The organism is Paenibacillus agilis (assembly GCF_007786455.1).
GTDB classification, from domain to species: Bacteria; Bacillota; Bacilli; order Paenibacillales; family Paenibacillaceae; genus Paenibacillus_B; species Paenibacillus_B agilis.
Window position 1 is genome coordinate 57,672 of sequence record NZ_VNJK01000003.1, and the last position, 115,343, is coordinate 173,014.

At 43.5% G+C, this 115,343-nt stretch carries 97 protein-coding genes, 1 other RNA gene and 1 pseudogene (2 of these 99 cut by a window edge); 61 read left to right on the forward strand and 38 right to left on the reverse strand.

Features of this window, described 5'->3' with window-relative positions:
• The 9 genes from FPZ44_RS19280 to FPZ44_RS19320 all read left to right on the forward strand — a co-directional run.
• Positions 1–315: the end of an MgtC/SapB family protein gene (locus tag FPZ44_RS19280; RefSeq protein WP_144992876.1), read on the forward strand. Its footprint begins 528 nt before the window's first position; the window shows 315 of its 843 coding nt (coding positions 529–843); its start codon lies beyond the left edge, outside the window; it ends in the stop codon at positions 313–315.
• Between the two features lie 210 nt (positions 316–525).
• Positions 526–999, forward strand: coding sequence for an SsrA-binding protein SmpB (smpB, locus tag FPZ44_RS19285; protein WP_144992877.1), 474 nt, complete (start codon positions 526–528; stop codon positions 997–999).
• A gap of 286 nt (positions 1,000–1,285) precedes the next feature.
• Positions 1,286–1,649, forward strand: a transfer-messenger RNA (tmRNA) gene (gene ssrA / locus FPZ44_RS19290).
• Positions 1,650–2,171: 522 nt separating this feature from the next.
• Positions 2,172–2,681, forward strand: coding sequence for a TetR/AcrR family transcriptional regulator (locus FPZ44_RS19295; RefSeq protein ID WP_144992879.1), 510 nt, complete (start codon positions 2,172–2,174; stop codon positions 2,679–2,681).
• Between the two features lie 14 nt (positions 2,682–2,695).
• Entirely contained in the window at positions 2,696–3,118 is a 423-nt protein-coding gene (locus FPZ44_RS19300; RefSeq protein ID WP_144992881.1) for a DUF3995 domain-containing protein, read from the forward strand.
• A 102-nt stretch (positions 3,119–3,220) separates the two neighbouring features.
• On the forward strand, positions 3,221–3,583 hold the full coding sequence (locus FPZ44_RS19305) for a hypothetical protein (protein WP_144992883.1): 363 nt from the start codon (positions 3,221–3,223) through the stop codon (positions 3,581–3,583).
• Positions 3,584–3,681: 98 nt separating this feature from the next.
• Positions 3,682–3,990 (forward strand): hypothetical protein, encoded by a 309-nt coding sequence (locus FPZ44_RS19310; RefSeq protein ID WP_144992885.1) that lies wholly within the window; start codon positions 3,682–3,684, stop codon positions 3,988–3,990.
• A gap of 169 nt (positions 3,991–4,159) precedes the next feature.
• Positions 4,160–4,954, forward strand: a complete 795-nt coding sequence (locus tag FPZ44_RS19315) for a helix-turn-helix domain-containing protein (protein WP_144992887.1) — start codon at positions 4,160–4,162, stop codon at positions 4,952–4,954.
• Between the two features lie 96 nt (positions 4,955–5,050).
• Complete coding sequence (locus FPZ44_RS19320; RefSeq protein ID WP_144992890.1) at positions 5,051–5,443, forward strand: DUF8051 family protein; 393 nt, start codon at positions 5,051–5,053, stop codon at positions 5,441–5,443.
• Between the two features lie 170 nt (positions 5,444–5,613).
• On the opposite strand, the gene FPZ44_RS19325 is transcribed toward FPZ44_RS19320, so the two are convergent.
• Together FPZ44_RS19325 and FPZ44_RS19330 are read right to left on the reverse strand one after the other, a co-directional pair.
• Positions 5,614–6,825, reverse strand: coding sequence for a serine hydrolase domain-containing protein (locus FPZ44_RS19325; RefSeq protein ID WP_144992892.1), 1,212 nt, complete (start codon positions 6,823–6,825; stop codon positions 5,614–5,616).
• Between the two features lie 334 nt (positions 6,826–7,159).
• Positions 7,160–7,555 carry a VOC family protein gene (locus FPZ44_RS19330; RefSeq protein WP_144992894.1) on the reverse strand — a complete coding sequence of 132 codons (396 nt, stop codon included), beginning with the start codon at positions 7,553–7,555 and terminating at the stop codon, positions 7,160–7,162.
• A gap of 242 nt (positions 7,556–7,797) precedes the next feature.
• On the opposite strand from FPZ44_RS19330, the gene FPZ44_RS19335 reads away from it, so the two are divergent.
• The 3 genes from FPZ44_RS19335 (at position 7,798) to FPZ44_RS19345 (ending at position 15,192) form a co-directional block, all read left to right on the forward strand.
• Entirely contained in the window at positions 7,798–8,439 is a 642-nt protein-coding gene (locus FPZ44_RS19335) for a 2OG-Fe(II) oxygenase (RefSeq protein ID WP_144992896.1), read from the forward strand.
• Between the two features lie 303 nt (positions 8,440–8,742).
• Positions 8,743–10,950, forward strand: a complete 2,208-nt coding sequence (locus tag FPZ44_RS19340) for a stalk domain-containing protein (RefSeq protein ID WP_144992898.1) — start codon at positions 8,743–8,745, stop codon at positions 10,948–10,950.
• A 417-nt stretch (positions 10,951–11,367) separates the two neighbouring features.
• A complete protein-coding gene (locus FPZ44_RS19345; RefSeq protein WP_186786149.1) occupies positions 11,368–15,192 on the forward strand; it encodes an NEAT domain-containing protein in 3,825 nt (1,274 codons plus the stop codon).
• Between the two features lie 213 nt (positions 15,193–15,405).
• Here the strand turns inward: FPZ44_RS19345 and FPZ44_RS19350 are convergent, their stop codons facing one another.
• Positions 15,406–15,867, reverse strand: a complete 462-nt coding sequence (locus FPZ44_RS19350; protein WP_144992902.1) for a hypothetical protein — start codon at positions 15,865–15,867, stop codon at positions 15,406–15,408.
• Between the two features lie 459 nt (positions 15,868–16,326).
• Between FPZ44_RS19350 and FPZ44_RS19355 the strand changes: the two genes are divergently transcribed.
• The 8 genes from FPZ44_RS19355 to FPZ44_RS19390 all read left to right on the forward strand — a co-directional run bounded on the left by FPZ44_RS19355 (position 16,327) and on the right by FPZ44_RS19390 (position 24,748).
• Complete coding sequence (locus FPZ44_RS19355) at positions 16,327–17,262, forward strand: ABC transporter substrate-binding protein (protein ID WP_144993676.1); 936 nt, start codon at positions 16,327–16,329, stop codon at positions 17,260–17,262.
• Positions 17,259–18,257: a FecCD family ABC transporter permease gene (locus tag FPZ44_RS19360; protein WP_144992904.1), complete on the forward strand. Its 999-nt coding sequence runs from the start codon at positions 17,259–17,261 to the stop codon at positions 18,255–18,257. Before FPZ44_RS19355 ends, FPZ44_RS19360 begins: the two co-directional genes overlap by 4 nt.
• Positions 18,257–19,378 (forward strand): heme oxygenase, encoded by a 1,122-nt coding sequence (gene isdG / locus FPZ44_RS27040; protein ID WP_144992906.1) that lies wholly within the window; start codon positions 18,257–18,259, stop codon positions 19,376–19,378. The genes FPZ44_RS19360 and isdG overlap by 1 nt, the downstream gene beginning before the upstream one ends.
• 257 nt (positions 19,379–19,635) lie before the next feature.
• Positions 19,636–20,700: an NEAT domain-containing protein gene (locus FPZ44_RS19370; RefSeq protein WP_186786150.1), complete on the forward strand. Its 1,065-nt coding sequence runs from the start codon at positions 19,636–19,638 to the stop codon at positions 20,698–20,700.
• A gap of 31 nt (positions 20,701–20,731) precedes the next feature.
• The gene (gene isdE / locus FPZ44_RS19375) at positions 20,732–21,652 is read left to right on the forward strand and encodes a heme ABC transporter substrate-binding protein IsdE (RefSeq protein WP_144992910.1); all 921 of its coding nucleotides are present in this window, start codon (positions 20,732–20,734) and stop codon (positions 21,650–21,652) included.
• A gap of 22 nt (positions 21,653–21,674) precedes the next feature.
• Positions 21,675–22,655 (forward strand): FecCD family ABC transporter permease, encoded by a 981-nt coding sequence (locus tag FPZ44_RS19380; RefSeq protein WP_144992912.1) that lies wholly within the window; start codon positions 21,675–21,677, stop codon positions 22,653–22,655.
• 42 nt (positions 22,656–22,697) lie between these two features.
• Positions 22,698–23,375: a response regulator transcription factor gene (locus FPZ44_RS19385; RefSeq protein ID WP_186786176.1), complete on the forward strand. Its 678-nt coding sequence runs from the start codon at positions 22,698–22,700 to the stop codon at positions 23,373–23,375.
• Positions 23,372–24,748, forward strand: coding sequence for a sensor histidine kinase (locus FPZ44_RS19390; RefSeq protein WP_144992916.1), 1,377 nt, complete (start codon positions 23,372–23,374; stop codon positions 24,746–24,748). The genes FPZ44_RS19385 and FPZ44_RS19390 overlap by 4 nt, the downstream gene beginning before the upstream one ends.
• A 352-nt stretch (positions 24,749–25,100) precedes the next feature.
• Here FPZ44_RS19390 and FPZ44_RS19395 read toward each other — a convergent pair whose 3' ends face one another.
• Positions 25,101–26,723 carry an amidase family protein gene (locus FPZ44_RS19395; protein WP_144992918.1) on the reverse strand — a complete coding sequence of 541 codons (1,623 nt, stop codon included), beginning with the start codon at positions 26,721–26,723 and terminating at the stop codon, positions 25,101–25,103.
• A gap of 230 nt (positions 26,724–26,953) precedes the next feature.
• Here FPZ44_RS19395 and FPZ44_RS19400 point away from each other — a divergent pair, with 230 nt between their 5' ends.
• From FPZ44_RS19400 to FPZ44_RS19420, 5 genes are all read left to right on the forward strand, one after another.
• On the forward strand, positions 26,954–29,038 hold the full coding sequence (locus tag FPZ44_RS19400; protein ID WP_144992920.1) for a methyl-accepting chemotaxis protein: 2,085 nt from the start codon (positions 26,954–26,956) through the stop codon (positions 29,036–29,038).
• A 605-nt stretch (positions 29,039–29,643) separates the two neighbouring features.
• The gene (locus FPZ44_RS19405; protein ID WP_261378432.1) at positions 29,644–30,552 is read left to right on the forward strand and encodes an ABC transporter ATP-binding protein; all 909 of its coding nucleotides are present in this window, start codon (positions 29,644–29,646) and stop codon (positions 30,550–30,552) included.
• A gap of 122 nt (positions 30,553–30,674) precedes the next feature.
• Positions 30,675–31,418 (forward strand): ABC transporter permease, encoded by a 744-nt coding sequence (locus FPZ44_RS19410; RefSeq protein ID WP_144992922.1) that lies wholly within the window; start codon positions 30,675–30,677, stop codon positions 31,416–31,418.
• The gene (locus tag FPZ44_RS19415) at positions 31,419–32,597 is read left to right on the forward strand and encodes a sensor histidine kinase (RefSeq protein WP_144992924.1); all 1,179 of its coding nucleotides are present in this window, start codon (positions 31,419–31,421) and stop codon (positions 32,595–32,597) included.
• Positions 32,598–33,203: a response regulator transcription factor gene (locus FPZ44_RS19420; protein ID WP_144992926.1), complete on the forward strand. Its 606-nt coding sequence runs from the start codon at positions 32,598–32,600 to the stop codon at positions 33,201–33,203.
• A 97-nt stretch (positions 33,204–33,300) separates the two neighbouring features.
• Here the strand turns inward: FPZ44_RS19420 and FPZ44_RS19425 are convergent, their stop codons facing one another.
• Together FPZ44_RS19425 and FPZ44_RS19430 are read right to left on the reverse strand one after the other, a co-directional pair.
• Positions 33,301–34,098 (reverse strand): hypothetical protein, encoded by a 798-nt coding sequence (locus FPZ44_RS19425; protein WP_144992929.1) that lies wholly within the window; start codon positions 34,096–34,098, stop codon positions 33,301–33,303.
• Positions 34,091–34,576 (reverse strand): sigma-70 family RNA polymerase sigma factor, encoded by a 486-nt coding sequence (locus tag FPZ44_RS19430; protein ID WP_144992931.1) that lies wholly within the window; start codon positions 34,574–34,576, stop codon positions 34,091–34,093. The genes FPZ44_RS19425 and FPZ44_RS19430 overlap by 8 nt, the downstream gene beginning before the upstream one ends.
• 677 nt (positions 34,577–35,253) lie before the next feature.
• On the opposite strand from FPZ44_RS19430, the gene FPZ44_RS19435 reads away from it, so the two are divergent.
• On the forward strand, positions 35,254–35,784 hold the full coding sequence (locus FPZ44_RS19435; RefSeq protein WP_222429821.1) for a matrixin family metalloprotease: 531 nt from the start codon (positions 35,254–35,256) through the stop codon (positions 35,782–35,784).
• A gap of 20 nt (positions 35,785–35,804) precedes the next feature.
• On the forward strand, positions 35,805–36,452 hold the full coding sequence (locus FPZ44_RS19440) for a type II and III secretion system protein (RefSeq protein WP_144992933.1): 648 nt from the start codon (positions 35,805–35,807) through the stop codon (positions 36,450–36,452).
• 109 nt (positions 36,453–36,561) lie between these two features.
• Here FPZ44_RS19440 and FPZ44_RS26530 read toward each other — a convergent pair whose 3' ends face one another.
• The gene (locus tag FPZ44_RS26530) at positions 36,562–36,723 is read right to left on the reverse strand and encodes a hypothetical protein (protein WP_186786151.1); all 162 of its coding nucleotides are present in this window, start codon (positions 36,721–36,723) and stop codon (positions 36,562–36,564) included.
• Positions 36,724–36,972: 249 nt separating this feature from the next.
• Here FPZ44_RS26530 and FPZ44_RS19445 point away from each other — a divergent pair, with 249 nt between their 5' ends.
• The 6 genes from FPZ44_RS19445 to FPZ44_RS19470 all read left to right on the forward strand — a co-directional run bounded on the left by FPZ44_RS19445 (position 36,973) and on the right by FPZ44_RS19470 (position 41,767).
• Positions 36,973–37,485 (forward strand): GNAT family N-acetyltransferase, encoded by a 513-nt coding sequence (locus tag FPZ44_RS19445; RefSeq protein WP_144992935.1) that lies wholly within the window; start codon positions 36,973–36,975, stop codon positions 37,483–37,485.
• Between the two features lie 120 nt (positions 37,486–37,605).
• The gene (locus tag FPZ44_RS19450; protein ID WP_144992937.1) at positions 37,606–38,181 is read left to right on the forward strand and encodes a peptidase inhibitor family I36 protein; all 576 of its coding nucleotides are present in this window, start codon (positions 37,606–37,608) and stop codon (positions 38,179–38,181) included.
• Between the two features lie 168 nt (positions 38,182–38,349).
• The gene (locus FPZ44_RS19455) at positions 38,350–38,925 is read left to right on the forward strand and encodes a beta/gamma crystallin family protein (protein ID WP_144992939.1); all 576 of its coding nucleotides are present in this window, start codon (positions 38,350–38,352) and stop codon (positions 38,923–38,925) included.
• Positions 38,926–39,245: 320 nt separating this feature from the next.
• On the forward strand, positions 39,246–39,833 hold the full coding sequence (locus FPZ44_RS19460) for a hypothetical protein (RefSeq protein ID WP_144992941.1): 588 nt from the start codon (positions 39,246–39,248) through the stop codon (positions 39,831–39,833).
• Positions 39,834–40,153: 320 nt separating this feature from the next.
• The gene (locus tag FPZ44_RS19465) at positions 40,154–40,717 is read left to right on the forward strand and encodes a hypothetical protein (protein WP_144992943.1); all 564 of its coding nucleotides are present in this window, start codon (positions 40,154–40,156) and stop codon (positions 40,715–40,717) included.
• Positions 40,718–40,951: 234 nt separating this feature from the next.
• The gene (locus FPZ44_RS19470) at positions 40,952–41,767 is read left to right on the forward strand and encodes an MBL fold metallo-hydrolase (RefSeq protein WP_144992945.1); all 816 of its coding nucleotides are present in this window, start codon (positions 40,952–40,954) and stop codon (positions 41,765–41,767) included.
• A gap of 42 nt (positions 41,768–41,809) precedes the next feature.
• Here FPZ44_RS19470 and FPZ44_RS27170 read toward each other — a convergent pair whose 3' ends face one another.
• Positions 41,810–42,133 carry a hypothetical protein gene (locus FPZ44_RS27170; RefSeq protein ID WP_418789193.1) on the reverse strand — a complete coding sequence of 108 codons (324 nt, stop codon included), beginning with the start codon at positions 42,131–42,133 and terminating at the stop codon, positions 41,810–41,812.
• Here FPZ44_RS27170 and FPZ44_RS26935 point away from each other — a divergent pair.
• The 6 genes and pseudogenes from FPZ44_RS26935 to FPZ44_RS19500 all read left to right on the forward strand — a co-directional run.
• Positions 42,084–42,245, forward strand: a pseudogene (locus FPZ44_RS26935) (MFS transporter); the annotation flags it as partial. The gene FPZ44_RS27170 and the pseudogene FPZ44_RS26935 overlap by 50 nt on opposite strands.
• Before the next feature lie 372 nt (positions 42,246–42,617).
• A complete protein-coding gene (locus FPZ44_RS19480) occupies positions 42,618–43,352 on the forward strand; it encodes a C39 family peptidase (protein ID WP_144992947.1) in 735 nt (244 codons plus the stop codon).
• A gap of 67 nt (positions 43,353–43,419) precedes the next feature.
• The gene (locus tag FPZ44_RS19485) at positions 43,420–44,652 is read left to right on the forward strand and encodes a hypothetical protein (RefSeq protein ID WP_144992949.1); all 1,233 of its coding nucleotides are present in this window, start codon (positions 43,420–43,422) and stop codon (positions 44,650–44,652) included.
• 760 nt (positions 44,653–45,412) lie between these two features.
• Complete coding sequence (locus tag FPZ44_RS19490) at positions 45,413–45,613, forward strand: cold-shock protein (protein WP_028594447.1); 201 nt, start codon at positions 45,413–45,415, stop codon at positions 45,611–45,613.
• 179 nt (positions 45,614–45,792) lie between these two features.
• Positions 45,793–46,626 carry a protein-glutamine gamma-glutamyltransferase gene (locus FPZ44_RS19495; RefSeq protein ID WP_144992951.1) on the forward strand — a complete coding sequence of 278 codons (834 nt, stop codon included), beginning with the start codon at positions 45,793–45,795 and terminating at the stop codon, positions 46,624–46,626.
• 146 nt (positions 46,627–46,772) lie between these two features.
• Complete coding sequence (locus FPZ44_RS19500) at positions 46,773–47,141, forward strand: hypothetical protein (protein ID WP_144992953.1); 369 nt, start codon at positions 46,773–46,775, stop codon at positions 47,139–47,141.
• 135 nt (positions 47,142–47,276) lie between these two features.
• On the opposite strand, the gene FPZ44_RS19505 is transcribed toward FPZ44_RS19500, so the two are convergent.
• Positions 47,277–48,428, reverse strand: a complete 1,152-nt coding sequence (locus FPZ44_RS19505; protein WP_144992955.1) for an epoxide hydrolase family protein — start codon at positions 48,426–48,428, stop codon at positions 47,277–47,279.
• Positions 48,429–48,673: 245 nt separating this feature from the next.
• Here FPZ44_RS19505 and FPZ44_RS19510 point away from each other — a divergent pair, with 245 nt between their 5' ends.
• The gene (locus tag FPZ44_RS19510) at positions 48,674–49,228 is read left to right on the forward strand and encodes a CGNR zinc finger domain-containing protein (RefSeq protein WP_144992957.1); all 555 of its coding nucleotides are present in this window, start codon (positions 48,674–48,676) and stop codon (positions 49,226–49,228) included.
• Between the two features lie 97 nt (positions 49,229–49,325).
• Here FPZ44_RS19510 and FPZ44_RS19515 read toward each other — a convergent pair whose 3' ends face one another.
• The 4 genes from FPZ44_RS19515 to FPZ44_RS19530 all read right to left on the reverse strand — a co-directional run bounded on the left by FPZ44_RS19515 (position 49,326) and on the right by FPZ44_RS19530 (position 57,757).
• The gene (locus FPZ44_RS19515; protein WP_144992959.1) at positions 49,326–54,641 is read right to left on the reverse strand and encodes a SpaA isopeptide-forming pilin-related protein; all 5,316 of its coding nucleotides are present in this window, start codon (positions 54,639–54,641) and stop codon (positions 49,326–49,328) included.
• Positions 54,642–54,758: 117 nt separating this feature from the next.
• Entirely contained in the window at positions 54,759–55,397 is a 639-nt protein-coding gene (locus tag FPZ44_RS19520) for a class D sortase (protein WP_261378433.1), read from the reverse strand.
• A 371-nt stretch (positions 55,398–55,768) separates the two neighbouring features.
• The gene (locus tag FPZ44_RS19525; RefSeq protein ID WP_144992961.1) at positions 55,769–56,746 is read right to left on the reverse strand and encodes a CgeB family protein; all 978 of its coding nucleotides are present in this window, start codon (positions 56,744–56,746) and stop codon (positions 55,769–55,771) included.
• A gap of 30 nt (positions 56,747–56,776) precedes the next feature.
• A complete protein-coding gene (locus FPZ44_RS19530) occupies positions 56,777–57,757 on the reverse strand; it encodes a CgeB family protein (protein WP_261378434.1) in 981 nt (326 codons plus the stop codon).
• A gap of 297 nt (positions 57,758–58,054) precedes the next feature.
• On the opposite strand from FPZ44_RS19530, the gene FPZ44_RS19535 reads away from it, so the two are divergent.
• Positions 58,055–58,774, forward strand: coding sequence for a YebC/PmpR family DNA-binding transcriptional regulator (locus FPZ44_RS19535; protein WP_144992965.1), 720 nt, complete (start codon positions 58,055–58,057; stop codon positions 58,772–58,774).
• A 97-nt stretch (positions 58,775–58,871) separates the two neighbouring features.
• Here the strand turns inward: FPZ44_RS19535 and FPZ44_RS19540 are convergent, their stop codons facing one another.
• The 4 genes from FPZ44_RS19540 to FPZ44_RS19555 all read right to left on the reverse strand — a co-directional run bounded on the left by FPZ44_RS19540 (position 58,872) and on the right by FPZ44_RS19555 (position 63,604).
• Entirely contained in the window at positions 58,872–59,099 is a 228-nt protein-coding gene (locus FPZ44_RS19540) for a Trp family transcriptional regulator (RefSeq protein WP_144992967.1), read from the reverse strand.
• Between the two features lie 118 nt (positions 59,100–59,217).
• Positions 59,218–59,847, reverse strand: coding sequence for a uridine kinase (udk, locus tag FPZ44_RS19545; RefSeq protein WP_144992969.1), 630 nt, complete (start codon positions 59,845–59,847; stop codon positions 59,218–59,220).
• A 140-nt stretch (positions 59,848–59,987) separates the two neighbouring features.
• A complete protein-coding gene (locus FPZ44_RS19550) occupies positions 59,988–61,721 on the reverse strand; it encodes a response regulator (protein WP_144992971.1) in 1,734 nt (577 codons plus the stop codon).
• Positions 61,718–63,604 (reverse strand): cache domain-containing sensor histidine kinase, encoded by a 1,887-nt coding sequence (locus FPZ44_RS19555; protein WP_144992973.1) that lies wholly within the window; start codon positions 63,602–63,604, stop codon positions 61,718–61,720. Before FPZ44_RS19555 ends, FPZ44_RS19550 begins: the two co-directional genes overlap by 4 nt.
• 174 nt (positions 63,605–63,778) lie before the next feature.
• Between FPZ44_RS19555 and FPZ44_RS19560 the strand changes: the two genes are divergently transcribed.
• From FPZ44_RS19560 to FPZ44_RS19580, 5 genes are all read left to right on the forward strand, one after another.
• Entirely contained in the window at positions 63,779–64,660 is an 882-nt protein-coding gene (locus FPZ44_RS19560; protein WP_144992975.1) for a carbohydrate ABC transporter permease, read from the forward strand.
• Between the two features lie 53 nt (positions 64,661–64,713).
• Positions 64,714–65,499 (forward strand): carbohydrate ABC transporter permease, encoded by a 786-nt coding sequence (locus FPZ44_RS19565; RefSeq protein ID WP_418789196.1) that lies wholly within the window; start codon positions 64,714–64,716, stop codon positions 65,497–65,499.
• 191 nt (positions 65,500–65,690) lie between these two features.
• A complete protein-coding gene (locus FPZ44_RS19570; RefSeq protein ID WP_144992979.1) occupies positions 65,691–66,974 on the forward strand; it encodes an ABC transporter substrate-binding protein in 1,284 nt (427 codons plus the stop codon).
• 231 nt (positions 66,975–67,205) lie between these two features.
• Complete coding sequence (locus FPZ44_RS19575; RefSeq protein ID WP_144992981.1) at positions 67,206–67,586, forward strand: hypothetical protein; 381 nt, start codon at positions 67,206–67,208, stop codon at positions 67,584–67,586.
• Positions 67,587–67,906: 320 nt separating this feature from the next.
• On the forward strand, positions 67,907–69,250 hold the full coding sequence (locus FPZ44_RS19580; RefSeq protein ID WP_186786152.1) for a hemolysin family protein: 1,344 nt from the start codon (positions 67,907–67,909) through the stop codon (positions 69,248–69,250).
• A gap of 141 nt (positions 69,251–69,391) precedes the next feature.
• Here the strand turns inward: FPZ44_RS19580 and FPZ44_RS19585 are convergent, their stop codons facing one another.
• Positions 69,392–70,384, reverse strand: coding sequence for a hypothetical protein (locus tag FPZ44_RS19585; protein WP_261378435.1), 993 nt, complete (start codon positions 70,382–70,384; stop codon positions 69,392–69,394).
• A gap of 527 nt (positions 70,385–70,911) precedes the next feature.
• On the opposite strand from FPZ44_RS19585, the gene FPZ44_RS19590 reads away from it, so the two are divergent.
• Positions 70,912–71,412 carry a hypothetical protein gene (locus tag FPZ44_RS19590; protein ID WP_144992986.1) on the forward strand — a complete coding sequence of 167 codons (501 nt, stop codon included), beginning with the start codon at positions 70,912–70,914 and terminating at the stop codon, positions 71,410–71,412.
• Between the two features lie 30 nt (positions 71,413–71,442).
• Positions 71,443–72,303: a DegV family protein gene (locus FPZ44_RS19595; protein ID WP_144992989.1), complete on the forward strand. Its 861-nt coding sequence runs from the start codon at positions 71,443–71,445 to the stop codon at positions 72,301–72,303.
• Positions 72,304–72,393: 90 nt separating this feature from the next.
• Here the strand turns inward: FPZ44_RS19595 and pdxR are convergent, their stop codons facing one another.
• Positions 72,394–73,809 (reverse strand): MocR-like pyridoxine biosynthesis transcription factor PdxR, encoded by a 1,416-nt coding sequence (pdxR, locus tag FPZ44_RS19600; protein ID WP_144992991.1) that lies wholly within the window; start codon positions 73,807–73,809, stop codon positions 72,394–72,396.
• Positions 73,810–73,907: 98 nt separating this feature from the next.
• On the opposite strand from pdxR, the gene FPZ44_RS19605 reads away from it, so the two are divergent.
• Positions 73,908–74,483 (forward strand): GNAT family N-acetyltransferase, encoded by a 576-nt coding sequence (locus FPZ44_RS19605; protein WP_144992993.1) that lies wholly within the window; start codon positions 73,908–73,910, stop codon positions 74,481–74,483.
• Between the two features lie 215 nt (positions 74,484–74,698).
• On the forward strand, positions 74,699–77,773 hold the full coding sequence (locus FPZ44_RS19610) for a copper amine oxidase N-terminal domain-containing protein (protein WP_261378436.1): 3,075 nt from the start codon (positions 74,699–74,701) through the stop codon (positions 77,771–77,773).
• Between the two features lie 135 nt (positions 77,774–77,908).
• On the opposite strand, the gene FPZ44_RS19615 is transcribed toward FPZ44_RS19610, so the two are convergent.
• Both FPZ44_RS19615 and FPZ44_RS19620 read right to left on the reverse strand, forming a co-directional pair.
• Positions 77,909–78,997, reverse strand: coding sequence for a copper resistance D family protein (locus FPZ44_RS19615; protein WP_144992996.1), 1,089 nt, complete (start codon positions 78,995–78,997; stop codon positions 77,909–77,911).
• Positions 78,994–79,599 (reverse strand): copper resistance CopC family protein, encoded by a 606-nt coding sequence (locus FPZ44_RS19620; protein ID WP_186786153.1) that lies wholly within the window; start codon positions 79,597–79,599, stop codon positions 78,994–78,996. The genes FPZ44_RS19615 and FPZ44_RS19620 overlap by 4 nt, the downstream gene beginning before the upstream one ends.
• 276 nt (positions 79,600–79,875) lie before the next feature.
• Between FPZ44_RS19620 and rnhA the strand changes: the two genes are divergently transcribed.
• Positions 79,876–80,520, forward strand: a complete 645-nt coding sequence (gene rnhA, locus FPZ44_RS19625) for a ribonuclease H (RefSeq protein ID WP_144993001.1) — start codon at positions 79,876–79,878, stop codon at positions 80,518–80,520.
• A 58-nt stretch (positions 80,521–80,578) separates the two neighbouring features.
• Here rnhA and FPZ44_RS19630 read toward each other — a convergent pair whose 3' ends face one another.
• On the reverse strand, positions 80,579–80,998 hold the full coding sequence (locus FPZ44_RS19630; RefSeq protein ID WP_144993004.1) for a CHRD domain-containing protein: 420 nt from the start codon (positions 80,996–80,998) through the stop codon (positions 80,579–80,581).
• 350 nt (positions 80,999–81,348) lie between these two features.
• On the opposite strand from FPZ44_RS19630, the gene FPZ44_RS19635 reads away from it, so the two are divergent.
• The 3 genes from FPZ44_RS19635 to FPZ44_RS19645 all read left to right on the forward strand — a co-directional run bounded on the left by FPZ44_RS19635 (position 81,349) and on the right by FPZ44_RS19645 (position 83,768).
• Positions 81,349–81,561: a cold-shock protein gene (locus FPZ44_RS19635; protein ID WP_144993006.1), complete on the forward strand. Its 213-nt coding sequence runs from the start codon at positions 81,349–81,351 to the stop codon at positions 81,559–81,561.
• Positions 81,562–81,816: 255 nt separating this feature from the next.
• Positions 81,817–82,533 (forward strand): YiiX/YebB-like N1pC/P60 family cysteine hydrolase, encoded by a 717-nt coding sequence (locus FPZ44_RS19640; RefSeq protein WP_144993009.1) that lies wholly within the window; start codon positions 81,817–81,819, stop codon positions 82,531–82,533.
• An 89-nt stretch (positions 82,534–82,622) separates the two neighbouring features.
• Positions 82,623–83,768 (forward strand): hypothetical protein, encoded by a 1,146-nt coding sequence (locus FPZ44_RS19645; RefSeq protein ID WP_144993011.1) that lies wholly within the window; start codon positions 82,623–82,625, stop codon positions 83,766–83,768.
• Between the two features lie 87 nt (positions 83,769–83,855).
• On the opposite strand, the gene rluF is transcribed toward FPZ44_RS19645, so the two are convergent.
• Complete coding sequence (rluF, locus tag FPZ44_RS19650; protein ID WP_144993014.1) at positions 83,856–84,578, reverse strand: 23S rRNA pseudouridine(2604) synthase RluF; 723 nt, start codon at positions 84,576–84,578, stop codon at positions 83,856–83,858.
• Between the two features lie 326 nt (positions 84,579–84,904).
• Here rluF and FPZ44_RS19655 point away from each other — a divergent pair, with 326 nt between their 5' ends.
• The 3 genes from FPZ44_RS19655 to FPZ44_RS19665 are packed head-to-tail and all read left to right on the forward strand — an operon-like array spanning position 84,905 to position 86,798.
• Positions 84,905–85,240 (forward strand): GntR family transcriptional regulator, encoded by a 336-nt coding sequence (locus FPZ44_RS19655; RefSeq protein ID WP_418789197.1) that lies wholly within the window; start codon positions 84,905–84,907, stop codon positions 85,238–85,240.
• The gene (locus tag FPZ44_RS19660; protein ID WP_144993018.1) at positions 85,237–86,136 is read left to right on the forward strand and encodes an ATP-binding cassette domain-containing protein; all 900 of its coding nucleotides are present in this window, start codon (positions 85,237–85,239) and stop codon (positions 86,134–86,136) included. The genes FPZ44_RS19655 and FPZ44_RS19660 overlap by 4 nt, the downstream gene beginning before the upstream one ends.
• The gene (locus tag FPZ44_RS19665; RefSeq protein WP_144993020.1) at positions 86,133–86,798 is read left to right on the forward strand and encodes a hypothetical protein; all 666 of its coding nucleotides are present in this window, start codon (positions 86,133–86,135) and stop codon (positions 86,796–86,798) included. Before FPZ44_RS19660 ends, FPZ44_RS19665 begins: the two co-directional genes overlap by 4 nt.
• 146 nt (positions 86,799–86,944) lie before the next feature.
• On the opposite strand, the gene FPZ44_RS19670 is transcribed toward FPZ44_RS19665, so the two are convergent.
• From FPZ44_RS19670 to FPZ44_RS19680, 4 genes are all read right to left on the reverse strand, one after another.
• Positions 86,945–87,781, reverse strand: a complete 837-nt coding sequence (locus FPZ44_RS19670) for an alpha/beta fold hydrolase (protein ID WP_144993024.1) — start codon at positions 87,779–87,781, stop codon at positions 86,945–86,947.
• Between the two features lie 87 nt (positions 87,782–87,868).
• Positions 87,869–90,556, reverse strand: a complete 2,688-nt coding sequence (locus FPZ44_RS19675) for a PAS domain-containing hybrid sensor histidine kinase/response regulator (RefSeq protein ID WP_144993026.1) — start codon at positions 90,554–90,556, stop codon at positions 87,869–87,871.
• A gap of 47 nt (positions 90,557–90,603) precedes the next feature.
• Positions 90,604–90,759: a hypothetical protein gene (locus tag FPZ44_RS26535; RefSeq protein WP_186786154.1), complete on the reverse strand. Its 156-nt coding sequence runs from the start codon at positions 90,757–90,759 to the stop codon at positions 90,604–90,606.
• Positions 90,760–90,781: 22 nt separating this feature from the next.
• Positions 90,782–91,786: a ketoacyl-ACP synthase III gene (locus FPZ44_RS19680; protein ID WP_144993029.1), complete on the reverse strand. Its 1,005-nt coding sequence runs from the start codon at positions 91,784–91,786 to the stop codon at positions 90,782–90,784.
• A 433-nt stretch (positions 91,787–92,219) separates the two neighbouring features.
• Between FPZ44_RS19680 and FPZ44_RS19685 the strand changes: the two genes are divergently transcribed.
• Positions 92,220–92,984: a TrmB family transcriptional regulator gene (locus FPZ44_RS19685; protein WP_144993031.1), complete on the forward strand. Its 765-nt coding sequence runs from the start codon at positions 92,220–92,222 to the stop codon at positions 92,982–92,984.
• A gap of 214 nt (positions 92,985–93,198) precedes the next feature.
• On the opposite strand, the gene FPZ44_RS19690 is transcribed toward FPZ44_RS19685, so the two are convergent.
• Positions 93,199–94,389: an MFS transporter gene (locus tag FPZ44_RS19690; protein ID WP_144993034.1), complete on the reverse strand. Its 1,191-nt coding sequence runs from the start codon at positions 94,387–94,389 to the stop codon at positions 93,199–93,201.
• A 138-nt stretch (positions 94,390–94,527) separates the two neighbouring features.
• On the opposite strand from FPZ44_RS19690, the gene FPZ44_RS19695 reads away from it, so the two are divergent.
• The gene (locus tag FPZ44_RS19695; protein ID WP_418789194.1) at positions 94,528–95,025 is read left to right on the forward strand and encodes a GNAT family N-acetyltransferase; all 498 of its coding nucleotides are present in this window, start codon (positions 94,528–94,530) and stop codon (positions 95,023–95,025) included.
• A gap of 157 nt (positions 95,026–95,182) precedes the next feature.
• On the opposite strand, the gene FPZ44_RS19700 is transcribed toward FPZ44_RS19695, so the two are convergent.
• From FPZ44_RS19700 to FPZ44_RS19730, 7 genes are all read right to left on the reverse strand, one after another.
• Positions 95,183–98,170 carry a GAP1-N2 domain-containing protein gene (locus tag FPZ44_RS19700; RefSeq protein WP_144993036.1) on the reverse strand — a complete coding sequence of 996 codons (2,988 nt, stop codon included), beginning with the start codon at positions 98,168–98,170 and terminating at the stop codon, positions 95,183–95,185.
• A complete protein-coding gene (locus FPZ44_RS19705) occupies positions 98,167–99,429 on the reverse strand; it encodes a hypothetical protein (protein WP_144993039.1) in 1,263 nt (420 codons plus the stop codon). Before FPZ44_RS19705 ends, FPZ44_RS19700 begins: the two co-directional genes overlap by 4 nt.
• Positions 99,430–99,442: 13 nt before the next feature.
• On the reverse strand, positions 99,443–100,087 hold the full coding sequence (locus tag FPZ44_RS19710) for a beta-mannanase (protein WP_144993042.1): 645 nt from the start codon (positions 100,085–100,087) through the stop codon (positions 99,443–99,445).
• Positions 100,088–100,585: 498 nt separating this feature from the next.
• Positions 100,586–101,872, reverse strand: a complete 1,287-nt coding sequence (locus FPZ44_RS19715) for a vWA domain-containing protein (RefSeq protein ID WP_144993045.1) — start codon at positions 101,870–101,872, stop codon at positions 100,586–100,588.
• A gap of 229 nt (positions 101,873–102,101) precedes the next feature.
• Positions 102,102–104,627 carry a transcription initiation factor TFIID gene (locus FPZ44_RS19720; protein ID WP_144993047.1) on the reverse strand — a complete coding sequence of 842 codons (2,526 nt, stop codon included), beginning with the start codon at positions 104,625–104,627 and terminating at the stop codon, positions 102,102–102,104.
• A 4-nt stretch (positions 104,628–104,631) separates the two neighbouring features.
• Complete coding sequence (locus FPZ44_RS19725) at positions 104,632–108,021, reverse strand: tubulin-like doman-containing protein (protein WP_144993050.1); 3,390 nt, start codon at positions 108,019–108,021, stop codon at positions 104,632–104,634.
• Between the two features lie 122 nt (positions 108,022–108,143).
• On the reverse strand, positions 108,144–109,928 hold the full coding sequence (locus FPZ44_RS19730; RefSeq protein ID WP_144993052.1) for a vWA domain-containing protein: 1,785 nt from the start codon (positions 109,926–109,928) through the stop codon (positions 108,144–108,146).
• Between the two features lie 330 nt (positions 109,929–110,258).
• On the opposite strand from FPZ44_RS19730, the gene FPZ44_RS26540 reads away from it, so the two are divergent.
• Together FPZ44_RS26540 and FPZ44_RS19735 are read left to right on the forward strand one after the other, a co-directional pair.
• Positions 110,259–110,408: a hypothetical protein gene (locus tag FPZ44_RS26540; protein ID WP_157282806.1), complete on the forward strand. Its 150-nt coding sequence runs from the start codon at positions 110,259–110,261 to the stop codon at positions 110,406–110,408.
• Entirely contained in the window at positions 110,405–111,331 is a 927-nt protein-coding gene (locus tag FPZ44_RS19735) for a hypothetical protein (protein ID WP_261378437.1), read from the forward strand. The genes FPZ44_RS26540 and FPZ44_RS19735 overlap by 4 nt, the downstream gene beginning before the upstream one ends.
• Before the next feature lie 237 nt (positions 111,332–111,568).
• Here the strand turns inward: FPZ44_RS19735 and FPZ44_RS19740 are convergent, their stop codons facing one another.
• From FPZ44_RS19740 to FPZ44_RS19750, 3 genes are all read right to left on the reverse strand, one after another.
• Positions 111,569–112,210, reverse strand: coding sequence for a toxin-antitoxin system YwqK family antitoxin (locus tag FPZ44_RS19740; protein ID WP_144993055.1), 642 nt, complete (start codon positions 112,208–112,210; stop codon positions 111,569–111,571).
• A gap of 393 nt (positions 112,211–112,603) precedes the next feature.
• Complete coding sequence (gene odhB, locus FPZ44_RS19745; protein WP_144993057.1) at positions 112,604–113,896, reverse strand: 2-oxoglutarate dehydrogenase complex dihydrolipoyllysine-residue succinyltransferase; 1,293 nt, start codon at positions 113,894–113,896, stop codon at positions 112,604–112,606.
• Between the two features lie 37 nt (positions 113,897–113,933).
• A protein-coding gene (locus FPZ44_RS19750; RefSeq protein ID WP_144993060.1) for a 2-oxoglutarate dehydrogenase E1 component crosses the window boundary here: on the reverse strand, positions 113,934–115,343 show its final stretch. 1,452 nt of this gene lie beyond the right edge of the window; 1,410 of the gene's 2,862 nt are visible here — the last part of the coding sequence; its start codon lies beyond the right edge, outside the window — the gene reads right to left on this strand; it ends in the stop codon at positions 113,934–113,936.

The following is a 115,343-nucleotide window of genomic DNA, read 5'->3' on the forward strand; positions in this document are numbered from 1 at the left end:
AAGGTAGAGATAGACCGAGTTGACGTTACGAAGGAGATCGGTGCACAGTCGCGCAAGGTGTGGCAGCAAAGCGAGGCTGGAGCCAGTGGTGTTGAGGTGTCATCTGGAGTAGCTGGAGCAAATGGAACAGGAACAGCAGGTGCGCAAGGTGCACAGTCTGGAAATGTGGATGGGGTTGAACTTAAGGAAACGGTGACGATGAAACGTCAAACATCGCTTAAGCTTGAGGTCGTGATTCCACCGAAGCTTGATGCGGTCGATGTGGTGGAGCGGCTTGCGGCAATGGACGAGGTATTGGAAGTCCGAGGCAAATAAGGGTTGAGGTTATCGAACTTGCAGGTAGTATCATAGGGGTGTCTTGGTTGGCGCTTGGTCTGTTCAGAACAGGAATCGGACAAGGTTTCGCTTTGGGATGTACTTAGATGTTGTAGGCAACCCCATCCATTTGGTATAATATTATTCTACACTTTGCTGGAGTATCTGTTCTGGCGGGTGATAATTATGCTTGGCAATGGAGGGTAGGTTATGTCGAAGAAGGTTGAGAGCAAGCCGCTGGCTCAGAACAAGAAGGCGTCCCACGATTATTTTATTGAGGACACGTATGAGGCGGGTATCGTGCTGACAGGTACGGAGATTAAGTCTTTGCGCAATGGTAGAGCGAATATGAGTGATGCGTTCGCGACGATCCGCAACGGCGAAGCTTTTGTGAACAATATGCATATCAGTCCGTTCGAGCAGGGCAATCGCCACAATCCGACGGACCCTACACGTGCACGTAAGTTGCTACTGCATAAGTCGCAAATTATGAAGCTGCTTGGACTGACGAAGCAGGAAGGCTATACGCTTGTGCCGCTTAAGATTTATACGCGCAACGGTTATGCGAAGCTGTTGATTGGTCTTGGCCGTGGTAAGAAGAACTACGACAAGCGTGAGACATCTGCAAAGCGCGATGCACAGCGTCAGATCCAGCGTGCGCTGCGTGAGAAGCAGAAGTATTAAATGCAGCTGTAGTGTTGCAGTTTATTGTGGCTCGCTAATGTGCCTTGCTTAGCAAGGTCATCCAAGGAAGCGGGTAGCAGCACTGGTAAGAAGATCACTAACACTTATGATGAGTTTGTGTTATAATAAATTTGTCGGCGGCGGTCAACAGAACTTGCTGAAGCCGCCGGTACCTTGATAATAGAATAAGGTTTGAGTTTGAACATACGATACATTCTATCGATGCTTCGACTTCCTTAATCTAAAGACGGTAACCCCAGATGGGTGAGCCAGTCGCTTACACTATGGGGGCGTTTTTGGATTCGACGGGGATAGTTCGAGCATGGGTAGCGGGTAGTGGGGACGCGTCCGCTTCATCAACGCTAAAGCCTATTAAACGGCAAAACACAAAACAACTACGCTTTAGCAGCTTAATAACCTGTTAGCGTGCCTCTACTCTCCATCGCCCATGTGGCGGGATAGGGGCTCAACTTTAGTGGGATACGCTGTCACATCTCCGCCTGGGGTGTGCTGAAGAAGACAATCAGGCTGACCTGAAGGGAATCCGGTAACAGGGAGTTCCTAGGGTGACATCAAAACTGTTACTACACCCGTAGAAGCTCATGTGCCGTTATCTTCGGACAGGGGTTCGACTCCCCTCGCCTCCACCATCATTAAGCCGACCGCATGAGGTCGGCTTTTTGCGTTGGAGGCGAATTGAAGGGAGTTAAACCCCTGTAAGGGTTCGTCCGCGCACAGGTAGCGGTTGAGAAGCTACAAAGGAAATCATCAGCGAACGAGCACGGCGTTGGTGTCAACCGTAAGGCAATACTACAGAGAATAGCATCAGGGACGGTTAATCTAGACACCAACACCCCCTCGCCTCCACCAAAAAACCAAGAACACCCAGACCGCAAGAGGTCTGGGTGTTCTTTTTTGTGCGTGGAGTGAAGGTTGTCATCGTCGAGTCGCCTCTATTATGAAAATCCAACCCACCTGAGGCATGAGGGTTAGATTTTTGCTATGCTTGCAAGCACTTGAATAATTGGAGACGATTTTATGAACGTTATCGTGCAGTTGTTGAATTTTTCCATAAATAAGAGTATCCTTTTTCTAGACGGTATCGTACAGAAGAGGAGGCGAGTGGGATTCCAAAAGTTATTGTCACGGAGCTTCAATGGATTGAAATAGGGATGAGGCAATTTGCACAAAGCGGAGTAAATGGCTTAGTCATCGAAAAAATGTCATCAGAATTAGGTTGCAGCAAGAGCAGCTTCTATTGGTATTTCAAAAGTCGGGATGAGTTTATTGCGAGGTTGATAGAACGGTGGGTAGAATTATCGACACAGCAAGTTATCCTAAGTTCGTCCGAGCCTGAGAATGCAGAGGATCAAATTACGAAGATGCTGATCGAAATGTTCTCTGTGACACGAAAAGGCGATTTTTTATTTTATTTAAGGAAGCTGAGTGAGGAGGCCACAGCCTTTTATACAATGCTTGAAACGATCGAGCAAACGAGAATGAGCTATGCTGCGGCACTCTTTAAAAAAGTTGGAATGGATCCCGAAGTTGCTGAGCAAAAATCTCATATTTTATATCACTATTATTTGGGGTGGTATGAACGATTCAAGAAGGATCAGGTTGAAGATGAAGAACTAGACCGTCATATTAAAATGCTGAGGGCACATTTATTGGGAATGTAAAGGGGGGGAGTATAATGGCGAGTATTTTCGCGGGGATTGTAGGCATAATTCTGTTTTTACTGAGTGGAATTCATCTGTATTGGGTGGTAGGCGGGAGAAGAGGGTTTCTGGCAGCGATACCAAGCGATGGTTCAGAAATAAAGTTTCGACCGACGAAAATGGCTACAGGTGTTGTGGCGGGGGCATTAACTTTAGCAGGTTTGTTTGTGTTAGAGCTTGGAGAAGTCATGGAGGGGCTAATATTCCCTGATTGGTTATTTCTTTATGGGGGTTGGATTTTATCAGGGGTATTCATTTTACGAGCCGTCGGGGATTTTCGCTGGATTGGCTTCTTTAAGAAACAGAAAGGTACCTTATTTGCCAAATGGGACACATTATTGTATTCCCCATTATGTCTCTTCATCGGGATATGTTTGATTATCGTAACCATCAGTTGATAGGGTGATATTTCAGGTGAAATCAAAACTGTAACTAGCGCCAGATCTTTGCTCACGTAACGGAATTACATATATTAACTGTAGATTGGCTGGTGAATCTGAATGAGTGAAAAATTCTGGTTAGTGGTACAATATCCACTGAAAAGTGCGAAAAGCAGTCAACGTGACCACTGGTTAAGAGATAAAGTAATGGAATACTTGGAGATATCTCTAGCAGATGTTAACTTAGGCTATGTCGATGGCTCAGATATGGGGCAATGCATTTCCGACCCGAAAAAGTATGCTCTTAATATATTTTGTGTTGTTACGGAAGAAGAACGGAGTATTGCCTTGGTGAAGAGAGTATTAAAAGATAGCAGGCTTGATTATACTCGTATCAAAATCGCTACAATGCCCTATGGAAAAGAAGAAACCTATACGCTGAAATATGCATATAAGAAGGGCGTTACTGATTTTTCTCTATAGGATGACCTAAAAATGTGACTACATCCGTAGACAGTGGCGTTTGCTTATCTATATCGTATACAATAGGGATAACGTATGAAAGGTAGTGGAGGTATTAGATGAATACTAGATATCGAATTACGAGAAATGCTGACGGTAATCACCCTGATCAAGTGATGTCTGTTGATGAATATAAAAGCTATTTTGGAACGCAACCGGACTTTGAATATACAAAGGAGTATTCCTTCCGATCGGCTGAAACGACGATGACCATTCAAGGAGATTTCTTTCTTTGGCATGTAGGAGAGGCAACAATTCCATTCCGATATTATGAGGGAGATCTCTATGTAGCAGTATCACATGAGATTATTTTTCAGAAGATGATAGAAATAGCAGAGCATTTTGATGCGCAATATATAGAAGGCTAATGGTAGCTGCGCTTTACAGGAAATCTAAAGTAACGAATCGTGGATTTGCTGAGGAGCTACAGCTCACGTCTCCGCCAAAATCAAGAACACCCAAACCGTATGAGGTCTGGGTGTTTTTTTTGGAGTAGGAAAAGGGAGTGAGTACAGATGTCAGAAGGAGATACATACGATGATTCGAACTTTTGAACCTATAAAAGGCTTGCATAAGATAGTGGACTATATCTGGGTCGTAGACTTCGACTTTCTCGAGGATATCAACAGAGAAGATATTATCATGCCGCTGGGGCACATCAATATCATTTTCAATTATAGGTCTGCTTATAGGCTGGTGGGAGAAGATCAGGGAGTGGCGATCCCCAACGCGGCTGTGATTGGTCAAATAAAGAGGGCAAAACAGGTTCGATATGGACAACAGTTGTATCAAATTGGGATCTCATTAACTCCGTTAGGGTTTATACAATTGTTCGATGTAGCCAGTCTCGAATTGACAGAGCGAATCGTAGATGCTATCGATGTGGACCCCGATCTAGATGATCTGTACCGAATGATGATGAATTCTAAAGATGTGAAGCAACATATCACAGCAATCAATCATTATTTATTGCATAAAATAGCTTTGAATAAAAAGAATACTAGCCGCATAGAGAAAATGCTTACTTATTTAGAACAAGAGTATGAAAGTTTGAACATTGTGAGTATGGCACAATTTTTTTGTATTTCATTAAGTACGTTGGAGCGCTTTTTCAAAAAACATATTGGACTGACCCCAAAGGCCTATGGAGATATTGTAAAGTTCAGAAAACATGCTGAGGACGAAGGATTGAGGAAGGATATTCAGTATCGTTACTATGATCAGTCTCACCTCATCAAAATATCCAAAAAATTTGCAGGCAAAACCGTCAAAGAGTTAGAGAAGCTACCACATGAATTAACCCTTCGTTATATATGGCATGGTCAGAAGTAGACAACGTCTGAAAATAGATGCTTGTTTTTTACAATACAGTTTGATTCCTTCCTGCTAATCTTGAGACACACCACTGGACGAGAGGAAGGGGTAACGATGCAGGACATCATGATCATGGCAAGTTTGCTAGTGTTTTTAAATGTAACATTATTGGCGATATTGGTACCGGGGGGACCGATTGAGAATAGAGATTTCTCAGGGCTAAAAGGAGGGGTGTTCTGGGGGTTTAATCTGTTTCTTATCACACTCGGGATCACTTCGTTTATCGCGTGCTACCTTTTGTTGATTTCACATCCGTATGCCATTTTCATCACGCAAATAATCGCTGTTCTATACTTTGTCGTGTACATTATTGACTTAGCCGGTATTTTTCCGAAATCACCGACTAAAATGTCTAAATCACTCATGCTTAGCGAAATTATTAATACCTCAATGGCAGTCTTCCTCTTCCTCTTTGTGACGGTGGTTGGGCATGGAGTTAGTGGATAGCTAAAGCTAGTTCCAAACGTTGGGAAGGATATAACATTGTGGGCAAAGGTAATGGACATAAATTACTATTATTACTTCCAGTAGTTAAAAAGCCGATATATTGAAATCGGCTTTTTATTATGGTTTTTTGGACGGATAGACAACCAATTCACATTTGCGGAGCAACATAACTACTGACGTTTCATCTCAGCTTCTATAATTCCATCAAAACTAACATATCCTGTATCAAAAGACACATTAGCGTTAACAGCTATCACATGACGACCATTACGAGATGCTCTTACAGCAGTTGTAAATCCATGAGTACTTCCACCATGTCCCCATACGGATGGACCATCATATAGCCTGAACTCTTCAATACCTAGTCCATAGTTTGTGTTCCAAGGCGTTTCAACAGTTGTCAGCATTTCTTGTAGTTGCTCAGGCTTTAGTAGCCGTCCTCCTAATAGAGCTTCATAAAAAATAACCAAATCCTCAGCTGTCGAGATCATTTCTCCGGCTGCATTCAACCAAGTAGGACTATGTTCTGTATAATCATAGAGCTGTTCTGCTGAATGTATGTATCCTCTTGCATGTGCACAAGGAATATAAAAATTTTGGTCTGGAAGGGACGTGCATGCAAGTTCTAGTGGATCAATGATTCGTTTTTTTATTTGATAACGATACGGCTCTTCTGTTACTTGTTCAATAATTTGCCCCACTAGCAGAGTGTTTGTATTGGAATATGCCCATGATGTCCCTGGATCAAACAAAGGTTTGGCGGATAGGGCCTCTTGGATAAGTTCTTCCACCATAAAGGTACGAAAAGAGTCCTTATGAAATTTGATATAAAAATCCTCGGTGATGTAGTCGGGAATCCCACTCGTATGATTTAATAATTGTCGAATGGTAATTTTATTACCGTCATATCCGTTACCCTGAACAATTCCCGGTAGCCATTCTTCTACCGTATCCTCTAAGCTAAGTTTCTGTTCCTCTACTAATTGCAATACAACGGTAGCTACAAAGGTTTTGGTTACACTAGCTATTCGAAAGGCGTGGGTTGTCTTAATTGGTTTCTTATCTTCGATACTCGCTTCACCTGCTGCATATGAAAACAATTCGCCATTTCTCTTCGCCACGGCAATAACGCCAGGAACCTCCATTCGATGGGCTACTTGTTCAATGCGTCTCTGAACGAGTTCGGTACCCGATAATTGAGGAATTACTTGATGCTTCTTTCCTGAATGTAAAGAATGAGGTGGCTGATGATCATTGATGGGAACAGGAGAATCTCCGCTAAATAAAAACAGCGTGGCAATTACCAGTAAGGCGGATATCATAACTCGCCTTTTTTTCCTGAGTCCTTTAATGTTTGTATGTGGTAGCGGTAGGTTTACCATTAACCCTCCTATTTTATGGAAAAAAATGATTTTCTAATGATTCTAACTTAATTGGCCCTTTATTGCCATACATATGTAGAACTGATTATGCTTTTTTGCTTGTGGAAAAAATGATTGAACCTGTCAGTGGGGAGTTCTATGCGTATGGAGTGATTGAGGATGCATCGGAGAATAATATCACGTAGGAGAACGGAATTAATGTTCAGCTACATTTATCTTCGGATGAGGATAAAGTATCGTGAACAGAGTTAAGGGAGGGACAGATAGCCCCTCTCCTCTCCCATGAAGACCCCGACCTCATGTGGTCGGGGTCTGATCCATATAACGAAACACACTATTTCGCATTCTTATCCGGCTGATGAATGCCGAATACATTTCCTTCCGTATCTATGCAATACCCTTGCCACGCCATGCCAGGGAGCGCATGCTTCTGCACAACGACCTTGCCTCCAAGACTAACAATTTTCTCTTCCGTAGAATCGTAGTCTCCGATTCCAACCGTACACGCATAACCATTCATAGGCTGACCTGGTTCTGGAGGCGGGCCTTTGCGCTGCATCAAAGCACCGTTGATGCCCATCTCATTTGTATCGCCTGTCACCGCGCCAAAATACGGCGTTCCCGCATATTCGCTCCAATCTTCGAATGTCCATCCAAATATCTGGCCATAAAACTTTTTAGCACGCTCCATATCATCTACGTGAATTTCAAAATGAACGATTCTTCCCATAATGGCCTCCTATAGTTTGACTTCCTTACTAGTTTCTTTTATTAGTTTCTCCTTTCCTTCTATGTTTTATAAAGAACTATACAAATGTACGTGTATGGTAGCCACGCCGCGTGTAGGTATATCAGCATTAGGTATTTCAACACGTGTATTCCTATAACTTTTATTACGTTAATCCGCACAATAAACCATTTTATGGTACATTATCATTGATATGGATGCCATGATATGGGAGGTGCATAAGCATGATAGGGAACACGACGGAGAAAGAGCGGACGATATTTGATCACGTTGAAAATACGATCAAGACCGAGGATCGAGAAATTCGAATCCTTGCCAAGTATGAGGAACCGCTAGTTGTTGTATTAGGAAACATGCTTAGCGATGAGGAATGCGACGAGCTCATTGAACAATCTAGGGAAAAATTGCAGCGCTCTAAAATAGGAAAAGATCGTTCGGTCGATCAAATCAGAACGAGCAGCGGAGTATTCTGCGAGGAAAGTGAGACAGTTGCAAAAATTGAGAAGCGAATCTCTCAAATTATGAATATTCCTATTTCGCATGGCGATGGCTTGCAAATATTGCAGTATACCCCAGGTCAAGAGTATAAGCCTCATCATGATTTCTTTGCAGAAACGAGTCGCGCAAGTGCCAACAATCGTATAAGTACACTCGTTATGTACTTAAATGATGTGGAGGAAGGCGGCGAAACGACGTTCCCTATGCTGAATCTTTCTGTGTTTCCTAACAAAGGGACAGCTGTCTACTTTGAATACTTTTACGATAATCATGAATTAAATGATTCCACTTTGCATGCAGGTACGCCCGTAATGCAAGGGGAAAAGTGGGTTGCAACGATGTGGATGAGAAGACAAATTTTTCGGTAATTATAGATATAGCATTATAAATGAACTAGCCGATCATATATGGTCGGCTTTTTATGTTAGCCGGCTAGGATGATGGAAGAGTATCTATGAGGACAATCCGTCCGCATAGTAGAGTGATAAATGAGAGGGCTACGGATGGTGTCAGCAATACATATATTGCTGTTGGTATTCAAAATATGGGAATGTTTCACTGTAAGGCAGTTGTTATATGTGATAAGGTGATTTTTGAATTGTATTTCCAATTAAAGGGGTAAGTTGCGAAATAAAACTTCAATTTTCAGTGAAAACGGAGTGAGAGAGAGTATGAAGTGTAATCGAGTAAGCTTGTTGTTTTTAGTCATGGTTATGTTTGTCGGGAGCCTCGCCACTTGGACAAGAACTACGAATGCTTATAGTGCGCTTGAGTACCGGAAGCACGACAATCTGGTTCACATTCTAGCTGATGGAGATGGGCAGAACCGCGTGTTTACGTTTAAGACCAAAAATAAAATTACAGCGAGTAATGCCAACCTTCGGTTGTTTATTAACGCACAAGAAATCGATCCAACAGAATATATGGTTGATTATAATAACTACATGATTACACTAAATAAGGCGCCAGACATTGGAGCGGAGCTTCACTTCACATATGAGATAAACCCATCCTTCGAATGGAGTGAGCGATTATCGGGTGTAAGCCATATTGGGCATGCTCTTTCCCCAGGAGATGGGACTACACGTGTTTTTAAACTACATACCAATTATAAGTTGAATTCTAGTAAAAAAGTGAGCTTATACATAAACAATCAGAAAGTACCCAGCACGGAGTTCATTTTCAATCAGGAAGAGCTTACGATCACGATAAAAGAGAAACGTACGGCACCTTTCGCTGGTACAAAATTATATTTCTATTTCCCTGAATCTTCGGTTATTGGCACACATTATCCTTCTGGTGGAAATATAGAGAAACCCTCCTACGGTGGGGTTACTGAGCAAACAACTTCGGGAGGAACCGGAGTAAACACACCCAATGAAGAAGGAGAGAAGAATCCCTCCAATGGAGGGAAGGCAGAACACCCATCTTCTAGTGGGGTAATAAATCAACCGAATTCTAATGAAGCGGGAGTAAATCTTCCATCTAGAGAAGCAGAAGTGAATCCTCCGTCTGAAGGAGGAACGGAAACTTCAGTTCCGAGTAGTGGATCTGGATCTATAGGTACAGAGGTAGGGCAGCCATTTTTACTGATAAGTGGAAAGGGCTATCCTGGCTCAATTAAGATTAACAAAAATAATACGTTTACAGTGAACATATCCATTCAGGCTAAGCAACCAACCTATACCTCTTATTTAATCGTAAAAAATGTCCGTGAAGAGGTCGTTAGGCGGATTCGTGTTGAAGCAGGAGCATCTTCATCCATTTCAATAAGCAAGTTAGGGTTGCCGACCGGGGGATACTATATTTACTTAAAAACGATCAATCAATCAGGTGGCTTTGCAGTTTCGAGTCCAGTCTTTATTCCGGTCAACACTGAAGCTAAACAAATTAATGTATTTATTGAAGGTCATCTGCAAGCATATAAGCAAGCACCAGTAAGTGTAAACGGAAATGTACTTGTACCGTTCAGATCTATTTTTGAATCGTTGGGAGCAAAAGTGAAATGGAACAGTAATCTTCGCATGATTACAGCGAGTAGAGAAGGTACAACGATAGTCTTAAATCTTGGCTCCAACGTTGCCTATATAAATGGAACGGCTATTACAATGAGTACAGCTCCCAAATTAGTTAACGGAGTTACCATGGTGCCTGTACGTTTTGTAAGTGAGGCTCTTGGTGGGAAGGTAGAATGGAATGTGGCGGCAAACTCGGTTATTGTATTTCAAAATGAGCCATCCATTTCTACAATAGTAGAAAGCGAAAAATCAGCGGTGTCTGAAGGCTCCAGCTCTTCGGCTATTTTAGGTAAGATATCAAAACATATTACCACATCTACGGATATTATATTCGTCATTGACGTTACTGGAAGTATGGGAGGAGTTATCGATCATATTAAAGAAACGGTAAAAAACTTTGTGGATTCCGTTCCAAATGGATCTAATTTCGCAATTGTAGCCTATCGTGACACTAATATTTTTGATCCTAATTATAAAGAATTAGAGTTTTATTCATTTACTAACAATAAACACGTATTAAAATCAAATTTGGAGAAATTAGAAGCTGCCGGTGGAGCAGACGTGCCTGAGTCGGGACTAGAGGCTATACATATGGCAGCGGAAAAGTTATCGGTCTCTAAAAATGCGAAGCGAATTATTTTCGTAACCGATGCTACTGTACATGAGAAAAATAAATCTCCAGAAAAATCAAGCCATACTATTGATCAAATTAGTTCCAAGCTATCAGAGAATAAAATTATTTTTGATGCAATCGCTCCAAATAGCGGTTCAGCATACGAGCAAATCATTCGGCTTGTGAATAATAACAAAGGAACCCTGTACGATATTGATGAAGCGAGTACGTTGATGTTAAATAAGTAGAACAACAAAGTATACCCCAGATACAAGGAACACCCAGACAGTAATGTCTAGGTGTTCTTTTATTTGTAAATAAGAGAATGTTAACTTTGCTTGATCTGCTCCACACAGCACAATGCGACAAAAAGTGTAATCTAAAGTTCATACTCCGTTCATATTTGACTTGTAAGCTAAGAGCTGAATGTAGCCACGTCTAAAGTAGCAGAAGCAATGCTATTTTTTTTGCCCATTAATTGATAATGATTATCATTTTTGTTTGGGTTATATAACACGCTTTAGAACGTATACAGCAACGCGACATTCGATCACAAGTTTCCCAAGTGTATTCATCAAGAAGGGGGTGGATGGTCTGCACTGTATATGCAGAAGCAATGGCGGTACGGAAGAATTAAATATATCCATATTGAGGGGTGTGTACCATTGAAAAAGTGGTTTAAAAAATCAGCAATAATATGTCTATCACTGGTCTTGCTCATGACGCTCATTCCAATCGGTAGTGTGACCGTCTCGGCAGCCAACTTGACGAATTCATCCATTCCAAATGGGGAATATCCGGTTGATTTCAACTTTTTGGAGGATGGAAAAACAAGCGTTTCGACAGCCAATATGTATATGAAAATTCCGGGCACGAAGGGGAAACTAATCGTGCAAAATGGAGTCATTTGGTTCGAACATGAAATCGAAATCAATAATCTTGGTCATTTTAAGTATTTGGGGTATCGACCAGCGGGGGTACCTAAAGCAACGATTGTTGACTCGGTTATTAAAGACAAAACGGGCTATTTAGATGCCACAGTAAGTAATGGTGCAGACGCTTCCAGAAAAATAGTACGTTATGGCATCTCAGATATATCCAAGTTACAAGATGTCGTTATGCACATTGATATTCCATCTATTAATTATAATCATTGGTATCATGCACAAATTAATATCGATACAAGTCAAATTCCAAGTGATGGCGGAGGGGATCCCGGAAATGGTGGTCCCGTAATTGGACCTGTTACGTTGGATAAATTGAATGAACTTATCACAGTAACTAAGTCTGTGTATGACTCTAGTGTAGAGGGTCCGGATTTGGGGCAGTTTCCAGTTGGCAGCCGGGAAGTTTTGAAAGTGGCAATTACAAATGCGGAAACCAACCTAGCAGTAACAACTCCAGGGGATGAAGCGACATATGGGGTTATTTATGCAGAGTTGGATAAGCAGCTTGCTAGTTTTCGCTCTCTACAGAAACAAGCGAATAAGACAGTACTTAAAAATGCAATTGAATCTATGACTACGTTCCTTAGCACGGCAACAACCAACGGGCAAGCAAATGGAACACCTGGCGCTGTACTCGCGGGGATTGTTGAGGGTGAATATCCACATGAGTATATTGAACCATTAAAAGAAAAAGTAGCAGTAGGGAAGCAACTTCTAGCGAATCCAGTGGCTTCACAAACGGAGATAGACAATCTAGTAACTGCCATTAACCGTGATCATGAAATGGCGGTCAAACATAGGTATGTTGCTAGCGAACCGTTCCGCTTGTATGTATTGGATACACCAGATGAAACAAAGAAAGAATCTGCTCTAGCAAGTGAAGTGAAAGCTGAAGTTACAACAATTACAGATTCGATTAATAAGGAATCATTGGGTGGCGTTCGGGCCAATATTATGTTGAATGTTACTCCGGACGAAAACAAAGTGTATTGGTTTATGCCATGGAATGATGGTACTTACAGGAGCCCAGAGTTATTTGAGCAGGCGAATATGCTGTCTGCAGTCACGATTCACCCGAATTTCCCAGAAGGTACAACCGTTTATCAATGGATGATTAAAAATCCAGATGCTAACAAGGATACTGACTGGTCAGGACTCGGCCATATTATGTTCAAGGTCAATGGGGCAAAGCATTCCTTATATCTCAGTTTTAATCGAATTATTCATGAGAGATTGCAGCAATCGCTTGCATCCGTCCAGCGAAAATACAAAGATGCACCGAAGCTTCCAAATGCAGATCAAGCAGCCTTTGATAAGGCGAAAGCTGAACTAGAGGCTGCTATTCAAGAAGTGACGCCAATTTCGGAAAATCTGAATGCGGAGAGACCTGCTATTTTAAACGCAGAAGCTAAGTTAAAGACAGCTTTCGATGCGTTCAAAGCAGTTGCACAAGTAGAATACGACTTGTATTTCTCTACTTTGCATGCTAGTGAAGAAGCATTTTCGACCATTGACGGGAAACTCGTTAAGCCTGCACAGGTCATTCCACAAAAGGATGGACAACAAGTTGTGAGATTGACGATTAACGACAGTTCTTCCGTTAAGGAGTTGCAAGTGGTAGCGGGTGGTGTATTTAAAAATGCAGAGGTTGTCAGTGAGAACGCAGCGGCGAATAGTCGAGTTATTCAGTTTGCAGCAAGTGATTTATCACAGCTGGTGAAAGCAAAAGTAAAAGTGGTTACTTCTAATCAAGGAAACTCAACCGAAGTAATACATGATATTCGCTTTAATTTTAACGGCGTAGATAACACAGCTCTTCAGGCGGCTATATACGATGCCTCCAACCTTTTGAACAATGCAGTAACAGGTACAAATCCGGGCCAATACTCGGACACTGCGAAGGCAGCATTACATGCTGCGATTAAAACAGCTGGGAAAATATCAGTTAATGGACCAAATACAAATGATCAGACTGTAGCATCTTTGACAGCATTGCAAGTAGCTGTACAAACGTTTAAAGCTTCCATGTACACGGCTAATGACCTTAAGGATGGCGATTATAACATTACATTTACGGTATTGAAGACAGATAAAGAAGAAGCCTCCGTGCTGAATAATTATGTTGTTTCTCCTGCAAGACTGAATATTTCCGGTGGCGTGAAAAAGATTTTTGTAATCCTTAAACAAAGCGTAGAAATACCGGAAATGAAGGTGAATGGTCAAAATGTTGAGGTCGTAAGTACAAATACGAAAGATAACACAAGATTAGTTAGTTTCCCAGTTACTGATTTGACAGTTGATACAAAAGGCTGGGCGAAATTCAATTGGGCATCGCAAAATAATTTTAATGAATATGATTTCCGTTTCCGTTTCGATAATAGCAGTGTAACGCCTTATGGAAATGGGCAACAGCCAGGCGGTGCGCTTAAAGACGGTTTCTATCACATTCAGTTCCGAATTCTTAAAGCTGGCACGGAGAGTGGCTCGATTGCCAACAATTATGTGGTTAGCCCAGCATTACTCCATGTAATAGGGAAGAACAGAACAGTATCATTTACGGTGAAACGGAGTAAGGAAATCCACACGCTAACGATAAATGGAAACGGCGGTAGTGTGGTAAGTGTCGATCATCAGAGGAACACACGGATTGTAGCTTTTTCGCTCCCAACGTTATCAGGAAAGCACAATGGAACGGTTAGAATCGACTGGCCAGAAGTAAATTATCATCACACTTACGGGATTCAATTTGTATTTATAGAAGGAACCATTACGCCTGCTAGCGGTCCATCTGTTCCTGGTACAGGTACCGACGGTAACGTCTCAGGACCCGGCCTGCCTATTCCTGGCGCTGGATTCCCTGGAATTCCAGATGCTGAAAACGGGAAAAAGCCTGGTGAAGGAGAGAAGGACAAGCAAATAGAGGGTGCTGCAGGAGGCACAGATGGAAAAGGAAGTACTGGAAAAGAACAGCCGAGCTTTGGCGATACGAAAAACCATTGGGCAGCCAAACATATTGACCGTGCAGTGAAACTTGGTATTGCTTCAGGATTTAAAGACGGGAATTTCCGTCCTAATAAGTCTATTACTCGCGCTGAATTCGCAGCTATGATTAGTCGTGCATTGAAGTTAGAAGGAAACGCTAGCGATTTAAGCTTCAAAGACGCAGGGGAAATTCCAGCATGGGCAAGCAAGCACGTTTCCTTGGCAGTAAAAAATGGACTAGTCATAGGTTATAAAGACGGAACGTTCCAAGCGGACAAAACGATGACTAGAGCTGAACTGGCTGTCATTATCGCTAGAGCTGTTAAATTGAAGCTGAATGACAAGGCGTCGTCAATATTTGCGGATGCTAAGAGCATTCCAGTATGGGCGCTTAAGGCTGTAACAGCAGCGGTAGAAGCTGGTTTGATTCACGGCAAAGCGAACAATCGATTTGAACCAAATGCTACAGCGACGAGAGCAGAAGCAGTGACGTTAGTGCTTCGTATGCTGGATCATCAAACAGCGGCAAGTACAAGTAAGGCAGATACAACCAAGAAATAGGGTTCATCTTCTATCATGCAAGAGGTAGGGTGACACAAAGTAATCCCCACATCGTCAATCACGGTTCTATCAGTTAGTAAGAGGAATCGTGGTTGGTCAGTGGGGATTTTTTTGCGCTGCTGTATACAAAAGAAAAGAACCGCTCGACGGCATTATGCCATGAAGCGGTTCTTCAATATTGCTGTTATAGAACGTTGTAGCATTTCGCTGCTATTATTTCCAATCTACAAACAAAGCATATTCTTTAGAGTGGAAGCCGCCAGCATTTACATGCAATAGAACAGGAATGTTGTCAGTCACATTGTTTACACCGCTGAAAGTGAAGTATGTGAATCCGCCAGATACAGTTCTAGTAGAATTTACTTCATAGACGCCGTCACCAGCTGGAGTTCCGTTCAGATCAACTTTCAGGTGATTGTAGCTGATAGGAATAAGAGGGAAGGCAGGATCTGAATTTTTCATCTTAAATGTAACTGTGTAGTTGCCTGCTGTACCTGTTACATCTACGACTCCGCCTTCAATATATTTGCTTGAATGAGTGGAAGGTGCACCAGAACTATTAAGGAACTGTACCGCATAGGATGCTGCGTTAGCAGGAATAGCAAGAATGAGTACCAAAGTAAAAGCCAACAACATAGAGAAACTCATTTTTTTGAAAGAAGCAATTTTCAACATTATAAACACACTCCCTATTATTTTTTTACGTACTGTATTGCAACCTTACATAAAAAGAACTTCTACCATCCCTTGATCATACAATCTATCTTTATAGTCTGAGAGGCCCCTCCTTCCGAATAGGTTCGGTTCAATTTAGAAAAATAACATCAATCTTCGTTAATGATTATCATTCTCAATGAAAAATCTAAACGATTATCCATTCCTGAACCATAGAACCGATTTGACTACAGCTCAAAGTTTACTACCTCAATATGAACGGAGAATGAACTTTAGATTACAAATTTTTTCAACATGATTCTTTGGTTTGCATCAGCCATTAAGAGCTATTGAAGGTCAAAAATGTAATCAGAAATTCATGCTCCGTTCACAATTAAGAAGTAAAATCCTATTGAAGTTTCCATTGATAATCACTCTCATTTGCAAGCCGTTTGGAGGACTGAAACATTGAAAGCAACGATGAGACGCTGCGTAGGAATGTTGTTGCCTGCATTGCTGCTGTTAGGAATAGTAACAGGCTGCAGCACAGGGGGGGCAGAAAAGGGAGAAGGTAATGGAGAGGTTGTTCTTGTTGATTTTGCTGATCGTAAGGTCGCATTCGATAAAACTCCAGAACGAATCGTCGCACTGGGCAATGGAGAGGTCGATATTATCTATGCGCTTGGCGGCACTGTAGTAGGAAGGCCCAAGGATAATGCAGGTCTACAGAACGAAGCGATGAAGGACATTCCCATCGTCGGTTCCGTACATACGGTTGATTTGGAGAAAATTGCGGTTCTACATCCTGATGTTGTTCTAGGCAATGCACCGATAAACGCCAATGACATTCCTCAGTTAAATGGTATTGGAGCTAAAGTTGTATTAACACATGCCAATTCCATTGCGGATATTCGGAGGCAGATTGAGTTGTTCGGCAAGCTGCTAGGCAAGGAGGCTAAAGCTGCGGAGCTTACAGCCAAGCTGGACACTGGGATCGGCAAATTGAAAGAAGATCCTTCTGCTGCCAAAAAGCGAGTGCTGATGGTGTACGGCGCTCCGGGTACTTATTTAGCAGCGCTGCCTAATTCACTGGCAGGGAATGTGCTGGAAACGGCAGGCGGTATAAATGTAGCGGGTCAGTTTCCTAGCATGCAGAACTTTCCTCAGTACGCGCAATTAAATACGGAGCGGGTCGTTGAGGCTGATCCAGATGTCATTTTGATTATGACGCATGGAGACTCAGAGGACGTAGAAAAGGGCTTTATCAAAGAGATGGAGGGCAATCCGTCGTGGCATTCCATAGCAGCAGTACGCGACGGACGAGTTCATGTGCTTCCCGCAGACTTATTCGGTACGAACCCCGGGACACGAGTGGTTGATGCGGTGAAGTGGATAAAGGAACGGTTGGCCTTATGAATGTTCAAACTAGAAATAAACGAAGGCGTTGGATGGCTCTCGCAGCAGTACCGCTGCTGCTGGCTGCGATGTTGTATGGAGTAGGAAGTGGTTCCGTTCAAATATCCGTTGTGGAAATTTGGCGCGTTCTGTTCGGTGAAGGAGAAGCAGCTCACGAAGCGATCATATGGAACATTAGGCTTCCCCGCGTGCTAGTTGGATTGCTGGCAGGGGCATGCTTAGCAGCTTCCGGAGCGTTGCTCCAGGGTGTTATGAGGAATCCGCTTGCAGATCCAGGTATTGTCGGCGTCTCAGCTGGCGGGGGATTAGCAGCTGTCATTGCATTGGTGTTGTTTCCGCAATTCAGCTATATGCTCCCAGGTTTTGCTTTTATCGGTGCACTGGTAGCTTCTCTAGTCATATATGTGTTGGCTTGGGATGGGGGAAGCTCCCCTGTAAAGATTGTGCTTGCCGGAATCGCTGTTAATGCACTGTTGGGTGGAGTTATGAATGGGGTTATGGTGTTGAACAGTGATCGAATTCAGAGTGTAATTCCATGGTTGGCGGGTGGGTTGAGCGGTAGGAGCTGGCCGCATCTGGAATTCCTTCTGCCCTATGCGATTATCGGACTGGGACTCGTACCGTTCGCGGCCAAGACGTCGAATCTGCTCATGCTTGGCGATCAGTCGGCGCAATCACTTGGACAGCATGTGGAACGTCAGAGGTTTCTCATCATTGCATTAGCGTCTTTACTGGCAGGTGCGGCTGTCAGTGTTGCGGGTCTTATCGGCTTTGTTGGTCTAATTGTGCCGCATGCTGTTCGGATAGCGCTTGGTGAGGATTACCGCTATCTTCTGCCATTTTCTATGGTAGGAGGCGCTGTATTGTTGGTAGTTGCAGATACGGCAGCACGAAGTTGGTTCGATCCGCTTGAGCTGCCCGCGGGCGTATTGCTTGCGTGCATTGGAGCTCCATTTTTCCTCATGCTGCTGAAGAAAAGGAGGTTGATACGTTAATGGCGTTAGATATACGTGATCTGTCATATAAGCTGGAGCGATTCGAGCTGAGCTCAATTAATGAAACGATACCTTCCGGCCTTATAACAGCCATCGTTGGCCGTAATGGCTCGGGGAAATCAACGCTGCTGCGTATGATTTCAAGGATAAGCAAACCCGATAGCGGTTTGATTCTGTATGAGGGTGAGCCGGGCAAGGCATTTTCCCGCAATCAGTTCGCACGAATGGTTTCCATGCTAGGTCAGGATAAAGGCCAAATACCGGACATTACAGTACGTGAATTGGTTGCGCTTGGTCGAGCGCCGCATCAATCATCGTTTCGCAGTCGCTTGACACCGAGTGATGAGCAGGCGATCAAGTGGGCGATATCAACCGTAGGAATTGCTCATAATGAGGACCGCATGTTCCATACGTTGTCCGGGGGAGAGCAGCAGAAGGCTCGGATTGCGATGGCGTTGGCGCAAGAGTCTCGTATCCTTCTGTTGGATGAACCTACGACTTACTTGGATATGTCGCATCAGCTGGAATTAATGGAAATGCTGAGACGGCTTAATCAAAAGCTAGGATTAACGATTGTCATGGTACTTCATGATTTGCAGCAGGCTGCGGCATTCAGCGACCACATTATCGCTATGGAGAATGGCAAAATTGTTGCCAGCGGAGCACCAAAATCCGTGATCGATCAGCACTTTATGCTGAATGTATTTGGGGTGATAGCCAAAATAGATTTACAAGGCACATATCCCGTCATTGTTCCAATCCCACAACAATTTAAGGAGGAAACAACTATGGTTATCGTTACGAATGTATCACAAATTAAGAAGGGCAATGGAGAAAAACTGATCGAGCGCTTTAATAAGGTGGGCAAGGTAGAAGGAATGAAAGGCTTTCTTGGCCTAGAAGTGATGATGACTGAGAATACAAAAGATTACGATGAAGTGACGGTAAGTACAAGATGGGAGAGCAAAGAAGACTTCCAGGCGTGGACACGCAGTGAAGCTTTCCGTGAGTCGCATTCGCACCGCGAAATTCCGGATTATATCATTTCAAACAAGATTTTATTCTATGATGTGAAAGTTGTTCGTCGGCCCTTGCAGCAAGCTGAGCCTCAAAGTGTGTAACGATTGTCCGGGTGGGCATCGAGAGGCAACTCTTGATGCCCACCTGCATGCGAACTTTGAAGATAGGTGAACAGTTCAAGGAGTACTCAAGAGCGTCTAAATAGAAGGAGTAGGGAGATTGAGTAAATAATCAGTCTATTAGGTTGGATAATTATACAAAAAAGTTGTTGACGTAACGAGTAGCTGTTGATAGGATTACAATTGATAATAATTATCATTATCATTAATGTGAATTAAAATTAGAGGAGTGAATGGCTTTGAAATTACGGACTACGGTTGCCGGCATACTGGCAGCGTTATGGATATGGACAATGGTGCTGCCGGGAGCGGCCTTTGCTGAAACAAAGTTGAATAATGGGACTTATACGGCGGACTACGTCATTTTGCAAGCAGAAAATGATAATGTCTCTATCGCTAATGATTATTGGGAGAAGCCTGCGACGGTAGTTATTAAGGATGGAAAAGCGACAGTGCGAATGACCATTAATCATAGTAAATGGGTAACAGAGTTCAAAGTGCCAAGCAATGGGAGCCATGTGGATACCAAATTAATTGAGTCCGATACAAAGGCTGATAAAAGGTTAGTAGAGTTTGAAGCGGATGTAACAAGTCCGATTATATCTAAAATACATGTTACTGTACCCGAAATTGATTACGACCATGATTATACGATTCGAATTGTATTCGATATGAAATCGTTTAAAGAGGTAAAAGAAGTAGAGAAGAAGCAGGAACCAGCTCCTGTTGTGGTCCCGAAAGATAATTCTTCTACGAACAAGCCTGCACCAGAAAAAGAAACGAAAGAAGTGCCGAAAAAGAAAAAGCCAGAAGATAAGAAAAAACCAGATGCTAAGAAACCTCCTGCAAGCAAGAAGCCACCAACTACTAAGAAGCCATCAACAACTACAAAGCCACCTGTTAACAAAAAGCCCAACTCAACTCCTAACACCAAGAAAACAGCTGCTGACACAGGGGGCGAGCTAACAAAGGAGAAGGCGACTTCTTCTGCAGGCGTAATTAGCAGCGAGAAGAAAACAGCGGAAACTGCAACAACTTCATCCAAGGTAAATGAGCAACTGCCAGCTACTCAGCTGGCAGTTAGCAGTACAGCCGAGGTGAAGACATTAGGTGCGCAGTCTGATCCAGCCAACGAAAAAGTAGCGACTGTTAAAGAAGGAGTAGTGAAGACAGCATCGGCTAAAGTTGATGAAACAAAGGATTCTAGCACTAGCTCAACATCTACAACCAATTGGTGGACACCAATCGGTGCTGTTCTCTTGTTAGCTGTTGGTGGAATTTATATTTGGAGAAGAAAGAGTTAACAGCCGTCGGTAGCGGGGGGGACAGAATAAGATGTTACAAAAGTATTTTAAGCTAGCTGCCATTATAACGACGATACTAATACTTATTGTAGGATGTGGCGATGCAACAACAGCTACTAAGCCTGCGGAACCAATCTCATCTGCTTCTAGTACACCTGTTGCAGCCTCTTCTCCGGTGGAAGAGCATCGAATCGTTTCAACAACGGTGGCCATTACGCAAATTATGGATCAGTTAGAAATCGATTTGGTTGGTGTGCCGAAGAGTGTCAAAACTCTACCAAGCCGATATGACGGGTTAACAAAAGTGGGCAATCCAATGAGTCCGGACATGGAATTGGTTAAATCTTTGAAACCTACAGAAGTATTGTCGGTTACCACGTTACAGTATGATCTTGAGCCGGTATTCAAAAATGCGAATATGAAAGCTACTTTCTTGGATTTAACGAATTTAGAAAGCATGCAAGCTGAAATTACGAAGTTGGGCGAGAAGTATGGCAAGCAAGAGAAAGCTGCTGAGATTGTGCGTAAATATGATGCGAAAATAGAAAAAATCCGCAAGGCTACAGAAGGAAAGGAAACACCGACGGTGCTTATCCTTCTGGGGGTGCCAGGTAGTTATTTGGTAGCAACGGAGCATTCCTACATAGGCGACTTGGTCCGGTTGTTAGGCGGAAAAAATATTATTCAAGGTGAAAAAGTAGAATTTCTAGCTTCGAATACGGAGCATTTGCAGCAGGCTAATCCGGACGTCATTCTAAGAGCTGCACATGGTATGCCGGAAGAGGTCGTCAAAATGTTTGACGAGGAATTCAAGAAGAATGACATTTGGCATCATTTCAAAGCGGTTCAGACGGGACGCGTATACGACTTGGAGGAACGGTTATTTGGAACAACCGGGAATCTGGCAGTTGAAGAAGCGTTGGATGCTTTGCTTCCGATGCTGTACCCTTAACTTTTGCAAAGGACAGTGAACGATGATTAAACAAACAGGCGTGTATCTGATTACTACGCTGTTACTAGTTGCCCTAGCTATCTTTTCAGCCATGACGGGAAGCATTAAAGTATCTTTCGGAGAGCTCGTGCAAGGTTTGTTTAATGGCTCTAATGAGCAGGTCGAGATTATAAAAGATTTGCGCTTCCCACGTATTTTGGTGTCGATGTTCGCGGGAGCAGCGCTTGCTGTTGCGGGCGTACTGCTGCAGGCTGTTATGAAAAATCCGCTGGCTGAGCCAGGAATTATAGGTATTTCCTCTGGTGCTGGTTTCGTATCGATTACGGTTGTGACGCTGTTCCCAACTCTTTATTTTTGGAATCCGCTGTTCTCGGTATTGGGTGGAGCGCTTGCTTGTTATCTGGTCTACTCTTTATCTTGGAGGTCGGCATTAAATCCTTTGCGGTTGATCTTAGTTGGAGTCGCTATCAATGCTACATTTACTGGGCTGGGGCAGACCTACAACTACCGCGGAAGCTATGCGGTAACGAGCGTCAATCAGGCAATTTCCTCTATCTTTACAATGAAGACATGGGAAGATGTTCATATTATTAGCCTATTTGGAGGCATTGGCTTAATTCTAGCCCTGTTCCTCGGTTCGTGGTGCAATATGCTGGCCTTTCGGGATGAAACTGCTCGAAGTCTAGGGCTTCGGGTGATGCGGGTAAGAATTATGATTTCGGTGGTCGCTGTTCTGTTGGCTTCGGTAGCTACAGCGATTGGAGGACTCATTATGTTTGTCGGCTTGCTTGTTCCTCATATCGGGAGATCGCTGGTCGGCTCAAATTATAAGCTTCTTATCCCCTTTTCAGCGCTTGGGGGTGCTTTGCTCATACTAGCAGCGGATACGATTGGGCGTACGGTACTCGCACCAGCAGAAATCCCTGCTTCGATTATTATGGCGGTCATTGGCGGTCCATTTTTGATCATTATGCTGAAACGGAGCGATAAACTGTATAAGTAAACGGGAATTTTATTGAGGCCAGAGGAGGTATAGGAATTGGTGATGAAGCAGTTACTTATTACAGATGACGATAGCAATAATCGAACATTGCTTGGCCATTACTTTACCAAAGAAGGTTTTCGTGTGCTGGAGGCGCATAATGGTCTCGAAGCGATGGGCGTACTGGAAAGGCATTCAATTGATCTGGCTATTTTCGATGTAATGATGCCTGAGGTTGATGGGCTGGCCCTGTGTGAGTATACGCGCAAAAATTACGATATTCCGATTATCCTCCTCACTGCCCGGGGGCAACTCAGTGACAAAGAGCTAGGGTATATGAAAGGTACAGACGACTATCTGACGAAGCCGTTTGAATTGCCAGAGCTGCTATTCCGAGTGAAGGCTCTATTCCGCAGATATTCGTTTGCCTCTAGCGATAAGATTAGGATTAATCAGCTTATTATCGACCGCAAAAATTATGAGGTTGTCGATGGTGACGAGATCTTCTTCCCACCGTTAAAGGAATTCGAGCTGCTTGCACAGTTAGCGGAATATCCAGGCAGAGTGTTCTCGCGTGATGAGTTAATTCGTCTCATCTGGGGAACCGATTACCGCGGAGATGAACGGACAGTTGATGTACATATTAAACGTTTGCGAAAAAGATTCCCTGAGCATGAGCGAGGATTCGCCATTCAAACGATAAGAGGGATTGGGTACAAGCTTGAGGTGTCCGCTTCGTGAGATCGATTTATTTCCGTGTAGTCATTATTACGGTTTATACGATAACCATCAGCAGCTCTGTAGGTTTCTATATTGCTAACGCTTATTATCATGGGGTGCTAAAGCCATACAATGACGCCAAGCTATTTAAGGCAGCGGATATGATTCGTAATTTTATAGGAAAAAATCCGGATATGATGGGAGATTATCTTCATCATACAGCAGCGCTTGGCTATCAATTATATGTGCATGATGAGCAAGGGAATGATTATTTTTATGGAGGCAGCTTTCATAAGCTTGATCTGCCTTCAAGTGTAAGGGAAAGCGTATTGGCAGGAAATGAATATCACGGCATTGCCGAATACCCCAACAATCCATTGATCATTAACTACTTCGATAATTTACTTAGTAATACGGTGGGTATTCATGTGTCAGCTGGTTCCGAAAGGTTCGCCATGTTCCTGAGACATGATACTCGTGTGCAGTTCGATGAATTGGAAACTTTTTTTGGACTAATGTTCGTATTTACAGCGTTGTTTAGTATTCCATGCTTTTTAATCAGCACCCGGTACCTCGTACAGCCGATTACGCGACTGACGGAAGCGACTAAGCGAATCGCACAAGGTGATTTTAATTTGCGTCTTCCGACCAGTCGAAAGGATGAAATTGGACAGCTTGCTAAGCATTTTGAGAAGATGGCGTTTCAGCTTGAGCATTCCGACCGATTAAAGAAAGAATTCGTTGCCAACGTATCTCATGAGATTCACTCTCCTTTGACCTCGATTCAGGGGTTTGCAGATTCGTTGCTGCGTGATGACTTGGATAGGGAGCAAATACAACATTACGCTACGATCATCGGACAAGAGACGCGCCAGCTTGCGACGCTAAGCAAGCAATTACTGCTATTATCCACCTTAGACAACGGAAAAGAAGCCATAGAAAAGAAGCCTTATTTATTGCAGCCCCAGGTTCGACAGGCTCTACAGCTTTTGGAGTGGCAGCTTGCCGAGAAGGAAATTGCTGTTCGCATGCGCATCCCGGCGCGGCTTCATATCCTTGGTGATGAAGTATTGCTTATGCAGGTATGGTCCAACTTGTTGTCCAATGCCGTAAAGTATATTCCCAAGGAGCGATCCATCGATATCGAGGCATTCCGCGAAGAAGATGGTTGTGTATTTGTCATTTCCGATACAGGCGACGGTATTCCCGAGGAGCAGCTCCCGTTTCTATTCGATCGTTTCTATAAAGGTGATATGGCTAGGCAACGAGGCGATGGCAGCGTTGGGTTAGGCTTGTCTATCGTGCAGAAAATTGTCCATTTTCACGGAGGCATCATAGAAGTAGATAGCAATGAAGACAGCGGTACGGTGTTTCGCGTTCGTATACCGGATTAGATGCCATTACCGCGAACGTTAAGAGGAAATAATCACAGCTGTTTACGCGATAAGCTTATGTAGTTGCTTACAAACATCTACAATCACTCTTTAAAGGTCTTTCCCTGCGTGTATTATGGGGAAAGGTCTTTTTTCATACAAAATAAAAAACCGCCCCGCATGGAACTTCATCCCGATTATTAGACACAGCTAACAATGGAAGATGTCGTTCACCTATAGCGGAGCGGTTAAGAAACTTATAACCTAATCCATTCAATAACACTAGCAGTCTGCACCATAAAAAGGAGAGAAGACCGAATGCAGATGCTGTTATGTTGTTATTGGACTAATGATATGAATTTCGTAACAGCAATTACTGATTCAAGTTCGGCGTATGAACAGGAACTGTTCTTGCATGTGTTGCTTGCTCAAAGGAGTAAGCAAGGTTAAGCAATTTTTGCTCGCTGAACGCTGTACCGAAGAAGGAAATACCTACTGGCAAGCCTGCTTCTACAGTACCTGCTGGAACTGTTACTTCAGGGAATCCTGTAGCAGAAGCCATATAGCCTGCTGCATATGTATCATATGCGTTACAAACGTATGTAGGATCTACTTTATCGAATGTGTTGGAAGCTGGGCAGGACATTGTAGGGAATACAATTGCGTCCAAATCGTAGTCATCCATAATTTCTTCGATTTCTTCACGAGTCTTAGGCACTTCACGTTTCACGATCTTTTTGTACTCTTTGGAGTTCAACGTGTGAGCTTTCTCCAAAGCTACTTTCAATCCTTCTACACGAGCTGGGTTAGCAGGTGTAGCAGAGTTCAACACTTCTGGAGATTCAAGAATAGCAATAACTTCTGCAAGCGTTTTAGGTCCGCCAGCTGGAAGTGTGCTCAAGTATGTCTCGAACTGACTCTTGAATTCAGCAGTGTCGATTGGTCCAAGAATTGGAGTCCAAAGGTAATTTGTTTGCTCAGAGAATGTTACAGGTACAACTTCTGTTCCCATGCTTTGCATGTTTGCAATCGCTTGGTTTGTAATTGCATCTACTTCAGCATTGTCGCCGAAGAATTCAGTTGCTACACCGATGCGAGCATGCTTTAACGCATTAGCGTTCAATTTGCTAGCATAGTCGCGAGCGTAACGGTCTGCGTGCTTTGTAGCTTTGTCTGCTTTATCTTTTCCAGCCATTTCCGCAAGTACAATGCTTGCATCTTCAACGCTGCGAGCCATTGGACCAACAACGTCTAAAGAAAGGGAAGAAGGAACTACGCCAGTACGGCTAGCCAATCCCATAGTAGGGCGGATACCAACTAGACCTGTCGTATGAGCTGGACCACGCACAGAACCGGAAGTATCTGTTCCAAGACCGAATACAGCGAAGTTAGCTGCTACAGCTGCTGCGCTTCCGCTGCTGGAACCAGAAGCATCACGGTTAAGGTTGTAAGGGTTAAGCGTCTGACCGCCAAAAGAGCTGTAGCCCAATCTTCCATAGGAAGCAGCAAGCTCAGACATGTTTGTTTTACCAATTACAATCGCACCAGCGTCGATTAGCTTCTGTACAACGAATGAATTTTTGCTCGGATATTCATTCTTAAGTGCTACAGAACCTGCTGTTGTTGGCATGCCGACAACGTCGATATTATCTTTTACTACGAAAGGAATACCATGAAGCTCGCTTCTTGGTCCTTTCGCCTTGCGCTCAGCATCAAGTGCTTTTGCTTGCTCAAGAGCTTTATCGTTAACCATTGTAACGGCGTTAATAGCAGGACCTTGATCATCGAAAGCCTCGATACGCTTCAAATAGTACTCTACTAGTTCTTCCGAAGTAGTTTGATTATTGTTTAATGCATAAGAGACTTCATTGATGCTTTTCTCAAATGGATCAAACGCAGCTTGCTTGCCTTGGGCACTTGCAACATTCCAAGGTAGAATTGTCGCAACTAGCATGATAGCTAGAAATGCTTTGAAAGTTGTGCTCTTTTTCTTCAAGTGTCTAGCCTCCTGATGTCATTTTTTTGAATAGGTCATAGTACTCATTTTTCTCCCCTATAACAATTATCGATATTTTCATAGAAAAAATGAATAGAATCCGACAAAATACCTTTTTTTTCGTATTTTTTCGCTTTTTATTTCGACAATATATAACAAATATTGTTCTTTTGCCGATACTATGTAAGGAGACCATACTCTATAGAAAATAATAATGGGGGAGAAATAAGTTGAGAAAGAAACTGCAGTGGAATTTAAAGCTTCAGCTACTGGTTACGATGGTTATCCTTGTGTTGCTGTCGACATCATCGCTAGGCCTCGTAATAAACCAGAGAGTTAGCAGCGACATGAAGGAAGACTTCTATGAAGCCACTCGGAAAGAAATCGAGCAAGTTAGTAGTGCGATCAACCTGTACTTTACTACTGTAAATGAATCAGTTGAATATTTCGCTAAGAGCCAGCTTGTTAAAAAGATCGACAGTTCCATCACTTCTTATGTAAATGCAGTAGGGGCAGATGGTACGATTCAAATGACTCCAGCTAAAAATGGAGGATTAGAAGCTCAAATCTATAACTTCTTCTTGGAATATTCCAAGACGCATCCAAATGTGCACTATATTTATATGGGTACGAAGGATGGCGGATACATACAATGGCCGGACGGCACTTCCGTCGACCAATTTGATCCAAGACCTAGAGCATGGTATAAGCAAGCAATCGAGAATCCTGACAAAGTGATGCGTACAGGCGCTTATGCTGCCCTTACTACGGGTGTTCCTATTGTCAGCTCATCTGTGACGATTAAGGACGACAAAGGTAATGTTGTTGGTGTTCAAGGTGTAGACGTAAGCTTGGACTTCCTGACGAAGACGATCAATAACATGAAAATCGGTAAAGCCGGCTATGTTATTCTAGCTGACCAAACAGGTACGATTCTCGCAAACCCTAATAATCCAAAGACAAACTTTAAAAACCTTAAAGATTTGGGTGTTGCAGAATTTGCGGACATCGATAAGCAAGCGGGTAAAAACCTTGAAATTTCGATGGGTAAGGAAGACTACACAGCTAGCGTATATATTTCACCGGAAAATGGATGGAAGTACATTGCGATAATGGATGAAAGTGAAATCCAGGAGTCTGTGATGGCAATCCAGAACATTATCCTCATGGTAATGGGTGTAATTGCTGTTATCGCTATCGCTGCAGCTTTAATTGTATCTGGTAGAATTACGAAGCCGATTAATGCAGCGGTTAGATATTTGCAACAAATCGGTAGCGGTAATTTGATGATCGAGATTCCGCAGTCGATGCTGACCAAACGAGGCGAAGTAGGCGAGATGGTTCGTGCGATTAAGTCGATGAAGCAGGATGTCCAGCAAATGATCGGTGGTATCTCTACATCAGGACAGATTGTCTCTCAATCGGCGACAAATCTTCAAGACAGTATGGATCAGACGCAAAAGGCTTCTTCTCTAATTACGGAGTCCATTATTCAGTTAGCTTCTGCTTCTAGCGAAGAAGCCAACAACGTTATGGAAGGCTCCGAAAAAGTAGATGAACTCGGTGGAGCAATCGATCAAGTTACAGCGTCTGCATCAGAAATACTAGAGATTGCGCGCCGTACAGCGGAATTGAACCAACGCGGTATTGTTATCGTTCAAGAGTTGGTAGGTAAGTTTAACAGCACGCAACAGTCTTCTGAGGAAACAGCACATGCTGTTAATCAAGTGAGTGCAAGTGCAGGTGAAATCAGTAGTATCCTTACGACGATTGTTGAAATTTCTCGTCAAACGAACTTGTTGGCGTTAAATGCGTCTATTGAGGCATCAAGAGCTGGTGAGCACGGACGAGGTTTCTCCGTAGTAGCAGCTGAGATTCGTAAACTTGCAGAGCAATCTGCTAACGCTGCGAACAATATCGGCAGCATTATTTCGAACGTAAATAGTCAGGTTGGGGCAGCTGTTCAAGCGATCGGCACATCCCGTGAATTATTTATGGATCAAGAAACAGCGGTTCGTGAAACGGAATCGATCTTCAACGACATTAAAATATCTGTAGATAATCAAATGAACATGACGACAGATGTTGATGATCATATTAAATTGATGATTGAGAAACGTTATGAGCTTTCCGATGTGTTCACGAATATTTCTGCCATTACGGAAGAGAATTCGGCAATTACGCAAGACGTTTCTGCAGCGGCTGAAGAGCAGTTGGCAACTATTGATGATGTAGCAGGTTACCTGACTCAGCTTAAAGGGCTTTCTGAAGATTTGCAGGAAAATATTAAGAAGTTTACGATCAGTAATCAATAAGATATCCTTTTGGGGAATCAGATTGAATCGTGAAGGTTACGACACAATACAAGCTAGTTAGTCCGGAGGAGCTCAGACTTCTCCGGGCTTTTTTATTTTGAAGGGCACATGTTTAGACGGGACAAATGGTTATGAATCGTATTAAAGATGGCTTACGTTCGTTATTTTAAGTGGTTAGTTCTAGCTAACTAAAAGAAAGATAAATAATTCGAATAAGAAAATGTTATAACTCTATTGGAAGCCGCACTCTTTGCAGTTCGGTTTTTTTATTATGCGCGTAGTCAGTAGCTACAGTAAAAATGATATTTCCCAATACGCAGTCATATGCGAATTGAACCTATTGGCTTTATGCCATATGAGCTGCAATTCCTGCGGTAGTGCATTTTAGCAACTATTCAGCATGCCATTTTTTTCAGCGGCCGTTTTCGCACTCTTCATTTGTTTTTCTGACAATTGTCATATGCACTTTCTGACAACCTACACTAATTGCCCATCCTCGACTTTTACTACAATAAAAACATCAAGAACAACGATGAACACGAAAGCAGAGAGACAGGTACACTAGGCAACGCTAACCATTACCATTACATAGCGAAGGATGATAAATGATGACACAAGTAAATGCGATTGAATGTAAAAATGTAGTGAAGCAATTCGGTGATTTCCGTGCCGTTGACGATATGAATCTAGCATTCGAAAAAGGTAAAATATCTGCCCTGCTCGGGCCGAATGGTGCAGGCAAGACAACGGCCATCTCGATGATGCTCGGGTTAATGAGGCCGACCTCTGGTGAGATTCAAGTGCTGGGTATGCCGGCTGGAACAAAGGAATTGAGGCAGCGTGTTGGAGCACTGACACAAGACGTGCGAGCAGCTGACGGACTTAAAGTGAAGGAAGTACTGGAGCTGTTCCGCAGTTACTACCGGAATCCGATGTCACTAGAGCGTTTGCTGGATATTTCGGGCCTCCACGGAGATGTGAAGCGAAAAGCAGCATCTTTATCAGGTGGACAACGTCGTAGATTGGCATTTGCGCAAAGCTTGGCAGGTAATCCAGATTTAATATTGCTTGATGAGCCTACGGTGGCAATGGACATTGAAGCACGCGGTCGCTTCTGGGAGACGATTCGGGCGCTAGCAGGCGATGGACGTACGGTACTGCTAACGACTCATTATTTGGAAGAAGCGGATGCGGTAGCAGATCACATTGCGGTAATTGCACAGGGAAAAGTGGTTGCAGAAGGTGCACCAGAGAAATTAAAAGCGCAAACGGCGCTGCGCACGATTTCGTTCCGAGCAACAAATGCACCAGAAGAGCAAGTATGGCTGACCCTGCCTGGTGTAGAAAAGGCGGAGTGCAACGGAGAACGGATTCGCCTTCATGCCCAGCAGACGGATGAATTGTTGTTTACACTGATGCAGTCGAAGTGGGGAGTTACCGATATCGAGGTGCAATCGGCTAGCTTGGAAGATACATTCCGCAGCCTGACAGCTTCTCAAACGGTACATGGATAAAATAATACGACTTACTATGCGAGCGATCTAGAAACAAGAAGCAACTGAAATAGAACTCATGCCGAACGTAAATAGATCATCAAACAGAACCCAATAGAAGATATCCTAGGAGGAATATAGATATGTTGAACATGTTCATCGCCCAAACAAAAGCAGAAAGTATTCGAATCGTACGCAGCCCATTTTTCTTACTCTTCTCAATTGCAATGCCATTGGCTTTCTACTTCTTGTTCGCAAGTATGTATGGTACAGATAAATCGATTGAATCGACAACGTGGGGCGTATTTTCTCTTATGTCGATGACAGCCTTTAGCTTGATCGGCACAGCAGTAAGCCAATTCGGCATTCGTCTTTCTTTTGAACACCAAGACGGTTGGGTACGCTTGCTTCGCTTGACTCCGCTAACACCAGCAGTTTGGCTTGGTAGTAAGCTTGTCGCACAAATGGTCATTCACTTGGTTGTCATCGTCATTATCTTCTTGTCCGCTGGTCTTGTTCATGATATTCAACTTACTGCTATGCAATGGATTACTTGTGGATTGTGGTTATGGATCGGCAGTATTGCTTTCTTAGCACTTGGCGCTTTGCTAGGCACACTTAAAAATGCAAACACATCCGTTGCGATCGGCAATGTATTGCAAATGGGTCTTGCGATCCTTGGTGGACTATGGATGCCGCTTAACGGCTTGCCTACATGGATGCAATCCATTGGGGAATGGCTTCCATCCCACCGCTACGCGAATGGAGCATGGAATATGGTTGCTGGACAAGCACCAGAAGTTATGGATTTCATAATTTTGGCAGGATTCGGAGCTGTGTTTATGATAGTATCGGTTTATATCTTCAATAGACGGGAAGCGGTATAAATGAATAAAGAGAGATGGCGCCTGTTTCCGAAGTCGGAGGGAACAACTCCTTACTTTTCACTAGCCAATATCATCATCCCAACTTACTTTCTATTTCAAGAGCCACCGAACTTACGGTGGCTTGGTTTTGTTCTATTTATTTTATATGTTGTTCTATTTCGGCAAATGCATTTCTATACCAAATGGGCTACGCATCTCCTATTTGCTCAGGTAGGGATACTGCTAGTACTAGCGGCTACACTCCAACCTGTATATGTATTTCTAGGATTTATGATAGCTCCATCGCTTAGTAAACTGAAGCTGCCGCTATTAATTTCTACTACCGTGATGTTCGTTATCGGTTTAGGCGTTAGCATCCTGCCTTATTGGGAGCAAGGCGGTGTCCAGTTATGGCTCGGATTATTTACACCGCTGTTTGGCGTCTGTGCACTGCCTTATATTATTCGAGCGTCGAATATGTATCAGCAGAAGTCTTCGAGACTGCGGGCGGATGCAGCAGGGCGAACGGCACAGCAGGAAGAGCGCCAGCGTATTGCCAGCGAACTGCATGATACATTGGGTCACACTTTGTCTCTCATTGCCTTAAAAGGGGAAGTAGTTGAGAAGTTAATAACCCGCAATCCTGAAAGGGCGCTGCAAGAAGCCCGCGAAATACGTGAAACGGCGCGCGGGGCATTAAAGCAAATGCGTGAATTGGTTACAGAGATGAAAGTGGCCTATTTCATCGACGAATATTACCATGCGCTTTCTCTTTGCTCAGCAGCAGGTATTTCATCGACTTTTTACTATCAAGCGGTATGCAACGGAGGCAACTCTACTACCTATATGGAAAAAGAAGCGGTCGCGGAAATAACGTTACCGTTTACTCCACTCCAGGAGACGATATTGGCGATGTGCTTCCGCGAGACAGTGACCAATGTAGTTCGTCATAGTCGTGCTTCAAGCTGTCAGATTCATCTTATTATTGAAGATGGAGAAGTGCGTGCTGTTGTAAAAGATGATGGAGTTGGAGCAGATCCAGAGAAACTTTATACGAGCAGCAATGGGATGGCAGGACTGCGACAGCGGCTCCTTTTAATAGATGGCCAGATGTCGATGTCTTCATCTCCAGGCAAAGGAACAGAAATAACGCTACATATTCCACGAGTCATTCGCAGCGAGAAGGTAGGTGCAGGGTAAGTGATTCGAATTATTTTGAGTGAAGATCAGAAATTATTGCGGGGAGCACTGGCGACTTTGCTCTCTTTAGAGGATGACATCGAAGTCGTTGGACAAGCTGAAAATGGAGAAGAAGCACTTTCTTTAATCGCGCAGCATCAGCCAGATGTGGCGGTTATGGATATCGAAATGCCGCTAAAGACAGGTTTGGATGTCGCAGAGGCTATTCAGAAAATTGGCTCCAATTGCCGTGTCATTATTTTAACGACGTTTGCTCGTCCCGGCTATTTTCAGCGAGCTATGCAGGCAGGGGTGTATGGTTACTTGCTCAAAGATACAGGCAGTGATGAGCTGTCCGATGCAATCCGCAAAGTTTATCAGGGGAAGCGCGTTATCAATTCTGAGTTATCCCTAGCTGTATGGGAAAATCCATGTCCATTGTCACCTCGTGAAAAAGACGTTTTGAAATTAGCAGCTCAAGGTCTAACCCTTCAGGAGATTGGCGCGCAGTTGTTCCTTTCGTATGGAACGGTCCGCAACTATATGTCCGAAGCGACCGGGAAGTTGGGGGCGAATACGAGGATTGAAGCGATAGAAATCGCGCGCGGCAAGGGATGGTTGGATTAAGAAAGAAATGAAAAATCCACAACCCTAGTGAACAACATCCCAATGTTAGACACCATTTATCATTGGAGGTTCAGTTCATATTGGTTGTGGATTTTGTTCATTTTATGGCTTTTACCTCAGAAACAAACTTTTTTACATCCTCAAGTGTCTGTGCATGAGATAGAGAAGTATAGGTGTCTTTAGAGAAAATAAGCCCCGTATCTGTTTGCAGAAAAGCGAATCTTTCTCCATCTAACAAGCCGTAGTCACTAATATCTTTAAATACGAGTGTTTCTCCATTCTCCTCCCGTTTTTCTGTTCCTTCATATTTAACAGGCATAAAGATTCCAGTCATTCCTACTCGCATGGCGGATACCACGTCAGTATCTTCAACCCATACATTAGAATCGATCGGAGTAGGCAGGAGGACTTGTACGGGTTCTCCAATTTTTTCGTTTCCCTGATACACTTCATCTACTTTAATTGTGGCAATTGCTTGGTAGTATGCATCGCCTTTACCAAGTTCCATTTCGATATTTTGAATCTTTTCTACCGTACCTTTAAACACGGACATATTTGGCTTCTTAAAAATTTCTTCTTCGGTAAGAGGTACTAGACTACCGCTGGTTTGCACTATAGGGGCATCGTTTACATATTGGACGCTAACTCCATCAGATGATTGATGCAAGGCGATGCTAGCATGATCACTTAAAGCTGGAACTAGCAAAATAAAGGCAGCAACCGCGACTGAAGCTAGTACAGCGCCCCAGATATTCGTTCTTTTTCGCATAGGATGAACCTCCTTACGATGATAACGTTCGTTGGATTTGGAATGAAGCATCACCAGCGTTTTTTCCTCAAAATCTTTACTGGTTCGCAAGCCTTCAATTCCAGCTTTATAGTTAGATTCATTCATATCCATTACCTCCTACTTTTATCTTTAATAAACTTCGCCCGCGAGCAAGTCGTGTTCCGATCGTTGAAGAATTCGTCTGTACTATTGCTGCAATTTCTTGTATGGAATATCCCTCGTAATAAAACAGGTGCAGGGGGATGCGGTACTTGGGATCTAATTGCAGAACAGCTTGCAGTACTTCTCCTTCTTCTTTGGGGAGATAGCTGAGATCATCGGGTATTGTTTTCTTGGTTCGAAACCATCCAGATTTCAAGTAATTTTTGCTCTTATTAATAGCGATCCGAATGAGCCAAGCTTTTTCATGTTCTTTGTTCTCAAAGACAGGCCGCTTTTGCATGTACGTTACAAATACATCTTGTGCGATATCTTCTGCATCTTGCACATTCTTTACATAAGCAAATGCGATGCGAATGATGTTTTTTGAATAAGTCGAGACAGCTTGTTGAATGGTTTCATTGAGCTCTAATGAATCATTCAAGGGTTCATCCACTCCTTTCATGTACAATACAACTCAGATCGTTATTATTTCTCATGGCCACTTCGAAAAATTTTTAGTTAGGTGATCGTGTAGCAAGAAGGGGATGCACACAGGATGATAGAAGGCTGATTCAAGTCATAATGAACAACGGAGGTTCCATTTGACAAGGGAAGGTATATTCCGACACAATCTTATCCTCTAGTTGAGGGTGAAATAGTTCCATAGACATTTGAATAGGATGAAACTGATAGATTACTATGTGTATATTACCAAATACAAACCAATTTGGATGATAACTTTCATATTTGTAAATCACATAACCTTTATAAATGACCCCATCGCTCCATCTTTAACGACTATACCCATCATATAGTTGCCCTTTTTAAACCTCACAGGCTTTCCTCCACCATACTCTTACGATTAAGCGCAGTGTCTTCGAGCATGCAGTCATACAAATCTGATAGTAGCTTGATTACATTATCAATTCATGATTATCAAAGTAGGGTAGTCGAATTTGAGCTGCAAGTAAAAGCTATGCACCTTAGTAAGTCAGCTAAGCTGATTTCATGTAAGGGGGTGGTTTCCATGTGAGGCTCAGGGGATGTACGAACAACAGGAGTAAAATAAGCAGACCTATTCGTTCACAACCAACTATATGAAAAAGGAGAATCGAACCTATGGAAACAATCCGGTGTAAGGGGAAGGTTAGGAACAAACTCGCTAAGATGATGTTGATTCCTACTGCGATGATGGTTATATCACTGTCCGTTACAACTCCAGCTTCTGCGGCTTCTGTGAGCTTATTGGGATGGGATTTAGTTGACTCAGGCAAACGCATGGACTGGGATGGAAGTTCAGCTTATATATCTCAATTTAATTCTGGTGTAAGTCTATGGAATAGCTATAAGAGCGGTGTTATTCGTAAAGATACGATTACAACGATTCAAGATTTGGCCATTTCTGATTACTACGAAGTAAGTTCAACTGCGGGTGTGACGAGCTCAGCAGGCACGATTAGATTTAATAATTATCAGATGGCGGGCTACACTTCCACGAAGAAACTAAACGTAGCGATTCATGAAATCGGACATGCGCTTGGGCTTGGTCATAATACAAGTGCAGATGTCATGTATGCCTATGTTTCAAATAATACGGCGTTAAGTGTAAATGATAGAGCATCTTACGATGCGGCTTACTTAACTTATTAATAGTGAGGAGGATAAGTGTTATGATCATGAAACCAAAAAAATGGCTGGCTCATCTATTATTGGTTGCGGCGATGTCTATGTTGTTCACTGGTTGTACAAGCAATGGACAGAAAGCAAGTGCAGACAAGCTCCCAATTCATTATCTGCACGGTACCTTCTCAATTGATGTGCATGACCCAGCGGCGGTTGTTGGCGATGCTGACTATGTATTTGTTGGTCGTGTCGATAAGGTGGTAGGCACGGAATATAAACATGCGGTAGCACTTGAAACCGAAGCGGGAACAAAAGAAGTGGCAAGTCCATATACCAATTACTCCATTACGGTTCTAGAAAATTTGAAAGGCGAGTTACAAACAGGTGTATCTAATCCGGTGCAAAAATCGGGTGGAGTAAATCAAGATGGGGCTTCAATCGTGTTATACGAAGAGGACATCTTGCCTCAAGTTGATAACGTTTACATCTTTATGGCCTACGCACAGAAGGATGGTTCTTTGCTCGTTTCAGGTCCTAGTTCGACAATTGCTGTGCCTACAAATGGTACGTTTAGCGAGACGAGCTTGGCTAGTGTTGCAGAGACGAATGAGTATCAGACTTATTCGAAGGCAGTTCATAATGAGAAAGAATCCGTACGAGAAAGGTTTGTCTCTACATTTGATGCGAAAAAATAGTTGAGCAAAAGGAAAAACCTTCGCCTATGCGAAGGTTTTTTTGTCGTATTGATCCGTTTAATTTTATCCATTATCCAACTAGAGAGGCATACTCGTCAGTGGACATTCTTTATTTCGTATTTGAGCTGGGATCAAGTAAATCTATATAAGCATGGTATCCAACAATGGCTGCAATTAGAGAACCGATAAAGAATAAAGCAGAGCCGCCAAGCGTAAACAGCCTTCCAATGTAGGTGTACTTGGCTTCTTCGACTTGGGTTTGATTATTCATTGCTGTCACTCCATTTAGTCATTTGTCCTATCGTATGCATTTTTGAAAAAACAGGTTCTTACTTTTACTGCCTAATCAGATCCTCGTATGCTAATGCTTATAAAGTGGCCTTGTATGTGCCTTGATTAAAATGAATGAGCTATGTCTGTTGGCTCCCTTCTTGTGAATTGTTTATTTATTATGTAACCTATTACTTATGATATTTTATAAAAGGTCATGCATGTTTGACTTAATAAAGGAGCAGCAAAGTTGAAAGTTGTAGAAACGGAACGATTGTCCATTCGTAGACTGACTATTGAAGATGCGGAATTTATATGCAGACTGCTAAATAATCCATCGTGGTTGCAGTTTATTGGTGATAAAGGTGTGAGGACGCTTGAAGATGCACGTAACTATATTTTGAACGGACCCGTTGCGATGTACGAGCAATTAGGCTTTGGTATGTACCTTACGGAGTTAAAGGCAGAAGGTATCCCTATAGGGATATGTGGTCTCATCAAGAGAGATTGGCTGCGGGACGCAGATGTTGGGTATGCTTTTCTTCCGGAGTTCTGGGGAAAGGGATATGCGTATGAGGCATCTTCGGCTGTGATGGAGCATGGTAAAAACAAGATTGGGTTAAAGTGTATTTTAGGAATAACCTCAATGGATAATGAACGATCTATACGATTACTTGAAAAGCTAGGGATGAACAGCGAAGGAACCGTTCAATCTCCTGGTGGTGATGAGGAACTCAAAATATATGCATCTTATGTAGAATAAGTAGGGATATCGTCTACTTAAAACCATTTTATAGAAAAGAGCCAAAAAAAGTAATAAAACAAAGACCAGCTCTATATAATCTCTGTGTAAGTCATTTACAGAAAAGGAGTGGTTCGTTTTATGAAATTGGTGAAAAAGATTGCAATGGGTGCAACTGTTTCTGCGTTTGCTCTATCTTTGATGGTTTCGTCAGCGCTAGCTCAATCTGGTCCATCTTCTCAAGCTAGCAATGATGTCGGTGCTTTGAGCCCGATTATTTTTGAAGGTGTTACTTATGCTCCTGGTGATGCAAAGTTCAAAGAAGTTCTGAATAAAGTTAACCATACAGTTGTTGAGAGTGACGGAACGGCTTATGGCTATGTGAACGTAGTTGATGCAGATAAGCACGTTAACGAAATCGTTGCTAAGTTAAGTGAGGAAGTCGGCACATTGGAAAGCAATCTTGTATCATCTTTCTGGTGGGATGCTGGCTATTCCGGACATCACCTTGAGCTTGCTAGTGGGTATACATTCCCTAACTTAGGAGATTGGAACGATAAAATATCCTCTGTTAAATCAGCAAACTTGAAAGGAACAAGGCTATATCAACATAGTAACTTTGGTGGGGACTCCATCTACTTATCTCCTAATGAAAATGTAAGTAATTTAACTAGCCGTAATTTTAACGATAAGGCATCCAGCATTAGAGTATATTAATACGTAGAACAACGCTAGCTTAATGATATGCACCTCTTAGAATAGGCATTGGAAAAACCCTTGGTTTAACCGATGAATTCTAGGAGGTGCATTGTGCTGCCATTTAAAATCGACCTACTCTATATAATTTCTATGTAAGTCATTTACAGAAAAGGAGTGGATATTTTCATGGGGATGTTGAAAAAGATTGCAATGGGTATAACGGTCTCTGCGTTTGCTCTATCTTTGCTGGTTTCATCAGCTCTAGCTCAATCTGGTCAATCATCGAAGGGAAATAATGATGGTAATGTTTTGAGTCCAATTATTTTTGAAGGTGTTACTTATGCTCCTACTGACGTCAAGTTCAAGGAAGTTCTGGATAAAGTTAAACATACGGTTGTAGAGCGTGATGGTAAAGCGTATGGCTATGTAGACGTAGCTGATGCCGACAAGCATGTTAGCAAAATTGTTGCTGAGCTAAGTGAAGAAGTAGGTACGTTAGCGGGTGATTATATTTCATCTTTCTTTTTGGGTGTAAATTATTCTGGTGTCCGATTAAGTGTTGAAAGTGGGCGTGGCTTAGCTACTTTAGGGGTTGCGAATGATGATATCTCATCCGTCATATCAGCAAATTTGAGAGGAACAACGCTATATGAGCATAGTCATTTCCTTGGACAATCGATATACCTGCCTCCAAATACAAATGTAAGTAACTTAACAAGCCTTAATTTTAACGATAGGGCATCTAGCCTTAGAGTGCATTAATCATTAGTAGAACTCCCGGGCCTAGAAAGCTCGGGAGTTTTTATGCTCTATCGGGAAGGCTTTAGCGAGCACAGGGAAGCTCCACGAAAGATCATCGAGAACGGACGATTATCACTATATTTAGGAAGAATGAGGAATAGATCCGCTGTAATCCACGCGTAGTAAGTTTTCGTTACTTTCTGAATTTCTTAAATAGTTTTCATCAATTTATCATTACATTGTCATCTTCTTTTAATCGCTCTGTTACTACTCAGCCTAAAATAGTTGATATATTTAGAGCACAACAACGGAGACGTTAACAACTAGGAGGATACATAAACATGAACAAGAATAAACAAAAGGTTATCGCTATCTTAACTGCACTAACATTCGTACTTCTCGCGGGCTGTACAGACAATAAGGCTGCAGAAACGCCTAAGACACCAGAGAAACAAGTGGAGACTCAAGCGCAGGGGAATCAAGCGACAACTGAAAATAACAAAGAAGAACAATTGCAAGATGGGCATGAAAACGAAGCTGATCTTAAGACATTTATTAGCAAAGAAGGCGGATTCTCATTGGTTCAACCGGAAATGTGGAATGACAACGTGGCCCCGATTGAAGGAAAAAATGCTGAAATGAAAGCAGAGTGGGAAACTTCGTTCCATATTCTAGTAGACGGAAAAGTTGATAAGGAATCTAGTGCTTTGATGACGATCACGAAGATGACAAAAGCAAACTATGAGGCGATGGCTAAAGAAGAAGGTCCGACGATGGGTGACAAATTGGGCGAGAACGATAAGTTTGTTTGGGTTATGACTACACCACAAGCAAATCCTTACGAAGAGAAGTCCGATGAGTTCAAGAAATTCAACGACATGATGTTGGACTTCGAGTTTGTTAAGAAGAATTTCAAAATTAACAACTAATTGCTATTATTGATCGGGTCTGGTACAATCAATTTTGCAAACATCGACATAATGCAAGTAGTTTCTGACTGCTTGTACCATATAAATTGGGGACAACCCCCTTATAGCAGAAGCTCCTTCTTATGAAGTTCATAAGAAGGAGTTTTTGTATTCTCTGAATGGAATCCATTACTTAGCTAAAGATGTTCACCATTTGCACACGAACTTTTAATAGATCTGTTACAACTGATATCTATTGTGTTGATATAGTATTGTATATTAAATGGTACGATTATACGGATGTAAGAACCGAATGTGAAAGCTAAGGAGAACAAACAACAATGAACAACTTGAAACAGCTTAAATCAGTTATCGCTATCATAGCTGTGCTGACGCTCATACTCGTTACAGGCTGTACGGATAATAAATCGGCCGAAGCCTCACAGATACAGGAGAATCTGTTGAAAGACAGTAGTCAAACGAGCCATGAGGAGCAGCCTGAAAATAAAGTCCAAATTGAGACATTCACAAGTAAAGGAGGCGGCTTCTCTCTTAAGCAGCCTGAAAAGTGGAATGATCAAGTTGGTGCGATTGATGAAAAGGGTGATCCCATAGCAGGTACGGAGTGGGAAACCTCCTTCTATCTGTTAAAAGACGGTAAGCCAGATATAGACGCTGGATCTATCATGACGATAACAAAAATGACGCGAGCACAATACGATAGTATCGTAGCTGAAGAGGGGCCTTCGTCACAAAATATTCTGGGAGAAAGCAAAGAGTTTGTTTGGTTGATGACTACGCCTCAATCCAATCCTTATGATGACAAGTCCGAAGAATATAAGAGATTTAACACGATGCTCGTAGATGCGGAATTTATTAAGATGCATTTTAAAGTAAATAACTGATTTGATCTCATTGACTCATTGGTGTAATCGAGTTCCTGCTGGAAAGCTCCTTTTTATGACTGCATAAGAAGGAGTTTTTTTATTACTATTCTCGCTAGCATGCGACTAATGAGGAATTCGCTTCTATAGGATAAGAAAATAATAGTTTGAGTTTTATGGAAAACTGTTTATAGTTGACGGAGTAATAATATTCCAGTCTTATTCAATCCATCTACATGTGGAGGAGGGCTTTCATTGATTCAATATCAGAACGAGCATGTAACGGTATTTCAAAGCGTGTTATATCAGACAACATCAACGGTCATCCAAACGAAGGACATGGTGCTCCTCATAGATCCGAACTGGCTTCCAAATGAAATAGACGAGATTAAGCATTTTGTAGATACAATTAAAGGTGAGCGAGATACATACCTACTATTTACGCATGGTGATTTTGATCATATTATTGGCTATCAAGCGTTTCCTGATGCAAAAGTAATCGGCAGTTTGGCGTTGGCTAACAGTTCAGAAAAAGAACAGAAGCTAGCAATGATCCGAGAGTTTGATAATAAGCATTATATTAGTAGAAATTATCCGATTGAATTTCCGAAGGTTGATGTAGGTATCGACAAAGATGGGCAGCAACTATGTGTTGGAGACACTACATTGACGTTCTATCTAGCTCCAGGGCATACGGAAGATGGAGTTATCAGCGTTATCGAGCCGTTAGGGATTATGATTGCTGGAGACTATTTATCTAATTTTGAGCTGCCGTTTATTTATCAGAGCGCGAAGGCCTATAAGCAAACGATGGAGAAGGCAGAACGCATTTTTGCTGAGCATCCGATTGAGCTGCTCGTGCCAGGACACGGACAAGTCACTACCGATTCCATCGAAATGAAGCGGCGCTTGGATGTGGCAGCGGATTACTTAGAACGCTTATGTGAAGCTGTAGTTGCGAACGATGAACAAGCACTTGATTCCCTTTATAACGAGCATGCCTATTTGTCTTCTTTTACGAAATACTGCCACGAGGAAAATATAAATATCATTAAACGTGAATACATGTAAAAAAGACACCGCGGGTGTCTTTTTTACATGTATGTGACTTAACTAATCTCTATTCACTCGCAAACCGTTCAATACAATGGCAAGGCTCTGTACAGCCTTGGTCAATTGGGCATCAGGGTTTTCCGAGTTGGCGCTCCAAAAGGCACTGTCCGTAAGCCCTCCATGAAACATTCGTGCGAATGCTTCTCTTGCGGCGCTAACTAATTTGGCGCTCCAGGTTCGAAAGGCTTCTCGGCTGCTGGCTTTGTCGCTAGAATGCCCATATCGATGATGGGGATCGGCATCGTTACGATGCTGTCCCAACTGAGGGGTGAGTATTGGATCGCTGCGGGTGTTAGTGTTGACGCTCGCAGCTATAGGGACCATATTTGGTACAGTCGACGTAGTAAGTGTAGCTTTTGTAGAGCAACAGGGAAACACGGTGGCTGCGAGCTTTGTGCTTTCTGTGTACCCAATAGGTTCTTGTTTGGCGGTGCTCTGAGCTCGCCCTACAATCGAGCTATGATGGGTTCAAGAGAAGGCTAAAAACGGCAACCTATGGATGGAAATGATAATAACAATAAGCATGTGTGTTAAATTAGATTATTCAGATTTGTTCCATTTCATTTGTATCCATTTACATAATAGAAAAAAATAACATCTAGGCAAAAAAATTCAAGATGTTACTCATAGTCTACAGACTTTTTATTGAAAAATCATTATGATTAGCCTATCATACGACCTCCTTTTAAGCTTCGCTCTGTATATTAATAGAAGTAGTATGACATGCCTTGGATTGAATAATTAATGCAATTCTATATCGGCCGGTAGTAATTGCAATAATTATATACAAACATGGAGGTTATGAATCATGAAGAAAGTATGCGCTCTACTAATTGGATTTTCTTTAGTGCTTCCGCAGCTTGCTTTTGGCGCGGGAACCGGAGATAATCCTACTCCAACTCTCGACGTGCCTACTAAAGAACAAATACTAGAGAAACAACGCTCTAAAAAGTTAGAAGAGGAATACTCATCTAACATTAAAGCTAGAATGAGCAATAGTGTGGGACCTCTTGCGAATGGAGAGACGAGAACGATTTCTGTCACTCATTTCAAACAAGAAACCGGTTACTGGTGTGGCCCTGCTACGGTAAAGCAAGTTCTACACTTTCTAAATGGTTCTTCCAAAACTCAAGGTGACTATGCGAAAGAACTAGGAACAACAACTGCAGGAACTGATTTCTCCCTTATTGATGATATTCTTAATAAGCATATCAAAACAGGTCTTTACACGTATCAAACTTATGCAGCAGATCGATTCATCGCATGGCAATCTAGAATGATACTAAGTGTAGATTTTGAGAAACCAGCTGTACTTGATCTTAAAATAACTCCGAAAGAATTACCTAACTATACTCGCAATATTAGTGGGCATATTTTAAATGTATCTGGATATGATGCGAGAGACATGAATAAAGCCAAGATTCGTTTAACGGATCCATTTGATGAAGGCGGAAGAGGTCAGACGATAGGTAATAAATGGTATGATATGAGTGGGGTATGGAAGGCTAATCAGGCTCATTTTAGAAAAGCAGCTATCGTGTAATTTTTTTGAGCTGAGAGAAGGGACTTCCTTTAACTCAGCTCAATATTTATTTTATAGAGGTGATGAAATGTTATCCTCCAACAAGAATAAAGGTATACTTTTAATTGGTGTGCTTGCCGTTATACTCTTAATCATCATGTATCGAATGAATAGTATAGATACATCCCAGCATTCTCAAAATAACAATAATAGTTTACCTAGCAAAACGAAAACAACTGAAATGACGGATACACAATCATCTAGCAACGTTGAGCATAATTTAAAACACAAGATAGATACTTTATTTGTACAACACCAACTTCTAGAGAATAGTTCTACTGCTCCGAGTTACATAAACGACCAAACGATCGTATTTGATGTGGACCAGTATATTGATGAGAAAGGTACAAGCGTACATAATATTTTGAAATTTGATCGGGTCAAGAATAAGATAGAAAATATTTATCAATCCAAACCTAATATATCAATTGGTTCACTAGTTGGGATTAACAATGTTTTATACTGGGTGGAGTACCCCGTATATCTTGAAGCCGTAACTCCCTGGGAAATAAAGTACTATTCTTTAATTACTAATGAAAGAGGTACTTTGCGAAAAGGTGTAGGTGAGGATTTTATTAACCCACCGGTGCTTTTTGTAGAAAACAATCAGTTAAGTTGGATAGAGAAAAAAATTCATGAAAAAGTAGTAACTAGCGAGGCCATCATACACATTCCCGACTCGAATAAAAACGTAGTGGTAGGGGTAAGCCATCTCAATGAAAAGGACAAAAAGAAAAAGGATGGCCGGTTTATGCTGCACCATCGCCCTGTAGAAGAAGGGTTGTTAATAAACCAATCTGTATTTAAACGTGTCAATAATAAAACGGTTAAAAGCTTTGATTTGTATTTCTATCCATACAATAACAAAACTGCCCCAACAGTAATTTACCCAAACTCTGATGAAATTATTGATTTTACAGCTAATCAAGAGTGGTTAGTATTATGTACTTATGGAAAGGTGCAAGTTATCAACAGAAAAAGTGGACAATTACAATATGAGGTACTCGGAGAATCCAAAGAACTGACATTCGATACTCCATTTATTAGAGGGGAATTTTTATATTATCGCTATTCAACAAGCCAAATATTCAAGTTGAATCTTGATAATGGAGATAAAGAAGAAGTTACCTCACCACGTAGTACTACTTCTAAAATCTTTAACTCTAACCAGTTTCTTGGATTTGCATATAACCAATCTGTCAATCCCAATAGCGATAATCGAGTGGAGTTCACAGTAATTAATACCGAGGCTGTTGATTAGCTGTATTATCCAAGCTAAAAGGACTGGTCTTACTGGAAAAACCAGTCCTTGCACTAGTCACGCATGATTTTATAATTACTTTAATTGAAGATTATGTTGCAGGAACTGTATGCCAGAAAGAATGCTCAGTCCCTTCTGAGTACGATCCTGTTTACGATAGCGTAATCTTGTTAAGAAATATTAAAGTTGTTCTTACATGACTGAGTGATAAAGGAACTAAAAATCTGACAGATACTGAACAAAAGAATAAGTTGATAAATTTCATGCAGTCGCTTAAAATACTCTTTGATGATGTACAATTAGCTAAGCGGTATGAGGGCTATAAGAAATGGAATGAGGTTGGGCAGATAAGGGCTACGATAGCTGCATCCATATTTTTCATTCGCCTCCGTTAAATTTCAGCAGGCAGTACGAATTATTTAAAACATGAATGGGGATAAAAATAAGGACACGGAGCTTCCAAATCAGCAGAGCCTAGAATGAATTACTTGATACATGAAAGCCTGATTGTTATGTTTCGTACAACTTGAACATGCTAAGAACATAAAAATTTACGATTTTGTTGTCTTTTATTTAATTCCCAATTTCTATTTTCGCGGAGATGTGTTATGATAAGAATAATGAAATAGTGACCCAAACGAATTCACATAACGTAGAGGGCTATTGATACTTTAATAACCTTGTACAGTATGTGGATTTTTATTTTTTGCATAAAGAATAAGAATGTCATATAACATTTAATTAAAGGTGGTAATTTTTAATGGAACAAGGTATCGTAAAATGGTTTAACGCAGAAAAAGGTTTCGGTTTCATCGAAGTTGAAGGCGGAAACGATGTATTCGTACACTTCAGCGCAATCACTGGCGACGGCTTCAAGTCTTTGGACGAAGGTCAACGCGTTGAGTTCAACATCGTACAAGGCAACCGTGGTCCACAAGCTGAGAACGTTGTTAAACTTTAATTTTTAAAGATGGAAAGGCTCTGAACTCAGGTTCAGGGCCTTTCTTTTTATTTCCACTCCTCCTATTCACAAGGTAAAAACCTCATTTCTTCCGAATTGCGGCGTAGTGCTTGAATCGTTGCACCAACCTCACAGCAGACACATACAATAGCCTAAATCAAAAATCATGGGGGATAACGATGATTCTGATTCATGGTGTTAGTCCCGAGCAAATCCAGATGCTTCCTTTATCGGCCTTGGAGAGAAGTATACTGAGCAAAAAACAAAACAGCCCTGTCGTTTATCGTTACGAGTCACTTGGCGCTCTGAACTTTGAATTGAAGACGAGAGCAAGTATTGTGGAGGCGGCCAAAGCCCTCAACGCAAGTGGTGTAGACTTCGCTGACTTCGATAAGTCGCGATGCAATGAGCAATTTTGGACTCGTATGGAAAATGGAGGATTCCAACTTAGAAGTGATGTGCTTCCTTCTGATGGGATCAACGATATATTTCGGAACGGAAAGCTTTACGCGTTCGAATGCTCGATGGCTATTGTGATGGTGCTATATAAGGCGATATTGGATGTGCTTCCGATGCAAACCTTTAATAGGCATTTTCAAAATTTAATTTTATATGGCTGGCATTATGATAAGGATTTACCGTTGCGGAAAGTAGAAAGTGGCCTAGAGGTGTACCCTGGGGACGTCCAATATTTTAAAAATCCGGACTACGATCCTGAAACACCGGAATGGCAGGGAGAAAATGTTGTCGTACTAGCCGATGACTTATATTTTGGGCACGGTATCGGAATTCGAACATCGCGGGGCATGATTGATGCCTTGAACGGTGCAAGACGCCCCTTTAGCCACACTTCAGCTTATCTCATGGATGAAGTCGTCATTTTGGAATATGAGCTGCTTCGTACGCTTCCACTAAGGGAAGAGCGCACAGGAACGGGTAATGGAGACGCGGTTATTGCTCAGATTGGTACGAGAACATATAGCTATAAGAATGGTAAGTTTGAGGTTGTATGAGGTTAACTCATTATCATCTAGACCTTCAAATCGTCATTGTGGCGTATTTGAAGGTTCTTTTATTTTTAGAAATAAAGGCAATTGTCCATCCCTTTCCCTCAAGCCAGTCATCTACTGTAGAAGTGGAAAGGAGAGGTGATTTAGCAATGGTGAAATACTCGACGGGCATTTTACGCAAAGCACCAAGGACGAATTATGCGTTGGTAGATGTGGTAAATTTAAATACTCGCAATAGTCGAAGTATTACCGTTCAAGTATTTGATTGGTCGAACGGTAATCCTATTCCTTTAAAGCTGAGTCCTCGTATGAGAACAGGCAGGATTAGGGTAGGGCCTAATAAATCAGTGTATGTATACGCGGATGTTTCGAAAGTGAAGTTTAAATATGAGGTTCGTATCACACAGTCAGATGCTCGTGATCTAATTTCGAACGTAACAGGCGTTACAAGAGTTACGTTTGCACCACAGGCGGGAGATACTGTACTTCAGCATAATTTGGTGCGAATCACATCATAGAAAGATTAGAATCAGTACCTAGCACGTGTTCTAATGTTAAGGTGCTTATTTCCGTGTAAGCGGTAATGTTCAATAACAAACCAACCGCAGTATCGAGTAGTTTATGGCCTATTCTGCTGTGGTTGGTTTGTTCCGTTATCTCAACTTGCTAAAAAACGAACAAATTTTCTCCGCAAGCAATCTTGGTTGTTCAGCCGCCACAAAATGCCCTCCTGTATTGAGCTCCTCCCAACTCATAATGTTAGGGAACATTCTCTCCACGTATTCTCTTGGGGGACGTTCATGTGCTTGTGTAGCAGTCAGGGCAACACCGATTGGCACTTGAGAGATATCATGCTCATCCGGCCACTTCGTATGCTTGCCTTCAAAGTAGAAGCGATTAGATGCATTCATCGTTTGTGTAAACCAATATAAAGATACGTTCGTCAGCAAGCTTTCTTTACTAAAGTGCTGCTCTAGATCTACGCTCGTTGGGCCTGTCCACAGGTACCATTTCTCTAAAATAAATGCAGCGAGGCCCACAGGCGAATCATGAAGCGAGTAGGCCAACGTCTGTGGCTTTGTGCCAAGTATATGCGCATAACCGCCTTCTTCGTTGTACCATTGTTTGCAGCAGTCGAGATACTTTTGCTCCGCATCAGATAGAACGGCATCTTTTGCGATGTAAGGGCTTGGATTGCCTGGGGAAGTCGTATGATAGCCGATTACGTGTTCAGGATAATCCAAGCAAAGTAAGCCTAAAATGCTCGCTCCAAGATCATAGCCGTGTGTGGCAAACTTGTTGTAGCCTAGTGCTTGCATTAATTTTACGAGAATATCTGCTGCCTGACGATCCTCGAATCCAGGTGTAGCAGGAATATCAGAGAATCCATGCCCTGGGATCGATGGGATGACAACATCAAAGGAATCATCGGGATTGCCGCCATATCGTTCAGGATTGGTCAGATAAGGGATAAGATCGAGCATTTCATAAAAGGTACTTGGCCAACCATGGGGAATCAGAATCGGCATCGGATTACGACCGTTCCCACGTACATGCACATAGTGTATATCGAGCCCATCAATCTTCATTTTGAAATTAGGATACGAATTGATTCTAGCTTCAACCTTGCGCCAGTCGAACTCCTCTCTCCAATAACTCGCCATATCTTTCATCCAATCCAATGGAATACCGTATTCCCACTTGGAATCGCGAATTTCATCAGGCCAGCGAGTCAGATCCAGTCGTTTATGGAGGTCGTCGAGCTCTTTACTATCGATGTTGATGGTAAAAGGTCTACAGTTCATAGAAGGGTGCTCCTTATTATGATGAGATTGTGATGAAGATAAACAGTATAATTTCTAAATACATAGACAAATGGAATCTGCAAAGTAGTAAGAATACTGTGCTAATGGTAAGTACTCTGATAAACTTTTGTTACATGGATTCGTAAGAAATAAATGATATGACCGTTTAAGTTATTTTACTGGTTAATTAACCGTTAAAACTATTTTATTGGTTAATGTTGGGCTAGTCAATAGGAGTGTTGACGATGGATACGGCGTATACGGAACTTGAACTAATCGCGGCTTTTTTTAATACGTACGATAGAAGGTTGCGATTTGAAGGGGATATTGGGGTAGAACATTTGCAGCATCCACAGCATTTATATACTTGGCTGCTTGAACATCAATTGATTACCAAACAGGATGAAGTGACAGAACAAGTGCTGGAGCGGGCTTTGGAATTGAGATCAGAAGCTCGGAAAATGATTGTAAATAATGAGTTCGATCACGCGGAACACGAATGGAAAGCTATGAATGAGCTGTTGAGTCAATTTGCGTTTAGGATTCATTTTAATGATGAGTTAGCACAGTTATATCCGCTGCATCATGATGGAATGAATGGGGTAGCAAAATTAATCGTTCTTATATTTGAGCTGAAAAGAAAACAGATGTGGCACCGAATTCGAGTATGTTCAGCCCCTGACTGTCAGTGGGTATTTGTAGACCATTCACGACCGGGGACGGGGCGATGGTGTACGATGAAGGCCTGTGGCAATCGAGCAAAGAATAAGGCTTATCGTGATCGCAACAAGCAATTGTAGAATAGTTGTGGCTAATCCGCCGCCTATTCTGGCTATATAACAAAGAAACAACCGCCTGCTAAGTATGTTAGCAGGCGGTTGTCTTATGAAATGAATATTATGATTTCAGCCATTTCTTGCGCGTTGCTAGCAATGCAGCCCCGAGTAGCATGAGCATAAAACCTGCTAGCTGCATTGGAAGGGAGCTTTCTTCCCCTGTTTTAGGCAGTACGTTATTAGAAGATTTGTCCTTAATCTTGTCAGGTGTTTCGTTGTTAGTCGAGCCACCATCAGAAGGATGATCAGTACCGCCATTCGCCCCACTGTCTGGAGGAGTGATAGTACCATTATCCGAACCACCATCAGAAGGATTGTCGGTACCGTTATCCGAACCGCCGTCGGAAGGATTATCAGTACCGTTATCTGAACCACCGTCAGAAGGATTGTCAGTGCCGTTATCCGAACCACCGTCAGAGGGATTGTCAGTGCCGTTATCTGAACCACCATCGGAAGGATTATCCTTACCGTTATCTGTGCCTTCATCTGGGATTTCTGGTCTATTTGGCGTTTCTTCACCACCATCTACTGGTGGAATTATGATTGGCGGCTGTGGTGGAACTGGCTTGCGTTTGTTCTCTACAGTCACGACTGTCTCTTGTTTAGAAATAACTACGAATTCCGTAAGTTTCTGCTCAATGAGATAGCCTTCTGGTGCTTTTACCTCTTCGGCAAAATATTTGCCCGGCTTAAGCGTCGGAATGATCAACTGCCCGTTCGTGTCTGTCGACATGAGTGCGAGCGGTTGTCCAGCTAAGTCTGTCACAGGCTGCTGATTTGCGTCCAGCAGTCTGAACTGAGCACCAGCAAGTGTAACCGTGGGCTTGCCTGTTTCAATCTTGATGAGCTTAAGCGAACCTGCAATTGGCTCGAACTTATTCTCTACTGTAATGACCGTTTCTTTTTCACTTGCGATAATGAATTCCGTTAACTTTTGCTCAATGAGATAGCCTTTTGGCGCAATCACTTCTTCAGCAAAATACTTGCCTGGCTTCAAAGCGGGAACTGTAAGCTGTCCGTCTGCTCCAGTCGTCATCAGCGGAAGCGGTTGTCCAGCTTTATCCGTCAATGGCTGCTGATTCTCATCTAGAATTCTGAATTGAGCGTCAGCGAGTGTAACGGTGGGCTTGCCTGTTTCAATCTTAATGAGCTTCAGAGAACCTGGAAGCGGTTCGCGTTTGTTCTCAACTGTAGTAACCGTTTCTTTTTCGCTAACGATCACGAATTCGGTCAATTTGTTTTCGATAAGATAACCTTCTGGTGCCTTCACTTCTTCAGCAAAATATTTACCTGGTTTCAGAACAGGAACTATAAGTTGTCCGGTAGTACCAGTTGTCATCAGTGGAAGCGGCTTGCCAGCCTTATCCGTAACGGGCTGTTGATTCTCATCCAACAGTTGGAATTGAGCACCAGCAAGTGTAACCGTAGGTTTGCCTGATTCGATCTTGATTAGCTTCAGAGAACCTGGAAGAGGCTCACGCATATTTTCTACCGTGACTACCGTTTCCTTGTCACTGACAATGTGGAACTCCGTCAATTTGTTCTCGATGAGATAGTCTTTAGGTGCAACTACTTCTTCAGCAAAATACTTGCCTGGCTTCAGAGCAGGAACTTTAATCTGACCATTCGCGTCTGTTGTCATCAACGGAAGCGGCTTACCAGCCTTATCCGTAACGGGCTGTTGATGCTCGTCCAGCAATCTGAACTGGGCGCCAGCAAGTGTAACGCTCGGCTTACCCGTCTCGATCTTGATCAATTTCAATGAACCTGGTGACTTGCTATTTTCGAATGTGAACGTGAGCATTTGCTCGTCCACAATGTTGAATTTCAACGGTGTTGGATCTAGTTCATATCCAGCTGGAGCTTTCGTTTCTACTAACTGATAGCTTCCTACAGGAAGATTGCCGATAGGCAGCCTTCCGGATTGAGCAGTCGTTAATCCGCTGCGCAGCGCTTTTCCAGCACGATCTTGCAGCTGGAATACAGCTCCCGCAAGTGTCTTGCTAGTGTCGCTTGAATCGACTTTCGTCAATTCAACAGAGCCTTTGATTTGCTTATTTTTAGCAGTAAATGTCTTAGGCATTTGTTGATTGGAGTCAATCGTAAACTTGATTGGTGTGTCATCAAGCTTATAGCCTGTAGGTGCTGCAACTTCGATTAGTTGATAGTTACCTGGCTTCAAGCCTGTTACATCAATCTTCCCTTTAACTGTCTTCAAATTCGTATGGCCAGCTACATCTTGATAGTTACCGCTGCCATCATCGGCTTGAAGCTTGAACACAGCGCCATCTAGAAGCTTCGCAGGTGCGTCAGCATCAACCTTCGTCAACACGACTCCCCACTCATCTTTCGTATTCAGCACTGTAATTAGCATCGATGACTTGTTTACTTTAACGAGAGTTCCTTTACCTGTATACTGCGCATTCAAGACATAACCAGCAGGTGCTTCTAGCTCCTTAATGAAATAGTCATTGTATTTAAAGTTGGTAAAGGTAGCTTCGCCATTTATGTCGGTTACGACTTCTTGCAGCAGCATGCTGCCGCTCTTATCATAGAGACCGAACTTAGCGCCAGCTAGTGGCTGATTCGTATCTTTATCTTCTTTAAGGATTTTGATATTTCCTTTTTGAACAATGGTACCGCCACCGCCGGCTCCAGAGAAACTAACCTCAACCTCATTCTCTTTGCCTTCATTGACTGTCCCTGTCGATTGTCCTTTAAAGGAAACTTTGTTCGTAATCTTCTCTTTGTTACCTGCATTAATGAAGGAGGTGTACTCCAGCAAATAAGCTGTTTCGATATCCTTGTTGAACGTAAGCGAAAGTGTATTGCCCTTAACGTCTAAGGTATAGTCTGCAGGGTTTACAGCACTTCCTTTGCTTATTGTTCCGTCTTTCCGCACTGTGTAGTGATACAGCTTAACCGTATCTGGCAATAAAATCTGATTCGCTGAAAGCGTATCTGTCAACGTGGAGCCAGCCGTTATATACGATTGGCTGCGGTTAATATGAACTTGCCAGTAAGCAAACTCTGAGTTAGCTCCTGTGCCCTGCACACCATTCTTAAATACATATTCCTTTTGGTGTAGCGGTGTAACCGTAGCGATTTTGTCGAATAGGGTGCTCGTCGAGCTCGCCCCGTCACGCAAAGTAGCATGGTTGCTGTATGAACCTTCTACGGCAAGCCCTTTAAGGCTTGTCTTATACGTAATACGGTAAGCAGAATTAATCGGCTGATTGAATCGCAGCTCAAAGCCTTCATCACCAGCTGCATTTTTCACCGTATCATCAAACGTATAAGCGGAAGGCGGCACGAGTGCTCCCGGTGTAACCGTATTTTGATTACCGGATAGTGTCAGGTGCTGCACTTTGAATGAATCTTTCACGAATGTTTGCTTACCTTTATAGAAGTCGCGAAGGACTGGGTCATTAATGGTATGGAGATTGTAGTTAATATCAATCGTCCACGTAATTTCCTTGGTTTGTGCATCATAAACGCCGGTTTTGTTTCCGTTATCCTTCGTATAGCTATCAGGATCAACGGTAACGTTCTTCGTAATGGAAGGCTGTGCGACACCGTTTTCTTCCCAGTTCAATGTTGCTTTATTTGAGTATTGCGACTTGTTCGCAGTTGGGTCGAACTTGGTTTTGTACTTAAGAGTAAGTTTCTTATCAACCTGTTTAAGGAAAGTAAGAGTGAACCCTTCTGTATACTGCGCATTAGGTGCAATGGTGTAATCTACATTTTTTGTAAAGCCTAATGCAGTCAAGCTGTCAACCAAGCTGCTCTCGATGAACGTCAATCCTTGATTCGGGAAGCGGTCCGTAATGACCACTTTGTCCATTTTCTTCTCATCGAAGTTCAGCTCAAGCTGCCATTCCATTGTTTTGTCTGCATAATTAATTGCTCCAGGTTTCTTGTGGAAAATAGCCTGGGTAAGCGTTTGTCCCGCTGTAATATTGTCATTATTATCAGGAATTTTAACTTGGTTCGTAATGTTCACATTTTGATGAACACGATCGATAGCCTTTGTCGCGTACTTAATTTCATAAGCATGCTCAATGTCTTTAAGGAACTTCACAGTAAAGCCGTGACTAACTGTGTCATCGATGACATAGTCAGTTCCTTCAACGAGCGGTACGCCAACTTGTGTCGCATTGCCATTGTTGTCAATCTTCATTTGGGTCACTGTGATTGGCCGAACTAATTCCATTTTCGACTTGTCAAAATGATCCTCGATATAAGCTTTCGCTTGACCAATACGCTGCTCATTATAGTTGTACTGGATTGACCAATTAACCAATTGCTTATCACGTATGTAGCCGAGATTCTTCTTGCCAAGCGGTTTGCTGTACTTTACATTTACAGTTGTTTTTGCCTCTAACGGCGTAGTCTGATTCGTACCAGTAACCGTTGCTTTATTTGTAAATGAAGCATCTACCGTTCCGTTAATCTTTGTTTTGTACACCACACGATATGCGTTATGTATATCGCCCAATTGAAGTTCAAAGCCATCCGCCGTTTGCTGTGGCGTAATACCTGGAACGGGAGTGCTCTCCGCCTTAATTGTACCATCCAATAGAACTTCCGCTTTGTACATGTTAATCGAACTAAGGTCGATCGTAAGTCCAGCAGGAAGCTTATCAGCGAATACAGCCTGATCGATTTTTTGCTCGTCAGTATTAATATAGACTTCCCAACTAATTTCACTAGCGTTCATGCCTTTGTTAGCTTTGCCTTGCTTGTCCATACCATCATCGTCTTTACCCTTGAAGTGAACAGGAACAATGATGGTATCTGCTTCAAATACGAATTCAATATTTTGCTGCGTTCCACCTGTAAACTTATTTTTGTCGAATTGTCTCCATACAAAGAAGCTACCATGTACTTCTTGACCTTCAACGAGTTCATTGAAAGTAAAGGTTACTTGGCCTTGTGGTGTTACGACATACGTCCCGACTCCGCCATCCAATGAACCTTCTAATTTGCGGTCCAGAAGGAACTTATCCGGAAGTTGGAAGGTAAAGGTTGAACCTTTGCCATACGGATGGTTTTTAGGAAGCTCCCAAGCAAGGTCAATCTGTACTTTTGCGCCTAGATCAGGTCGAACTTGGGTAATGTTATTTTTATTCTCATCCGTGATGACTACGGAGTTAATAATGTTATCTGTAATAACTCCATAGGTACTGCCTGTGACACTAGTATTGTTGCCGTAGGTTGCATTCGCAACTGATTGGTTAGCATGACTGCTAGTCGGGAACAGGGGATTGCCCTGACCTGAGTTTGCAACGACTAGTGAAGGAGGCAGCACGAGATTCACCAGAATTGAGATGACCAGTAGGCCACTGAAAAACTTTCTAGTGTTGTGCCTATGCATAGATTCTCTCCTTTTCTTGCGTAGTATTTTATATGAAATTGATCAGGGGTTTTTCCCAGTTGATCAATAACTATAACGGATATCTATTTTGATCGGATAGATGTGTATTTGTCAAATTTAATCGATTTTTGTCGAATGAATTTCTTCTTCCATAAATGCTTTTACGATCAGCCTGTGGGTGGCTGTATCAATCGGATCACACGTAATGAGTGTTAATTCGCGTTCGTGTGGATTTTGGTCCAGCACAGACAAATCCTCTGGGGTGACAATGCTTTTGGAACGAACCGTATAGGTGAACGTTCGATCCGCGGTCTCGACTTGAATGGAATCTCCGATTGCAAGTTCATCCAGTCGGTTATAATGCCGTCCGAACTTCAAGCTGCGATGGCTTGCCAAGACGTAATTTCCTATCTCACCGGGGGCTCGGCCAGGAACAACACTTCCGCTGCCTACTTTTAATGATTGTGGGGTAGCACCTTCTACGATCGGTTCCCGCAGGTCGATCTTATTGATGGCAATCGTACCGTGCACAGGAATTCCATCTATTAGCTTTGGTTCCGTGCCTGCTTTGTTTGTAGTCGTGGTAGTGGTCTGTGCGGTCTGAATAGATTGTTCTTCTAAGGAGTTTTCTTTTAAATACGCATCCCATTCCGTCAGCAGCTGCAGTTCTCTTCGTTCTTCCATATAGGTATTCCATTTTGGATACATGATAAGGAGGAGTCCGCTAATCAAGAGCATCAGAGCTGTTATCGTCAAGATATTCTTCTTGATGTGATAAGATTTTGAAATAGTTTCACTTCCTTTCTTTCATTTTCATACGTATAGTTAACGTACTTTATCGGCTGTTGTTGCTGGAAAATGTATAGTCAACGAAGAGATCAAGAAACTGTTTTCATTATAATTGCTTCCACTGAACGATTTCTAAACAATTAGCAAATGAGTCTGCTGTTACACAAGAAAATGTACTGGCGTTCTTGCTCATGGACTTTCTATTGTAAGAGAACACAATAAAAGGCTATCCAGTGAAAGCTAGATAGCCCGCTTATATCCTTACCCCGTTGTTCTATAAGAGAAACAGGAAAATTCACTGCAAATTCCTATTTTACACTAGTTTTTCATGTAAAAGGTTAAATGATGTTATGAAATTTCAATTGATTGAGCATATAACGGGCACGCTCTTTGTAGCTATGCTGCTGCACAGCACGCATGCCCTGCTGACGTATTTGCTCGCGCTCATTAGGACGATTCGAATAATAATGGATTAGCTGTCTTGTCTCGAAAGGGGAGCTGGATACAACGAGATCTCTTCCAGGCATAAACAAGCGACGAATTTCCGGCGTATCGCTCGTTAATAGAAATCCTCCAGAACCAAGAATTTCGTATGTTCGCTGGGTAACTTGAGATAGATGATTTTGCGGTCCGATTATAATGTTGGCCGAGCTGTATACTTTGCATGCTTCTGTATAGTGCAAATAACCGTGTATCCAAGCAGCAGGCACTTGAGTACCTAGAATAGGCTTCATTTGACTCCAATGTCTTCCCCAAAAATCAATTTTAGTTCCGTCTTGCAGTAGAGGTACGATTAAATGCTGCAAGGAATGGATTCGATAATGATCCGGATACTGCTTCAATATTTTTGCATAGCCGTTTGCGACAACTGCAACGTTGCTTTTATACTTTGCTTCGATTTTTCCTCTGCGATGAACGCTCGGATGATAGCCGAAGTCCATATGGGCAGCAGGAATACCCATATGGATATAGTCTCGTACCTTTTCAGCAGTTACCGTAAATACAAAGTTCGGTTGAACCGTGCTTACATAGGGAGCTGAAAATGTCTGGTGGTGAGTCGGATCTTCCGTCGCCCAGAAAACATGCGGAATACCTGACTTTTTAACATATTGGTGCACCCATTTTCGTTTCGTCGCACTGTGCTCGGCGGTCCATCCTAAGCTAACAATAAGATCAGGACGATACGTACGAAGCAAATAAGGGATTTTTTTTTGAGTTAACACGCCCGAAATTTTCACGTTATGTCCTAGGTCACGGAAGCCGTTCGGAAGGCCATGAATCCACATCGGATGATTTTCTAGAAACAATACCCTCACCTTATCATCCTCCTTGTCTGTGTTGAGAAATCATTTAATTAATCCGTGCTTTTTGAGGATGGACAGCATGTATCGTGCTCGGTTCGTGTAGTTATGTTTGGATACAGCCTGACGTCCACTTCGTCTCACTTGTTCTCGTGCATATGCGTTCTTCAAATAGTAGCGGGCTAACTTCAAGGTTTCTGCAGGGGAAGAAGACAGAGCCGCATCACGGCCTGACTTTAACAGTTGTCTCGTAGCAGGGGTGCTGTTTGTTAATAGGAATCCACCCGAACCGATGGCTTCATAGGTGCGCTGCGTGACCATGTCCGTATAGTTTTGCAATCCCAATATAATTTTTGCCGAGCTGTACACTTTATTTGTATCTTTATACGGAATAGGGCCTTTGAGGTACTTCTTCGGGATTTCCTTGCCAAGATACGGCTTCATGTGAGCCCAGTTGCGTCCATAGAAGTCAATTTTGGCACCACTTTTCAGCAGTGGTTTTATAAGAGTATTTAGGGATGTGCGACGATACAAGTTGGGGTATTTCTGTAATACATCCGGATAAGCATTGGCGACTACGGCGAAATCTGCTGTATATTTGCGAATGGGCTTTAGCCTTCGATGTACGTTAGGATGAAAGCCAAAATCCATATGTGCTGCTGCATAGCCTTGCTTGCGGAACACGTCGACTGTTTTCGGTGAAATAGTAAATACGAAATCAGGCTTCATTCTGCTTAATAGAGGCAGCGTAAATACTTTTGTGAAATTGGGGTCCTCGGTAGACCAATAAATCAAAGGTATTTTGAACGTTGTCGCGAATTCTCGCATCATGCGTTCGTTTTTTGGTGTATGGTCAAGACCCCAGCCAACAGAAATGAGGAGGTCTGGTTTGTAGAGGGTCAAAAGGGCGGAGAGGGACTGTCTCGTGATAGGGCCTGATGTGCGCACTTCATGTCCAAGGTCTCTGAGACCGTCGGGTAAGCCATATGCCCATAGCTTGCCACGTTCTAGAAATAAAATTTTCATGACAACCACCTTTTATTAGCCATAGTCATGTATTAATCTTTTTGTACAGCGGGCGTAAACATACATTCGTTATCAATATATTCACATTTCCAATAAGGGAGCAGGCTTGAACCTAGCAAGGGAAAAACGCATATTAAAAATGACCATGCACATGTACATTTACATACGAGTATTTTTCTACTTACTAAGGAGGAAGCTGTCGGTAATAGGTTAAGCTCAAATTTGCCGAGATTTACGTTAAGCGATATAATTGGTTTGATTATGCACATTTAAATGTGGAAAGAGAGCGAGATTAGTATGGGGCGTAAATGGAACAATATTAAAGAGAAGAAGGCATCGAAAGATACGAATACAAGTCGTATTTATGCTAGGTTCGGTCGAGAAATTTACGTGGTCGCGAAGCAAGGTGAACCAAATCCTGAATCCAATCAGGCTTTGAAGTTCGTTATCGAGCGTGCCAAAACATACAATGTACCAAAAGCGATTATCGACCGTGCTGTTGAGAAAGCCAAAGGTGGCTCTGATGAGAATTATGAGGAGCTTCGCTATGAAGGATTCGGACCAAACGGATCGATGGTTATCGTAGATGCATTGACGAATAACGTGAATCGTACAGCATCTGAGGTTCGATCTGCATTTAACAAAAATGGCGGAAACCTTGGTGTGAGCGGCTCTGTAAGCTATATGTTTGACCAAACAGCGGTTATCGGCTTTGAAGGCAAGACAGCAGACGAAGTGTTGGAACTGCTAATGAATGCAGATCTTGATGTTCGTGACATCCTTGAAGAAGATGACGCTGTCATTATTTATGCGGAGCCGGATCAATTCCATGCGGTGCAAGAGGCATGCAAAGCTGCTGGCGTTACGGAATTTAGCGTAGCGGAGTTGACGATGCTGCCGCAAAACTTTGTTGAAATTGAAGCTGATGTACAAGCGCAATTCGAGAAATTGATCGATGCATTGGAAAACTTGGACGATGTACAGCAGATCTACCACAATGTAGAGGGCGACGAATAAGGTCGACTCACTACTTTGTAATTAGACTGAATCAAGGCTATTTACTGAGAAGGATTGCTTATCACAACCACTGCTCACGGCTCAATGGGGGAGATAATCAATTCTCATTATTGTTAGACCTTGTCTTCTGCTTGTCCGACATTCGGGTAAACAACAACTCATACATGTTGTTGCCATCGTACAGGGTGCGCTTCACACGCGAGATAACCGCCGTGCTCGCGTGTGCCTCTGCTTCGATTGTGCTGCATTTCTCCAACGAATCCAAGGTTAGAATCCCCTTATATAAATCATCTAATACAGGTCCCCTTCGTATATGAATAATAATGTTCTGTCAACTTCAACTTCAATTCCAGCTCCATTCCATACAAAAAAGCAACCGCGGGTTATCGCGATTGCTCGAAAGGAATGCTTGTCCTGTTCTATATAGAAAAGCTTGGTCTCAATTATTTGGAGGACCAGTCGCTCGTCAAATATTTTTCAGTCAAAATAGACAGCAATTGAATGCCTACTTCATTTTCTCCACCTTCAGGGATAATGATGTCAGCATATTTTTTGGATGGTTCGATAAATGCTTCGTGCATCGGCTTAACCGAGCGCAAGTATTGTTGATGAATGGACTGGATCGTGCGACCGCGTTCTTCAATGTCGCGCAATACGCGGCGAAGAATACGAACGTCCGGGTCTGTATCAACGAATACTTTAATATCGAGCAGCTGACGCAAGTTTTCGTCAGACAATGCGTGGAGGCCTTCAATAATGACGATGTTGTTCGGCTTCAGCTCAATAGTCTCGTCAGTTTTGCGGGAGTGTGTCGTAAAGTCATAGACAGGTGCATGAGCCGCTTGGCCTGACTTCAGGACGTTCAAGTTCTCAATTAACAGCTCGTTGTCAAAAACGAAAGGATGATCGAAGTTGATCTGTTCGCGCTCTGACATGCTGAGATGAGAGTGGTCCTTGTAATAGTTATCCTGAGATATAAATGTCACTTTGTCTGAACCAAGACGATCAATGACGGATCTTGCTACAGTTGTCTTGCCTGAGCCGGTGCCGCCGGCGATACCAATGATAAGCATGGTGTTTGAGTAAACCTCCCTAGTGGTGACTGCCGATACGAATTGTGAGCATTCAAATCCTTTACTCTAAAAAGAGCTCGTACTGAACACACAATTATAGTATTTTAGCACAGGTCACGTTTATTTTCATCTGTGAGGCCTTATAGTTGCTGACTTTTTCGATATTCGTTAGGCGAGACACCAACTTGTTTCTTAAACACTTTGCTAAAATATTTCTCATCTGGAATACCTACCATGGCCGCAACTTGTGAAATGCGCAGATGCGGGTTCATAAGCAGCAGCTTAGCCTTCTTCGTGCGTATCTGCGCGAGATAGTCGGACAAGTTAATGCCGAATTGCTGCTTGAACTTGCGCGAAATGTATTCACGGCTTACAAAGAAACGCTGTGCCATCTCTTGCAGCGAAATGTCCTGGTGGTAATGCTGTTCGACATATTTAGCAATGTCGAAGATGATGTGCTGCTCTTGGCCCTGCTGCATATAGCAGGCATCGGCCAACAGGGTTAGCTCTTGCAGCCACAGGCGCTGCCATGCATCCAGCGAAAATGGCTCTGCGATATGCGGTGAAGCATGCGCTTGCGCCGTCTGCGACGGGTATTGTCGCAGCAGCTGCTCTGCGGCTTCACCAACAGCTTCATGTGCGATATTGGCGCGAATCGTTTCCCATTCGCGGTAGCTGGCATGAAGCAGCTTCGGGGTTATATATCCCGAAGCCCGCACTGCTTCAATGAACGGCTGCACGGCCTCCGTCATTTGAGCGGCGCTGCCGCTAAGCACGGCTAACTTCCAGCTCTCCTCGTAGGCGGATAAGCGAAATGCCTTTACGTTTTCAACGACAGTTCCGGTTGTTGCGAATGCCCCAGCTGCCCCTGATATTGCACCAACATGCGAGCTGCTTGTGCTTGCAGTTGTCGTGCCACTTGCAGCGGTTGCAGCTGCGGAAGCTGTTGTTGGGAAGCTATGAAGATAACGGTCTCCAAACAGCAGATTGCGTTCGAGCAATGCTTGCTTCGCTTCTTCATAGCATTGTGCCATGCCTGCTGGGAACGTACGAACACCGCTGCATCCAAAATGAAGTCTGCGATGTAAGGTTCTGTATAACGCTTCGTTTATATCCTGCAGCAGAATGTCCAGCGCCTCGGTCTGCTGCCAAAGAACGATTGCGATCTCACCAGGGGAGTTCCAGCGGCGAAACACAACGCCGCGCTTGCAGCTGTCATTTACATACTCGGACATAATGTTGACGAGTGAAAAATAAAGCAGGTCGCGATGATGACGGAATCGCTGCTTGAACGCTTCATCATCTGCATCTACATACACAAGAGCTAAGCGAATATGCTCAATGTTGATGGGCAGTTCAAAGCTCTGCTGAATACGGCGTACCGTAGACAGCTGTGCGCTAGGGTCATCAATTAAACTCGACCATAGTTTCTCGCTGACGACTGGTTTGAATTCATTCATTTGAATTTGCTGCTGATTGCGCTTGCTGCGCTCTGCTTCTTCCTTATTCCATGACTCGACAGCTCTTCCGATTGCTTCATTAACACTGTCTGGTTCGATTGGCTTCAATAAATAATCGATTCCGCCGTGCTGGAGCGTGTGGCGTACTAGATTGAAGTCTCCGTGTCCGCTAACGGCAATTAGCTTTGTGTTCGGACTATGCTCACTTATCCACTCCATCAACTTCATGCCGTTCACATTCGGCATCATCATATCGGTCATAATAATTTGTGGCTGGTGCTGCTGTATATAGGCAATTGCCTGTTCCCCATCAGCGGCTTCATCGACGTGTTCAATACCGTACTTCTGCCAATCCACGAGCAGGCGAATGGCAGCTCTTACATGCGCTTCATCATCAACGATAAGTACCTTCATTCCGTTTCTCGTCCCACTTTCAATAAGATCTTCACACTTGTTCCGTGAGGCTCGACAGCCTCCAATTGCATAGACGCAGGATAGCTGCTAAAAAGCTGGAGTCGTGTCATTACGTTAACAAGGCCGATGCAGCTTACACTTTCTTCGGATGGAATATTGCCATCCATATATAAAGACTTCTCTTCTTCTTGGCTAGAGAGTAGATTGTTCGGATTATTCGGTTCGTACATAATCGTGCTTCGTTTCGTCGGCACAGGTGTAGTACCTGCTGCTTGCAGCTTCTCATTCAGTAGCATGAGCTTATCTGGTGCAATACCGAAGCCATTGTCTAGAACGCTAATTTCTAACGTATCAGGAGCATGCCATCTGCTTGTAATACGCAGCAACCCTCCTTGGACGGTACGATCGAGACCGTGTTTAAAATAGTTCTCGACGATCGGCTGTAAAGTCATCTTCGGTACGATGACAGAGAGAGTGGACGGATCAATGTCCATATCTACCTCAAATGCATGCTCGAAACGTTGGCCTTGCAGCTGCAAGTAGGCTTTTACATGATCGACTTCTTCACGTAAAGTGGCCGTACTCTTATCATTATACATGCTGTAGCGCATCATCTTCGCCACCGCCGAAAGAAGCGAGTAGATGTGCGGTGCATCATGCTTCAGTGCTAGCGTGCCAATGGATTGCAGGGCGTTGTTCATAAAATGCGGATTAATTTGTGCCTGCAATGCTTTGAGCTGATTCGTTTTATTGGCAAGCTCCAGCTTATATTCCTGAACGATTAGGTCATTAATCGTCTTCATCATATCGCGGAACCGTTTGGACATGATGCCGATTTCATCATGGCTGTCCACTTGAATATTGACATTCATTTTCCCAGCTTGAATTTGATTCATATAGCGCATAAGCTGCGCAATCGGCTTCGTAATCCGAATTGATATCCATAGAGTGGCACCGATGATGATCAGTGTAGATATCGATAACAGAACCATATTAAACATCAAAGTCCGATTCGTATCTTGAAGCAAGTATCGCTTCGGCATTTCTTTTACTAATGTCCATTGGGCGATCGGCGAGTCGATACTTTCATGAACAAATAAAGCGTTATCATATTCAAAGTTGCCTTTCGTTTCTGAGGCTAGCAAGTTATCGCTTAACCATGGCTTCTGCAACGGCTTACCTAGCAGCGTCTCGTCTTCTGCGTACATCACGTATCCATTTTGATCAACAATATATAGTTGCTCCTTGTCTTTCGCATACAGTTGATCGGTAATCTCAGATATAGCCTCCAGCTTCACATCAATGGAAAGCAAACCTAGTTCCTTCGTAGACGGCACCTTATAAATAGGACGATGCAGCGTAAAGACAGGAACGCTTGGCTTCCACTGCGTGGAAGGGGCAAAGCCATATGTCTCACTCATATAGGTCGGCTGAATCTGAATCCCTTGTTTTGCATAGTTGGCCGCTGGCTCATACGCTTCTGACTCGTATTTGCGGTGGGGTAGGCTCTGTGCGACCAGAATGGCTCGCTTAACCTCATTGCGATACATATACACTTGATGGATGTGGCGCATTGATGACTCCATGTTTTGCATGACGGCATAAGCTTGTGCTTCCATATATGCATCATCGTAGCCCCGCTCAAGCATTTTGAAAAATTCGAAGTTCGTATAGACGAACAACGAAGATTGATTCAAATCATGCAGCATATTTTGCAGATTGTGTTTTCCTTGATAGATGAGCTTCTTGTTCTCTTCCAACGTACGTTCCTGCAAAGATTGATAATTATTTATATAGGTGATGACCATCGTTGACATCGTCGGTACGATCGTGGCGATGAGCAGCAGCGTAATTAGCTTCGTGCGAATACGGTTCCAGCGCATATTCGTCCCCCCGGTCAATATTTTACACCAATCCGTTCATATCCATCGGTGTTGTCTCATTTGGATGCAATTCATAATGAGGATATCACAGGATATTTGAAAGGATAAGCAGGAAATCGATCAATAGCAGATTTTGATCGGATCGTCCTATTTCACAATAAAGGGGTGTAGCGGATGTCACGCAAAGCTTGGTCACAGCTAGGTCAACAATTGTTCTTCGTCGGACCGGCAACCTTTTTCTTTATGATTATCGTCGGAATTCCATTTTTGATGGGGATGTACTACTCATTCACGGATTGGAATGGAGTAGCGGGAACGGTCGCCTGGATCGGGCTGGACAACTTCAAAGCGATCTTTAGCAGCGATTCTGATTATTTTGCAGCGTTTTGGTTCACGGTTAAATTTACAGCAGTAGGCGTTGTGCTTACGAACGTGCTTGGTTTTGTAATCGCCTATGTGCTGACGAAACCGCTTAAGATGCGCAATGCACTGCGTACGATATTTTTTATGCCGAATGTAATCGGTGGTTTACTGCTCGGCTTTATATGGCAGTTCATTTTCGTAAAAGGATTCGCTACGCTTGGTGAACTAACAGGCTGGTCGTTTTTTAATCTTCCGTGGTTGGGAGATGAGACGACAGGATTCTGGGGCATCGTGATCGTATTTGTGTGGCAGACAGCTGGATACTTAATGGTCATCTACATTGCAGCGTTGACGAACGTACCGAAAGATATTATGGAAGCCGCTGAGATTGATGGTGCATCTCGTATGCAAGTTTTGAGAAATGTCATTATGCCGCTCGTTATGCCTGCAGTTACGGTATGTTTGTTCCTAGCGATTTCATGGTCCTTTAAAATGTTTGATTTGAATTTGTCGCTTACGAAAGGCGGACCGTTCAAGTCTACAGAGTCCGTAGCGCTCAACATTTATTTAGAAGCGTTCCAAAATAACCGCTATGGCTTAGGTGCTGCAAAAGCATTCATCTTCTTTGTTATCGTAGCGCTCATCACGCTCATCCAAGTACGCATCACGAAGAGCAAGGAGGTTGAAGCGTAATGAAAAAGCTAAGCAGGAACTATTCGGGCAAAACGTTTATTGTCGAAATCGTCATGATCTTAATGGGACTGTTGTTCCTTGTTCCGTTCTATTTCTTGCTCGTCAATTCGGTAAAGTCGTTCGGTGACTTGCTGAGCAATGCGGCTAGCTGGCCGACGACCTTCGAATGGGGCAACTATCAGCGTGCATGGGAAATCACAGAGTTCCCTAAAGCATTCATGAATTCATTAGTGATTACCGTCGTAAGCATACTGCTTATTGCTTTAATAAGCTCAATGGCAGCGTACCGGATGGTGCGACATAACAGCCGCTTCAATAAAGTACTGTTCATGATCTTTGTGGCTGCTATGGTCATTCCATTTCAATCCGTCATGATTCCGCTCGTAAAAGTAACGGGCTGGCTCGATTTAGCGAACACTCGTACAGGGCTTATCATTTGTTATCTTGGATTCGGTGCTCCGCTTTCTATTTTCTTGTTCCACGGTTTTATTAAATCCGTACCACTTGAGGTGGAAGAAGCAGCTGTGGTAGATGGATGTACGCCGTATTCGGTCTATTGGAAAATCGTATTTCCGTTGTTGAAGCCGATGCTCGTTACCGTCATTATTTTGAACAGCCTCTGGATCTGGAATGATTACTTGCTTCCGTCCTTAATGCTGCAAAGTGATGCGCTGCATACGATTCCGATCGCGACATTTGCGCTATTTGGGCAATATACGAAGCAATGGGATCTGGCGTTGCCAGCATTGACACTTGGCATTCTGCCGATCATTATCTTCTTCCTTGCAATGCAGAAGTACATCATTGAAGGGATTACGGCTGGTTCGGTAAAAGGATAATGAGGAAAATCCTTTCGATCAATGATTTACACCTTAATGGTCAATTATGTTGGTGTAATCGCTTTCAATAGAGCAGTTATACTAAGTTTGTAAATAGGATTCGCATTTATCGAAGTTATCATTATTGTCGTAATAAAAGGTAGAGCAAAGAAGTCAGCTGCAATAAGCAGTTGAATGGGGAGGGCTTACGGATGAAGAAGTTCGCAAAATTATCGCTGCTAATGCTATTGGCGGTTTCGGTCATGTTAGCTGGATGTGGCTCCAAAGATTCCAAGGAGAGCACAGCGAATAACGGAGATGGAACGAAGACGGTTAACATATTCCAATTCAAAGTGGAAATTGCGGATGCGATGCAGCGCATGAAGGCAGAGTTTGAGAAAGAGCATCCAAATATTAAGCTGAACATTCAAGCAGTGGGTGGCGGTGCTGATTATTCTGCTGCTTTGAAAGCGAAGTTTGCTGCTAACGATGCACCAGATATTTTCAATAACGGTGGATTCCAAGAGATGGAGACGTGGATGGAGCATTTGGAGGACTTGTCCGCAGAGCCTTGGGCGAAAGATGTGATTCCATTTGCGAAAGAGCCAATGACGAAGGATGGTAAGCTGTACGGCCAACCGATGAACTTGGAAGGTTACGGCTTTATTTATAATAAAGATTTGTTTGCAAAAGCAGGCATTACAGAGCTTCCTAAGACACTGTCTCAGCTAGAAGATGCGGCTAAGAAGCTGCAAGCGGCAGGCATTACTCCATTCGCTAACGGCTATCAGGAGTGGTGGATTCTAGGCATTCACAACTTGAACGTTGCTTTCGCGCATCAGCCAGATCCGAATGCATTTATTAAAGGATTGAAAGATGGTTCTGCAAAAATGACGGGCAATAAAGTGTTCCAAGATTGGACGAAGATGCTCGATTTGACAGTCAAATACGGCAATAAGAATCCGTTGACGACAGATTACAATACACAAGTTACGTTGTTCGCAAAAGGCGAAACAGCGATGATGCAGCAAGGGAACTGGACGCAAGTTCAGATCGACGGCATTAACAAGGACTTGAACTTGGGCGTACTGCCAATGCCAATCGATGAAGATGCAGTGAAAAATGACAAGTTGCTTGTAGGCGTACCGAACAACTGGGTTATCAACAAGAACTCCAAAGTAAAAGAAGAAGCGAAGATCTTCTTGAACTGGCTTGTATCTTCCGAAACAGGTAAAAAGTATATTACGAAGGAATTTAAGTTCATTCCAGCATTCTCTACGATTACAGCAACAGCTGAAGACCTTGGTGATATCGCAGCCGATGTGATGAAGTACAGCCAAGAGAACAAAGCGTTGAGCTGGAACTGGTTCAAATACCCGGACGGTGCAACACAAGAGTTCGGCAGCATGATTCAGGCGTATGTAGCAGGCAAGGACGATCAAGCGAAGCTGTTAGAGAACTTCCAGAAGGCTTGGGATAACTTGAGCAAGAAATAAGAGCGGCGTGAGTGAGGATTTTACTTTTGGATTGAATGGATTTATAAGTTAATCATTGTAGGCATAACAAGCTATCCACGATAAGTGGGTAGCTTTATTGCATTTGTTTCGGGAGATGATTAACGCTGGATTTCAATTAATGCTTTGAATAAAATACCATAATTATCACGATTCACAGCCTGAATGTAGTAAAATTGATTTAAATGTAACATTTTATGGGAGGAATAATCGGTGCAAAAGATACCACTTGATGGGCTTCGCGTAGAAATAAAACGTATTTTCAACTGCTTTAAATTCGTACCCCTGCTAACAATCCTATCTATAATCTTACCGAGCTATTTGGGCACTCACAGTACATATGCTTACGCACTACATCCTGTCCAGTATGTAAATAATGTGAAACAAGACGATAAAGGCAGCATAGACATAGCAAGTAAAGAGCTCGATCCAGAAAGAGTACAAGAGCTTAAGGATTTGTATGATCTTGACTCGGATCCTCCTGCAAACCATGGCATTACCGGAGACTTTGGGTTTTCTATAAGTGAAAATACGAATATGTACACGCTTGTCACACGTTTTATAAAATTGCTTTTAAAATTAATTCAGCCTTAATAATCTTGCCTATATGTCTGACAAGATTGGATTAATTTACATCATTTTATGACAATAACTTGCCTACTGAACTATAGGTCACTATACTAAAGATAGTGTATACCTTTACACAAATACTAGATTTCATTGAGGAGGTGGCGTCAGTTATGGACGATGAGCCAGGGGAAGCGGGTAATAGGATTCAGGCATTATGCGTGATCAATAAGATCAAGATGCGTTTGAAAACAAGCTATTATCGCCGGAATTAAATCATGTATTCCAAACTTATGGATATCGATTGTTATTGGAATACTTGAAAATGATGATGGAGGATGAATAGTGTGTTTACTGAAATTTTGATTCTTTTGATACTCATAGTGCTAAATGCTTTTTTTGCAGCCTCAGAGATTGCTCTTATCTCATTGAACGACAACAAAATTAAATCTATGGCGGAGGCAGGGCATAAAAAAGCAAAACTATTGCACAGTCTTCTGAGCGAACCGAGCCGTTTCTTGGCCACAATCCAGATCGGTATAACGTTAGCGGGGTTCATGGCGAGTGCATTCGCTGCTGAGAGCTTTGCTGGCGGGTTGGCACAATTTCTTTATGAAGCAGGGGTACCTATTCCGAAGACGATTTTGGAGACGGTATCAGTTATTTTGATTACGATTATTTTGTCTTATTTCACATTGGTATTCGGTGAACTTGTACCGAAGCGATTGGCGATGCAGAAGTATGAGCCGATTGCGATGTTCGCAGCCGTACCTCTAACCGTTTTATCTAAAGTTACCGCTCCATTCGTTCGCTTACTTACAGGTTCGATGAACTTGATCGTTCGAATCCTTGGTGTTAATCCGGATGAGAACAAAGAGCAGATAACGGAAGAAGAAATTCGAATGATGGTTGACGTTGGTAACGAAAATGGTACGATTCAAGAAGATGAGAAAATGATGATCAACAACATTTTCGAGTTGGATAATAAGACAGTGACGGACATTATGACACATCGAAGCAGCGTAATTGCCATTTCGATGGATTCTTCACTTAAAGAAGTTGCGAAGCTAATTAATATTGAAAAATATACGAGGTACCCGATATATGAAGGGGACATCGACAACATTGTCGGTATTCTACACGTTAAAGATATTATTAAGTATCTTGAAACGGAAGCAGATGATTCCTTCAATTTGAATGATTTGATTCGCGTCCCTTACTTCATTCCGGCTTCTAAGCGCATCGATGATTTATTCAAAGACCTGCAGAACAATAAAGTTCATATTGCCGTAGCTATTGATGAGTATGGCGGTACAGCAGGAATTGTAACGGTCGAGGACTTGCTGGAAGAGATCGTGGGTAACATTTTTGACGAACACGATGATGAGGAAGAAGAAAAAGAGATTGAGCAGGTTGAAGATGGCGTCTGGGTTGTAGACGGAACGATTCAACTACGAGTGCTTAATCCTATCGTTGAAGCAGATTTCCCTACGGATGATTACGATACATTAAGTGGATTCGTTATTGGCCAGCTAGGAAGAATTCCGGAGCAGACAGAGAAGCCTGTCGTATCGTTTGGCGGTTTCGTATTTGAAGTGCTTGAAGTTGATGAGAAGCGAATTCATAAGCTGAAGGTGCTTCGATCGAACGCGGAAGTATCTTCTGTAACTGAGCCGATAATGGAAGCTTAAGCTTAATTGAATAGATGTATGAGTTAAAAATACCGTCATTGCGCTTCAATTGCGCAACGACGGTATTTTTTTAGAATCATTTTTTAAATGAAGATAAGTTTAGTGCAAGTAAGGTAGGTTATTTTAGTAAACGTAATCGCTTTAAACAAACACACTTCCTGGTCTGCCCATCCATACGTAAATAATCATCAACGTGAAGAGCAGGGCACTGAAGTTGAGGACTATAAAAGTACTGCGAACCTTGGGGGAGCGGAGAAACTTGAACTTGAGCATCGTCTTTATGTCATCCGAGCCCTCGATTATAAACATAACGAGAAGCGTATGTACAACCATATGCCCTACGATTTCTTTTAGGCCAAATACAGTTGTAGTCATCAGGAATACGCTTGTCAGTACGAGAGCAGCGAATCGATTCATCATCCCAACAATAAATGCCCAAGCAATCCCGATTTCAATGAAAGCGCTAATAAGTACAAAGTCCTCAATAGTAAATCCTAGAGAAGGAAGTCCATATTCATGAAATAGGGAGCAGGCGAGCTTAGCAATTGTTATTTTTTCAATCGCGAGCCATGCCAAGGATAGTCCTGTGCTTATAAAAAGAGCAGATGTCGCTGTTCGGGTCCATTTCGTATCAATAACGAATAAGTAATAGATAATTCCAATATAAAACATATAATCGAGTGCATGAAACAGGCCGTATACAATGATGGCATAGATGTAAAGGAGTGTGAGAGCGGATGCACTTATGAAGAGTGTCTTTCGATGCAGCAATCCTAATAGGGCAACGGTAAGGACAACATATACCCACGAGTGATTCGAAACAAGGTCAGGCGCTAGATAAGATCCTGTAATAAGCTGAAGCAGCAACCCAATTCCGAGCCCAACACGCAGAATAATTGAATTAAAGCGTTTTAACCCATGTAGATGACGATGAATGCGGCTTACAATGCCGACATTTCGAATAGATTCGTTGAAGAAAGCTAAGATGAGTAAGACAATGGTGGTAAAGATAAGCCAGAATAAAAATGTAGGGGTAAGGACATTGGCAATAGGTGACGGGATCCATTCTTGATCCTCAGCAAACCATTTTACATGCATATACTTGCTGCTCCACGAAGGAAGCCATGAATTCATAATTTCGCCTCCATTTACTATTTAGTAGGGTAAAGATAAGTAACGGATTTCTCACCACCTTTTTGTCATATACCTGTTGTAGACTTAAAAGTTGCACGAACTCAACATCTACATATCGGATGGATACTTGTACAGAATGATACTTTATATTCCAATTTATAGTATCACATTCCAACAGATTGATCGACAATTTTTGTCTTTTATCGGCTAAGTTCAACATTTTCTTTATAGTTCCTATTAAAAAAAATTCAGGAAGAAAAGGTTAAGCGTATTTATTTTACCATTGTTCAGGAATATCTGGATGAAGTGCATGTATTTTGTAAAGCGCTTACAATCCGTTCATATTACTAACAGTAACCGTAGTTTCATGACTATTGATATTTTATTGACTTCTTAAACAGATGAAGTATTATGTTAAAGCGCTGATCTAATTAGAGCGTTTTAACATTGTCATGAAAGCGATTTAGATACAGTATCATTGGTATGATATAATACATTTAATTATTGTAGGTTTTGGAGGATTAAACATGCTTAGTTATGAAGAAAAATCCGCGATTGCGGATTCATTTTTAGAATTGGAACGCAGACAAGTATCACTTGGTCGCTCAAATTACCATTACGAACAGAGTCTATATGATAAAAAGACAGTTGTGTATCATTTGCACCCGAACGGTAATGGATTTGTATATGCAGGTTTGTTGAAAGGTTATGAAAAAGATGACAAGGGACTTGTTAATATTCGTGATTTCACAGCTGATGAGCTGCGCACGATTATTGAACAATCCATTCGCTCCTTATCTGCAATGCCTGCATCACTCGAGTCCGATGAATCTCATGACTCCAACGAGTCTACAGAGGAAGAACATTGGACAAATGAAAGTAATCAGACGCTGACACTGCAATTCGAAGATGAAGATCAAATGTGGTACATTTATGCAGGGTTAAACTTAGATACCGTTTTTGAAACGTATGAGGAAGCGACGGAATATCTCGAAGAAGAAGGCTTCAAGCCTGCAATAAAAAAGTAATTACATCATACGAACAGAAATGGGTGCGCAATGACGAAGAAAATTGCTTGGATAACGGATAGTACCGCTTATATGCCGGATAGCTTGAAACATAACGAAGATGTGTTTGTCATTCCAATGGGTATTGTATTTGGCAACGACGTGTTTGACGATGGCATTGATCTCACGACAGAGGAGTTATACCGTCGCATACGCGAAGAGAAGGAAATGCCCAAGACGTCTCAGCCGCCAATTGGCAGATATGCGGCGTTATTTGAACAGTTGAAAGCGGCTGGTTATGATTGCGCAATTGCTATCCATGTATCAGAAAAAATAAGCGGAACGTTGGCATGTTGTCACTCTGCTGCTGACCTTGCGTCGTTTGATGTCGAAGTTGTCGATTCGAAGGCGATGTCCTATGTTCTTACCACGCTTCTCTACAAAGGGCTGGACCTTGCTGAACAAGGCCTCAGCTATCGAGAGATCGCAGCTCAATTGCGGGAGGAAGCAAATAAAGCAGAAAATTATATTGTATTGGGCAATCTGGACCAATTCTACAAAGGTGGAAGAATGACAGGCACGCAATACTTAGTAGGTTCTCTTCTTCGTATTAAGCCAGTGCTTCGTATCCATGATGGCGCGTTTGAACTATTTGATAAAGTGCGTTCTGAGAAAAAGGCATATGCACGCTTAGTTGAGCTATTTCAACAGGCTTATGAACGGAATCGTATCCAAAGCATTCAAATTATGCATGGCAATGTGATCGATAAAGCAGAATCATTGAAGCAGCAGATTCAAACGCTTTTCCCTCAGCTAGATGTTATAATCGGAGAAATCAGCTCTGCGATTGCTGTACATGCTGGAGAAGGAACTGTGGCTGTTATTTGGCATAATGAACCGAAGCACTCATAATAAATTATAAATTACGATAATAAGCAAGCACACAATAAAGAAAGACTGCTCTCAGGCCTCAAAACAGACCTGGGGACAGTCTTTTCTTCATTAAGGGAACCAAACTTCTTTTAATCGTTGTATTCCTTCATCGATCAACTCCTCTGCAATTCCGCCAAAGCCGACTATGAAATGAAGTTTTTTATGTTGAGGAGGTTTCCACCATGTGAATGACATAGGTGTCATACGTATATCAGCTGCTTTTGCGAGCTCGACAAGTTCTTCCTCTGAGCGCTGATCCTGTACAGTTAAAATCATATGAAAGCCAGCGTCGTTCCCTGTTACGATTGCGCGGTCTTGAAAGTGTTGTTTAATCGATCGGGTTAAGGTGTCATGCTTTCTCTTGTATAGCTGACGCATTCGTCGCAAATGCTTCTCGAAATATCCCCTTTCCATAAAATGATGCAGAGCAATCTGATTGATTCTCGAAGCTGAGTGCTCGAGGTATAGCTCCCATTTCAATTGATGATAAGCGGGCAGTAAGCTATTAGGCAGGATCATGTAATGAATACAAAAGGTCGGTGCAATCGCCTGAGAGAAGCTCCCTAAATAGACGACTGGACTATTTTCAATTAGCCCCTGGATGGAGGGTATGGAGCGTCCATGGTAACGGAATTCACCACCATAGTCGTCTTCGATAATAAAGCCTTGCGAATGGTTCGCCCATTCTAATAGTTGAACACGTTTGGCAATTGGCATCATCACCCCTGTTGGAAACTGATGTGAAGGAGATGTGTAGACGACGTTTATGTTCGAACTGTATAGTGGTTCGATCTGAATTCCGCTTTCTTGCAGTGGAATTGGAACGACTTTGTATCCATGATTTTTAAAAGTGGCTGGTATTGAATGATAGCCAGGATCTTCGATGCCTAGGCGGTTACTGCCGCCGCTATGTTTGAGCAGTAAGCTCAACAAAGAAGCTAGTATGTATTGATCCGCTCCAATTATGACTTGATCAGGTGTACAGCGAAGCCCACGGTAGCGGCGCAAGTATGTCGTAATACTATGTCGTAATGCAGGTTCTCCTTGCGGGTCGCCATACTGTAATCCATCAGTATGATCGAGTGCGTCCTGTAATAACCCCCTCCAGATTCGATGTGGAAAAGTGGAGAAGTCGTTTTTTGAAATATGAAAATCGTAGCGATAATAACGGGGATCACGTGCTGTTATACGATGTGATGCCTGTTGATGAGAAGTTGCTACATTCTTATGGTAAATAGGATGCAGTGCTTGAACATAATAGCCACTCTTCGGTCTGCTCTTTATAAAACCTTCTGCTACCAATTGCTGAAAGGCGAGCTCTACAGGAGTCGTGCTCAAATTAAGCTGCTCTGCAAGTTTGCGCAAAGAAGGCATACGAGTGTGGGGAGATAGATTGCCGGATAGAATCTCTTGCTTGAAGAATTCATAAAGCTGCAAATAAAAAGGATTTTTGCTGTGCTCATCAAGCTTAGGAGCTATGAACATGAGGTTGTCCTCCATCTGTCCTTTTTTATAAAACAATTCTGTCTATTTTGAAGTATACAGTTTTTCTCTACGATAGGGATATAACGAAGAGGGGGATTATGATGACTAACCTTGCATCTCAACCTAAGCTGCTAACAGGCAACCGTGTTTATTTGCGCCCCATGAATGGGGAAGATGCACAGATGTATTATGAACAACTATATGTAGCAGAGACGAGAAGACTTACTGGTACACATAAGTTTGCTACCAAAGAGCAGATTTCTAGATATATCGAAGCCAAATCCCAGGATAGCTCAAGTGTATTACTGCTTATCGCATTGAAAGAAACGGATGAAGTTATTGGTGACATCGCACTACAAGATATCGATACCATTAATCGCAGCGCGGGTATTCGAATCGCGATTAGCTATGAGCAGCATCAGGGGCAGGGCTTTGGGCAAGAGGGGATGCAATTGCTGCTGGAGTATGGATTTGGTGTGTTGAACTTGTATCGAATTGAATTAGAAGTGTTTACTTTCAATCCGCGTGCTGCGCATGTGTATGAGAAGCTGGGGTTCGTACGTGAAGGGGTTAAACGTAAGGCGCTGTATTACAACCATCAATACCATGATGTTGTTACGATGAGTATGCTAGCAGACGAGTATCGTGCGAAGTATAGTATACCGGAGTCATGACATTGGTGTGCAAGGAGATAGTATCGCAGTTTAGCATTTAGGAGCGGGCTATTATCAAGCAAATTATCAGGAATAGGTAGAAATTGATATTTGTAATAAAATGTTCACACAATAGACACAATTAAAGCAGGAAATCATGAAACATTTTCCTTACTTTTCGACTCTTTACATATAGGTAAATTTCGCCTTATTAAGTCGATCAGGAGGATGTATGTATGAGGAGAATGCGAGTTCTGTTATCTGCGTTAATGGTCATTAGCTCATTATCATTATTTTCAACGCAAACACAAGCCGCACCAGCTATAAAAGTTTATATTGATGGGGAGTACTTATCTACGCCGCAGCCACCTATTGTGGTAAACAGCAGAACGCTGCTGCCGCTCAAATCCGTATTTGAGGGGCTAAATGCAACGGTTCATTATGACGCTAAGACAAGAACGGTAACATCAAGTAAAAGCGGTACAACTGTTGTATTAAAGCTAGGGTCTAAGACTGCAAAAGTTAATGGAAAGAATGTGACGATGGATGTACCTGCGCAGACGATAAGGAACAGAACGATGGTTCCTGTTCGATTTGTGAGCCAGTCATTCGGCGCACATGCTGATTATGAGCCGTACAGCAGAACGGTTCATATCTCGACTGCAGATGGTTCTGGCAGCAATCCAGGCACACCGCAAAATCCAGACAATACGTCCTTCTCACCTGTACGAAATGTCAGAGCTGAGATTACAGGTAAGACTGGTGATGCAAGCGACATTACGGTTCACTTCGACAAGTCTTCTACGGAAGCAAATGTGAAGAACTATCGTATTTTAGTTGTGAAGGATGGCAATTCGAGCAGTTTCAACGAATCAAGAGCAAAGTCAGCATCGTACGGCAATTATACAGAAGTAAATACGCATGGAATCAATCAGTCTGTTAATTTGCCAGCAAGCTTGCGTGATGTTGATGGGGATGCTATCCGATCAGGTCAATCCTACAAAGTATATGTGTTGACGCAAGGTCTAAATCAAAAGTCAGGGCTGTCCTATGCTTCTTCTACGGTGAAGATTCCGGAAAGTGCAACGGGGATCACGGTTACCAATGTGAAGGCTACGGATGTGAGTGACTACGGAGATGGACGTGATCTATCGGTTAGCTTCTCTAGACCATACAATGATGACTTAGTATCCAATTATCGTGTAATGGTTGTTAAGACAAAGGACGCGCACCGCTTTGATCTCAATGCGGCCAATGCCGTTCCTAGTCAGCATTACAGTACAGTATATAAGAATGGATCGACGCTTACTGAGAAGCTGAATTCGACGGCTAAGGATACAGCGGGCGATTACATTCGCAATGGTGAATCTTATACGGTGTTTGTATTGTCAGTAAGCAACAATTCTTATGCTTCACCTAACAAGTTGTCTACTGGATCTGTAGTTACACTGGAAAGCGCATCTGGGCTGCCAGTCATTACTAAGGTTGAAGATGTGAGTAATTATGGAGACGGGCGTGACTTAGAAGTAAGCTTTAATCGTGCTGATGATGAGTCTAACGTCAGCCAATATCGTGTCTTCGTCGTTAAGGCAAGAAACGCGAGCAATTTCAATCTTGCGGAGGCAGGTAAAGTATCTTCTGGTAGATATACAGAAGTAAGTAAAAACGGCTACTATAACTATAAAGTGAACCTTTCTTCTAGTGGGAGAGATGTGGACGGATCATACCTTCGTAATGGGGAAAGCTATCAAGTGTTTGTCATGGCGGTGTCTTGGAATAAGGACAGATTGTCTGCACCTTCTCCAGCTATGACGTTGTCGGACAATAATCATTCCAATGCTCCAACTAACGTGACTGTAAGAGATGTTAATGATTATCAAGATGGCAGAGACTTATCGGTTTCTTTCAATAAGGCATGGGATGAATCCATCTTCCATCATTACCGCATTTTTGTTGTGAAGGCGTCACAAGTAAACAACTTCAATCTGTACCAGGCTAATAATGTGAACTCTAGCAACTACACGTATGTAAACAAGACAGGAAGCAATATTAGTCAAATATTGACGTCATCTACACGGGATGTTGATGGTGTACCGATTAAAAGCGGAGAGAGTTACAGAGTATTTGTCATGGCAGTACACAGTAATCATCAGTACAATGTTTTGTCCCCTGCATCCGATGCCATTACGTTGTCAGGCAATTCGATTGCCCAAGCGGCTACGAATGTAGTTGTACGTGATATTAGTGACTTCAATGATGGACGTGACGTACAGGTATCATTCAACCGTGTCGCAGATGAAAAAAGCATCAATCATTATCGTGTTCTCTTTGTCAAAGCACATCAAGCTAGCAACTTTACGTTGGCTCAGGCGAACAATGTAAGTTCTGCTAACCAAGCTTATGTTAGCAAGACTGGAAATCATATTAACCAAGCGATGCTTCCTGATATGAAAGATATCGATGGCGCTCCTCTTCGAAGCGGTGAGCGTTACCGGGTTTATGTACTATCCGTTGGCTTGTATGGTAATATTCTGTCTCTTCCTTCTGGCGAGTTCACGTTGTCCGGGACTCATAATACGAGTGCTGTAACGAATGTAACGGCGCAAGTTGTGAACCAACAAGTATCGAATCGCAAAATTGATATTAGCTACATTACGAACGGCAATGAGTCGAATGTGAAGGAATATCGTATTCTACTCGTTCGCGCCGATCAAGCTCATGTTATGAATGTATCGACTGCTATGAGTGCCTCTGAGTCCAATTTCACACGAGTCGCCAAGCAGGGCGTATATGTTAGACAGCAAATTACAGAGTCAGCTAAAGATATGTTAGGAAATCCGTTGGTAAAAGGGGTCGCATACCGTGCATACGTGCTAACCGTTTCCAACCATAATCCATATCAAACAAGTGCACTTTCTAACGGTTCAGCGGAGTTCACGTTGTCGGATCACACTGTGCCTGTAGTTAGTTATATAGCTGCATATTCAGATGGAAATGGATATAGCTTCAAGTCTGTATTTGAAAAACCTGCAAACTCCAGTCAAGTAGCTTATTATGCAGTGATGGTCGTACCAACATACGCTGCAGGCAACTTTACGTTGGAGCAAGCTAACCAAGTTCATTCCAACCGTTATAAATTCTCAAGCGGAAGCGGAGACAACACAATTACTTGGTCAACTAATGATGTAGATATTTATGGAGGCTCTATTCAAAAAGGCGTGCCATATAAGGTATTCGTGCTATCCATTTCTAACGGTGCTAACGGAACAGGCAATGCTTTGTCCACTGGCTCGAATGAAATTGTATTGTAAGTAATAAAGGGGCTCTCTTACCGTCGTAGATGACGGATAGGAGAGCCCCTTTTATGTGTTCCCTTAAGTTAGTCAAGCTTTCATGGTGTGTTGTAAGCCATACATAGTAGTATGCAAGCATTAATTTATACATAGTTACACTGCTGCAGGTACGATCGATATTAGGACGGCTATAAATACCGTAATAACAGCTAAACCACCTATCGTAGTGAATACAAATGGGGAGTGCTTCTTGCGATAGGCCATGACCATCAGAGCAGCAAATAGCATAGCAATGAAGCTCAACAATATCGTGTAGCTGTTGAAGGCTAAGTCCACTCGCCAGTTGATGCTCCAACTCCCTTGATGAAGCAGTGCAAACCATTGTGATACACCATCAGTTTGGAGTACTTGTGTTACATCACGGGGCGAAGCGGAATGCGTCATAAATGCGGTTACTAGCAAAATGACTACAACGATAGTTGTTTCGGCGCGCAGCCACTTGATATGCATGCTCTTTCTAAGTAAAAATCCATTGATGAATGCCAGGCTTATCAATACAGCATATAAGAGATGCTTCAGCAATAAAGCTTGTCCGTAAGGCAGCAGCCAAGAATCCCAATAAGCAGGTGTGATATATTCCATTAGCATTAGACCCGCAGCTGTAATGGCAGTCATACAGCCGATTGCCAGTGGCGAGTACCAGTTCAAGAACGCACTCCAGCGTATTTCACCGGTAGAGACAGAGAACCAGCTAACTACCAGTAAAATACCGAACCATAGGCAGACACCAGCAAAATGAATCCAATGGGCAATCAGTCCGCCTATCGCATCCACAGATGAAGCGTGACTTGTCCAAGCGATAAGCACACTTAGCAGCAAGCTCCATACGAATCCTGTAATTGCTGCTTCTTTAGAAGCTTTTACATCGATAAGCTGAATAAATACCGCTAACAGTACCGCTGCCAAGCAAAGTGTCAGCCATTGAATCCCCATATCGGAAGTTAGAATAAAGCGGAATAGTGAGAATGATTGCCCCGACTGCTCCGCAATAAACGTTACGATGGGGATAAGGGGTACAAATGATAACAGCGCTATTAATAAGCTGCTACCCGTTAACAGATGAGCAGGTAATGTATAAGCCGGACGTATGCGCTCAGGGATTGAATATAGAAATAATCCGCCAATTAAGATAGCGAAGCATACGTATAAAGCAGCTTCGGTAATGGTTAGCAAGCCGATCATGAATTAACGTCTTTCTTCTTCATAATAAAGAACAATACGATTAAAGCGATCCCGAGTACAACGACGATAATAGGGAGCAAAAGACTGTCACCGTTAAGTTTGGACGTACTCTGTTGTCCGTCTACAGATTCAGCAGCTTCTTTTGTCGACGTCGGGTCCTTTTGCACAGCGGAGTCTTCGGATGCTGCATTATTGTTTGGACTAACCGTTGCTCCTGGTTGGTTATTATCTTTGTTAGCCACTGCTTGTTCATTTTGTACAGTAAATTGGTAATTGCCATGAATAAGATGCCCATCGGCTCCGATGATGGACCAGTTTACTGCTATTTTTCCATTAGGTAATGGAGCTGCTGTCGTACCTCTTAAAGTTGCTCCGTCAATTTGGATCGTATCTAAAGCAATTGCTTGTCCAGCTTCATTTTTAAGTGTAAACTTGCTTCCTTCGAGGATGTCTGTATTAAAGGTTAATTCAAGTGCTTTGACATCTTCCTTCACGACTGCATCTATGGCAGGAATCGACTCCGTAAGATTACTATGCGCCCATACTTGAGTAGGGAGTAAAATAAGGTAGAGGCTTAGTATACATGCAAAAAACTTTCTCATCTGTCTATGCATCCTTTCCTTGTGTGTAGTCATGTTGTACCAATTAAGCTTGCTGGGAACTCATTTATCTTAACGAAAAATAGATAGGATGAATACCCTTTTCGCATTAGTCCTATCCGAATAAAGGAAATGTTGTGACAGCCTATTCACATTCATATAGAGGCGATGTATGGTTGGATTCCTTAGTGCCGAACAACTATGTATGCATGGAGGTTTACGTGTGGTAAGGTAAGGCGATAAGAAGTAAGGAGTACCATTAACGGAAGGGGAATCAGTGTGGCTAAGCAGAAGTATTACGTCGTGTGGGTAGGGAATACTCCGGGCATTTATACGAGCTGGAATGAATGTCGAGTACAAGTTGAGGCATTTAAAGATGCCAAATATAAATCATTTACGTCCAAAGAAGAGGCAGCACAAGCTTATAAAGATGGATGGACTCGTCACTACGGAAAGAGCAGCACACAGGCATCAGAAAAGGGGCGGTCGGCTGCTTCATCTGCAAATACGACAGCCGTAATTGATTATAATAGTATCTCTGTAGACGTTGGTACGAAAGGAAATCCGGGTCCGATTGAATATAGGGGTGTTGATACGAAGACAGGGGAAGTCATATTTGCCCACGGTCCAGTTCAGAACGGAACGAACAATTTGGGGGAATTTTTAGCGATTGTTCATTCATTGGCATACTTGAAGAAACAGGGCAGCAACAAGACGGTATACAGTGATTCTCAAACTGCGTTGAAGTGGGTGCGTGAGAAAAAGGTAGCTACAACACTGGAGCGGAATGAATCAACGAAGGAAGTATGGACATTGGTAGATCGAGCGTTGCAGTGGCTGCAAGCGAATAGCTATGATAACAAGCTGCTTAAGTGGCAGACTCAGCAGTGGGGCGAGATTAAAGCGGATTACGGTAGGAAATAACAAAGGAACAAAAAAACACGGATCATAGTGATCGGTGTTTTTTTGTTGAGATAAGCATTTAACGCCGGAGTTGTCCGCGTATTTCTCCATTTGGATGCTTTAGCGTGCTAACGTCAACGTAAGCATTGCCGCTTCTGATTTCAGCGACTAAGTCTGCAATCGTTCTGCCAGCTAAAGGCCCGACTAGATCGTTGCTTGTTAATACGCCAGTAACGAAGCCTTTTTTAACTGATATAGGGAACTTGGTTGTGCCGAATAAAAACGCGACAATAGGTCCGGTAGCTCCTTTTCTTCCAAGATGAATATGTGCTTGAAGTACTTTGGAAATATTACGGACGGCAAGTTTAAATCTGATTTGCGTTCCGTTATTTATCACTTTAAGTACTGCAATTCCTGCTGCTTTCGTTTTGACTGGTGGAACTTCGTTACGACCTCTTAGGACAGCCTTAAAAGGTTTCGCATGTTTTAAATTGCCGATGAGTATCCACTCCCTTCATGTGAAGTTGATTTACCTTATTCGGCAGTAAGGCAATACGGTTGTGTTCCTGACCAGAGGAGGGAAATAAATTTAGAAAAGCCGTCAAGTTTATCTAAACGTGCGCATATGATATCAGTAGTGGCTTCCATTCACATCGTTTACTTACCTTCAAAAAATCGCCTGCTACAAAGGATGTTGGAAAAATTTTTTTCCGCTGTGAAAGATTTGCGCTCAAATGTGTTATAATACAATTATCGAAGTTATTGCACGCTGAAGTAAGTGCCCCGAACATAGCGTTTGGGGCACTTATTGTATCGCATGTGAATCTTGAAAAGAAAGAGGGATGGTTCATGTATAATTCACGTAAGAAGCCTCAAGATGACATTCCTGAAGAAATCACATCCATATGGGCTTGTACAAGCGAGGACTGTAAAGGTTGGATGAGAGATAACTTCGTTTTCTCATCTGAGCCAACGTGTGTTCAGTGCAACTCGCCAATGGTTAAGAGCGAAAGAAAGCTGGCCGTGCTTGTTAATACAAGTCCAAGTCAGACAAAGAAATAAATGATGAGGCAAGTCAAAAACCACCCTATGGGTGGTTTTTTTCTTGGATGAGTAAAGGGGTATTTGTATGCTTTCTAGAGGCTTATAACGAGATTATGAATGGTAGTGGACTAGAAAGGTGACAAAGTGGAGCGGAAAAATAAGTATAAAACAATTGACATTCCGTTATTTTATAAAATATGATTATTCTGGAAGGTTAATTGGCCAATAAACTTCTAATCATCTGCCAATTTAAAAGGTGTAGGAGGAAGAAGTGTGAAATTAAATAAGTTCATGTTACTCGCTTTATGCGCAATCATGCTGTTTGTAATACCTATTCAAGCGGGTGCAAGCTCTAATGAGCAGCAGTTGGATCAAATTATATCTCTTCATGGAAATGGTTTAACGAAAGAGGAATTGAAGCAATCGATTGAGGAATTATCCAATCAAACTGGTCTTTCTAAGCAACAAATTACGGCACAAATTCAAAATGAGCTTCTGGATCAACCAGAGGAAATCATTGCTTACGGTACCCCAGTTGAAGGTGGAACCATACAACTTGATTCAAGCGAAAAGGGAAATTTATTTTATCAACCTGCCTCGTTCGCTGGAGTTGAGCATGGTCACGTCGGATTGTATTATACTCCAAGCACTATCGTTGAATCCTCAAGCCCTAAATATGGCGTTATCCTCGCTGCTGTAGCTGACCGCAAAGTAAAGAGCGGAGCGCGCATTTTGAAAGTGAAATCCACCTCAGTCGCTCAAAACCACAGTGCAACAGAATGGGCAAAATCAAAAGTTGGTTATGCTTATGACATCAAATTTTTTGACAATCGCTTCTGCAACACAAACTCTTACAACTGTTCCCAACTCGTATGGTGTGCATTTAAACAAGTAGCTAATATCGACTTAGATAAAAACGGAGGCTGGGGCGTTTATCCGAAAGATATCCGTGATTCCAGTCTGATTACGACTCTAAAATCGTACAACTAATTATTGGTGTACGAACATAGGCACGAGTGATTGAAATAGAGGTTCAGCACTGACTGGACCTCTAAATCTATGTTTTTGGGAGAATACATATGAAACTAGTATTCGCATTAGCAGTGATGTTTCTAATGTCATCTTGTACAAGCTCTAGTTCGGGTGAAAAAGAAAAGCTTAAAGGTACTAGTCCACACGCTGTCGTCTATTATTCTACAGATCTGCCCAATGAGCGTATTGGTGATGGATTAAGTTACTTGTTCCTTATTGATCGGGAAGGTAAGCTTACCAAAATTAAAAAAAGGGGGTTGGAGTTAAACTCCATCATACCGTTTGGTCAATTGCTGCTGCTGAATCAGAAGGAACAATTGCTAACGATTCAGAAAGACGGCAATATCCAGTCGGCGTCCTATAAGAAAGATTGTACGGTACCAGCTGGCTATGGGCAGTCGTCAGGAAAGCTGTATGACGGTAAGTTGTATTACTCCATTTTCAATGGCCGATTCAGCGAAGATATGAAGTACTACATTTCCAAAATACGCTGGGGAACGGAGTCGCAGCATTACTGCCAAGACATTAAAGCCTATATCGAAACAACAGGAGATGATGGGAATCATATTTATTTTCTTTCCTCGGATATTGCTGACCCCGCAAAGAAGTCATTTCATAAACTATCCATTCAAGGCGCACGCATGACACACCATCAATCCTTTTTAGAGAAAAGCCAGGCAAAAGGACGATTTATGTTCACGAAGCTGGTTGAGCACGGCAATGATATGATAGGTATTTACGCTGACTTAGTTGGCAATAAGGTAGAGTTGAATCTTATGCAGATTCATAAAGACAATAAAGTCCCATTTAAGAAACATCCTCTTATTCAGTACGAAGGCGATAATTCACATTATTACTTCTTTAATAAAGACAGTATGTATGTTCATAACGAGCAGGTTTACTTCGTGGATGGATATGGTGATGTGTACGTGTATCATTTGCAACAGAAGAAGCTGGAGAAGAAGTTCCATCTGAAAGATTATAAGCGTGAATCACGTTTGCAAGATGAAATGGTTTATTTCCGCAACGGCCATCTATACTTTTATCGATTTAATGAAAAGGTGAAGTCACATCAGATTGAAACCTATAATTTGCAGGGTGATCTCAAAACCACGCTGTTATTACCCGATCTGAAAAAAGAGTTAGGAAGAGACTCTGTATTTTTATATGATTTTAAAGTTGTTCGTCCTTGATGCGCTATATTACATGGAGAATGCGGAGATACATAGGGCGCTGGCAAAATAAAAAGCGAGGAAGAAGCGATAAAAAAGGAAGGTGCCTTAGGCCCTTCCTTTTCTGTCGTCTCGGCTTACATGCCCAGTTGATTTCATAATTTCAGCAAGCTCTTTTTCGGTCAAATCACGCCATTGTCCTTTTTTCAGGCTGCCCAGATGAATGTTCATAATACGGATGCGCTTCAGCTTGACGACCTTATAGCCGAACACTTCGCACATGCGGCGAATTTGGCGGTTTAAACCTTGTGTTAGTACGATATTGAACATGCGCTCGCCGATTTGGGTGACTTGGCATGGCTTTGTTTTTGTACCTAAAATTCGAACGCCGCGGGACATACCATCTACGAACGTTTGATTAATAGGCTTATCCACCGTGACAATGTATTCTTTATCATGATCGTTTTCTGCGCGCAAAATTTTGTTGACGATATCACCGTCATTGGTAAGCAGGATCAATCCTTCAGAATCTTTGTCCAAGCGGCCAATTGGGAAGATGCGCTCTTTGTGATTTACGAAGTCAACGATATTGCCCTTAACATGATGCTCAGTTGTGCTGGTAATACCAACTGGCTTATTTAAAGCAATGTACACCGTACTTCTTTTATTACCAATTGGCTTTCCGTCCACACGAACATCATCGCCCGCTTCTACCGTGCTGCCTAATTCCGCTAGCTTGCCATTAATCGTAATGCGCTTTGCATCTACCCATTTGTCAGCTTCTCGTCTGGAGCAGATGCCTGTCTCACTAATAAATTTATTAATTCTCATTGGTAATTCCTTTCTATATCACGGCGAATTCGTATTTACTCATAACGTCATAACGAATTCCCTCTATATACAGGTTTGAAAAACGATCATCATTTCAACATGGTCTATTATACTATATTTCTTGCTTGCGAGACGGTTATACATTTAGCTCCTTATTATACGGACAAGTGCAGCACGGTGGATCATCTAGCAATGAGGTGAATTGTGGAATTTACCTCATTGACATGGTTCATTTTACCAAGTATAGTTGATTACACAACTAATCAACCGACCAAGAGGAGGTGTTTGTAGTGGAATTGTTAACCGATGATGGACGTCCTATTTTTATGCAAATAGCAGAGCGTATTGAGGATGACATCATCGCAGGTCGATTAACCGAAGAGTCTCCGGTACCTTCTAAGAATCAATTCGCATCCTTTTATCAAATCAACCCGGCGACTGCAGCAAAGGGCGTCACTTTACTCGTTGAGCGAGGGATTTTGTATAAGAAGCGGGGGATAGGGATGTTTGTAGCGACAGGTGCGCTGGATATACTCATTGAGCAGCGCAAAGAAAAGTTTTTCGAGCAGTATGTCATAACCTTGTTACGTGAAGCAGAGAAGTTGGGCATTACAGTCGCTCAACTGACAGAGATGCTGGCGAGAGGAGCGAATCAGGAATGAGTGACATCATTGAATTGCAACGATTAACCAAGTCTTACGGGAGTGTAACAGCTATCCGCGACCTTACTCTCCGTTTAGCGCCGAACAAAATATATGGACTGCTTGGTAGAAATGGGGCAGGTAAGACGACATTGCTTCATATGCTCACCGCACAGTTGTTTGCTTCAAGTGGAGAAGTGAAGGTATTAGGGGAAGATCCATTTGAAAATGAATCTGTTTTGCGTCAAATGTGCTTTATCAAGGAAAGCCAGAAGTACCCAGAGACCTATCGTGTTATGGATGTATTAAAAGTTGCTTCTGTCTTGTTCCCTAACTGGGATGGGGATTATGCGAATATGCTGGTAAATGACTTTGAATTGCCGTTAAAGCGGAATATTCGCAAATTATCACGAGGTATGCTTTCTGCGCTAGGTGTTATCGTTGGGCTTGCCAGCCGAGCGCCAATTACGATATTTGATGAACCGTATTTAGGTCTTGATGCTGTAGCTAGAGGCATATTCTACGATCGATTGCTTGAGGATTATGAGGAGCATCCAAGAACGATTATTTTATCTACGCACCTTATTGATGAAGCGAGCAAAATACTTGAACATGTTGTCCTCCTTGAGCAGGGCGATGTTTTGATTAATGAAGATGTCGACCAGCTTAGAGAGAGGGCGTTTACGGTCGTCGGAACAACAGCCAAAGTTGAAGGCTTCCTAATGGGCAAGAACGTTGTCCATCTTGAGGAATTCGGCGGATTGCTTAAGGCAACCTTGGTGAATAGCAGAGAAGCTGGCGACTGCCGTCAGCAAGCGCAGGAACTGGAATTAGAAGTTGTCCCATTATCACTGCAACAGCTTATCGTGTATTTGACGAATAAAAAGGATGAGAGAAAGGTAGTTGAATCGCGATGAATCGAATACAAGGTGTTCTGTCGATATATTTCAGAGACAAATGGATTTGGTTTCTGACTCCGCTTATCATTATAAGTTCTGCCTTAATTCCTAACCTCATCATTAGTAGCTTCATCAGTTACTATATATCGCTTGCCTTTATTCTAGTGTCATCCAGCTTGGTCTATATGTTCGTAACAGGAATCGTAAGCGTACCACAGACGTTCTCGTTCACGATCAGCATGCAAGTTAGGAGAAAGGATTATTTCTTAGGAACGTCCTTCATGGCCGCTATGATCTCAGCGGGCCTTACATTGTTTTCTCTTATTCTCATCATTTTGGAACGTAGGGGGTCCGATCGATGGGGGCTCCAATTCGTGGATGGGGTCAATATACCCGAACTGTTTGGAATTTTGTTTGTGTTATTCATGCTATTTTTCTATATCGGATTTATCATTTCGAGTGCATTTCAGCGCTACAAAGCCAAAGGGCTGCTAACTGTGCTGACGATCTTAATTCTACCTCCTTGCTTGTTTATGCTGTCGCTCGTATATGAAGATGGGCACGGGTTGTATATGTGGCTAACTTCCATTTCACTTGCTGAAATTTCGCTATGGTCGATTCCACTGACTGCCGTTTGCGGATTCCTATCCTATCGTTTGCTGCGAAGAGCTTCAGTTTAATGCCTTGCTACTTTGTTACTTCTTCGTTACCTCCTAGTCCAGTCAAACTTTCAAAGTAAAACAGCGAAAAACCTTCGCTCCACGATGCTGGGGGAAGGTTTTATGCGTTTATATCATGTTGATAGCGATTAGCTCCATTCATTTAATTATATCTCTTCCTCACCTACAAAATACCGTAAGCTATCCAGAAATGAGAGCAGCTCCTTATGGAACTTCTCGCGTTCATCATAGAAACTACCATGACCAGAATGCTCAAATGGGACAAGAAGGGAGCCTTTGATGCCTTCATTCATCGCAATAGCAAGCGGGTAAGGGGCGACTTTGTCCAGCTTGCCATGGAAAATAGCTGTAGGGACATGAATCTTAGCAAGATCGGCGCGCAGATCCTCGTCTCTTAGTGACTTTAATGTCTCATAGGTTGCATGGGAGTCTGCTTCTAGTCCGAGCAGTTGGAACCAATTGCGGAAGCTGTCGCTAATCGACTGGGCAAAAAAGATGTTTCCGAAATCGGTGAGCAGCTGCGGGCGATCCTTATCATTCTGCTCCAACAAGGCATCGATCTCCGCTTTGGTAAAGCCATAGGGGAAGCCTGGCCTTTGCGTAAAGGCGGGGGCTGCAGCATCGACAAGTATGAGCTGCGATACTCTTTTCCCTGCGTGACGCGCCATGTAGCGAATCGCGATGGCTCCTCCCATGGAGAAGCCGATAAGCCGTACATTTTTCAAGCGAAGGGTTTCTAACACTTCATGAATATCATCAGCCATCCGATCATAGGAATAGCCTTGCCATGGCCGATCAGATTTGCCAAACCCCCGCAGATCAATGCTAATCGTGCGATAGCCGTACTTCGGCAGTTGAGAAGTTTGATACTCGAACATATTGTGATTGACGGGCCAGCCATGAATGAGGACGACTGGCTTGCCAGATCCAACGTCTTCTACATACACATTCACACCTTTTTCAACCGTCACGTAATATCCCATTTTGCATCACTCCCTCGATAACCGATCTGTTAATACCTTATCTTTTCAGCTTATGAGGGAGGAGGATCTGAATATGCTTTAGGCATTTTACCTCAAGTTAAGCCATTCTTGCGACTCCGCTGCAGCACAAGGCAATGAAAATGTGAAGGTTGAACCAGCTCCGACCTCGCTGGATACGGTAATCATACCGCCCATTAACTCTACAAGTTTTTTGCAAATGGCAAGCCCTAGACCCGTTCCTCCGTATTTGCGATTAATTGCAGGGTGTAGTTGGGTAAAGGATTGGAACAGCAAATGCTGCTTGTCCATATCGATGCCGATGCCTGTATCCTGTATGGAGCAAATAAGCAGCATATCCTGATCGTCAGCACCTCTGGCCATTTCAAGGGTGATGCTAATGCTTCCTGATTCGGTGAACTTGATTGCATTGCTGGTCAGGTTGAGCAGCACTTGCCTAATCCGTGAAGCATCTCCCAAGAAGAGCGGGAAATCATTCGCGATGGAGTACGTTAAGGCAAGCTGTTTCTCTGCTGCTTTGGCACGGAATAGATCCATGATCGTATCGATAACGGATTGCATATCTACCGGTTCGTGGTGAAGATCCATCTTGCCTGCTTCTATTTTGCTGAAATCAAGTATCTCGTTAAGAAGATGAAGCAGGTTGTCGCTGCTCTGCTTTACGATCTCGGTATACATCTGCTGTTCCTCGGTCAAATGGGTATCACTTAGTAAATTGATCATGCCGATAATTCCGTTCATCGGGGTGCGCAGTTCATGACTGACGACGGCTAAAAATTCAGACTTGGCACGATCTGCTTGCTCGGCAGCTTCCTTTGCCTTGAGGAGCTCTTTCGCATTCGTAACATCGTGAAACGTCACGACAGCACCTTTGCGTTCTCCTTTGTCAAAGATCGGTGTAACTTGATAGCTGGCTAGGAAGCTGGTGCCATCCTTACGCCAGAAGACAGCTTCAGTGGCCTGCAGCGATATTCCTTTATGAAGTGCTGACTGGATCGGCGTCTCATTAACAGGATAGTAGCAGTTATCCGATCCTATTTGCTCGATCCATCCAAGATGATCACCTCCGCACCATTCCTCTTGGGTGAAGCCAAGCATAGCTGCGCCAGAGGGATTAATAAACATAGAGCGGCCATCGAGGTCGAGTCCAAATATACCTTCTGTGACAGAGTTGAGAATCAGCGAATGCTCATTGCTCAACTTCTCAATTTGCTCAATATAACGCATCCTTTCTGTAATATCGGTCGTAATGCCGTACACGCCGACAATCCGATTATCTAAAATAATCGGAACATTAATGACGTTGACATCAATGCGGTGGCCATCACGATGCTTGAGCCCAATCTCATACATTTGCGGCAGTCCTTGCTTGGCGAGATTGAAGTGATACGATGTTTTTTCTAAATCATTCGGATCAACAAGCGGACCAAAATGACACTCGATCAGTTCCTGCTGCGTATACCCCGTCAACATTTCTTGTCCATGATTCGCACTTAACAAATTGCCTTCCAAGTCAAGTGAAGCAATACCTGAAGGATTGTATTCAAACAAGGACTTGTACTCTTGAAGTCGGAGGTCTAGTCGCTTGCGTTCCGTAATATCTCGAGAAATGGCTATTAATTCTTGTACCTGTCCGTTCTCATCGTAGATGCATTGGCTCGTTGTCTCGAACCACATGTATGTCCCATCATGACGACGGAAGCGGAAGGAAACAGGCTCAGATTCTTGCCCCTGCATGATGTCAGATAAATACGTGCGGAGTGCATCTGCATCATGAGGATGAACATAACTAGTACCTGTTGTACCTATCATCTCTTCTGGCTCATAGCCTAGCATGCGGCGACATATTGGCGAAGCATAAAGAAACGTTGCTTCATCATCAGGTGCATGACGGGAAATAAAATCGAGTGCATATTCCGATATGCGTCTATAGTTCTTCTCGCTTTCTTGCAAACGCTGCTCTGTTCGCACCCGTGCTGTTATATCTTGAACCATCCCAATGAGCTGAATCGGCTTGCCGTGTTCATCCTTAAGAACTTCCCATTGAGCTCGAACCGTCTTTCTAACTTGTCCAGGAAGATTAATGCGATGGACAACATCACCGGATTTACCGTGAACAATTGCCTCGTGGATACAATGTTCGATATGGGCATAATCGTCAGGATGAACGAACTGAGAAAAGGGAATTTCATTGAGATAGGTTGGTTGAAGCACATGATCAAAAATAAGACGGGCTTCCTGTGAAAAGTGCAGGCGAGCATTGGTCAAATCCCAGTACCAAGAGCCCATATTGGCGATGCGAAAAGCTTGGGACATAGACTGGTATAAGCAATCATGGTCCGCATCTGTTGATTTCTCAGATTCCAGATGCGTTTTATGTGTACTACTATCAACGGCCTCTTGAACAAGGTACATAGGCAAGCCCGATTCAGGATTGGAAAATATCGAAACTGTTACAGATGCCCATACTTCATGCCCAGCCTTGTGTAGATAGCGCTTCTGAATCATATACTTCTTATCCACAGAATTTTGAATCTGCACTAGTATATGCTCTACATCGCATTGGTCTTGATCATCAGGATGCGTTAATGCCTTATCGGTTGCATTCATTATTTCCGTTGGCGTATAGCCAAGCATATCGCTGTACGCAGGATTGATGCTTATCCATGTCCCATTGGTAGGAGATAAGAGTGCGAGACCGTTCGAAGCTTGATTAAACATATAAGCAAATACTGCACTGTCAATTTGACCTGTCATGATTGAGCTGCCTCACTTTAAAAGTTGAATAGGTATAGACTGTTCATTTACGTGAATATGGGTCCGTCCGATTGTTTCATTTCATGAAAATGAAGTCGATACGTATTACTTAACACCATTTGCTTCATTTGTATCAGCCGAAACAAAATAGATGAAATAAGAGCTGTAGAAAAAGGACCACCTTTGAAGCATTCATGCTCCATAAGCGGTCCTGCTATGTAGTCGCTAAGTTGTTTCGGGGTCAAGGTTCCATTGAATGAGCAGGCCAGCATACGTTAAGCCGCCGCCGAATCCGAATAGGATGAGATGATCCCCGTTCTGTAGCTTACCCTGCTCAAGACCAACTTGAATCGCAAGCGGGATCGAAGCTGTAGAGGTATTCCCGTAATATTCGATGCTTGAGAGAAAGCGATCGATCGGAACGTCGATGCGCTCGCTGATTGACTCTAATATACGTTGGTTGGCGCTGTGAGGGACAATCCAGTTGATATTTTTCAAAGAAAAATCCGCCTGTTGGACAAGTTCTTGAATGCCCTCTGACACGGTCGTCGTTGCCCAGCGATATACTTCGCGTCCATTTTGCCACATCTTATTTGGGCTGTTCATAGGCTGTCCATCGATCGTCTGAGACAATCCTGATAAATAGACATGCTTGCCGCCTTCGCCCTTTGTTCCTTGAACGGCACCGATAAAGCTAGGGTTTTGAGCATCACGCTCTACTAGAGCTGCACCAGCTCCATCCCCGAATAAGATGCAAGTTGCGCGATCTGTATAATCCGTAATCTTTGTTAGCGTCTCTGCTCCAATTACCAGCACTTTATTGTGAAGTCCTGATGTAATTAAGGAGTTAGCCAGGTGTAGACCATAAGCAAATCCAGCACAAACTGCATTAATATCTAATGTGCCGCAGCGTGAAATGCCGAAATGAGCTTGTACACGAGCTGCTACACTTGGAAAGCCATAGTCAGGTGTTATCGTACATACGAGAATAAAGTCAACGTCATCAATTTGTTTTTGAAAACGATCGATTAGGTTTTGAACCGCACGAATGCTGAGGTCGCTTGTATATTGATGCTCATCAGACTTTCGTCTCTCCACAATTCCCGTTCGTTGTACAATCCATTCATGTGAAGTATCGACCAGTTGTTCCATGTCAGCATTCGTTAATCTTTGTTCAGGAACGTAGTAGCCTAGAGAAGTAATTCTAGCTTGGGATATGAGTTTCGCCATATTCGTACTTCCTTTCTCTGCCTCATTAAGAATGGAATGGTGCCTCTATTAAATAAGATTGTGTGTAGATAAGAGATGTATATTTGCTTTTGTTATGCAGCCGTTAATAATCATAACCTTTATATGGAAGATTGGGCAAGCGGATACGAGTGTAGCTTTATATACCTCTACCTCAACTATTTTCGCTCGCTTGTTGAATAAGAGAAAGATGATTCTTGATAATTTACTTTCAAAAGTTGGATGACCTAGTTGACCTTTACGCAGCGTCAATGTTTAGAATGAAGACATCGCTAGCGAATAGTATGGACAGCAAGTCACAATAGGCGGCAGCAGAAGCGGTAGTTTATAAGTGCATCTATTTGCATCTACTCGTACTTTCGGTAAGATAAAGGGATAGAATATGCAGTCATATGCAGACATTTAAGGAGGTACTATGCTGCAACGATTCGGTTATTCCCAATATGAAAGTAAAGTGTACGAGACGTTAGCTACTAGTGAGCAAGCGATGGATGCAACGACAATCGTTAAGTATTCAGGCGTACCAAAGGCAAAAATATATGAAGTGCTGAGCCGCTTAGCAGAGAAAGGAATTATACTCGACGCAATTTCAGGCAAGAAACGTACGTATGCTGCGCTACCCATTCAAGTGGTGATAGATAAGCTGACGCGTGAATTCGAGCAGGATATTACGGAGTTGAGAACAAGCGTCGTGCGTAGAAATTATGGCGATGATCAAGTATGGAGCCTAAAGTCTCAAAGTTCGATAGCCGCTTACTGTAAAGAAATGATTGCTGGGGCACAGCAGTCGATCGTCGTGTCGATGTGGGCCGATGAGTTTGCTGGCTATGCAGACAATTTGGAGCTAAAGGAGCAAGAAGGGGTTCAAGTCGAGGCGCTGGTCATTGGTACGGATTCTGTCAATGTAAAATTGTCCAAGCTGCATTTCCTTACTCCTGCTGAAGGAACAGCGCATATGGAGCGGTTCACCCTTGTCGTTATTGATGGCAAGCAGGTATTGTGTGCAGGCATGGAGGATGGAAGCTGGCAGGCGATTCGGACTCAGGCTCAGCCGTTCGTGAAGTTCTTTACGGAGTTCTTCTATCATGATGTAGCTCTTGCAAAAATATCGCTCAAATATGTAGACGAGCTTTTGCAGGATGATGAAATGCGCTCCCTGCTAATGCGACTGCGCTATTAATTAGGTTAGAAGTGATTAATACTGCGGTGGGAGTTACTCGGCTATGGTATCGGTAAATGAAAAACAGGTCTCACTATTCATATTAGTTGATGTGAATAGGGGACCTGTTTTTATTAAAAGGAATGCTTTATGCGATTGTGATACAAAGGATTCATGTAGTTTATGTGCTCCATGTTATTTAATGATGGTTTGAGCAAATGTGATCCTGTACATTTTATACTTCAGCTGCAAGTTTCGTCGTCGCCAGCGGCTGTTTATCTGCCCGCGAACGGCGGCTAAGTGAGAATAATGCACTCGCCAGTCCAAGCATTGCAATGGCTCCGCCGATCCAAGGATTGATTGCCACGGATGCTTCTTTAATCGCGATACCGCCAATAAAGGAACCGCAAGCAATGCCAAGGTGCATAATCGACGTATTCAAGCTGAGTTGAATATCAGCCGTTTCAGGTGCCGATTGCATCAAGTAAGTTTGCTGTGCCGGAGAGATGGCCCAGCTGAGTGCGCTCCATACCATAACGACTGCCATGAAGATGTAGAAGGAAACCTGTGCAGCCAATGGCAGTACGAACATAGACAAAGCGAAGCTAGGTACGATAAATAGAAGCGCTTTACGAGTTCCTAAGCGATCTGAGATCCATCCGCCGATGCCGCCACCAGATACAGCTGCAATACCGAACAAGAAGTAGATAATGCTCATCGTACTTGCACTAATGTTAAAGTTCGATTGTACATAAGGTGCGAAGTAAGCATATAGCGTTAGATGGCCCGTCAACAACAGGAATGAAATCAATTGGCCGCTAACAATTTTGCTGTCCTTCAGCGAAGCAAGCTGCTTGCGCAATGGAATGATTGGATTAGGTGCAGTCTTTTCCATAAGCAGCTGTATGCAAATCATCGCGATCGCACTTAGCAAAGCGATAAAGAAGAATGGAGCTCTCCATCCATATGCATTACCTAGTACCATGCCAAGCGGGACGCCAAGTACGAGCGATCCGCTAATGCCCATAAAGATGGTGCCAATTGCACGTGCCTTATGGGAAGGCGGGACAAGCTGGGATGCCATCATGATAGATAGCACAATGATGATCGATCCGCTCATTGCGGAAAGCGCACGAGCTGCAAGAATAACGTTGTAGCTGGAGCTCATAGCAACGATTAGATTGGCGATCATGAACACGAATAGAGATATCACATATAACTTTTTCCGGTCCATTTTCGCTGTGACATTCATTAATATAGGTGCAGATACAGCGAAAGCTATTGAGAATACCGTTATAAAATGACCAGCTGCACTAACGGACACGTTCAAGTCAGCGGCGATCAATTCGAGAATACCACCGACGATGAGCTCCACTGTGCCGACAACAAAAGCTGCGATAGCTAAAATATATACGCGAAACGGCAAAACGACACATCCTTATCTTTGAAAGTTACTACTATTATAGTAACCTTTTTAAATTGGATCAACGTTTTATTTCAAATTGTCAGGAATAAGATCGGCATGAACATTTTATGTGTAGCAGATGAAGGAGGATAATGAACGATGAGCGCTATGTTACATACATCACAGGAAGTGAAATTGGCATTTTATCGATCTGATCATTTTGCTTCTTTGCAGATGTTTCAGCTGCCCCAAGAGCAGGAGAAATTTACGGCATTGCCGATAGAAATGCTGGCAGTAGTGACGGAAGGACAATACCGCATCGTTATTGAGCATGATTCTGAAGCGGTTGGTTTCTTTATGCTGCATGCAACGGAGCGGGTGAAGCAGTATTCGAATAATCCGCATGCCATGCTGCTAACTGCACTATCGATCGATCATGCTCAACAGGGAAGAGGATTTGCTAAACAGGGAATGAAGAAACTAAGCGCGTTTGTAAAAGAGCATTTTTCATCCTGCAATGAGATTGTACTAGCTGTAAATCATCGGAATGCGGCTGCTCAACAGCTTTATTTGAATGTGGGGTTTAAAGATAGCGGAAGGAGAAAGGAAGGCCCGCTTGGAGAGCAGTGGATTATGAGCTATTCGTTGCATGATTGATGGGTGTTGGGAGCAAATTAGAAAAACAAGCTGCCGAGTGATTGAACTTTAACCCTACTAGTTAGAGAATACTAACCAAATTAGAGTTGCAGTTTATAGACTCGGCAGCTTGAACATTTATTTTAGTATATGCTTTTGTTTACTATTGCTGATTTTCTTATTCAACACTAGGCTGCTTTGGTTCAGAGAGCGTGTATGTTTGCTCGCCGATTTGAATGCGCGCACCAGCTTGTAGCTCGAGCTTCTCTGCAAGCGGGAGCTTCACCTGATAGGGCGCTGTATCACAAGAAGCTATCGGTGCTGTGATAGAAAATGATTGTGCTTGGTTTTGTTCATTTGCAGGCAATAAGCTTGCGCTAGCAGGCTTGGACTGCGCTAGAACCTTGCATGGTTCTGCCGATTCGAATTCGAATACGAGCTGCGTTGTATCGTTATTTATGGTCGTACTTGAATCGCTATCTGTATCTGCACCATTGCCATTACCCGTGTCATTTTCCGCCTCAACATCCGCAGGTGATTGCTTCACCTGTTCCGCGTAAACAGCAGAAAGACCAGGTATAGCAGATTGTTCAGTTGTATTAGCTGGGTCCGTGGTGCTTGATGGATTACCCGCATTCGGATCAGTTCCAGCAGAGTCTGGTGTAGAACCTGTTCCTGAAGGATCTGTTGCAGTTCCTTCAGGAGGCGAAACTAGCGTTGGATCCGTTACCGCAGTGGGCACGTCTTTCGTTCCAAACACGCCGCTTGCATACAATCCTGCGGCTGTTCCAATTACTACAACAGCTGTACCGACTGAGAATAAGACAACATTTTTGCGTTTGCTGAACAGTCTAGCCAAGGGTGATGACAATTCATATCGTGCCTTTTCATATACAGGTTCGAGTGCTGGTCCAGCTTGCTCAAAATATTGCTTCCGATACTGGCGAGATTTAAACGCATCGCGATCATGACGTTTAAAGTAAGTAACCATTGCTGCTGCATAGTTTGGATGGAGCTTGCGAGCTCGTATAAAGCTTGGATGCGTTTCAGACCAGTTAAAGAACTGGTATAATGTCTCTCGATCTTTTGCATACGTATGAATAAATTGCAGCATTGTTCCATACTCCAATACGCCTTCATCGGTATCCTGACAAAATGCCAATACGAGTTTATCAAATTGGCCACTCTGTAGATCTTGCTGAAGCCAGCGCTGTCCGAGCTTTTGAACACGGTCAAGTTCAGAAGGGGACAGGTTATCAAATATCGTCGCATCTGGTTTCGTGGTCGAGAACCACTGATACGCGGCCAGCATCACAGCAGCCTTAGCGCGAATGCGTTGGTCAAAACGAGTGACCCATGCACGGAACTCAGCCGCTTCCTCTAGGAAGCCTACTTGTAATAGCTGCTGCTTAGTAACATGATCCAAGTCCAGCTCCGTCAGTAGAAATTGGTTCGCTGCATATAACAGCTGTAATAACAATGGAGTGCTGCCGTCATGGTCTTGTTGATGCGCTGTCGACTGTTTAGACGATGCAGTGCTAACTTGTTGACTGTGTTCTAGTTGATGGATCTGTTCTAGAACATCGTTCACAGCTTTAACGAGATCTGGAGTGTGACGAAGCTTGTCCTCCAAATGATAATGAGCCATCTCGCTATAAGCAGGTAAGCTTCGCAGCTGGTTGTGGCGCAATGTCCAATCATGTACGATCCGTATGGCTTCTTCGGCCGTCTGCGTCTGCTGCAGCTTATGATGCAGGAACGGCATAAATAAAGTTCCCGCAAAGCCTCCGTTTAGCACTTTATCGAACAAAGGCTTGCTCAGCTCGTTGCTGCGCTCAATCAAGGCATAGAGAGCGTTCGCTTCCTGCGTACGCTGGGCTGCCAGAGCATGATTAAGGGCGCTAATTAAATACCCGATAAATGCTTCACGTATGAAAGTATCTTCGCGCTGATCGTATTCTTTAAAACGCTCGACAACAGATATCTCTGGAATATGACGCTGCTTAACCGCTTCGTATTCACGCTGGAATAGCTGTACAAACAGGTTATTGAGCTGTTGTTTCTTCTGGAGTGCTCCTTTAGGTGCCAAATAGTCCAAAAGTGTCTGCAGCACAGGAATACGATTCTGCTCATACAGCGAATGCTTGCCTTCTTCGATCTGGAACAATACCGCCAGTTCATGATAGCTCGCTAATGACATGCTGCGAGTAGGTCCCATATCAGAGAGCATCAGCTCCGCATAGGCGTAGAAGCTCGCGGCACGCTCCACGCGATCTAGGTTCCGCCAAGCGAAGTCTAGATAAGGCTGCTGCGCGAGATCGGCTTCTACATTCGTAACGCGCTGTGTTGCCAGATCGAAAGTATAGTCCTTCTCAATCGTACGATCTCCCTGACGCAGGCTGCCTTTTTCTACGAACATCACATGAATGCCTTTCTTGCTCTGTGGCTCTTTCGCATAGGAGAGAAAGCCGAGCTGTGCACGGAAAGCATGCGGCATGCTTGCATATAAAATACCTAGCAGCTTCCTAGCAATATTCGAAGTTTGGCTAATAGGCACGTCCAAAGCAATATAGACCTTCTTCTTGTTCGCAACAGCTGACATCACAGCAAACAGCATCTGTTTGAACATCGCCTCATCGATACGTAGCTTCGCCAACACAGAACGCATAGCAGCAGGGCTTTCAATATTCCATTCTTCCTGCACTTCTGCGGCACTTGCGGTTGGCAGCTCAGCAAGCTCAGGAAGTTCAGAGCCATTTTCCAGCAGGTAGCTGCGCGCGAATGTTGCATGCAACCAAGATACATAGTTGGTCACAAGCTCTTGCGAGCGTTCCGCAGGAATGACATAGTTATGTGTGAAAAATGCACTGCGCAGGCCCGTAAAGTCTGCGGACTGATAAACGCTGCATCCGAGCACAATCTGGCCGCCCTCGGTATGGATCAGATGGACGGCTTCGGGATATTGGGATTCATCCTTTTCCCCGACATTGCTTAATTGAGCTGGTGCATCGTACATACAGAATGGATGCAGCGTTTTTTTAATAAAGGTAGGGTCGAGACCATTTGAACGGGCAATCGTATCATAGCCTTCCGTTGATCGGAAAATACCGCTCCGCTCACGAGTGTACATTTGCTGCTGGATCAACGGGGGAGTGGACCGATTCAATGTTCTTCTCTCCCCTCAATATAGTTGAGCTTGTGCAGCAGCCAGACGAATGGCTCATCGACCCGAATCGGATTGACGACACCTTGCAGCTTCTGATGGACCGGATTGCTGCCTAGTGCAGATACGGCGAAATAAGACGTGTTCGTAAAGTAAACGTCCATCGTACCTTTGAATGGGCGGTCCACTTTTTCAATAAAGCGGCGCACTTCTCCATCAATATTGGCTTGCTCCGTCAAGTTGAGGTATTTACGATGCACCATATTGTTGAAAATATTGCTGTTCGGCTTCAAATAGTCATCGCCTTCATCCGCCAGTGTATGGAGCATGTCGCTCTTTGTTAGAACAACAGCCGTTGGAATATCTGTTTTCGTGTTTTGTTCATAGGCAATAAAGTCCCCGAACATCGTCAGTACGACATCACGCGGCTCATCATATTGAGATACCCATTCCCCTGGGTTATCACCAATGTTGATGCGAATCTTCTCGCGAATCGAACGAATTTGCAATGGATCAACCATAAATAGAATGCCGGCTGAGTTCTTGATGTGCTGGCCATGCAGCCCGAGATAATCTTGATCCACCATACCTTCCCCTGCAACATCGAAGAATACGAGTGTTAGCGGCGGCTTCGTTTCATCTTTGAATACGAACTGGAAAATAAACGGCTCCTGCATCTTCTCCTTCTGAGTCGAGGCAAGCAGATCTCCACGCTCGAAGAGTGGTTCTTCGTACATCGTACGGAACTTGCGGCTAATCTCAGCATTTAGCGGCATACAAGCCGCATCAAAATGATCGGCAGTCCGATGCTGCAGCGTATGAATGAGCGATGTCATATAAACGGACTTACCAACTTGGGAAGCGCCGATGATCGAAATAATATTGCTTGGCACTTTGCCCGCCGTAATCGGCAGTTCATTATGACACTTCGGGCAAAGCCTGCGACGAGTCGTAACACCGTAACGATCATTGAGTCCCAGCAAGACGTGATCCGAGTAAATATGGTGCTCTTCCGGGATGTCGCGTGGATATAGAATGGCTTCCATATCGTAGACCGAATCAAGGCCAAAGCGCTCGCGGTATCGATTCAATGGTTCATCTTCACGAAGGGCATAATCTTCATCGTCTTCACGATGGTGAGTCGCTCGGAATACGACCTCATCAGGTGCAAATTTGCTGAAGCAGTAGGGACATACAATATCGTAAAAAAGCGGCTTAGGCGCAGCTTGCGGTTTCTTTTTGAAAAGATCAAAAATACCCATGTTGTCTTCCTCCTTATTCCGGTATTAGTTCATACACCTGACCATATTGGCGTCCGTCGGTGAAGAAGAGCCGGATGTAGTCGTCCTTGCCAACCTCGATCATTGGCAGTACGGTCTTGCCTGCAACGAATGACTCCACGAACGGATAGACAGTTCCATCCTCTTTATTAACAGGGGAGCCGCCTTGCTTTTTTACATAACAGAGTACGTCTTTAGCCAAGGGGACTTCCGTCGTTACTTGAATTTGCACCGTCTTGTAACGCTTGAACCATCCGCTGCTCTGACGAATGGAGTAGTAGATACGGGCTTTGCCCGTGCTAATTAAAATACGGTTGCTTCCGTCAGGCTGACGAACGAGCGCTGTTCCTTCGTCGGTAGTTATGCTGACATATACCGTATAGGAGAGTCTACCAATCTGGTCGACTCGTTCATGGTAGCCGTTGTTAGCTTTGTATTCATTTTTCGTATACAGCTTAAGGCTGCTTGGTGACGGAGCTTCCTGTTCTTGCAGTTGTTGTCCGTCAGCTTGCGCTCGCTGAATATATACCGCTTGTACACCATCGGGCCATAGCCAGCGCAGCGTGCAGCGGTCTTCGTCTATTTTGTAGGTCAGTTCACGGATGACTGGTGTCGTTGAATCCGCATCGATAACGTGCATGTGTTATAGCCCCCTGCATATGACAGTGTGACGTGGTTTGTTTTTATACCTATTTAAATCCATTTCAAGTTGTGCTGGAAGAAGCGTCAACGGATGTGCCCCGTTTGTTCTGTTAGATTTCGCGTAATATTCCACATGAGTGCAAGCATAATCAATGACACTATGGACAAAAGTACAGTTATTTTAAGTGAAAAACGCCAATTTGCCGTATATTTGGACAAAAGTGCAGTTATTTTTCTCGATTAGCGCTTAAAATGGGCTTGGGAACAAAAATAAATGTATTTTTGCCGATAATGCCCAGAATAAGCCTACTTTCCGATTAAATAACTGCATATTTGTCACAATTAAAATGAGTAGCATTCCACTTCATGCATTCCGTCTGGTTGCACGAATGCGTAGAGCGATACTAATACGATAATACGAATGTGCTGATATGAATGCGTTTATACGAATACGCCGATAATGGGCTGATATAAAGCTCCATTTCATTTTACTTCATTAAAATCCGTGACTGCGGCTGTCTCGCGGCTTCTCGGTAAACTCCTCGCTTGTGCCTCTGCCTGATGAACGGCTCGGACGGTGCGTGTTGTCGCGAAGCGTGTAATTTTCCTTAATCGGAACAACTAGTGTAAACACGGAAATAATGCCTGCCAGCAGCAAGTCTGCAATCAATCGTACTACGCTGTCCAGCACGATAATACCTGTCAGGCCAGCCTCCAGAACGAGGCCCGCGAATAGTCCAGCTACCGCACCGCCGATAGCAAAGCTGCGCGCCAAATAGCGATTATCGAACATAAGTCCAAGCGCTAGGCCAATCGCTGCTCCAACCAACACGATGGCAATGACGCGTAAGATGCTGTAGTAGGTGTTATCCGCAGTCGGACCTGTACGCTCGGTAATGAGCGTGCGATTGTCTATTTTCTCATAAATGTCTTGGAAGACGAATGATAGCTGATTTGCTTCGGAAACATCATAGTATTGGCCACCTGTTCGTTCAGCAATTTGCTGCAGCAGGTTAGAGCCGGCCTTTTCAATCAGGCTAAGTCCAATCGTGTTCACGGCAATATGCTGCGCCGCATACTCGGAAGTAGCAGCGTCCAAGTTCATTTCACTCACACCATCTGACAATAGAACGACCATTGTACCGCGCATACTATCAGCTTGTTCTTTAATATGCTGCATGGCTACATCAAGAGCGCGTGCAATATCTGTTCCGCCATCTGTCGTCTTCTGTGCGTCCAACGTGGCATAGATGCTGTCTTTTGCTGCTTGATCTTTTACTTGTATAAATGGCTGTAGAACAGCTGCTTGATCGTTAAATTCTACGATTGCAACTCTTTTGTCTGCGTCCATCTGTGCGATCATGCGCTTGGCTGCTTCGTTGCGGTCGTTGTTTGGATCAGTTCGGTTCATGCTGCCCGAGTTGTCAATGACGAGCACGATATCGTTGACCTTCTTAGCGCCTCCGAGCTGAAGCCCGTAGATGAATTGCAGAGAAAGTCCTACTACGAACAATAGAACCAATGTAGCTGGCGCGATATATTTCCACGACGCCCCGGCGTAGCGTTGGCGCCATGAGGCCCCGTTAAGGCGAGGGGACATTAGCTCAGCAATAAGGGCGCCTAGTCCGATACATAATGCGAGTACACCAAAGTACAAGCCGACCAGCACTGCATTCGGCACTTCACCAGACAACTGGTACAACAGCACCTCACCTAAAATGAAGCCAACGCCGCCGCCGATAAGGCTGAACAGCACCAGCATCAAGTTCAATTTACGCTGCATCGTAACAATTCCTCTCTATTGAATAATGGCGAGAGCAGGGAAGGGCACTGTGAAACGCCAATCCTGCTCTCGCTGTTAAAGGTTGCATGTATTCGTTTTAGGCATGTTTCATGGATGGTACAAGTGTGATGACAGTCGGTTATTTGCTGCCATCGAGCTGCTTATAGTGCAAGCAAGCTATATTTTCACGTGTATTTCCTCCGATCATGCTTCACAAGCGATATCGTGCTTAACGAAGCACAGGCAGCTTGGCAGGATCGATACCGTGGAAGGTATATCCGTTCTGTACATAGCTGTCGTAGTACACTCTACCATTTCGATAATACATAAGATCTTCGACATGGAAGCCACCCATAAGATTCAGCTTCTCCACGCCGCTGCTGCGCTTCTCGTGCACGGTTCCGAGCTTATACAACCTTGATCCTTCATCTGCTCGCTGTGCGTAACGGATGAATTCGCTCGTACAATCGCCGAAGAAATATTTCTCCTCATAACGATGCTCATGCGTATAGTCCAAGAGGCGAATGTGGATATTCGCTTGCTCCTCTAGCGTCCGATACAGGCGTTTGAACAGCTCTTCTTTTGAAAGAACATCTTTGTCGTCATACGAAATTGCAACATTAGAGCGGCGCAGCAATTCTTCTTCGAACGTCTGATGGAAAGGTGCTGCCGTTAAAACATGCACACGGCACACTTCCATCAACTTACGTAAGAGATGTTCACGGCCAACGTGGAGCAAGTCAGGCATGTGTCCTACATATCGTTCGTCAAAGAATATCATTGCACCACGCTTAGCCTCGATTTCTTGCATCACATCAGAAGTAACTCGTTCATAGTACTCCATAATGTTTTGCCCGATATAATCGTCCGCGGTACGGATACTCTCTAACGCTGCCTCATGGAGCAGGTGCTCCAACTCTCGCATTTGCTGTACTTGGCGAGCCGATTCGGCATGAAGCTGCTCCAACTCCGTTTCATACCGTCGCATGAACTGCAACTCGGTTTCTGTATGCAGCAGCTCCAGCTTCTTGCTATAAATCGTCTGACAGAAGCTGCGCACGAAGCCGCGCACATTGTGTTTGTCCATGAACGGAAGGCGCTGGAAGGATAGGCTGTCGGCCTTCTCCATATAAAGCTGGTCGAGCTCGGCTTGAGCCAGCTCCAGCTCACGCGATAGATCACGAATACGTGCACGCACGTCTTTCCATACACTTGCCGTTTCTTCGTGCTCATTTGTCCATTCATACCAATGAAAGACGTTAAGATTCGGATGCTCGGCAGCTTGCTTTTGCATTGTGGCATGCAATTTTGTCCGTACATCTAACTGCTCCATATAGCTGCTCGCGGAACGGACAAAGTTGTCGCGGAAATAAAGCTTGCAGCCCTCACCGAACAGCGCTTCCTCTGCTTCTCGCAGTGATAGCTGTTTCAAACGAGAGAAGCTAACATCATGCGTCATGATGCCATTCATATCATTAATGCGGCTTGCATCCGGAATCGCTTCATTGACTTGGAGAGCGACCTTGTCGGTTGACAGTCCGAGCAATGCGAGCTTCTCACGGCTGCTCCAGTCAGGTGCCGCCTGCAATCGTTCTAGCAGCTGCTTGTAAAAATGATAGAGCACAGTCAAGGCGATAGATTCATTAGGTCGCTTTACTTTAGAAAATCCAGCTGATACATAACCTTGACGTCCGTCTTCGGTCATCATGTTATTTTTAAATGCTGCATTGTTATAGCTGGTTGCAAAGCTAGCATACTGATCATATGCGGCATCTTTCGACTTGCGATTTTTCAACAAGCTCATATGACAAATCATTTCATAATTATCTTGCATGTCAGATGCTGCTGAAATGCCTCGTTCGTTCTTGTCGGACAAAACGTAAACAAGATCGAATAATGGCGCAGGCCCATGCGAGATAGGGATACGAATACCGTCTTCCGTAACATGAAGTGGAGCGGATAACGCATAATCTGCTGCCTGCAAATGCTCCAACTCACGCAAGAATGCCACACCGTAACAACTGCTCGTACCGAAAGCATCAATCTGATCGCGTTCGCTCAGAAGCGCGTACATGTCCATTTGCACGGACTTGAACGATTGGCTGAAAATCGATTGTGCCAATAACGTGATTTCCGGTACGAGCACATTCATGGGATCATCTACTCTTGTAACGACTGCTAAATGAATGCGGTCGAAAGAAGAGTAGAGTCGTCCATAATCCGAAATGTGACGGCTGACTTGTCGCAGCGTGCGATTCATCTCGAATAGCTGCCGCTCATCCTGCTGCCATTTCCCATAAATGTCTGGGCGCAATGATTTGGATTGGTTGTGCTGCAATTTATCAATAGGCAGTGTGATACGGCGAATACTTGTGCCGATTGAATCTTGAGCACGCTGAGCAGCGTCAGAATCGAAGAGTCGAGCCTGTTTGAGGCTCAACTCTTGCTCTTGCCCTTGATCCATCTGTCTGTTTATGCCTTGTGTTTGCGAAGTCTCATACAGTCCATGTTCCTGCTGTCCTCGACGCAGTTCGCCTTCCTGTTCCGAAGCAATATGAACATACATAACGCCTGCGCTATTGTCCCACTTCTTTGCATTGATGCGTGCAATTTGTTCAACGGCTTCTGCCGACTTGTCACCGATGAACAAGAAAAGAGTAGGGTAGTGAATACTGCTCTGATCATCGGCCAGCCCGCTTAATTTTTCTTCCGCACTTGCATATTCATCAGCAAATTGCTGTAACAGCTGTTTCATAGGCTTACTTCAACTTTCTGCGAATCGTGTTAAGCTTGCTCGTAAGCTGCTTGTAGAACTGGTATGCTTCTTCACCGTTCGCCAATTCGATCTTCTCATACTCAAGACGATCGCGAGCGTCGAGGAAGGCAGAATATAGATCTTCTAGCTTCTCAAGCAGCGGCGTTACGTCTTCCGAGCCAGTTAGCTCTGCGTCGCGACGGGAAGCTTTGCGCAGCATCGTGCTGCGGCTCTTATCATCGAGCTTGCGGAACTGCTCGAATATTTCAAACTCCACATAGTCGCGAATCTTCATTAGATTGGCGAATGGCTCCCATGCTTCTTCTTCCTCATCACGGTCGTATACAAACAGAGCGCCTTTTTTCGTAATCGTGCCTGTGTACATCACTTCGATGAACTGATCTTGCAGCTTTTCTTCATCTTGATGCATGCTGAGCAGCTTATCGAATTCCGCGACTTTGCTGGCAATCGCTTCGTACTTCGCAATTTCTTCACGAACACGGCGAGTCAAATCAGGTGTACGTATCAAGTTTTCTTTAGCCAGTTCTTCGTTGATGCTGCCAAAAATATCTTTCGTAGTCTGCTGCGGCAATCCTTCTGCCAACAGACGCTTCAGCTCAAGCTGCGCGCGCTTCACTTCGCCAAGATTCGGTTTCGCTGCTTTCAACTGCAGATCGTACTCGCTCAACAGCTTGTCCAGCTCAAATGCAGGCGTTAGCACGACCGCGTAGCGGTTGCTCGTATTGTGGTCGATGTCTTTCTCCACAACAATCTTGTAGCCTTGCGCTTTCGCGAATTCACCGCGTACACGTTCGTTATAGCTGCGTACGCGAGCATTTGCATACGTGTCGCCCCAAGATTGCTCAGGGATTGGTGAAGGCAAGTACGTCCAGTTAATCTTATCCGTTTGCACGAGATGGCGTCCGATGCCTTCTTTATCAAGAATGGTGCGCTCATAGCTTTCTTCGTACACTTTAAGCGGTGTATAGACGAACAATGGCACACCATTGCGTGTGTTGAGCCAGAAAATACGGTTCTTCACTTCACTCTCTTTTACAGTGAAGTGAGATTTGCCTACTGCGTTATTTTGATAGTTTTTAATCCCTTTCAAAATGCTAGGTGCCTTAACAGGTACAGATACAAAGCCCCAAGAAGGGAAGTACATGCTGCCAGAGCTGTTGCTCAAGTGGAATACAGGTACTGCTTCGTCATCCAGCTTGCTAGCAATATTGCGTTCTACGAACTTCTCGATCGACTCTTCTTGGCCGAATTTCATAATCAAGAACTCTTCCATCGACTGTGTGATCAAGTCGCCGAACTTGTCAGACAAGAAGTCGCTAATCGAGCTTACGATATCGATCTCGTTCTCCTTAATCCATTGATCCGAACGGTTCAACAATTCCATCGTAAAGTCGCGAATGAGATCGTCGACTTCCTTCTGTTCCATAACTTTGCTAATCACTTTAGAAACGTCCGGCACGCTGACGATATTCCAATAGTAAGAGCGATTGCCTTTATAGTCAGACTGCTCATCACCGTTAATCAGAATATCTCCGTTTTTCTCGAAAATAGAATTAAGTGCATTCAAAATTTCCGTAAATACGCTATAAATGCGATTGTTCTCTTTGTTTAACAGCTCGTACAAATCTTCATAGAACTCGATCATTTGCTCGGTACGTTCCAGATCAGCATGAAGCCAGTACTCATTAATTTTCGCTTCAATAAAGACATTTTTCTTCTTGTCCTTCGAGATAAAGGCACTCTTCGCATCACCGAGACGATCATGCGCTTGATCCTGTGCCGACTCGATGTCGCGCGGAATACGGTGCAAGCTCTCGCGCAGCGTCTCGATGTAAGAAAGGATCATTTTTAACAAGCAGAAGCCTTTCTCGGTATAAATAAGACGCGATACGTAGAACGGGCCTTGCTCAGGATGCAGGAAGAAGCGGCGCAATTGCTCACTAAGCTGCTCGACGATTTGGCCTGGCAGCTGCTTCTTAGCCTTAATATATTCTTCACGAGCACGTGCTAGGAAGTTCTGCTCCAGCTCCGTGTCCATGTTCACGACTTGCATCTTCACGACATTGCTGTAGCTTAAACGCTCACTGTTCTCGTAGCCTGGCAATGGCTCAGGTACACGTGATTCGAACGTCTTGACCATCGAATCAAGGTCGATACCAATCTTGCGCGCGAACTTCTCGATATCTTCTTGACTTGGCGCTTTCTCGAACATCTTGTCCATCTTCTGGAACAGTCGGTAGCCAAGGTATGTTGTCATTTCTTCAATCGGCAGAACCGCAGAGGATGCACCGATAATGTTGTACTCATAGTTAGCTGGGTACGCTTTGTTCATTTGCGCAATATTCGTACGGATATTGCTAATATAGTCATGAATTGCGAACTCTTCGCCAGACTGTTTCTCTTCACTTGCCATAAAGTTCGTAATATTTTCTGCTGTTACGTTCATGCAGTAATCATAAGCGTTCTCCAGCAGCTTGCCTTCTGTGTTCGTTGCTGAGATCAGATGGCATAAATTAAACGGCGGCAATGGTGAGTTTACGCTCAAAATATTGCCGTATTTCTGCTGGAATCGCTCCCCGCGGCTGTCTACATTCATCCAGTAATCAAGCTCTTTAAGCGCGGCATAGCCGTTCTTCTTGATGTACTCACGTGTGTGCTCACTCAAGCTCTTGTTCGCCAAGTTGACGTCTGGCGTGAACAAGTAACCGAGTGTATTTACACGGTCGATACCTGCGGAGCCGTGATCGCGCTCAATGATACCGCGCACGATATAGGAAATATCCAAGAAGCATCCGCTTCCTGTACCACCGGACAAGCCGGAAAGCAGGAATACCATCAGCTTCTTATTTGTGCCGACAGATAATGTCTTAATCTTCTTATCAATCGCTTGAACAACTTGGTTAATCTTTGTGAACAACAGTAGTCGTCCAGCTTGGCGTACACCTGCTGCACCGTTCATGCCGTCTGTAATCGACAGCTCAGGAGACAGCCATTCTGTAATGTATGGCTCCAAAATACTACGATTTTGCAGCAAGCCGCCGACTTCAGCGTTCGACAATAGAACAAATTCATTCAACGGATCAAGGCCGATACCCTTGTATTTCTTAGCACGATCTTGTTCATTGGTTTCGAATGCGAGGAACTCGACGTTCGATGGTTTCTCCATTTTGCGCTTCGATACCGGATCTTCCGGCAGCTTGAAGCGGCGGTTAATTTGATATTTCAAACGGAGCAGGGCATCGATCCCTGTTCCGCCTAATCCGATAATAAGAATGGGATTATCAATCGTATCAACGCGAATCTTGTCACTGACAATACCTCCACCAAGGGATACATCCAACTGCTGTATATGTTCGCGAACTACTGGTTTCATGTTACATTGACCTCCTTAGCGTCAAACGCTTTTCTGTTTCTATACCTTTTATAATTTCTATAACGAAATATGAGAGATTGACTCACTGACTCACTGACTGACTGATTAACTAACCGACTGATCTATACGAGATATTCGATCATAATCGTTTTATCTACACTAGCAAGTGGAACGGTAATACGGTCGCCATTTTTCAACTCAACCCCGTTGCTTGCTTGAACGGCACGGCCTGACTTCTCGATTGTGCTGTCTCCATTGCTGCGAATCATGATGCGGTCTTGGTTGCCCGGTGTAAATACGATCTTCTCTGTTTCCTTCAATTCCGGTGCCAGTTGCAATACTTGATGCAAGGTGAACTTACCGCGGAAGCTATTCAGCTTCTTATACTGCGGGTAGCTCTTCTCGCCTGTATTCTCATCCTTAATTTCGATGACAAGCTGTCCAACGAAGCCGCGATTCGCTTTTTTCATCACCTTCATAATAAAGAATGCGGCAGCAGCGAGTGCAGCAGCTCCAAGCACTCCACCTACAACGAGGAGGGTAGGGAAGGGCTTGTCCTCCGCTGGGCCACCTGACTCTGTTGGCGGAGGCGTTGTTACTTTGCCTGACTTAGCATCGATCTGGACAGGCTTCGTTTCACGATAGAAGCTCTTGTCTTCGGCTTTCACGATTAGTTCATAGAGATGCTTATCCTTGATTGTGACTTCTCCTGTGAAGCGATCACCTTTGTTGTTCAAAGGCACCTCGACGGTTTTGCCTGTATCTACATCTTTCAGCAGGGCAACGGCGTTCATGTTGTTATACAGCTCTTTATTGTCGAGCGGCTGTCCATTGCTGATGAGATACGATTCAATATCGATGGTGTCACCTGGCTTGTAGCTCTTGGACGGAATCGGCTTCATCGTCAGGGCCAAGTCATAGTTAAAGATCAAGTTAATATCGATCTTGTCCTTCGCGACACCCTTCACTTGTAACGTCCAATCACCTTGTTCAGGCTGCATTAGCTTAAGCAAAGAGTAGCTCTTAGACTTGGACTGAAGCACGTCGGAGGAAGGAATCGGCACGCTGTTGCCAGCTGGATCGATCAATCGAACTTCGACGGGCTTCTCCGACATAATCGAAATATTTGCTTCCAACACATTTGCGTTAGGAACGTTAATTTTTACATCTTGATACTTGCCGTTCGATGTAATCGAATCAATCGGCACAACTTTTAATTTCAGGTGACTTGCAAAAATTTCACTCAATATTTGCGGCAAATCGTCCGCAGAGTCGGTGACGAAGGATTTACCTCCGGTCTTGCTCGCGATTTGATCCAATACAGATTTGTTTAGCTGACCGTCTGCATTAAGGCCAATTGTATAAATGGGAATGCCCATCTTCTTCGCATCGGCGACTGCCTGATTGAGCTCTTGATCGGATTGAGCCTGTGTACGGCTGCCGTTTTTGTTTAAGTAGTTATTGCCGTCCGCGAGCAATACGATCATCGGTTCGTGTGCCGGATCAGCGCCATTCTCTAACACTTTGACAGCTTCCTTAACGCCGACAGCGATGTCTGTGTATGCACCATGATTGATCTGGTCAATAAACTGCTTCAAATCCTGCTTGTCTGCTTCTGACTTAATATCGAGCAGTGCTTTCTCGCGCTCGATTCGATCGGTGTAGGCGACGATGCCTACCTTATCGCCTGTTGGCGACAGCATATCGATGAACATCTTCATCGCTTCATTAGCAAGCTTATTGCGATCACTCTCTTTCATCGAGTTGCTCACATCAAGCGCTAGTACCGCATCAATCTGTGAAGATGGCGTTGCCGCGTACGCTGTAGGCTGCATGCCGACGAGCGGTACAAATATGATCGAAAGTGCTAGTAGTATGCGAATAGAGATTGATATATTTCGTTGCATAAAATGTCTCCTTTTGATGTATTGAGGCTGTTCAACGACTATAACGGTTAAATAGGTTAAACGTCCTACAAGTCTATCATTTCTATTGTATGTTAAAATTCTTAAGATTGTATGAAGTTTATCTCATAAATGTCCAGCAATTTTCAAACATTGACAGTGGACAGTTGATTTCTGACTGAATTCGGCATTACACTTGCAATGTGCTGCTAGTAACTGTTGGCATTCGACATAGGTCGAATCTTGTTATCTTATTGTTCGAATATGATTGAACTTGATCTTCGTTGATCTTGCTTGAATAACGACATACAACCAGAGGAAAGGAATATTCCTATGATCGCATATGGGTGTCTAGCCATTCTTATCGTATATGCTGCAGTTATTAGTATTAAAGCTTACATGCAGCGCAAGCGAGTACCAACCTCAGAAGAAGTTGATGAAGTGCTGCTAACGATACTAAACCGTGGACGTGATACAAAATGAACCATAAACAACCAGTTCGGCTTAAGTCCTATAGTATAACGAGATACGGCTATCAAAAGTTAAGAGTTTGCAAACATTGTAAAAATTTCACCATGTTATCGAAAGAGGAGTGCCGTTATTGCGACAAAAATAAACTGATTTCGCTAGATGAGCACGCCTCTCTGCTTGTTCGTGATTCAAATATTAAAGTGTTGCTTATCGCGCTCCTGATCGCGGTCGCTGCTGTACTTTTTGGCGACTCGACGGAACAACGACTCATTTGCGGCACGATAGGGCTCATAGTCATCATCGTCCTATGGAGAGTCCAAGTTATGCTGCGACCACAAGCGGTGTCTAGGCAGCTGCTTGAACTTATCAAGCAGGAACAGCAAGTGATCGTGAATGGTGTGTTCCGTGATTGGGAAGTTGCTATTGAGAATTGGAACAAAGACAAACCATTAACTTATGCGATGCTGCGAGAGATTGCAACGCTTATGCATAATGACACCATTCGGCTGCAGCAGCTGCATATGCTTGACTCGTTTATTTTGCGAAAAGATATGGACCTCGAATTGGAGCCTCTCTTGTTAAGGCATTTCGAACCGCTGCTAGCCAATTACATTGGTGAAGTGGCCAAGCTAAAACGTGATTTGATTCGAGATCGAACGTTTCGCTATGTGCTGCGACATGAGCATTCCATCCTTCGCCTTGAGTCAGGGCTTGCGATTATGACGGCTGTCGTTGGTGCAGCCCTTCGCACGAAGCATTATATCGCATCCTATTCACCGCTCGTTCGGCGCTATGCTTTCAATCTACCGAAGGATCGTTTCCTTCGGCTGTATCGAATGCTGGCAGAGTACCCGGACGAAGAATGGGAAGGGCTGCCGGATGAAGTCTACCGCATTTATCAAGAAAAATACCGCTGGGATGCGGACTTTCATTAGTTGTACTTGAGTGCCGAATAGTGCACAAAACTACGTGCAACGAACCCGCTGGGTTATATGACGTAAGTCGTTTGTCCAACACCTTCAAATAGACGTTGGAATGTATCGGCTTTTGTCGATTGATGCATGTAGAAAGTGTGTAGGACGATAAGACGGATGTACACAAAAACCTCTCCTAGCGCCTTCATTTTTATGAGGGTAGGGGAGGTTTTTTTCATATCCTTATGTAACGATATTTCAATACTGCCGAAGAATTTTGACCTTCTTACCATTCTCGTATTTGCTAAACGTATGAACCTTGCCATCCTTGTAGTGATACACTTCGCCATGCAGCTTACCATTTCGATAGGTCCCGTTAATAGCGATATTTCCTTGCGAGTCGTAATTTATCCCTTTACCGTGCAACTGATTGTAACGGAAGTGGCCTGAGTATTTTGTAGTACCATCAGGACGATACCATACACCAGCACCGTGAAGTTGATTATCTCGGAAGGTCCCGGAGAGGATAAGGTTCCCCTGGTTGTCATAGGCTTCTCCTTGGCCATTAGCAGCAAAGCCGACAATGTTTCCTTGGTAACGATACGTTTGGTCGTTAAATTTAATTGTGAGGTCGGTAGGATTAACTTTATCATTGCCTTGCTCTGGATGGTACCAAGCCTTTGTAATTGTTGCATCAAGTGCTGCGCGCTGTGCATCTGCAATGTGATAGAGCTTAAATGCCAGTAGTATCGTAAATAAACCTGCCATGAAAATGGAGGTCAGGCCGGGGAAATAAGAGCGACTCTTTTTGAAAGCGATAGTAGCAGATGTTATGCCTAGTAATATGAAAAAAATAATCGTGCCTAGTAAGAACCAATCCATGAGATCAAACTGCATCATGCGCCCCCTGTTGTAGGTATGAATATGTGTCTGGGTTGTAAGGGATTGATAGAGTATATAGGTGAAAGAAACGGGATGAATATATGTAAGTTATTTATATGTATTATCCTTATTGTACCAAGTTTGAAAGGGGCTTGGTAGATATAACTGTACTTAATTCATACAGAAATTGACAAAATATATGTTTTACATAATCAGTATCTTATAAATTAGAGCTATTATTTATATCGTACATTTTTCCATTGCCTATAATAGCTAGCATATAAAAAAACAGGGGCTTGCGCCGGAGGTAGATAGAATATCTACACTCGCGGAACAGCCCCTGTTGTGCTGAATTCCGCAGGTTACACGGGATTACAGCATCCATATGTTCATTAATCCTGTTCGGTCGGTTTAGCCTTCCAACAACAAGGACTCTGGATCTTCTAGCAATTCTTTTACTTTCACAAGGAAGCTAACCGCTTCTGCGCCGTCTACGATACGGTGGTCGTAGGAAAGAGCGATGTACATCATTGGGCGGTTTTCCATGCGTTCTTGGTCGATAGCGATTGGACGCCATTGAATCTTATGCATGCCGAGAATACCGACTTGTGGAGCATTCAAGATTGGCGTGGACAGCAAGGAACCGAATACGCCGCCATTTGTAATCGTGAATGTACCACCTTGCAAGTCAGACAGCGCAAGAGAATTCGTGCGTGCTTTGCCAGCAAGATCGATAATCGTTTTCTCGATACCAGCGAAGCCAAGACGATCTGCATCACGTACGACAGGTACGACAAGACCTTCCTTAGCAGATACCGCGATACCGATGTCATAGTATTTCTTCACGAGCAACTCGTCACCGTCGATTTCAGCATTCAACAGTGGGAATGCTTTCAATGCGCCGATAACTGCTTTGGTGAAGAAGGACATGAAGCCAAGATTGACTTCGTTCTTCTCTTTGAAGGAATCTTTGCGGCGCTTACGAACGTCCATAATAGCAGTCATGTCAACTTCGTTGAACGTTGTCAGCATCGCAGCTGTTTGTTGTGCTTCCACGAGACGCTTCGCGATCGTTTGGCGACGGCGGGACATCTTCGTGCGCTCAACAGGCTTGCCGTTCTCTGCATCAGCTGCGCTCGACTGAGGAGCTGATGCTGCTGTAGGACGTGCAGCAGGTGCAGGTGTCGCAGCTGGAGCTGCGTTTCCGTTGCGGCCTTGTGCTTGCACATCGTCTGTTGTAATGCGGCCGATTGGATCGCGTGTTTGCACTTGAGCCAAGTCGATGCCGTGCTCGCGAGCAAGCTTGCGAGCAGATGGCGTTGCATGTACGCCGTCTGCGCTAGGCGCTGGTACTGCAACTGCTGTAGCAGGTGCAGTAGCCGTTGCGACTGCGGATGCCGCAGCAACTGGAGCTGGAGTTACAGCTTCAGTTTGGCTAGCAGCTTGTGCTGGAGCAGATGCCGCAGCACCGCCAGCGTTAATGATTGCGATGACGGAACCAACGAGTACGTTGTCGCCTTCTTGAGCAAGAAGCTCACCAACAACACCATCTTCGTCTGCGCTAATTTCCAAGTTTACTTTATCCGTTTCCAATTCAGCTACGATATCGCCTTGCTTGACTGCTTCACCTTGTTGAACGTGCCATTTGTGCAGCGTTCCTTCTGTGATTGATTCTCCCAAATCAGGCACTCTTACTTCTGTCACGGTAGCTTCCTCCTTTAGCACGGTACATTCGGATTATTTATTTCAAGTTCAATGCTTGCTCGATAATGTTGCGCTGCTCGTAGCTGTGCACATCTGCATAGCCGCTTGCAGGGCTGGAGCGCTCAGCGCGTCCGTTGTATGTTACTTCTGCGCCTTTAGGCATAATTGCACGCAGACGAGATTCCATGAATGTCCATGAACCCATGTTGCGAGGCTCTTCTTGTACCCACATGATCTCTTTGAGACCTTTCATACGGCCAATCACTTCAGCGATAGCTTCTGCTGGGAACGGATAAAGCTGCTCGACACGGATAATATGCAGCCAGCTCCAGTCTTTGTCTGGATGGTTATCGAGTTCTGCTTGCAGCTCCAAAGTGATCTTACCGCTGCAGAGAACTAGGCGATTAACTTTAGCAGGCTTTTGACCTAGCAATGGTTCTTCAACAATAGCTTGGAAGGAACCATCAACGAGATCAGCAGCTGGAGAAGCACTGCGCGGGTTGCGCAGTAAGCTCTTCGGAGCCATAACAACCAATGGACGTGCTAGGCGCGTACCACCGATTGCTGCCTGATGGCGAAGCAAATGGTAGTACTGAGCTGCACTCGACAAGTTCGCTACTGTCCAGTTGTTGTCCGCTGACAGCTGCAAGAAGCGCTCCAAGCGTGCACTGGAATGCTCTGGTCCTTGGCCTTCGTAGCCATGCGGCAAAAGCATAACCAAGTTGGAATACTGGTGCCACTTCGCTTGGCCAGCCGAGATGAACTGATCGATGATGACCTGAGCCGTGTTAGCGAAGTCGCCGTACTGTCCTTCCCAGATTACAAGCGTTTCTGGCGCGAACACATTGTAGCCATATTCGAAGCCGAGTACAGAAGCTTCAGACAATGGGCTGTTATGAATCGCGAAAGATGCTTTTACTTCTGGCAAATGGTGCAATGGGCAGTACGTATTGTTGTTCGTATGATCGTGCAGTACAAGATGGCGATGAGCGAACGTGCCGCGCTCGGAATCTTGACCGCTTACTCGAATCGGTTGTCCTTCTGCTAGAATCGTAGCGAAGGCAAGTGCTTCTGCGTTAGCCCACTCTACCTTTTCACCTTCATCCAGTGAAGTAGCACGGCGCTTCAGGATACGCTCAAGCTTCGGATATGGTTTAAAGTCTGCTGGAGTTTCCAGCAATCCGTTGTTAATCGACTTCAACTGCTCCAATGTAACTGGTGCGCTCTTCGGATTAGGAATATGCGCTCTAGGCAGCTTGTCGATATGGGATTGATATTGGCCTTCAGCTGTATCGCGCATTTGATCGTAAGCTTGCTGCAAGACAGCGTCTACATCATCTTGCAATTGCTTAATGATTTCGTCCGTTACGACACCTTGAGACTTCAATTGCTCTGCATATAAATGATAAACGGTCGGGTGAGCGTGCACCTTCTCGTATGTTTTCGG

Coding starts and splice junctions, on each gene's coding strand:
- FPZ44_RS19485 (WP_144992949.1), top strand. CDS start 43,420: ATGTTATCCTCCAACAAGAATAAAGGTATACTTTTAATTGGTGTGCTT.
- FPZ44_RS19635 (WP_144993006.1), top strand. CDS start 81,349: ATGTATAATTCACGTAAGAAGCCTCAAGATGACATTCCTGAAGAAATC.
- FPZ44_RS19555 (WP_144992973.1), bottom strand. CDS start 63,604: ATGCGCTGGAACCGTATTCGCACGAAGCTAATTACGCTGCTGCTCATC.
- FPZ44_RS19305 (WP_144992883.1), top strand. CDS start 3,221: ATGAGTGAAAAATTCTGGTTAGTGGTACAATATCCACTGAAAAGTGCG.
- FPZ44_RS19495 (WP_144992951.1), top strand. CDS start 45,793: ATGATTCTGATTCATGGTGTTAGTCCCGAGCAAATCCAGATGCTTCCT.
- FPZ44_RS26530 (WP_186786151.1), bottom strand. CDS start 36,723: ATGAATAATCAAACCCAAGTCGAAGAAGCCAAGTACACCTACATTGGA.
- FPZ44_RS19710 (WP_144993042.1), bottom strand. CDS start 100,087: ATGCACGTTATCGATGCGGATTCAACGACACCAGTCATCCGTGAACTG.
- FPZ44_RS19465 (WP_144992943.1), top strand. CDS start 40,154: ATGAACAACTTGAAACAGCTTAAATCAGTTATCGCTATCATAGCTGTG.
- FPZ44_RS19310 (WP_144992885.1), top strand. CDS start 3,682: ATGAATACTAGATATCGAATTACGAGAAATGCTGACGGTAATCACCCT.
- FPZ44_RS19550 (WP_144992971.1), bottom strand. CDS start 61,721: ATGAAGGTACTTATCGTTGATGATGAAGCGCATGTAAGAGCTGCCATT.
- FPZ44_RS19450 (WP_144992937.1), top strand. CDS start 37,606: ATGAAATTGGTGAAAAAGATTGCAATGGGTGCAACTGTTTCTGCGTTT.
- FPZ44_RS19330 (WP_144992894.1), bottom strand. CDS start 7,555: ATGGGAAGAATCGTTCATTTTGAAATTCACGTAGATGATATGGAGCGT.
- FPZ44_RS19670 (WP_144993024.1), bottom strand. CDS start 87,781: ATGGGATATTACGTGACGGTTGAAAAAGGTGTGAATGTGTATGTAGAA.
- FPZ44_RS19695 (WP_418789194.1), top strand. CDS start 94,528: ATGAGCGCTATGTTACATACATCACAGGAAGTGAAATTGGCATTTTAT.
- FPZ44_RS19300 (WP_144992881.1), top strand. CDS start 2,696: ATGGCGAGTATTTTCGCGGGGATTGTAGGCATAATTCTGTTTTTACTG.
- FPZ44_RS19675 (WP_144993026.1), bottom strand. CDS start 90,556: ATGACAGGTCAAATTGACAGTGCAGTATTTGCTTATATGTTTAATCAA.
- FPZ44_RS19610 (WP_261378436.1), top strand. CDS start 74,699: ATGAGGAGAATGCGAGTTCTGTTATCTGCGTTAATGGTCATTAGCTCA.
- FPZ44_RS19315 (WP_144992887.1), top strand. CDS start 4,160: ATGATTCGAACTTTTGAACCTATAAAAGGCTTGCATAAGATAGTGGAC.
- udk (WP_144992969.1), bottom strand. CDS start 59,847: ATGCTTATCATTGGTATCGCCGGCGGCACCGGCTCAGGCAAGACAACT.
- FPZ44_RS19505 (WP_144992955.1), bottom strand. CDS start 48,428: ATGAACTGTAGACCTTTTACCATCAACATCGATAGTAAAGAGCTCGAC.
- FPZ44_RS19740 (WP_144993055.1), bottom strand. CDS start 112,210: ATGATGCAGTTTGATCTCATGGATTGGTTCTTACTAGGCACGATTATT.
- FPZ44_RS19645 (WP_144993011.1), top strand. CDS start 82,623: ATGAAACTAGTATTCGCATTAGCAGTGATGTTTCTAATGTCATCTTGT.
- FPZ44_RS19455 (WP_144992939.1), top strand. CDS start 38,350: ATGGGGATGTTGAAAAAGATTGCAATGGGTATAACGGTCTCTGCGTTT.
- isdG (WP_144992906.1), top strand. CDS start 18,257: ATGGCGTTAGATATACGTGATCTGTCATATAAGCTGGAGCGATTCGAG.
- FPZ44_RS19440 (WP_144992933.1), top strand. CDS start 35,805: ATGATCATGAAACCAAAAAAATGGCTGGCTCATCTATTATTGGTTGCG.
- FPZ44_RS19460 (WP_144992941.1), top strand. CDS start 39,246: ATGAACAAGAATAAACAAAAGGTTATCGCTATCTTAACTGCACTAACA.
- FPZ44_RS19585 (WP_261378435.1), bottom strand. CDS start 70,384: ATGAATTCATGGCTTCCTTCGTGGAGCAGCAAGTATATGCATGTAAAA.
- FPZ44_RS19320 (WP_144992890.1), top strand. CDS start 5,051: ATGCAGGACATCATGATCATGGCAAGTTTGCTAGTGTTTTTAAATGTA.
- FPZ44_RS19295 (WP_144992879.1), top strand. CDS start 2,172: ATGAGGCAATTTGCACAAAGCGGAGTAAATGGCTTAGTCATCGAAAAA.
- FPZ44_RS26540 (WP_157282806.1), top strand. CDS start 110,259: ATGATCGCATATGGGTGTCTAGCCATTCTTATCGTATATGCTGCAGTT.
- FPZ44_RS19480 (WP_144992947.1), top strand. CDS start 42,618: ATGAAGAAAGTATGCGCTCTACTAATTGGATTTTCTTTAGTGCTTCCG.
- FPZ44_RS19355 (WP_144993676.1), top strand. CDS start 16,327: ATGAGACGCTGCGTAGGAATGTTGTTGCCTGCATTGCTGCTGTTAGGA.
- smpB (WP_144992877.1), top strand. CDS start 526: ATGTCGAAGAAGGTTGAGAGCAAGCCGCTGGCTCAGAACAAGAAGGCG.
- rluF (WP_144993014.1), bottom strand. CDS start 84,578: ATGAGAATTAATAAATTTATTAGTGAGACAGGCATCTGCTCCAGACGA.
- FPZ44_RS19560 (WP_144992975.1), top strand. CDS start 63,779: ATGTCACGCAAAGCTTGGTCACAGCTAGGTCAACAATTGTTCTTCGTC.
- FPZ44_RS19620 (WP_186786153.1), bottom strand. CDS start 79,599: ATGAGAAAGTTTTTTGCATGTATACTAAGCCTCTACCTTATTTTACTC.
- FPZ44_RS19435 (WP_222429821.1), top strand. CDS start 35,254: ATGGAAACAATCCGGTGTAAGGGGAAGGTTAGGAACAAACTCGCTAAG.
- FPZ44_RS19380 (WP_144992912.1), top strand. CDS start 21,675: ATGATTAAACAAACAGGCGTGTATCTGATTACTACGCTGTTACTAGTT.
- FPZ44_RS19515 (WP_144992959.1), bottom strand. CDS start 54,641: ATGCATAGGCACAACACTAGAAAGTTTTTCAGTGGCCTACTGGTCATC.
- pdxR (WP_144992991.1), bottom strand. CDS start 73,809: ATGTTCATAGCTCCTAAGCTTGATGAGCACAGCAAAAATCCTTTTTAT.
- FPZ44_RS19565 (WP_418789196.1), top strand. CDS start 64,714: ATGATCTTAATGGGACTGTTGTTCCTTGTTCCGTTCTATTTCTTGCTC.
- FPZ44_RS19335 (WP_144992896.1), top strand. CDS start 7,798: ATGATAGGGAACACGACGGAGAAAGAGCGGACGATATTTGATCACGTT.
- FPZ44_RS19425 (WP_144992929.1), bottom strand. CDS start 34,098: ATGAATGAATCTAACTATAAAGCTGGAATTGAAGGCTTGCGAACCAGT.
- FPZ44_RS19415 (WP_144992924.1), top strand. CDS start 31,419: ATGAATAAAGAGAGATGGCGCCTGTTTCCGAAGTCGGAGGGAACAACT.
- FPZ44_RS19385 (WP_186786176.1), top strand. CDS start 22,698: ATGAAGCAGTTACTTATTACAGATGACGATAGCAATAATCGAACATTG.
- FPZ44_RS19530 (WP_261378434.1), bottom strand. CDS start 57,757: ATGAAAATTTTATTTCTAGAACGTGGCAAGCTATGGGCATATGGCTTA.
- FPZ44_RS19405 (WP_261378432.1), top strand. CDS start 29,644: ATGATGACACAAGTAAATGCGATTGAATGTAAAAATGTAGTGAAGCAA.
- FPZ44_RS19535 (WP_144992965.1), top strand. CDS start 58,055: ATGGGGCGTAAATGGAACAATATTAAAGAGAAGAAGGCATCGAAAGAT.
- FPZ44_RS19410 (WP_144992922.1), top strand. CDS start 30,675: ATGTTGAACATGTTCATCGCCCAAACAAAAGCAGAAAGTATTCGAATC.
- FPZ44_RS19340 (WP_144992898.1), top strand. CDS start 8,743: ATGAAGTGTAATCGAGTAAGCTTGTTGTTTTTAGTCATGGTTATGTTT.
- FPZ44_RS19605 (WP_144992993.1), top strand. CDS start 73,908: ATGATGACTAACCTTGCATCTCAACCTAAGCTGCTAACAGGCAACCGT.
- FPZ44_RS27170 (WP_418789193.1), bottom strand. CDS start 42,133: ATGGTCCCTATAGCTGCGAGCGTCAACACTAACACCCGCAGCGATCCA.
- FPZ44_RS19730 (WP_144993052.1), bottom strand. CDS start 109,928: ATGCAACGAAATATATCAATCTCTATTCGCATACTACTAGCACTTTCG.
- FPZ44_RS19655 (WP_418789197.1), top strand. CDS start 84,905: ATGCAAATAGCAGAGCGTATTGAGGATGACATCATCGCAGGTCGATTA.
- FPZ44_RS19595 (WP_144992989.1), top strand. CDS start 71,443: ATGACGAAGAAAATTGCTTGGATAACGGATAGTACCGCTTATATGCCG.
- FPZ44_RS19715 (WP_144993045.1), bottom strand. CDS start 101,872: ATGCAGCGTAAATTGAACTTGATGCTGGTGCTGTTCAGCCTTATCGGC.
- FPZ44_RS19735 (WP_261378437.1), top strand. CDS start 110,405: ATGAACCATAAACAACCAGTTCGGCTTAAGTCCTATAGTATAACGAGA.
- FPZ44_RS19725 (WP_144993050.1), bottom strand. CDS start 108,021: ATGAAACCAGTAGTTCGCGAACATATACAGCAGTTGGATGTATCCCTT.
- FPZ44_RS19350 (WP_144992902.1), bottom strand. CDS start 15,867: ATGTTGAAAATTGCTTCTTTCAAAAAAATGAGTTTCTCTATGTTGTTG.
- FPZ44_RS19705 (WP_144993039.1), bottom strand. CDS start 99,429: ATGGGTATTTTTGATCTTTTCAAAAAGAAACCGCAAGCTGCGCCTAAG.
- FPZ44_RS19510 (WP_144992957.1), top strand. CDS start 48,674: ATGGATACGGCGTATACGGAACTTGAACTAATCGCGGCTTTTTTTAAT.
- FPZ44_RS19570 (WP_144992979.1), top strand. CDS start 65,691: ATGAAGAAGTTCGCAAAATTATCGCTGCTAATGCTATTGGCGGTTTCG.
- FPZ44_RS19720 (WP_144993047.1), bottom strand. CDS start 104,627: ATGAAACAGCTGTTACAGCAATTTGCTGATGAATATGCAAGTGCGGAA.
- FPZ44_RS19680 (WP_144993029.1), bottom strand. CDS start 91,786: ATGGCGAAACTCATATCCCAAGCTAGAATTACTTCTCTAGGCTACTAC.
- FPZ44_RS19490 (WP_028594447.1), top strand. CDS start 45,413: ATGGAACAAGGTATCGTAAAATGGTTTAACGCAGAAAAAGGTTTCGGT.
- FPZ44_RS19500 (WP_144992953.1), top strand. CDS start 46,773: ATGGTGAAATACTCGACGGGCATTTTACGCAAAGCACCAAGGACGAAT.
- FPZ44_RS19590 (WP_144992986.1), top strand. CDS start 70,912: ATGCTTAGTTATGAAGAAAAATCCGCGATTGCGGATTCATTTTTAGAA.
- FPZ44_RS19665 (WP_144993020.1), top strand. CDS start 86,133: ATGAATCGAATACAAGGTGTTCTGTCGATATATTTCAGAGACAAATGG.
- FPZ44_RS19660 (WP_144993018.1), top strand. CDS start 85,237: ATGAGTGACATCATTGAATTGCAACGATTAACCAAGTCTTACGGGAGT.
- FPZ44_RS19360 (WP_144992904.1), top strand. CDS start 17,259: ATGAATGTTCAAACTAGAAATAAACGAAGGCGTTGGATGGCTCTCGCA.
- FPZ44_RS19685 (WP_144993031.1), top strand. CDS start 92,220: ATGCTGCAACGATTCGGTTATTCCCAATATGAAAGTAAAGTGTACGAG.
- FPZ44_RS19325 (WP_144992892.1), bottom strand. CDS start 6,825: ATGGTAAACCTACCGCTACCACATACAAACATTAAAGGACTCAGGAAA.
- FPZ44_RS19615 (WP_144992996.1), bottom strand. CDS start 78,997: ATGATCGGCTTGCTAACCATTACCGAAGCTGCTTTATACGTATGCTTC.
- FPZ44_RS26535 (WP_186786154.1), bottom strand. CDS start 90,759: ATGGAGCATGAATGCTTCAAAGGTGGTCCTTTTTCTACAGCTCTTATT.
- isdE (WP_144992910.1), top strand. CDS start 20,732: ATGTTACAAAAGTATTTTAAGCTAGCTGCCATTATAACGACGATACTA.